At 71.3% G+C, this 110,667-nt stretch carries 110 protein-coding genes, 1 tRNA gene and 4 pseudogenes (1 of these 115 only partly in view); 65 read left to right on the top strand and 50 right to left on the bottom strand.

From position 1 onward, the window contains the following. The 5 genes from ACFPFQ_RS10845 to ACFPFQ_RS10825 all read right to left on the bottom strand — a co-directional run. Nucleotides 1–413: the start of a 6-phosphofructokinase gene (locus ACFPFQ_RS10845; protein ID WP_379617443.1), read on the bottom strand. Its footprint begins 613 nt before the window's first position; only the first 413 of its 1,026 coding nucleotides appear in the window; it begins with the start codon at nt 411–413; the stop codon falls past the left edge of the window. An 85-nt stretch (nt 414–498) separates the two neighbouring features. Next, nucleotides 499–1,053: an ATP-dependent Clp protease proteolytic subunit gene (locus tag ACFPFQ_RS10840; RefSeq protein WP_379617610.1), complete on the bottom strand. Its 555-nt coding sequence runs from the start codon at nt 1,051–1,053 to the stop codon at nt 499–501. 252 nt (nt 1,054–1,305) lie between these two features. Beyond that, nucleotides 1,306–3,126 carry an HNH endonuclease signature motif containing protein gene (locus ACFPFQ_RS10835; protein WP_379617441.1) on the bottom strand — a complete coding sequence of 607 codons (1,821 nt, stop codon included), beginning with the start codon at nt 3,124–3,126 and terminating at the stop codon, nt 1,306–1,308. A gap of 344 nt (nt 3,127–3,470) precedes the next feature. Beyond that, entirely contained in the window at nt 3,471–4,193 is a 723-nt protein-coding gene (locus tag ACFPFQ_RS10830) for a hypothetical protein (RefSeq protein WP_379617439.1), read from the bottom strand. A 125-nt stretch (nt 4,194–4,318) separates the two neighbouring features. Next, nucleotides 4,319–4,972, bottom strand: a complete 654-nt coding sequence (locus tag ACFPFQ_RS10825; protein ID WP_379617437.1) for a hypothetical protein — start codon at nt 4,970–4,972, stop codon at nt 4,319–4,321. 674 nt (nt 4,973–5,646) lie between these two features. Between ACFPFQ_RS10825 and ACFPFQ_RS10820 the strand changes: the two genes are divergently transcribed. The 3 genes from ACFPFQ_RS10820 to ACFPFQ_RS10810 are packed head-to-tail and all read left to right on the top strand — an operon-like array spanning nt 5,647 to nt 7,720. Further along, complete coding sequence (locus ACFPFQ_RS10820; RefSeq protein WP_379617435.1) at nt 5,647–6,096, top strand: DUF1772 domain-containing protein; 450 nt, start codon at nt 5,647–5,649, stop codon at nt 6,094–6,096. 56 nt (nt 6,097–6,152) lie between these two features. Then, nucleotides 6,153–6,578: a Zn-ribbon domain-containing OB-fold protein gene (locus ACFPFQ_RS10815; protein ID WP_379617433.1), complete on the top strand. Its 426-nt coding sequence runs from the start codon at nt 6,153–6,155 to the stop codon at nt 6,576–6,578. After that, nucleotides 6,575–7,720 carry a thiolase C-terminal domain-containing protein gene (locus ACFPFQ_RS10810; protein ID WP_379617431.1) on the top strand — a complete coding sequence of 382 codons (1,146 nt, stop codon included), beginning with the start codon at nt 6,575–6,577 and terminating at the stop codon, nt 7,718–7,720. The genes ACFPFQ_RS10815 and ACFPFQ_RS10810 overlap by 4 nt, the downstream gene beginning before the upstream one ends. Before the next feature lie 10 nt (nt 7,721–7,730). Here ACFPFQ_RS10810 and ACFPFQ_RS10805 read toward each other — a convergent pair whose 3' ends face one another. Together ACFPFQ_RS10805 and ACFPFQ_RS10800 are read right to left on the bottom strand one after the other, a co-directional pair. Continuing rightward, nucleotides 7,731–8,480 (bottom strand): hypothetical protein, encoded by a 750-nt coding sequence (locus ACFPFQ_RS10805; protein WP_379617429.1) that lies wholly within the window; start codon nt 8,478–8,480, stop codon nt 7,731–7,733. A gap of 44 nt (nt 8,481–8,524) precedes the next feature. Next, a pseudogene (locus tag ACFPFQ_RS10800) lies at nt 8,525–9,178 on the bottom strand (ABC transporter ATP-binding protein); the annotation flags it as partial. A 129-nt stretch (nt 9,179–9,307) separates the two neighbouring features. On the opposite strand from ACFPFQ_RS10800, the gene ACFPFQ_RS10795 reads away from it, so the two are divergent. Genes ACFPFQ_RS10795 through ACFPFQ_RS10785 form a run of 3 tightly spaced genes read left to right on the top strand, consistent with a single transcriptional unit; the run spans nt 9,308 to nt 12,906 of the window. After that, nucleotides 9,308–10,429, top strand: coding sequence for a sensor histidine kinase (locus ACFPFQ_RS10795; RefSeq protein WP_379617427.1), 1,122 nt, complete (start codon nt 9,308–9,310; stop codon nt 10,427–10,429). After that, nucleotides 10,426–11,079: a response regulator gene (locus ACFPFQ_RS10790; protein WP_379617425.1), complete on the top strand. Its 654-nt coding sequence runs from the start codon at nt 10,426–10,428 to the stop codon at nt 11,077–11,079. The genes ACFPFQ_RS10795 and ACFPFQ_RS10790 overlap by 4 nt, the downstream gene beginning before the upstream one ends. A 33-nt stretch (nt 11,080–11,112) precedes the next feature. After that, nucleotides 11,113–12,906 (top strand): flavin-containing monooxygenase, encoded by a 1,794-nt coding sequence (locus ACFPFQ_RS10785; protein ID WP_379617423.1) that lies wholly within the window; start codon nt 11,113–11,115, stop codon nt 12,904–12,906. Between the two features lie 22 nt (nt 12,907–12,928). On the opposite strand, the gene ACFPFQ_RS10780 is transcribed toward ACFPFQ_RS10785, so the two are convergent. From ACFPFQ_RS10780 to ACFPFQ_RS10750, 7 genes are all read right to left on the bottom strand, one after another. Continuing rightward, nucleotides 12,929–14,008, bottom strand: a complete 1,080-nt coding sequence (locus ACFPFQ_RS10780) for an ArsR/SmtB family transcription factor (RefSeq protein WP_379617421.1) — start codon at nt 14,006–14,008, stop codon at nt 12,929–12,931. Between the two features lie 4 nt (nt 14,009–14,012). Then, nucleotides 14,013–15,821 (bottom strand): CocE/NonD family hydrolase, encoded by a 1,809-nt coding sequence (locus ACFPFQ_RS10775; RefSeq protein ID WP_379617419.1) that lies wholly within the window; start codon nt 15,819–15,821, stop codon nt 14,013–14,015. A gap of 28 nt (nt 15,822–15,849) precedes the next feature. After that, complete coding sequence (locus tag ACFPFQ_RS10770) at nt 15,850–16,668, bottom strand: substrate-binding periplasmic protein (RefSeq protein ID WP_379617417.1); 819 nt, start codon at nt 16,666–16,668, stop codon at nt 15,850–15,852. Nucleotides 16,669–16,697: 29 nt separating this feature from the next. Next, on the bottom strand, nt 16,698–17,465 hold the full coding sequence (locus tag ACFPFQ_RS10765; RefSeq protein WP_379617415.1) for an amino acid ABC transporter ATP-binding protein: 768 nt from the start codon (nt 17,463–17,465) through the stop codon (nt 16,698–16,700). A gap of 3 nt (nt 17,466–17,468) precedes the next feature. After that, entirely contained in the window at nt 17,469–18,218 is a 750-nt protein-coding gene (locus ACFPFQ_RS10760; protein WP_379617413.1) for an amino acid ABC transporter permease, read from the bottom strand. 114 nt (nt 18,219–18,332) lie between these two features. Next, nucleotides 18,333–20,429 carry an acetate--CoA ligase family protein gene (locus ACFPFQ_RS10755; protein WP_379617411.1) on the bottom strand — a complete coding sequence of 699 codons (2,097 nt, stop codon included), beginning with the start codon at nt 20,427–20,429 and terminating at the stop codon, nt 18,333–18,335. A 7-nt stretch (nt 20,430–20,436) separates the two neighbouring features. After that, complete coding sequence (locus tag ACFPFQ_RS10750) at nt 20,437–21,609, bottom strand: acyl-CoA dehydrogenase family protein (protein ID WP_379617409.1); 1,173 nt, start codon at nt 21,607–21,609, stop codon at nt 20,437–20,439. 102 nt (nt 21,610–21,711) lie between these two features. Between ACFPFQ_RS10750 and ACFPFQ_RS10745 the strand changes: the two genes are divergently transcribed. Next, nucleotides 21,712–22,341 carry a TetR/AcrR family transcriptional regulator gene (locus ACFPFQ_RS10745; protein ID WP_379617407.1) on the top strand — a complete coding sequence of 210 codons (630 nt, stop codon included), beginning with the start codon at nt 21,712–21,714 and terminating at the stop codon, nt 22,339–22,341. A 71-nt stretch (nt 22,342–22,412) separates the two neighbouring features. On the opposite strand, the gene ACFPFQ_RS10740 is transcribed toward ACFPFQ_RS10745, so the two are convergent. Continuing rightward, nucleotides 22,413–23,324 carry an SDR family oxidoreductase gene (locus tag ACFPFQ_RS10740; RefSeq protein WP_379617405.1) on the bottom strand — a complete coding sequence of 304 codons (912 nt, stop codon included), beginning with the start codon at nt 23,322–23,324 and terminating at the stop codon, nt 22,413–22,415. A gap of 376 nt (nt 23,325–23,700) precedes the next feature. On the opposite strand from ACFPFQ_RS10740, the gene ACFPFQ_RS10735 reads away from it, so the two are divergent. Beyond that, entirely contained in the window at nt 23,701–24,204 is a 504-nt protein-coding gene (locus ACFPFQ_RS10735) for a hypothetical protein (protein WP_379617404.1), read from the top strand. An 84-nt stretch (nt 24,205–24,288) separates the two neighbouring features. Here ACFPFQ_RS10735 and ACFPFQ_RS10730 read toward each other — a convergent pair whose 3' ends face one another. Then, a complete protein-coding gene (locus tag ACFPFQ_RS10730) occupies nt 24,289–25,599 on the bottom strand; it encodes an MFS transporter (protein WP_379617402.1) in 1,311 nt (436 codons plus the stop codon). Nucleotides 25,600–25,790: 191 nt separating this feature from the next. Between ACFPFQ_RS10730 and ACFPFQ_RS10725 the strand changes: the two genes are divergently transcribed. Beyond that, on the top strand, nt 25,791–26,732 hold the full coding sequence (locus ACFPFQ_RS10725; RefSeq protein WP_379617400.1) for an RNA polymerase subunit sigma-70: 942 nt from the start codon (nt 25,791–25,793) through the stop codon (nt 26,730–26,732). 28 nt (nt 26,733–26,760) lie between these two features. Then, nucleotides 26,761–27,654: an MOSC domain-containing protein gene (locus ACFPFQ_RS10720; RefSeq protein WP_379617398.1), complete on the top strand. Its 894-nt coding sequence runs from the start codon at nt 26,761–26,763 to the stop codon at nt 27,652–27,654. Between the two features lie 10 nt (nt 27,655–27,664). Here the strand turns inward: ACFPFQ_RS10720 and ACFPFQ_RS10715 are convergent, their stop codons facing one another. Then, entirely contained in the window at nt 27,665–29,047 is a 1,383-nt protein-coding gene (locus ACFPFQ_RS10715; protein WP_379617396.1) for a PLP-dependent aminotransferase family protein, read from the bottom strand. Between ACFPFQ_RS10715 and ACFPFQ_RS10710 the strand changes: the two genes are divergently transcribed. Together ACFPFQ_RS10710 and ACFPFQ_RS10705 are read left to right on the top strand one after the other, a co-directional pair. Beyond that, nucleotides 29,046–29,960, top strand: coding sequence for a DMT family transporter (locus ACFPFQ_RS10710; protein WP_379617394.1), 915 nt, complete (start codon nt 29,046–29,048; stop codon nt 29,958–29,960). The two genes, ACFPFQ_RS10715 and ACFPFQ_RS10710, sit on opposite strands and share 2 nt — an antisense overlap. A 102-nt stretch (nt 29,961–30,062) precedes the next feature. Beyond that, entirely contained in the window at nt 30,063–30,356 is a 294-nt protein-coding gene (locus ACFPFQ_RS10705) for a hypothetical protein (protein WP_379617392.1), read from the top strand. 18 nt (nt 30,357–30,374) lie between these two features. Here the strand turns inward: ACFPFQ_RS10705 and ACFPFQ_RS10700 are convergent, their stop codons facing one another. Together ACFPFQ_RS10700 and ACFPFQ_RS10695 are read right to left on the bottom strand one after the other, a co-directional pair. Beyond that, the gene (locus ACFPFQ_RS10700; RefSeq protein WP_379617390.1) at nt 30,375–31,304 is read right to left on the bottom strand and encodes a hypothetical protein; all 930 of its coding nucleotides are present in this window, start codon (nt 31,302–31,304) and stop codon (nt 30,375–30,377) included. Between the two features lie 151 nt (nt 31,305–31,455). Then, on the bottom strand, nt 31,456–32,916 hold the full coding sequence (locus tag ACFPFQ_RS10695; RefSeq protein ID WP_379617388.1) for an aldehyde dehydrogenase: 1,461 nt from the start codon (nt 32,914–32,916) through the stop codon (nt 31,456–31,458). Nucleotides 32,917–33,158: 242 nt separating this feature from the next. Here ACFPFQ_RS10695 and ACFPFQ_RS10690 point away from each other — a divergent pair, with 242 nt between their 5' ends. Further along, complete coding sequence (locus ACFPFQ_RS10690) at nt 33,159–33,965, top strand: methyltransferase domain-containing protein (protein WP_379617386.1); 807 nt, start codon at nt 33,159–33,161, stop codon at nt 33,963–33,965. A 44-nt stretch (nt 33,966–34,009) separates the two neighbouring features. Here the strand turns inward: ACFPFQ_RS10690 and ACFPFQ_RS10685 are convergent, their stop codons facing one another. The 3 genes from ACFPFQ_RS10685 to ACFPFQ_RS10675 form a co-directional block, all read right to left on the bottom strand. Continuing rightward, entirely contained in the window at nt 34,010–35,569 is a 1,560-nt protein-coding gene (locus tag ACFPFQ_RS10685; RefSeq protein ID WP_379617384.1) for a PH domain-containing protein, read from the bottom strand. Further along, nucleotides 35,566–36,084 carry a PH domain-containing protein gene (locus ACFPFQ_RS10680; RefSeq protein ID WP_379617382.1) on the bottom strand — a complete coding sequence of 173 codons (519 nt, stop codon included), beginning with the start codon at nt 36,082–36,084 and terminating at the stop codon, nt 35,566–35,568. The genes ACFPFQ_RS10685 and ACFPFQ_RS10680 overlap by 4 nt, the downstream gene beginning before the upstream one ends. Nucleotides 36,085–36,481: 397 nt before the next feature. Further along, on the bottom strand, nt 36,482–37,312 hold the full coding sequence (locus ACFPFQ_RS10675) for a pentapeptide repeat-containing protein (protein ID WP_379617380.1): 831 nt from the start codon (nt 37,310–37,312) through the stop codon (nt 36,482–36,484). Between the two features lie 68 nt (nt 37,313–37,380). Between ACFPFQ_RS10675 and ACFPFQ_RS10670 the strand changes: the two genes are divergently transcribed. Beyond that, entirely contained in the window at nt 37,381–37,737 is a 357-nt protein-coding gene (locus ACFPFQ_RS10670) for an MmcQ/YjbR family DNA-binding protein (RefSeq protein WP_379617378.1), read from the top strand. Here ACFPFQ_RS10670 and ACFPFQ_RS10665 read toward each other — a convergent pair. Next, complete coding sequence (locus ACFPFQ_RS10665; protein WP_379617376.1) at nt 37,721–38,047, bottom strand: nuclear transport factor 2 family protein; 327 nt, start codon at nt 38,045–38,047, stop codon at nt 37,721–37,723. The two genes, ACFPFQ_RS10670 and ACFPFQ_RS10665, sit on opposite strands and share 17 nt — an antisense overlap. Before the next feature lie 80 nt (nt 38,048–38,127). Between ACFPFQ_RS10665 and ACFPFQ_RS10660 the strand changes: the two genes are divergently transcribed. Beyond that, nucleotides 38,128–38,619 (top strand): winged helix-turn-helix transcriptional regulator, encoded by a 492-nt coding sequence (locus ACFPFQ_RS10660; RefSeq protein WP_379617374.1) that lies wholly within the window; start codon nt 38,128–38,130, stop codon nt 38,617–38,619. Here the strand turns inward: ACFPFQ_RS10660 and ACFPFQ_RS10655 are convergent. Together ACFPFQ_RS10655 and folE are read right to left on the bottom strand one after the other, a co-directional pair. Continuing rightward, complete coding sequence (locus ACFPFQ_RS10655) at nt 38,616–39,824, bottom strand: NAD(P)/FAD-dependent oxidoreductase (RefSeq protein ID WP_379617372.1); 1,209 nt, start codon at nt 39,822–39,824, stop codon at nt 38,616–38,618. The two genes, ACFPFQ_RS10660 and ACFPFQ_RS10655, sit on opposite strands and share 4 nt — an antisense overlap. Next, a complete protein-coding gene (folE, locus tag ACFPFQ_RS10650; RefSeq protein WP_379617370.1) occupies nt 39,814–40,437 on the bottom strand; it encodes a GTP cyclohydrolase I FolE in 624 nt (207 codons plus the stop codon). Before folE ends, ACFPFQ_RS10655 begins: the two co-directional genes overlap by 11 nt. A 92-nt stretch (nt 40,438–40,529) precedes the next feature. On the opposite strand from folE, the gene ACFPFQ_RS10645 reads away from it, so the two are divergent. Together ACFPFQ_RS10645 and ACFPFQ_RS10640 are read left to right on the top strand one after the other, a co-directional pair. Beyond that, complete coding sequence (locus tag ACFPFQ_RS10645) at nt 40,530–41,207, top strand: helix-turn-helix transcriptional regulator (RefSeq protein WP_379617368.1); 678 nt, start codon at nt 40,530–40,532, stop codon at nt 41,205–41,207. Nucleotides 41,208–41,228: 21 nt separating this feature from the next. Continuing rightward, entirely contained in the window at nt 41,229–41,606 is a 378-nt protein-coding gene (locus tag ACFPFQ_RS10640; protein ID WP_379617366.1) for a hypothetical protein, read from the top strand. Here the strand turns inward: ACFPFQ_RS10640 and ACFPFQ_RS10635 are convergent, their stop codons facing one another. From ACFPFQ_RS10635 to ACFPFQ_RS10620, 4 genes are all read right to left on the bottom strand, one after another. Further along, nucleotides 41,607–42,086: a carboxylesterase family protein gene (locus tag ACFPFQ_RS10635; RefSeq protein ID WP_379617365.1), complete on the bottom strand. Its 480-nt coding sequence runs from the start codon at nt 42,084–42,086 to the stop codon at nt 41,607–41,609. It abuts the gene before it with no gap. Next, the gene (locus ACFPFQ_RS10630) at nt 42,083–42,313 is read right to left on the bottom strand and encodes a hypothetical protein (protein WP_379617363.1); all 231 of its coding nucleotides are present in this window, start codon (nt 42,311–42,313) and stop codon (nt 42,083–42,085) included. The genes ACFPFQ_RS10635 and ACFPFQ_RS10630 overlap by 4 nt, the downstream gene beginning before the upstream one ends. Nucleotides 42,314–42,441: 128 nt before the next feature. After that, nucleotides 42,442–42,819 carry a nuclear transport factor 2 family protein gene (locus ACFPFQ_RS10625; RefSeq protein WP_379617361.1) on the bottom strand — a complete coding sequence of 126 codons (378 nt, stop codon included), beginning with the start codon at nt 42,817–42,819 and terminating at the stop codon, nt 42,442–42,444. Beyond that, a complete protein-coding gene (locus ACFPFQ_RS10620) occupies nt 42,816–43,496 on the bottom strand; it encodes a TetR/AcrR family transcriptional regulator C-terminal domain-containing protein (RefSeq protein ID WP_379617359.1) in 681 nt (226 codons plus the stop codon). The genes ACFPFQ_RS10625 and ACFPFQ_RS10620 overlap by 4 nt, the downstream gene beginning before the upstream one ends. A gap of 172 nt (nt 43,497–43,668) precedes the next feature. On the opposite strand from ACFPFQ_RS10620, the gene ACFPFQ_RS10615 reads away from it, so the two are divergent. Beyond that, a complete protein-coding gene (locus ACFPFQ_RS10615) occupies nt 43,669–44,259 on the top strand; it encodes a hypothetical protein (protein WP_379617357.1) in 591 nt (196 codons plus the stop codon). A gap of 23 nt (nt 44,260–44,282) precedes the next feature. Here the strand turns inward: ACFPFQ_RS10615 and ACFPFQ_RS10610 are convergent, their stop codons facing one another. Further along, nucleotides 44,283–45,299, bottom strand: a complete 1,017-nt coding sequence (locus tag ACFPFQ_RS10610) for a LacI family DNA-binding transcriptional regulator (protein WP_379617355.1) — start codon at nt 45,297–45,299, stop codon at nt 44,283–44,285. Nucleotides 45,300–45,427: 128 nt separating this feature from the next. On the opposite strand from ACFPFQ_RS10610, the gene ACFPFQ_RS10605 reads away from it, so the two are divergent. Genes ACFPFQ_RS10605 through ACFPFQ_RS10590 form a run of 4 tightly spaced genes read left to right on the top strand, consistent with a single transcriptional unit; the run spans nt 45,428 to nt 50,123 of the window. Then, nucleotides 45,428–46,513, top strand: coding sequence for an ABC transporter substrate-binding protein (locus tag ACFPFQ_RS10605; protein ID WP_379617608.1), 1,086 nt, complete (start codon nt 45,428–45,430; stop codon nt 46,511–46,513). A 7-nt stretch (nt 46,514–46,520) separates the two neighbouring features. Continuing rightward, nucleotides 46,521–48,098, top strand: coding sequence for a sugar ABC transporter ATP-binding protein (locus ACFPFQ_RS10600; RefSeq protein WP_379617353.1), 1,578 nt, complete (start codon nt 46,521–46,523; stop codon nt 48,096–48,098). Further along, entirely contained in the window at nt 48,091–49,062 is a 972-nt protein-coding gene (locus ACFPFQ_RS10595; protein ID WP_379617351.1) for an ABC transporter permease, read from the top strand. Before ACFPFQ_RS10600 ends, ACFPFQ_RS10595 begins: the two co-directional genes overlap by 8 nt. Next, nucleotides 49,059–50,123 carry an ABC transporter permease gene (locus ACFPFQ_RS10590; protein ID WP_379617349.1) on the top strand — a complete coding sequence of 355 codons (1,065 nt, stop codon included), beginning with the start codon at nt 49,059–49,061 and terminating at the stop codon, nt 50,121–50,123. Before ACFPFQ_RS10595 ends, ACFPFQ_RS10590 begins: the two co-directional genes overlap by 4 nt. Here ACFPFQ_RS10590 and ACFPFQ_RS10585 read toward each other — a convergent pair. Continuing rightward, on the bottom strand, nt 50,103–50,792 hold the full coding sequence (locus ACFPFQ_RS10585; protein WP_379617606.1) for a phosphatase PAP2 family protein: 690 nt from the start codon (nt 50,790–50,792) through the stop codon (nt 50,103–50,105). The genes ACFPFQ_RS10590 and ACFPFQ_RS10585 overlap by 21 nt on opposite strands. Nucleotides 50,793–51,069: 277 nt before the next feature. Between ACFPFQ_RS10585 and ACFPFQ_RS10580 the strand changes: the two genes are divergently transcribed. Next, nucleotides 51,070–52,185 (top strand): nucleotidyltransferase family protein, encoded by a 1,116-nt coding sequence (locus tag ACFPFQ_RS10580; RefSeq protein ID WP_379617347.1) that lies wholly within the window; start codon nt 51,070–51,072, stop codon nt 52,183–52,185. 25 nt (nt 52,186–52,210) lie between these two features. Here the strand turns inward: ACFPFQ_RS10580 and ACFPFQ_RS10575 are convergent, their stop codons facing one another. Together ACFPFQ_RS10575 and ACFPFQ_RS10570 are read right to left on the bottom strand one after the other, a co-directional pair. After that, nucleotides 52,211–53,383, bottom strand: coding sequence for an asparagine synthase-related protein (locus tag ACFPFQ_RS10575; protein WP_379617345.1), 1,173 nt, complete (start codon nt 53,381–53,383; stop codon nt 52,211–52,213). A gap of 77 nt (nt 53,384–53,460) precedes the next feature. Further along, nucleotides 53,461–53,598 carry a lasso RiPP family leader peptide-containing protein gene (locus ACFPFQ_RS10570; protein ID WP_379617343.1) on the bottom strand — a complete coding sequence of 46 codons (138 nt, stop codon included), beginning with the start codon at nt 53,596–53,598 and terminating at the stop codon, nt 53,461–53,463. A gap of 137 nt (nt 53,599–53,735) precedes the next feature. On the opposite strand from ACFPFQ_RS10570, the gene ACFPFQ_RS10565 reads away from it, so the two are divergent. Next, nucleotides 53,736–55,514: an ABC transporter ATP-binding protein gene (locus tag ACFPFQ_RS10565; protein ID WP_379617341.1), complete on the top strand. Its 1,779-nt coding sequence runs from the start codon at nt 53,736–53,738 to the stop codon at nt 55,512–55,514. Here ACFPFQ_RS10565 and ACFPFQ_RS10560 read toward each other — a convergent pair whose 3' ends face one another. The 3 genes from ACFPFQ_RS10560 to ACFPFQ_RS10550 are packed head-to-tail and all read right to left on the bottom strand — an operon-like array spanning nt 55,515 to nt 57,134. Continuing rightward, complete coding sequence (locus ACFPFQ_RS10560) at nt 55,515–56,462, bottom strand: hypothetical protein (RefSeq protein ID WP_379617339.1); 948 nt, start codon at nt 56,460–56,462, stop codon at nt 55,515–55,517. Beyond that, nucleotides 56,459–56,866 carry a lasso peptide biosynthesis B2 protein gene (locus ACFPFQ_RS10555; protein ID WP_379617337.1) on the bottom strand — a complete coding sequence of 136 codons (408 nt, stop codon included), beginning with the start codon at nt 56,864–56,866 and terminating at the stop codon, nt 56,459–56,461. The genes ACFPFQ_RS10560 and ACFPFQ_RS10555 overlap by 4 nt, the downstream gene beginning before the upstream one ends. A 16-nt stretch (nt 56,867–56,882) precedes the next feature. Continuing rightward, nucleotides 56,883–57,134 carry a PqqD family protein gene (locus ACFPFQ_RS10550; RefSeq protein ID WP_379617335.1) on the bottom strand — a complete coding sequence of 84 codons (252 nt, stop codon included), beginning with the start codon at nt 57,132–57,134 and terminating at the stop codon, nt 56,883–56,885. On the opposite strand from ACFPFQ_RS10550, the pseudogene ACFPFQ_RS10545 reads away from it, so the two are divergent. Further along, nucleotides 57,082–57,807, top strand: a pseudogene (locus ACFPFQ_RS10545) (cupin domain-containing protein); the annotation flags it as partial. The gene ACFPFQ_RS10550 and the pseudogene ACFPFQ_RS10545 sit on opposite strands and share 53 nt — an antisense overlap. A gap of 325 nt (nt 57,808–58,132) precedes the next feature. Here ACFPFQ_RS10545 and ACFPFQ_RS10540 read toward each other — a convergent pair. The 3 genes from ACFPFQ_RS10540 to ACFPFQ_RS10530 all read right to left on the bottom strand — a co-directional run bounded on the left by ACFPFQ_RS10540 (nt 58,133) and on the right by ACFPFQ_RS10530 (nt 59,796). After that, nucleotides 58,133–58,207 (bottom strand) — tRNA-Arg (locus ACFPFQ_RS10540). 33 nt (nt 58,208–58,240) lie between these two features. Next, complete coding sequence (locus tag ACFPFQ_RS10535; protein ID WP_379617333.1) at nt 58,241–58,960, bottom strand: DUF305 domain-containing protein; 720 nt, start codon at nt 58,958–58,960, stop codon at nt 58,241–58,243. A 44-nt stretch (nt 58,961–59,004) separates the two neighbouring features. Next, a complete protein-coding gene (locus tag ACFPFQ_RS10530) occupies nt 59,005–59,796 on the bottom strand; it encodes a DUF3105 domain-containing protein (protein ID WP_379617331.1) in 792 nt (263 codons plus the stop codon). A gap of 112 nt (nt 59,797–59,908) precedes the next feature. Between ACFPFQ_RS10530 and argS the strand changes: the two genes are divergently transcribed. The 10 genes from argS to ACFPFQ_RS10480 all read left to right on the top strand — a co-directional run bounded on the left by argS (nt 59,909) and on the right by ACFPFQ_RS10480 (nt 72,275). After that, nucleotides 59,909–61,558: an arginine--tRNA ligase gene (gene argS / locus ACFPFQ_RS10525; protein WP_379617329.1), complete on the top strand. Its 1,650-nt coding sequence runs from the start codon at nt 59,909–59,911 to the stop codon at nt 61,556–61,558. Beyond that, nucleotides 61,558–63,000: a diaminopimelate decarboxylase gene (gene lysA / locus ACFPFQ_RS10520; RefSeq protein ID WP_379617327.1), complete on the top strand. Its 1,443-nt coding sequence runs from the start codon at nt 61,558–61,560 to the stop codon at nt 62,998–63,000. Before argS ends, lysA begins: the two co-directional genes overlap by 1 nt. A gap of 52 nt (nt 63,001–63,052) precedes the next feature. Beyond that, a complete protein-coding gene (locus tag ACFPFQ_RS10515; RefSeq protein ID WP_379617325.1) occupies nt 63,053–64,378 on the top strand; it encodes a homoserine dehydrogenase in 1,326 nt (441 codons plus the stop codon). 89 nt (nt 64,379–64,467) lie between these two features. Then, on the top strand, nt 64,468–65,484 hold the full coding sequence (gene thrC / locus ACFPFQ_RS10510; RefSeq protein WP_379617604.1) for a threonine synthase: 1,017 nt from the start codon (nt 64,468–64,470) through the stop codon (nt 65,482–65,484). Between the two features lie 3 nt (nt 65,485–65,487). Then, entirely contained in the window at nt 65,488–66,426 is a 939-nt protein-coding gene (thrB, locus tag ACFPFQ_RS10505; RefSeq protein ID WP_379617323.1) for a homoserine kinase, read from the top strand. A gap of 334 nt (nt 66,427–66,760) precedes the next feature. Then, the gene (gene rho / locus ACFPFQ_RS10500; RefSeq protein WP_379617321.1) at nt 66,761–69,226 is read left to right on the top strand and encodes a transcription termination factor Rho; all 2,466 of its coding nucleotides are present in this window, start codon (nt 66,761–66,763) and stop codon (nt 69,224–69,226) included. A gap of 131 nt (nt 69,227–69,357) precedes the next feature. Beyond that, the gene (rpmE, locus tag ACFPFQ_RS10495) at nt 69,358–69,573 is read left to right on the top strand and encodes a 50S ribosomal protein L31 (RefSeq protein ID WP_379617319.1); all 216 of its coding nucleotides are present in this window, start codon (nt 69,358–69,360) and stop codon (nt 69,571–69,573) included. A 71-nt stretch (nt 69,574–69,644) separates the two neighbouring features. Then, nucleotides 69,645–70,709: a peptide chain release factor 1 gene (prfA, locus tag ACFPFQ_RS10490; RefSeq protein WP_379617317.1), complete on the top strand. Its 1,065-nt coding sequence runs from the start codon at nt 69,645–69,647 to the stop codon at nt 70,707–70,709. A 25-nt stretch (nt 70,710–70,734) separates the two neighbouring features. Continuing rightward, nucleotides 70,735–71,607 (top strand): peptide chain release factor N(5)-glutamine methyltransferase, encoded by an 873-nt coding sequence (gene prmC / locus ACFPFQ_RS10485; RefSeq protein ID WP_379617315.1) that lies wholly within the window; start codon nt 70,735–70,737, stop codon nt 71,605–71,607. Nucleotides 71,608–71,627: 20 nt separating this feature from the next. Continuing rightward, the gene (locus ACFPFQ_RS10480) at nt 71,628–72,275 is read left to right on the top strand and encodes an L-threonylcarbamoyladenylate synthase (protein ID WP_379617313.1); all 648 of its coding nucleotides are present in this window, start codon (nt 71,628–71,630) and stop codon (nt 72,273–72,275) included. A 97-nt stretch (nt 72,276–72,372) separates the two neighbouring features. On the opposite strand, the gene ACFPFQ_RS10475 is transcribed toward ACFPFQ_RS10480, so the two are convergent. Next, a complete protein-coding gene (locus tag ACFPFQ_RS10475; RefSeq protein WP_379617311.1) occupies nt 72,373–73,071 on the bottom strand; it encodes a TetR/AcrR family transcriptional regulator in 699 nt (232 codons plus the stop codon). Between the two features lie 63 nt (nt 73,072–73,134). On the opposite strand from ACFPFQ_RS10475, the gene ACFPFQ_RS10470 reads away from it, so the two are divergent. The 14 genes from ACFPFQ_RS10470 (at nt 73,135) to ACFPFQ_RS10405 (ending at nt 84,287) form a co-directional block, all read left to right on the top strand. Continuing rightward, on the top strand, nt 73,135–74,070 hold the full coding sequence (locus tag ACFPFQ_RS10470) for an NAD-dependent epimerase/dehydratase family protein (RefSeq protein ID WP_379617309.1): 936 nt from the start codon (nt 73,135–73,137) through the stop codon (nt 74,068–74,070). Nucleotides 74,071–74,213: 143 nt separating this feature from the next. Then, on the top strand, nt 74,214–75,371 hold the full coding sequence (locus ACFPFQ_RS10465) for a glycosyltransferase family 4 protein (protein ID WP_379617307.1): 1,158 nt from the start codon (nt 74,214–74,216) through the stop codon (nt 75,369–75,371). A 258-nt stretch (nt 75,372–75,629) separates the two neighbouring features. Next, nucleotides 75,630–75,830, top strand: coding sequence for an AtpZ/AtpI family protein (locus tag ACFPFQ_RS10460; RefSeq protein WP_379617305.1), 201 nt, complete (start codon nt 75,630–75,632; stop codon nt 75,828–75,830). 16 nt (nt 75,831–75,846) lie between these two features. Then, nucleotides 75,847–76,245, top strand: coding sequence for a hypothetical protein (locus ACFPFQ_RS10455; RefSeq protein ID WP_379617303.1), 399 nt, complete (start codon nt 75,847–75,849; stop codon nt 76,243–76,245). Then, a complete protein-coding gene (gene atpB, locus ACFPFQ_RS10450) occupies nt 76,242–76,994 on the top strand; it encodes a F0F1 ATP synthase subunit A (protein ID WP_379617301.1) in 753 nt (250 codons plus the stop codon). The genes ACFPFQ_RS10455 and atpB overlap by 4 nt, the downstream gene beginning before the upstream one ends. An 83-nt stretch (nt 76,995–77,077) precedes the next feature. Further along, a complete protein-coding gene (gene atpE / locus ACFPFQ_RS10445) occupies nt 77,078–77,377 on the top strand; it encodes an ATP synthase F0 subunit C (RefSeq protein ID WP_379617299.1) in 300 nt (99 codons plus the stop codon). Beyond that, on the top strand, nt 77,377–77,916 hold the full coding sequence (locus ACFPFQ_RS10440) for a F0F1 ATP synthase subunit B (RefSeq protein ID WP_379617297.1): 540 nt from the start codon (nt 77,377–77,379) through the stop codon (nt 77,914–77,916). The genes atpE and ACFPFQ_RS10440 overlap by 1 nt, the downstream gene beginning before the upstream one ends. After that, nucleotides 77,916–78,437 carry a F0F1 ATP synthase subunit B gene (gene atpF, locus ACFPFQ_RS10435; RefSeq protein ID WP_379617295.1) on the top strand — a complete coding sequence of 174 codons (522 nt, stop codon included), beginning with the start codon at nt 77,916–77,918 and terminating at the stop codon, nt 78,435–78,437. The genes ACFPFQ_RS10440 and atpF overlap by 1 nt, the downstream gene beginning before the upstream one ends. After that, nucleotides 78,437–79,267, top strand: coding sequence for a F0F1 ATP synthase subunit delta (locus ACFPFQ_RS10430; protein WP_379617293.1), 831 nt, complete (start codon nt 78,437–78,439; stop codon nt 79,265–79,267). The genes atpF and ACFPFQ_RS10430 overlap by 1 nt, the downstream gene beginning before the upstream one ends. Nucleotides 79,268–79,347: 80 nt before the next feature. Next, nucleotides 79,348–80,997, top strand: coding sequence for a F0F1 ATP synthase subunit alpha (gene atpA / locus ACFPFQ_RS10425; protein ID WP_379617291.1), 1,650 nt, complete (start codon nt 79,348–79,350; stop codon nt 80,995–80,997). Between the two features lie 12 nt (nt 80,998–81,009). Then, a complete protein-coding gene (locus ACFPFQ_RS10420; RefSeq protein ID WP_379617289.1) occupies nt 81,010–81,981 on the top strand; it encodes a F0F1 ATP synthase subunit gamma in 972 nt (323 codons plus the stop codon). A 3-nt stretch (nt 81,982–81,984) separates the two neighbouring features. Further along, complete coding sequence (gene atpD, locus ACFPFQ_RS10415) at nt 81,985–83,424, top strand: F0F1 ATP synthase subunit beta (protein WP_379617287.1); 1,440 nt, start codon at nt 81,985–81,987, stop codon at nt 83,422–83,424. 12 nt (nt 83,425–83,436) lie between these two features. Beyond that, nucleotides 83,437–83,811 (top strand): F0F1 ATP synthase subunit epsilon, encoded by a 375-nt coding sequence (locus ACFPFQ_RS10410; protein WP_379617285.1) that lies wholly within the window; start codon nt 83,437–83,439, stop codon nt 83,809–83,811. A gap of 11 nt (nt 83,812–83,822) precedes the next feature. Further along, entirely contained in the window at nt 83,823–84,287 is a 465-nt protein-coding gene (locus ACFPFQ_RS10405) for a DUF2550 domain-containing protein (RefSeq protein ID WP_379617283.1), read from the top strand. Between the two features lie 210 nt (nt 84,288–84,497). On the opposite strand, the gene ACFPFQ_RS10400 is transcribed toward ACFPFQ_RS10405, so the two are convergent. Next, nucleotides 84,498–85,076, bottom strand: coding sequence for a cob(I)yrinic acid a,c-diamide adenosyltransferase (locus ACFPFQ_RS10400; protein ID WP_379617282.1), 579 nt, complete (start codon nt 85,074–85,076; stop codon nt 84,498–84,500). 124 nt (nt 85,077–85,200) lie between these two features. Between ACFPFQ_RS10400 and ACFPFQ_RS10395 the strand changes: the two genes are divergently transcribed. The 3 genes from ACFPFQ_RS10395 (at nt 85,201) to ACFPFQ_RS10385 (ending at nt 88,906) form a co-directional block, all read left to right on the top strand. Beyond that, the gene (locus ACFPFQ_RS10395; protein WP_379617281.1) at nt 85,201–87,150 is read left to right on the top strand and encodes a serine/threonine-protein kinase; all 1,950 of its coding nucleotides are present in this window, start codon (nt 85,201–85,203) and stop codon (nt 87,148–87,150) included. 28 nt (nt 87,151–87,178) lie between these two features. After that, on the top strand, nt 87,179–88,447 hold the full coding sequence (gene murA / locus ACFPFQ_RS10390) for a UDP-N-acetylglucosamine 1-carboxyvinyltransferase (protein ID WP_379617279.1): 1,269 nt from the start codon (nt 87,179–87,181) through the stop codon (nt 88,445–88,447). Between the two features lie 168 nt (nt 88,448–88,615). Continuing rightward, the gene (locus ACFPFQ_RS10385) at nt 88,616–88,906 is read left to right on the top strand and encodes a hypothetical protein (RefSeq protein WP_379617278.1); all 291 of its coding nucleotides are present in this window, start codon (nt 88,616–88,618) and stop codon (nt 88,904–88,906) included. A gap of 77 nt (nt 88,907–88,983) precedes the next feature. Here the strand turns inward: ACFPFQ_RS10385 and ACFPFQ_RS10380 are convergent, their stop codons facing one another. Then, nucleotides 88,984–91,119, bottom strand: coding sequence for a bifunctional lysylphosphatidylglycerol flippase/synthetase MprF (locus ACFPFQ_RS10380; RefSeq protein ID WP_379617276.1), 2,136 nt, complete (start codon nt 91,117–91,119; stop codon nt 88,984–88,986). A gap of 256 nt (nt 91,120–91,375) precedes the next feature. Here ACFPFQ_RS10380 and ACFPFQ_RS10375 point away from each other — a divergent pair, with 256 nt between their 5' ends. Next, nucleotides 91,376–93,370, top strand: a complete 1,995-nt coding sequence (locus tag ACFPFQ_RS10375) for a protein meaA (RefSeq protein ID WP_379617274.1) — start codon at nt 91,376–91,378, stop codon at nt 93,368–93,370. 34 nt (nt 93,371–93,404) lie between these two features. Next, on the top strand, nt 93,405–94,193 hold the full coding sequence (locus ACFPFQ_RS10370; RefSeq protein ID WP_379617272.1) for an ion transporter: 789 nt from the start codon (nt 93,405–93,407) through the stop codon (nt 94,191–94,193). Between the two features lie 25 nt (nt 94,194–94,218). On the opposite strand, the gene ACFPFQ_RS10365 is transcribed toward ACFPFQ_RS10370, so the two are convergent. Then, nucleotides 94,219–94,917, bottom strand: coding sequence for a hypothetical protein (locus tag ACFPFQ_RS10365; protein ID WP_379617270.1), 699 nt, complete (start codon nt 94,915–94,917; stop codon nt 94,219–94,221). 110 nt (nt 94,918–95,027) lie between these two features. Here ACFPFQ_RS10365 and ehuB point away from each other — a divergent pair, with 110 nt between their 5' ends. From ehuB to ehuA, 4 genes are read left to right on the top strand one after another with little or no spacing between them, the layout of a single operon-like run. After that, nucleotides 95,028–95,927, top strand: coding sequence for an ectoine/hydroxyectoine ABC transporter substrate-binding protein EhuB (ehuB, locus tag ACFPFQ_RS10360; protein ID WP_379617268.1), 900 nt, complete (start codon nt 95,028–95,030; stop codon nt 95,925–95,927). Between the two features lie 6 nt (nt 95,928–95,933). Then, nucleotides 95,934–96,632: an ectoine/hydroxyectoine ABC transporter permease subunit EhuC gene (gene ehuC / locus ACFPFQ_RS10355; RefSeq protein ID WP_379617266.1), complete on the top strand. Its 699-nt coding sequence runs from the start codon at nt 95,934–95,936 to the stop codon at nt 96,630–96,632. Next, entirely contained in the window at nt 96,632–97,285 is a 654-nt protein-coding gene (gene ehuD, locus ACFPFQ_RS10350) for an ectoine/hydroxyectoine ABC transporter permease subunit EhuD (protein ID WP_379617263.1), read from the top strand. The genes ehuC and ehuD overlap by 1 nt, the downstream gene beginning before the upstream one ends. A gap of 4 nt (nt 97,286–97,289) precedes the next feature. Next, nucleotides 97,290–98,054 carry an ectoine/hydroxyectoine ABC transporter ATP-binding protein EhuA gene (gene ehuA / locus ACFPFQ_RS10345; protein ID WP_379617261.1) on the top strand — a complete coding sequence of 255 codons (765 nt, stop codon included), beginning with the start codon at nt 97,290–97,292 and terminating at the stop codon, nt 98,052–98,054. Nucleotide 98,055: 1 nt separating this feature from the next. Here the strand turns inward: ehuA and ACFPFQ_RS10340 are convergent, their stop codons facing one another. Next, entirely contained in the window at nt 98,056–98,829 is a 774-nt protein-coding gene (locus ACFPFQ_RS10340) for an enoyl-CoA hydratase-related protein (RefSeq protein ID WP_379617259.1), read from the bottom strand. Nucleotides 98,830–99,377: 548 nt separating this feature from the next. Between ACFPFQ_RS10340 and ACFPFQ_RS10335 the strand changes: the two genes are divergently transcribed. Together ACFPFQ_RS10335 and ACFPFQ_RS10330 are read left to right on the top strand one after the other, a co-directional pair. After that, entirely contained in the window at nt 99,378–100,067 is a 690-nt protein-coding gene (locus ACFPFQ_RS10335; protein ID WP_379617257.1) for a TetR/AcrR family transcriptional regulator, read from the top strand. Between the two features lie 32 nt (nt 100,068–100,099). Then, a complete protein-coding gene (locus ACFPFQ_RS10330; protein ID WP_379617255.1) occupies nt 100,100–101,332 on the top strand; it encodes a cytochrome P450 family protein in 1,233 nt (410 codons plus the stop codon). Between the two features lie 14 nt (nt 101,333–101,346). On the opposite strand, the gene ACFPFQ_RS10325 is transcribed toward ACFPFQ_RS10330, so the two are convergent. Together ACFPFQ_RS10325 and ACFPFQ_RS10320 are read right to left on the bottom strand one after the other, a co-directional pair. Next, nucleotides 101,347–102,510: an acyl-CoA dehydrogenase family protein gene (locus ACFPFQ_RS10325; protein WP_379617253.1), complete on the bottom strand. Its 1,164-nt coding sequence runs from the start codon at nt 102,508–102,510 to the stop codon at nt 101,347–101,349. A gap of 57 nt (nt 102,511–102,567) precedes the next feature. Further along, entirely contained in the window at nt 102,568–103,188 is a 621-nt protein-coding gene (locus tag ACFPFQ_RS10320; RefSeq protein WP_379617252.1) for a TetR/AcrR family transcriptional regulator, read from the bottom strand. A gap of 102 nt (nt 103,189–103,290) precedes the next feature. Here ACFPFQ_RS10320 and ACFPFQ_RS10315 point away from each other — a divergent pair, with 102 nt between their 5' ends. After that, nucleotides 103,291–103,530, top strand: a complete 240-nt coding sequence (locus ACFPFQ_RS10315; protein ID WP_379617628.1) for a hypothetical protein — start codon at nt 103,291–103,293, stop codon at nt 103,528–103,530. Between the two features lie 46 nt (nt 103,531–103,576). On the opposite strand, the pseudogene ACFPFQ_RS10310 reads toward ACFPFQ_RS10315, so the two are convergent. Continuing rightward, nucleotides 103,577–103,765, bottom strand: a pseudogene (locus ACFPFQ_RS10310) (hypothetical protein); the annotation flags it as partial. Between the two features lie 155 nt (nt 103,766–103,920). Further along, complete coding sequence (locus ACFPFQ_RS10305; RefSeq protein ID WP_379617250.1) at nt 103,921–104,448, bottom strand: NUDIX domain-containing protein; 528 nt, start codon at nt 104,446–104,448, stop codon at nt 103,921–103,923. Between the two features lie 43 nt (nt 104,449–104,491). Between ACFPFQ_RS10305 and ACFPFQ_RS10300 the strand changes: the two genes are divergently transcribed. Then, nucleotides 104,492–105,466 (top strand): helix-turn-helix transcriptional regulator, encoded by a 975-nt coding sequence (locus ACFPFQ_RS10300; RefSeq protein WP_379617248.1) that lies wholly within the window; start codon nt 104,492–104,494, stop codon nt 105,464–105,466. A 37-nt stretch (nt 105,467–105,503) separates the two neighbouring features. On the opposite strand, the gene ACFPFQ_RS10295 is transcribed toward ACFPFQ_RS10300, so the two are convergent. After that, complete coding sequence (locus tag ACFPFQ_RS10295) at nt 105,504–106,715, bottom strand: metal-dependent hydrolase family protein (RefSeq protein WP_379617246.1); 1,212 nt, start codon at nt 106,713–106,715, stop codon at nt 105,504–105,506. Nucleotides 106,716–106,802: 87 nt separating this feature from the next. Here ACFPFQ_RS10295 and nucS point away from each other — a divergent pair, with 87 nt between their 5' ends. From nucS to ACFPFQ_RS10280, 3 genes and pseudogenes are all read left to right on the top strand, one after another. Continuing rightward, a complete protein-coding gene (nucS, locus tag ACFPFQ_RS10290; RefSeq protein WP_379617244.1) occupies nt 106,803–107,462 on the top strand; it encodes an endonuclease NucS in 660 nt (219 codons plus the stop codon). Between the two features lie 58 nt (nt 107,463–107,520). Then, complete coding sequence (locus tag ACFPFQ_RS10285; RefSeq protein WP_379617242.1) at nt 107,521–109,017, top strand: aldehyde dehydrogenase family protein; 1,497 nt, start codon at nt 107,521–107,523, stop codon at nt 109,015–109,017. A 164-nt stretch (nt 109,018–109,181) separates the two neighbouring features. After that, nucleotides 109,182–110,028, top strand: a pseudogene (locus ACFPFQ_RS10280) (transposase family protein). Between the two features lie 154 nt (nt 110,029–110,182). On the opposite strand, the gene ACFPFQ_RS10275 reads toward ACFPFQ_RS10280, so the two are convergent. Beyond that, nucleotides 110,183–110,667, bottom strand: a 485-nt coding sequence (locus tag ACFPFQ_RS10275) for an IS630 family transposase (protein ID WP_379617240.1), incomplete at its 5' end; no start/stop codon positions are given.

The following is a 110,667-nucleotide window of genomic DNA, read 5'->3' as shown; positions in this document are numbered from 1 at the left end:
CCGAACGTGAAGTCGGTGCCCGACAGGTCGTTGTCGATCGTCTTCGGCACCCCGACGACGTTGACGCCGAGCTCGTGCAGCTTGGTGGCCACCCCGAGCGTGTCCTCGCCGCCGATCGCGATCAGCGCGTCGACGCCCAGGTTCTGCAGGTTCTCCTTGATCCGCTCCACACCCCCGTCGATCTTGAACGGGTTGGTGCGCGACGACCCGAGGATCGTGCCGCCCCGCGGGAGCAGCCCGCGCACGGCCGGGATGTCGAGCGGCTTGGTCAGCGCCTCGAGCGGGCCGCGCCAGCCGTCCCGGAACCCGAGGAACGAGTAGCCGTACTCGGGAACGCCCTTGCGGACGACAGCACGGATGACCGCATTCAGTCCGGGGCAGTCGCCACCACCGGTCAGTACGCCGACGCGCATGGGCTCTCCATCGATGCAGAAGCTCGGAAGGGCACACGGTAGCGGCACCCCGGATCCCGCTTGGAGTGCCACCCTCGAGCGAGGATCAGGGCCCGGCTACGTGATCCACGATCCCGTACTCCCGGGCCTGCTCCGCGGTGAACCAGCGATCCCGGTCGGAGTCGGCGGTGATGGTCTCCACAGTCTGTCCGGTGTGGTCGGCGATCAGCTGCGCGATCTCCCGCTTCATCTCCCCGTAGACGCCTGCCTTGATCGCGATGTCGGTGGCGGTGCCGCCGATCCCGGCGGAGGGCTGGTGCATGAGGATCCGGGTGTGCGGCAGGGCGAACCGCTTGCCCGGCGTGCCGGCCGAGAGCAGGAACTGGCCCATCGACGCGGTGAACCCGACGGCCCACGTGGCGATGTCCGGCGCGATGAGCCGCATCGTGTCGAAGATGGCCATGCCCGCTGTCACCGAGCCGCCGGGCGAGTTGATGTAGAAGGTGATGTCGCGCTCCGGGTCCTCCGCCGCGAGCAGGAGCAGCTGCCCGATGATCCGGTTGGCGACCGCGTCATCGACCTCGGTGCCGAGGAACACGATCCGCTCGGCGAGCAGCCGGTCCAGCACCGCATCGGCAGGCGGCGCCGCGGGTGCCTGCATCACCGGCCCGCGCAGCGCGGGTGCGAGCGGCTGCGGCGCCGGGCGAGGTGGCTGGGGGTGCGGCTCGAATCGTCCGGTGTCGAATCGTCCGGCGAGCGGGGCGGCGGTGGTGGTCGGTGACGTCGGCATGCGAGGGTCCTCTCGTGGTCGGAGTCCCGACGCTAGGGCGCGCGGCGCGCCTCCAGGCCCCGTGTTCGCTCCCAGCGGCGATGTTCACGCAGGGCTGACGGCGGCCGCACGACCGTGGCCAATTCAGAACGGTGGGAGGTCGTCGAGGTCGACCACCGCCGGCGCGGGTGGCTCGGGTTCGTGTTGCCGTGGTGGTTCGAGGATCGGGACGTGCAGCATCGCGCCGGAGCGGTCGGTGATCTCGGGTTCCTCCTCGCGGGGGACCGGTGCGGGCAGGTCGGGGGCGATGTGTGCGCCGCGGGTTCGGTAGATCCGGCCCAGCGGTGAGCGCCAGACGAACTGCCCCGGCGATGGTTGCGTGAGTCGCCAGCCCCCGCGGTGTTTGAGCGCGTGGTGGAAGGCGCACAGGCAGTCCAAGTTCTCGTCGACGGTGAGCCCGCCGTAGGCGTGGTCGAGGGTGTGGTCCAGTTCGGTCTTGATCGCTTGTCGGGTGCAGCCGGGTCCGACGCAGGTGCGGTCGCGCATGCGGACGTGGCGCTCCAGTGCGGCGCGGGCGAACCGTGCGCGTGGGTGGGTGCCCGCGCTCGGGTCGAGGCGGTGCGCGTACTGCTGGGCAATGTCGGCGATCACCATGGCCCAGTTGTCGGGCAGGTCGCTGCGTGCGGCCAGTTCGTGCAGGAGCGTGAGGGGGAGGTGGATCTCCACGATCCCGCCGCGGCAGGCGGAGCCTGGGTAGGCGGGGTAGGGGCGTCGAGTGGTGAGGCCGCCGTGTAGGAGGTACCCGTCGGAATCGGTGATCGCGAACAACCATTGCGCCGAGCGTTGTCGGCGGACCAGCTCGCGGGCTTGTTCGGCGAGGATCGGTCCCCACCGGGGTAGCTCGGCGGGCTGATCGTCGAGTCCGAGCAGGGTCGCGGCGCCGACGCGTACTTCGACGCCTTCGCGGGGGCCGCTGGATACGGGTCGGGTGGTTGCTGGTTGTTGATCGGACCGGGCCTCGTGCGCGCTTGGTGCTGGTTCGCTCGGTGCGGGCGCGGCCGGCGCCGGCTTTGGGCTGGTGGGCTCGGGACCGGCGGCCTGCGGTGTCTCGTCGGGGGTGGCGGCGGTGTCGGCCGCGGTGTCGGCCGCAGCGTTGCGGCCATCGGCGACCATCAGCGCGATGATGTCGGCGCGTCCCAGCCTGGCCAGGGTCCCGCCCAGGAGCCGAACGAACAGATCCGCGCGGACCTGGTGCACGGTGCCCGGGTGTCCGGCTCGGCGGATCGCATCGGCGAGGTCTTCGAGCCGCCCGGCCGCGGCGGCGGCCTCGGTCGGCGTCAACCCGTGGGCGGTGATCGTGGCAGTGCCGTCCGGTGCCAGGTAGCCGGTCACTCCGCGTTCGCGGACGGCGGCTTGGTACTTCTTGCGCGAGTACGAGCGGTCCACGGCCAGGACCTCGCGTAGCAGCCGCTGGGCGAGTTGCCCGGTCGTCCAGCCCTCGGCCGGTGGGACGAGCCGCGCGCAGATCGCCTCGATCTGGGGGTCGGTGAGGTCGGCGAGGTAGTCGGCGAACACCCGCGCCTTGTGATGATCGAGTCGGCCGGCCAGGAGTGCGGCATATACGAGCGGCAACCGGTTGATCAGTATCGAGGCGAACTCGCGTTCGTATCCGGTGCGGCGTCCGGTGAAGGTCAAGGCGGCGGCGATTTCGGCGTCGGCCCAGTCGCCGGTGCTGCGGTGCAGCAGCTGGTGGGGGTCATTCGGGTCGGGGTCGCTGCGCGAGATCTGGTCGAGGGCTGCGGCGTAGAGGGCGAACAGTTGTGAGGTCTGTCGCCAGGTCGCCTGGAGTACGTCGACCTTCTGGTCCTGCGGGATGGCGGTGAAGTCGAGGTTGGTGAGGGCGGCGAGCAGTTCGGGCCCGGGCGGCAGTGCCGCGAGGCTCGGTAGCTGCTGGTCAACCATCATGTGTCGACCATACGTTCGAGGTCCGACGGTTCCGGGGTGTTCCGGGGGCGGTCGGGCAAAAAATCTTGAAGAACTTTCGGCCTCCCCCGAGGCCGGGCCGTCCCAACTCGCGGGTCAATCCATCGCAACTCGCGCGCTGACCTGCACCGACCCGTAGCTGCGGGCACGCCTGACCCGGTTTCTCGGGAGCCCTGCCGGGCGAGAGAGCCCGTGCGCGCGCAGCGCGCACCCTGGGGGCCTGCCCCGCCGGCGAGGCGGCACGAAAGCCGGGGTACGCGACCCAACCGGACTCAACCGTCGAGAACCAGCACGCTCAACCGGAACCCGAGCCCCAAGAAACCGGCCTACCCACACCGCACAGCGTCGGGCCTCCCACCCGATGCTCGTGGCTCGAACGACACGTGCACGTGGTCGTAGTGGTTCTCGGTGATGCTGCCGCGGTCTTCCATGGCCTGCCAACCGTCGCCGAAGTTGATCCGCTGCCGCCAGATCACGTACGAGATCCCCAGTTCGCGGCGGTTGGCGAGCGCGCAGGCCGCGATCCGGTCACCGCGCTCGCGTCCGGTCATGAAGTCGACGGCCAGCCCGAGGGGGTGGTCGGAGACCCCGCCGCGTCCCCCGACGCCGAGGAGTGTGGGGTGGTCGAAGAGGCAGGACAGGAAGCGGGCCGCCGATCGGGCCCACGGCTTGACCGGGCCGAGCCCGCTCAGGTCGGCGTCGCAGTCGGCCGCCGCGCGCCGCGCCGCCTTCGCTTCTTCGGCCTTGCGGACGACGTCGGCCAGTCCGGCGGCCTTGATCAGTCGGTTGGCTGTCATCTCGGGTGGCGCCGGCTCGGGCACCTCGCGGACGGGGGTGATGCTGGCCAGCATCGTGATCTCGGCGGTGGCGCCACCGATCGCGGTGTCGGCCTCGGCGACGGCCACCACCCCGGGCGGGATGACGGCGATGAGCGCGCTGCCTGCCGCAGCCGCCGTCATGCCGCGGCGCGCGACGGCGGTGGCACGGTGCCGCGGTGGTGCGGCCCGGCCGCCCTGCTGGCGGCCACCGGGGGAGCGGTGCCGGGACACGACCCTGCCTGTCTGATCGGGGATGGCGATCTGATCAGGACTTTAGCGACAATGTGACGGCATGCAGTTGTACGGTCACCGAGAGTGAGTCGGGCGTGCGTCCCGATGCGGCGAACGGCCGGCTCTCAGCAACCCTTCGGCGTCCCGCCTGCACTGTTGTTGAACGAGACGTGGACGTGGTCGTAGTGGTTCTCGGTGACGCTGCCACGGTCCTCCATGGCCTGCCAGCCGGAGCCGAAGTTGATCCGCTGCCGCCAGATCACGTACGAGATGCCCAGCGCCTTCATGTTCTGCAGTGCGCAGTCGGCCAGCTGGTTGCCGGTGGCAGTGTCGACCATGAAGTCCACGGCCTTGCCGGACGGGTGGTCCGACACGCCGCCGCGCCCGGAGACGCCGTACATCGTCGGCTTGCCGAAGCGGCAGCCCAGGAACTGCGCCGCGGTGCGGACGTGGGGCAGCACCGCGCCGAGCCCGCCGGTGGGCAGTCCGGCGCAGCCCGCGGTGGCCGCCTTGACCGCAGCGGCTTTGCGCTCGGCCTCGGCGGCAGCGGCTGCGGCCGCCGCGACACGTTCCGCGACGAGTTGGGTGGCCTGCTTCTGCACCACCAGCACGTTCTGGACCAGCGCCGAGGTGTCGACGATCGGTGCGGTCAGCGCTGCCGGCTCGGCGGTGGGTCCTGCCGACGGACTCCACAGCATGGCCTGTGCCGGTGCCTCGAAGGACGCGAACCGGGGTTCGGCCGCGGCGGGCGCGTCGCCGGGGGCGCCCGCGCTGATCATCGAGAGGGCGCCGCCGGAGACGACGACGGCGGCTGCACCCCGCTGGAACGGGGTGGCCGATCGGGCCGAGCGGTGCGCGCGCCTGCCTGTCGCGTCACGGCGATCTGCCGTCTGCGGTGGCCACTGCTGCGCGCCTCGGCCCCGTGGGGAGCGATGCCGGGACACGTCTGCCTTCCGGATCGACGGTGCGGGTGGACGCCCGGTTCGGGGGAGCCGGCGGGTGGGGAGCCCGTGTCCATCTCGTGACCGTGCCGTCATTGATCCGCAAGGAACGCTAGGCAACCGCGGCGCTGTGCATCCGTCTCTGAGAGTCCGAATCGGGTGACCGGACGGTGTCACGAGATAAGCGGTGCATTTTCTGTGAGACCCATCACTGCAGGTCGGGAGCCTGTGACCCCGAGTGTGCGGTCGACTACATCTGAATTGCGATGCTGATAACGGTGTCGAGATCTGCGGCGGTCGGGATGGTGCATTCTCGATTCCTTGCGAATATTGGTGCATCTGCAGTAAGGGATCGCCGCCATTCGATGGAGCATCCTGCTGCTGGCAGGGAGCGCGCGTCACGCCTGATGGCGTGGACGATCGGACATGGAATGACGACCCTGGATGATTCACAGTCCAGGATCTCGATCCGAGGATGGACGTGTCACCACCACGGCATCGGAGGCCATCCCATGGACACCTTGATCACCACGCTCACCGTCGCGGCCGCCGTCGGCTCCGCACTGATCGGCGGCGTGTTCCTCATCTTCTCGGTCACGATCATGCCGGCGCTCGAACGGGTTCCGGCGCCCCAGGCGGTGGCGGTGATGCAGGTGATCAACCGCGTGATCGTGAAGTCGCTGTTCCTCCCGGTCTTCCTGGGAACCGCCCTGCTGTCGGTGCTCGTCGCCGCAGTCGCGCCCGGCACTCTCACGATCGCGGGTGCGATCCTCTACGTCATCGGCTCGCTCGGCGTGACCATGGCGGCGAACGTGCCGCTGAACAACGCGCTCGACCGCGTCGACGCCGCGAGCGCATCACAGGCCTGGGCGCGCTACGCCGGCCCGTGGACGCTGCGCAACCACGTGCGCGCGGTGGCGAGCACCGCGGGGAGCGTCGTGTTCGTCCTGGCGCTGATCTGAGTCTGATTCTAGAATTCGACCCGGTTCCTCGCTCCCGTCGAACGGTGGTCGCACCCATGGCTGACATCCCTGGCGCTCTGGACAAGCCGGAGCCTCGCCCGACACCGGAGACCCAGCCGTTCTGGGACGGCTGCGCGGCCGGTGAGCTGCGCATCCAGCGGTGCCGCGACTGCTCGCGCCACTTCTTCTACCCGCGCCCGGACTGCCCGCACTGCGGCGGTTCCGACACGGAGTGGGTGAGGTCCGACGGCACCGCCACGCTGTACTCGTACGTGATCAGCCACCGCCCCGCCCCGGGCTTCGCCGCGGACGTCCCGTACGTGATCGCGGTGGTGCAGCTGCCGGAGGGCGTGCGGATGATGTCCAACGTCGTCGGCGTTCCCGCCGACCCGGAGCGGCTCCCGCTCGACATGCCGCTGCGCGTGGTCTTCGAGAAGCGCGGAGATGTGACCATCCCGTTGTTCGAGCCGGCCGCCGCGTGAGCGCCGCGTCCGACATCGTGATCGTCGGCGCCGCCGAGACCGACGAGCTCGGCAGGCTGCCGCACCTCTCCACCCTCGGTCTGCACCTGCAGGGCGCGCGCAATGCGCTGGCGGATGCCGCGATGACACCCGCAGACATCGACGGCGTGGCCACCGTCGCCACCCCGGGCCCGGTCACGATCGCCCACGCGCTGGGCATCGAGGCCGCGTGGCTCGACGGCACCGGTGTCGGCGGCACGTCGTTCCTGTTCCACGTCCGCCACGCCGCGGCGGCCATCCGGGCCGGCCTGTGCCACACCGTGCTGATCACGCATGGCGAGTCCGGACGTTCGCGGGTCGATCCGCCGGGCTACGGCCGCAGCCCGCAGTCGGTGCAGGGCCAGTTCGAGGTGCCCTACGGCGTGTTCGGGCCGCCGACGATGTTCACGATCCCGGCGCTGCGCTTCATGAAGGACACCGGCACGACGCACGACCAGCTCGCGGAGGTCGCCGTTGCGCAGCGGCGCTGGTCGCACCGCAACCCGCGCGCGGCAATGCGTGAGCTCATCACGGTCGAGGACGTCTACGCATCGAAGGTGATCGCGTGGCCGTTCCACCTGCTCGAGTGCTGCCTGGTCACCGACGGTGGCGGCGCGCTGGTCGTCACCTCGCGGGAACGGGCGCAGGCCCGCGGAGTGCTCAAGCCCCTCGTGCACGTGCTCGGCAGCGGCGAGGCGGCGGAGGCGCCGCTGGTGTCACAGATGCCCGACTTCACCTCGTTCGGCGCGTTCCGCCGCTCCAGCAGCGCCGCGTTCGCCGAGGCCGGGGTCACCACCGCAGACATCGACCACGTGATGATCTACGACGCGTTCGCGCACGTGCCGCTGTTCGGGCTGGAGGACATGGGTTTCGTCGGGCGCGGCGAGGCGGGCGCGTTCATCGCGGAGGGCCACACGTCACCGGGTGGGCGGCTGCCGCTCAACACCAACGGCGGCGGCCTGTCCTACACCCACACCGGCATGTACGGCATGTTCGCGATCCAGGAGTCGGTGCGCCAGCTGCGCGGCGAGGCCGCGGCGCAGGTCGAGGGCGTGGAACGCAGCGTGGTGCTCGGCAACGGCGGCATGTTCATGGCGGCTGCGACGCTGGTGCTGGGCACCTAGGGCGCCGTCGTCACGTCACATCCCGTCGCAGGGTCAGCACCTGCGCCGCCCCGCCGATCACCACCACGTAGCCCAGGAAGACCGCCGCCCCGGCCCAGACCGGCAACAGCTCCCCGCCGGTCACGGCCTGGTCGCCGATCAGCGCCTTGGCCGCCCCCGTCGGCAGCCAGCGCCCGACCACCGGGAGGAACGCCGCCAGCAGGTACTCGCCGTAGTAGAACCAGCCGAACGCGACGGCGACCGCGGCGGCCTGGTTGCGCACCAGCGTGCCGATGGCGAGCCCGAGCAGCGCGTAGCCCGCGGTGCTGAGAACGCACCCGGCCAGGATCGCGGGCACCTGCGCGGTGAAGACCACCCGGCCCGCGCTGCTCAGCAGGACCGCGGCGGTCCCGGTGGTGACGGCCACCCCGAGCAGGCCGATCCCCAGTCCGAACAGCGCGTGCGCCGCGGCCTTGGCGACGAGGACGCGGCGGCGCACCGGGCTCTGCAGGAACGTCCAGGTGATCGTCTGGTGGCGGTACTCGCCGGTCATCCCGAACACGCCGAGCAGGAGTGCCGCCAGGTAGCCCTGCTGTCCCATCCGGTAGATGGCCGCGAGCCGCTCCGCCGCCGGGAGTGCGACCGCCTGCGGTGTGGCGTCGAAGACGAGCACCGCCGACGTGGTCCAGCCGGCGCAGAAGACGGCGGCCAGTGCCACGAGTACCCAGGTGCTGCGCAGCGTGCGGATCTTGGCCAGCTCGGCCCGGACCAGCGCGGTCATCGGGCGGCGGTGAGGTCGAGGAACACCGACTCCAGGCTGGCGCCCGCGGTGACGTCGGCGAGCCGGCCCTGTTGCAGCAGGCGCCCGGCCGCGATGATCACGACGTCGTCGGCGAGGTGCTCCATCTCGCCGAGCAGGTGGCTCGAGACGAGGACGGCGTGCCCGTCGCGCGCGTGGCCCTGCAGGAACGACCGCAACCAGCGGATGCCGTCGGGATCGAGCCCGTTGGACGGCTCGTCGAGCACGAGGATGCCGGGGCGGCCGATCAGGGCCGAGGCGATCGAGAGGCGCTGGCGCATGCCGAGCGAGAAGCCGCCGACCCGGCGTGACGCGGCGGCCGCCAGGCCGACCTCGTCGAGCACCTCGTCGGCCCGCTCCGCCGGCAGCCCTGCCGCGGTGCAGAGGATGCGCAGATGGGTCCGAGCGGACCGTCCGGGGTGGAACGCGCTGGACTCCAGCACCGCGCCGACGCTCCCGGCGGGATCCGGGAGATCGCGGTAGGCCCGGCCGTCGACCGTCGCCGTCCCGGACGTGGGCTGCACGAGCCCGAGGATCATGCGCAGCGTCGTGGTCTTGCCCGCGCCGTTCGGTCCGAGGAAACCGGTCACCGCGCCCCGGGCGACGGTGAAGGACAGGTCGTCCACGGCGCGCACGGCGCCGAAGCTCTTGCTGAGGTGCGAGACGGTGATGGCGGGCATGCGGCAACGATGGTCGCGTGCGGTCCCCGCTACCTGGGCGCTGAGGCGGAACCTCGGCGGTACGCGGGTGGAGAGCGGCTCCACCCCAGGTCCGATGGCACGCGAGGGCATCGGACCTACGCTGGGCCGGTGACGTCGCGCGGCTCGGTGCTGGTCCGGGTACTCGTCGTGGCCGGACTGCTCTACACGCTCGGCGGCGCCGTCGCCACGATCGCCACGATCGGCAGCGGCTGGTTCGCCATCGCGCTGGTCGCGCTGCTCGCCGTGCTGGCCGGCGCCGCCTACCTCGCGGTCGTGCTCGGCCGGGTGCGCCGTGGCACGGCAGCGCTGCTGCTCGGGCTCGTCGCGGTCGGCGTCGTGGAGAACGTCGAAGCGCCCTTCACCGGGCTGAACCTGGCCTTCGTCACCGCGTTCGTGGCCCCGCTGTTCGTGCGGCTCCCCGTCGCCGCCGCGATCGTCGCTATCGACGCGGTCGCCACCGCAGTGGTGTTCACGTCCTCCGGCCAACAGGTCGCGTCGATCGTCGGCGTCGGGCTGGGTCTCCTGTTCACCGGCGCGTTCGCCGCCGTGGTCCACCAGCTGTCCGCGTCACGCCGCCAGGCCGAGGTCGTGGCTGGCGCCCGTGCCGACGCGGCGGTGCTCGCCGAGCGGCAGCGCATGGCCAGGGAGATCCACGACCTGCTGGCGCACACGCTCTCGGCGCAGATCGTGCACCTCGAGGGCGCCCGCATGCTGATGGAACGGGGCGACCGTCCGGAGCAGGCGCACCGGCAGGTGGTGGGGGCTCTGCAGCTGGCACGAGACGGGCTCGAGGAGACCAAGCGCGCCCTCTCGGCGTTGCGCGGCGACGAGCTGCGCGTGGTCGATCGGCTGGCGGTGCTGGTTGTCGACTTCCGCGCCACCGGTCCGGGCGAGTGCGAGCTGTGCACGGGCGCCGAGCCGTCGCTGGCCGCCGATGCCCGCTGGGCGATCGTGCGGACGGCGCAGGAGGCGCTCACCAACGTCCGCAAGCACGCCGCGGGCGCAGCGGTCGCGGTGACGCTCGGCTGCCGGGAGGGCTGGTGCGAGCTGGAGGTGCTCGACAGCGGCGGCGCACCCGGTCCCCTCGCCGACTCGGGGGCCGGTTTCGGCCTCACGGGCATGCGCGAGCGAGCGGAGCTGATCGGCGGCTCGCTGGAGGCCGGCCGCTCGGGCGACGGCTTCCGGGTCCGCCTGCGCGTGCCGCTCGCGGAGCCGATGGGTGCGCCGTGACGGGCATCCGGGTGGTGGTGGTCGACGACCAGCGCGTCGTCCGCGACGGGCTGGTGCTGATACTCGGCATGCTGCCCGGCGTCGAGGTGGTGGGCACGGCGGGTGACGGGGAGCAGGCCGTGGCGGTGGTCGCCGCGCACCGCCCGGACGTGGTGCTCATGGACCTGCGGATGCCGCGGATGGACGGCGCCACTGCCACCGCCCTGATCCGGTCGCGCCACCCCGACACCGAGGTCGTGGTGCTCACCACCTACGTCGACGACGCGTCGGTGCTGGCCGCCCTGCGAGCCGGTGCCCGCGGGTACCTGACGAAGGATGCCCGCCCGGCCGAGATCGACGCGGCGATCACCGCCGTGCACAACGGGCAGTCCCAGCTCGACCCGAGCGTGCAGCGCCGACTCGTCGAGGCGGTGGCGGCCGCCGGCCCGCCCGCGGCGCCCGACGGGCTGACCGCGCGTGAGGTGGAGGTGCTCGTGCTGATCGCGCAGGGCCGCTCCAACGCCGACATCGCGGCCGAGATGGTCATCTCCGCCGCCACCGTGAAGACCCACATCAACAACCTGTTCGCCAAGGCCGGTCTGCGCGATCGGGCCCACGCCGTCACCTACGCGTTCGCGCACGGGCTGTGCAGGCCGCCGTCGCTGCCCTAATCTGGAAGGGGATTCCAAAATTGGGGGTGCGTGGTGACGGCGGACGCGACGACGGAACTCGGCTTCGATCCCGACGCGCTGCGCGCGAAGTACCGCGCAGAGCGCGACCGCAGGCTGCGGCCCGACGGCAACGACCAGTACGTGGAGCCGGCAGGCGCGCTGGGGCAGTACGTCGAGGACCCCTACGTCGACCCGGGCTTCCGCCGCGAGCCGCTGACCGACGAGGTCGAGGTCGTCGTGATCGGAGGCGGGTTCGGTGGCCTGCTCGCCGCAGCGCGCCTGCGCGAGGCGGGCATCGACGATGTTCGGGTCATCGAGAAGGGTGGCGACTTCGGCGGCACCTGGTACTGGAACCGCTACCCGGGCGCGGCCTGCGACATCGAGTCCTACATCTACCTGCCACTGCTGGAGGAGACCGGCTACCTGCCGGTGGAGAAGTACGCGCAGGGCCCGGACATCCTCGCCTACAGCCGCCGCATCGGCGAGCACTTCGACCTCTACCGCAACGCCTGCTTCCAGACCGAGGTCACGGACCTGACCTGGGACGAGACTGACCAGCGCTGGATCGTCGCCACCGGCAGGGACGACCGGATCCGCGCGCGGTACGTGATCACCGCGGGCGGGCCGCTGCATCGCCCGAAGCTGCCCGGTGTTGCGGGCATCGCGTCGTTCACCGGCCACAGCTTCCACACCAGCCGCTGGGACTACGACTACACGGGCAGCGTCGCCGACGGCCTGCCGGGGCTCGCCGGCAAGCGCGTCGGGATCATCGGCACCGGCGCCACCGCCGTGCAGTGCGTGCCGCACCTCGGCGCGGCGGCAGGCGAGCTGTTCGTCTTCCAGCGCACTCCCTCGTCGATCGACGTGCGGGCCAACCGCCCCACGGACCCGGAGTGGGCGGCGAGCCTGCAGCCGGGCTGGCAGCGGGCCCGCATGGACAACTTCAACACGCTGGTCAGCGGCGGCCGGGCCGATGAGGACCTGGTCAGCGACGGGTGGACCGACATCATCCGCAACCTCGCCGTCATGGCGACCCGTGCCGGCCGGGAGGGCGACCCGGCCGCGGCGCAGCTCGTGCAGCTCGCCGACTTCCGCAAGATGGAGCAGATCCGCGCCCGCGTCGACGCGGTGGTGCGGGACCCGGCGATCGCAGAGGCGCTCAAGCCGTACTACAACCAGTTCTGCAAGCGTCCGTGCTTCCACGACTCCTACCTCGACACGTTCAACCGGCCGACCGTCACGCTCGTCGACACCCACGGCAGGGGCGTCGACCGCATCACCGAGCGCGGCGTCGTCGTCGACGGTCACGAGTACGAGCTCGACGTGCTGATCTACGCCACCGGCTTCGAGCTGGGCACCGACTTCTCGCGGCGCGTCGGGTTCGAGGTGCGCGGTCGCGGCGGGGTGACGCTCACCGACAGGTGGCGCGACGGCCCGGCCACCCTGCACGGCTTCTACAGCCACGGCTTCCCGAACTTCTTCGTCGTCAGCATCACGCAGTCCGGGCTCACCCCGAACTTCCCGCACATGCTCGCGGAGCAGGCGGCCCACCTCGCCTACGTGCTGACGGAGGCCGCGGCCCGCGGCGCCCGGACGATCGAGGCCGACCCCGCGGCCGAGGCCGCGTGGGTGGAGACGATCGTCGAGCTGTCGGAGCTGCGGCGGGCGTTCCTCACCGAGTGCACACCCGGGTACTACAACAACGAGGGCCAGGCCTCCCCGCGCTCGGCGCGCGGGGCGTCCTACGGGCGGGGCTCGCTGGCCTTTCTCAAGCTGCTCAGGGAGTGGCGGGCGGAGGGGACGTTGGCGGGCTTGGTGCTGAGCTGAGGCCGGGGGGTCGGGTGCTCGCTCACCGGATGATCCCCTCCAGCGCCTCGGCCCCCAGCCGCAGGATCACCGAGGCGTTGAGCCGGTGGAAGACCTGCCGGCCCTCCTTCTGGGAGTCGATCAACCGGACCTCGCGCAGCGCCTTGAGGTGGCGCGACACCGCCGACTTGGTGGCGCCGGTGCGCGCCGCGAGCTCGGTGGTGGTGATCGGCTCGTTGATCAGGTGTCGGCACAGCTCCCACCGGTTGGGCTCGGAGAGCACCAGCAGCCGCCTGCGCAGCTCCTCCTGCGTCGCGGCTTCGGTGTCGGCGGGCGGGCGGACCGGGAAGTGCAGGACCTTGGGCACGCGAGCATCCGACTTGATGATCACGTGGGGCCGCGCGCGGATCGACGGGATCAGCAGCAGCCCGTGCCCGTCGACCACGCACTCGCCTTGCTGCAGCTTGTCGATGTAGACGGTGTCGGTCGAGCCGCGCGTCGACGCGGCGTCGGTGAGCGCGGCGATCACGTCGAGCATCGGCTCGTGGCGCAGCCGGGTCGCCACGGCCGAGGCCGCAGTGTCGAGTGTGGACCGCGCCCGGTCCCAGTCGGGCCCGAAGAAGCCGGCGGCGCAGCGAGCGAGGATGGCGACGAGGTCGTGGCGCAGCCGGTCGGGGTCCTCCACGAGCGCGTGGGCGAGGTCGCCGCGGGTGAACGAGCGCTGCTCGCACTCCCGCACCCACGCGTTCCCGGAGGCGGCCACGGCGGCCGCATCCGGGAAGTCCATGGCCCGTCCTCGGATCGCGTCGGCGGCCAGCGGCACGAACAGGTCGTCGTCCAGGACGGCGAGTTGGGCGAGCTCGTCCTCGAGGGTCCGGCCGAGGACCGTGTCCATCGGGAAGAGCAGCCGCGAGCGGTAGCGTGCCCACAGCGGCGCGAAGCGGTGCAGATCCGACCGCAGGTGGTCGGGCAGCTCGGCCGCGATGCCGCCGCGCCAGCCGCGCGACTCCGGGTGGTGGTCCGGCTCGGCCAGCACGTGCAGGCAGGCCATCAGCTCGGCGAGCGGTGAGACCCCCACATGGACGCGATCGCGCCGCTCGCCGACCCGCATCGCGATGACCACCGCATCACGGTACGTCCACCGGCAGCACGTCCAGCCGCAGGAAGGACGCTCCGGTGTGGACGGTGTTGCGCGCGATGGTGAACGTGCGCGCGCCCATCACGGGCCCGCCGGTGTTGGGGTTGACGTCGCAGCGGGGGAAGTTGCTCGACGTGACGTCGAGGCGGATCCGGTGCCCCGCACCGAAGACGTTGGCGGTGTCGGGCATCGGCACGACGAGGTCGTAGGCGCGGCCCGGTTCCAGCGGCGTCGGGTGTGCCGGGTCGTCGCGGTGACGGCAGCGCAGCATGCCGTCGGTGATGTTCATGGCGTAGCCGTGCGGGTGGTCCGCCGTGGGCGGGTGGACGTCCACGAGCTTGACCGCGACGTCGGTGTCGGGCGCGCTGGAGGAGAACCGCAGGTGCACCGCCACCCGGCCGGCCACCGTCACGGGCTCCGGCAGCGGTTCGGTCTGGAACGTCAGCACGTCGTGGCGCGCGCTCAGCGGCAGCCCGGTTGCGCCGGTCTGGTCGAACGCGCCACCGCGCATCAGGGGTTCGCCGGACGTGATGCCGCCACCCCTGCTGGGCACCGGATCGTGCGGGTCGAAGTCGTAGCTCAGCGCACCGGAGGGCGGTGGCGCCGCGTGCAGCGACTGGTCCGACCCGAGGTGCAGATCGACCGGGTGCGCGCCCGGCGGTGGCCAGTCCGAGGAGGTGCACCACCGTCCACCGTGGTCCAGCCGGCCGGCGTCGTTGCGACGGCCGCTGCCGCCACCCATCAGGAAGTACCGGACGGCCGGCTCCGCGGGGCCGACACCGTGCACCGAGCGCAGCCACCGGTCCTTGAACGCCAGGTAGTCCGGGGCGAGGTTGCCGTCCAGCGTCGCCGCGGGTCCGAAGTCGACGTCGCCTGCCCAGCTGACGCTGCGCGCCCCGTGGGTCCACGGCCCCAACACGAGTGCCGTACCGGCGTGGCGCCTGCGCAGCTCCCGGAAGTTCTCGACGGCCGTGAACACGTACGGGTCGTACCAGCTGGAGATGTTGAGCACCGGCACCGCGGGAAAGGAGCCGTAGAACCCGCGGGCGTAGAGGCCGGGCTGCGTCCAGTACTCGTCGAGGTCCTCGTGGCTCCACTGGTCGAACAGGAAGTCCTCGTAGTCCTGCGCGCGGGTCAGTGGCGAGAACCCGCGCCGCCACGGCAGTGCCGCGAACCAGGCCCCGATGTCGGCGACCGTGCCGGTGCCGAGCTGCTTCTCCGCGCGGTGCATCGACCACACCGCCTGCTTGAGCTCGAACGCGCCGCCGAAGCGGCCGCCGGCGTCGAAGGCCGACGAGAACCCACCCGAGTCCATGATCATCGCAACGAGGTGTCGCGCGCCCACCGATGCCGCCGCGGCCTGTGTGTGTGCGCTGTAGGAGACGCCGTGGGTGACGATGCGCCCGTCGCACCACGGCTGCCCGGCGACCCATTCGTGGGTGTCGTAGCCGTCGTCGGCCTCGTTGACGTACTTGCTGAAGGCGCCGCCGGAGGCGCCCTGGCCGCGGCAGTCCTGGCGCACCACCACGTAGCCGCGCTCGACGAAGTAGGCCGCGCCGGACTCGGGCGACACCGGTTCCCCGGAGGCGTGCAGCCCGTCGGAGCCGCGCATCGCCCGCACGTCGTAGGGCGAGCGTTCGAGCAGCACCGGGTGCGGACCCAGCGCGTCGAGCCGTTCCCCGGTCGGCCAGTAGACGTCAGCAGCCAGCTCGACCCCGTCGCGCATCGCCACGGCGACGCGCTGCCGCTGCGCGTGCTGCCCGATCCGCTCCACCTGGTCCTGGGCGATGACGGTCATCGGTGGTTCCCCCTCTCTCTCGACCGGCTCAGGCCAGCCCCGGCCAGATCTTCAGCAGCTCGGGAAGCGGGGCCTGGGTGAACCAGCGGTCGTAGATCCGGCGGTAGGTGCCGTCGGCGACCATGGCCTCGAGCTGGGCGTCATAGGCCGCTCCGAGTGCGGTGGCGCCCTTCTGGAAGGCCACGGTGGTGGCGTGATCCACCGGCTGGGCCGCGGAGATCGCGAGGTCGTCGAACTGCTTGAGGTAGGCCTCGGCGTCGGGGCCGCCGACCAGCAGCGCGTCGACGTTGCCCGAGTGCAGTGCGGACACCGCCGCGTTCTGGCTGGGGAACTCCGTCGCGACCGCACCGTTGATCTTCTTCAGGTACGCGACCTGGACCGACCCGGTGATCACGGCGACCTTCTTGCCCGCGAGCCCGTCCATCGCCGCCACCGGGTGTGCCTTGAGGGTGAGCGCCGCGGTGGTGGACCAGTACTCACCCTTGGCGAACAGGATCGACTTCTCGCGCTCGGGGGTGATGCCCAGCCCGCTGGCGACCATGTCGTACTGGCGTGCGGTCAGGCCCTGGATCGCGGCGGCGGTGTCGGTCTGCTTGTACTCGGTGTGCAGGCCGAGCCGCTTGGCGACCTCGTCGTTGAGCGCGATGGTGAACCCGCTGGGCTCGCCGTTCTCGAGCAGCGAGAAGGGTGGCTGGTCACCGGAGGTCGCGGCCAGCAGCGTGCCGGGGGTGATGAGCCCGTACGGGTTGGCGGCGGTGTCGGTGGCGGCGCCCGAGCCGCAGCCCGCGGTGGCGAGTGCGGCGGTCGTGGCGACGGCGACGGCGAGCGAGCGGAGTGTTCGACGCATGGCGGTGCCTCCTTCGGCGGTGGTGGGGTTCAGAGGACCTGGGAGAGGAACGTGCGGAGCCGGTCGGTGCCGGGCTCGTCGAGCACCTGGCGGGCCGGGCCGGATTCGACGACGACGCCCCGGTCCATGAAGACGACGCGGTCGGCGACCTCGCGGGCGAAGCCCATCTCGTGGGTCACCACGGCCATCGTCATGCCCGACGCGGCGAGGTCCTGCATGATGGCGAGCACGCCCTTGACCAGCTCGGGGTCGAGCGCGGATGTGGCCTCGTCGAACAGCATGACCTCGGGGTCCATGGCGAGCGCGCGGGCGATGGCCACCCGCTGCTGCTGGCCGCCGGAGCAGTCGCCCGGTCGCTTGTCGCGCAGGTCGAGCACGCCGAGGCGCTCCAGCTGCGTCAGCGCGATCTCCCGCGCCTCGGCCTTCGGTGTGCCCTTGACGGTCTGCAGCGCCATCGTGACGTTCGCGAGCATCGAGACGTGCGGGAACAGGTTGAAGTGCTGGAACACCATGCCGATCCGGGCCCGTGCCGCGTCCACGTCGACGCGGGGACCGGTGATCTCGGTGCCGGCCAGGCGGATGGTGCCGGCGTCGGGCGGCTGCAGCATGTTGATGCACTTGAGCAGCGTCGACTTGCCCGATCCGGACGGGCCGATGAGGCAGACGACCTCACGGGCCGCCACGTCCAGGTCCACGCCGCGCAGGACGTCGACCGCGCCGAAGGACTTGTGCACGCCGCGCAGTCGGAGCGCGGGGGTGGCGGCGTCGAGGGCGGTCGTGTCATCGAGGGTGGTCATGGTTCACACCTCCGAGAGGTCTTTGATCGGCAGCGGCGTGGCGGCGGTCCCGGAGCTGGGACGGCCGGTGCGCAGGTGGCGGTCCCAGGCGTTGACCGCGTACGTCAGCGGCACTGTCATCAGCAGGTAGCAGGCACCGGCGGCCACCAGCGCGGACGAGTTGTACGTGGTGGCCTGCTGCTGGTGCGCGATGAAGTACAGCTCGCGCTCGCCGACGGTGAGCCCGAGCAGGTACACCAGCGAGCTCTCCTTGATGTCGATGATGAACCGGTTGGTGAGTGAGGGCAGCACGTTGCGCACGCCCTGCGGCACGATCACCTTGCGCATCGTCTGCAGGTACGACATGCCCAGCGAGCGTCCGGCCTGCATCTGGCCTGCGTCGATCGACTGGATGCCGGAACGGAAGACCTCGGCGCAGTAGGCGGCCGAGATCAGGCCGACGGCCAGCACGGCGTAGCCGATCGGGGACCGGCCGAACGGGCGGAACTGCGCTGCGGGCAGCCCCAGCCCGATGAGGCTGATCGTCACGATGGCCGGGAGCCCGCGGAAGACGTCCACGAAGATCCGGGCCGGCAGCCGGACGAGGAACTGGCGCGACAGCAGCATCATCGCCAGCACCATGCCGAGCACCACACCCAGTACCGCCGCGAGCGCCGCGATCACGAGCGTGTTCCGGATGCCCTCGGTCAGGAGGTCCGGCAGGACGGCGACGATCTCGTCCCAGTCGAAGAAGGTATGGAGGAATGCGTCCACGAGGAGCCCTTCCCGGGTGTGCGGCCACGGCGATCACCGCCGTGGCGCCCGACCCTAGGACCCGTCACCTGGTGTTTCCGCAACGGTTTCCCCGATGGGGAAACCGTTGCCGCGTCACCGCCAGGTGATCAGGGCGTCCAACGCCTCCACATCGGACTCGTGCACCCGCAACGGGTTGATCTCCAACGACTCCAGCCGATCACCCAGCCCACGGGCCAGCTCGGCGATGCCGACGATCACCTCGGCCACCCGGTCCACATCGGCGGCCGCCGTGCCACGTGGACCCGCCAGCAGCCGGGCGCCACGCAGCTCGCCGAGCATCCGGTGCACCTCGCCTGCGTCGAGTGGCCGGTCGGCGGGGAGCAGCCGCAGCGCCGAGTCGCGGAGGATCTCCACCCAGATCCCGCCCAGTGCGACGGCGAGGGTGAGCCCCCACTCCGGGTCGCGCACGACCCCGACCAGCAGCTCGACCCCATCCTCACCGCGTTGCGGCTGCACCAGCACCCGCGGCTCGTCCAGTGCCGCGGTCATGGCGGTGTAGGCCGCGCGCAGTTCGACAGCAGAACCCAGGCCCAGCCGTACGCCGCCCACGTCACTCTTGTGCCCGAGCCCCGCTGCGGCCGTCTTGAGCACCACCGGCCAGCCCAGCCGCTCGGCCGCGGCGACGGCCTGCTCGGCATCGGTGGCCAGGGTGCTCGGGACGACCGGGACGCCGTGACCGGCAAGGAACGTTGCGGCGCGGTGCTCGGCCCAGAGCCCCTGCGCGTCGGCCGGGACGGTGACGGGCCGCAGCGCGGTCGCGGGTGGGGCCGCGGCGGTGCGGCGGTGCACCTCCGACCACCGCACGGCGTGACCGAGCGCCGTCATCGCGTGCTCGATGCCGCCGACGACGGCGGGGTAGCCCGCCTGCTCCTGGACGCTGTGGCCGAACTCGGTGACGTCGTTGAGCGTGTTGCTGACCACGACCACCGGCACCGGGCTCGCCGCGATGATGCCCGCGGTGCGCTCGAACAGCGCCATCGTCAGCTCGACGTTCGGGGGTGGCAGCCGGGGCAGGTCACTGAGCAGGAGCACGGCATCGACGCCCGGGTCGGCGGTGCCGAGTGCGAGGGCGTTGCCCAGCAGCGTCCGGTCGACCACGACGTACCCGGTGACGTCGAGCGGGTTGGCGACGCTCGCGTAGGGGGGCAGCAGCTCGCGCAGCCGCTCGGCGGTGACCGGGGCCCACGCGGGCAGCGCGATGCCCTCGTCCTCGGCACGGTCGGCGATGATCTCCGAGGCACCTCCGGACGGCGTGACCACGCCGATCCGGTTGCCGGGCAGCGGTCCCGTCGTGGCCAGCAGGCCTGCGGTGATCATGAGGTCCTCCACCGAGCGGACCCGGATCACGCCGAGCTGACCGAACGCGGCGTCGATCACCGCGTCGTCGCCGACGAGCGCGCCGGTGTGGGCCTGCGCGGTGTGCGAGGCGAGCGGGCTGCGCCCGATCTTCAGCGCGACGATCGGCTTGCCCGCTGCGAGCGCCCGCCGCGCGACGCGGACGAACTCGTCGGTGTGGCGGATCGACTCGAGGAACAGCGCGATCACCGTGGTCTGCGGGTCGTCGACCAGGTGGTCGATCACGTCGGTGACCGACACGACCGCCTCGTTGCCCATCGAGGTGAGCAGGCTCAGTCCGATGCCGCGCACGTGCGCGAACATCAGCACCGCGCTGGCCAGCGCACCGCTCTGCAGCACGACACCGACCGATCCGCGCCGCAGCGGCGACGGGATCGGCAGCCCGTAGGGCGTGACGTTCGCGGCCGCGTTGACGTAGCCGTTGCCGTTGGGGCCCAGCACGGTCAGGTCGTGCTCGCTCGCGAACGCGGCGACGGAGTCCTCGAGCGCCCTGCCCTCGGCCCCGGTCTCGCCGAACCCGGCGGTCAGCACCACGTAGCTGCGGATGCCGGCTGCCGCGCCGTCGCGCAGCACGTCGAGGACCGCACCCGTCGGCACCATGACGTAGGCGAGGTCCACCGGCGTCGGGATGGCGGCGAGGCTGCGGTGCGCCTGCCTGCCGTGGACCGTGCCGCCGCGCGGGTTGACCAGTTGGATCTCGCCGTCGAACCCGAACTGCAGCAGGTTGTTGAGCGTGTTCACCGACCACCCGGACTTGTCGGTGGCTCCGACGAGCGCGATCGAGCGGGGGGCGAACAGCGCCGCGAGCGTCATCCCTCGATCATTCCCCGATCAGGCCGAGCTTCGCGTGTCCCTTGATCAGGTTCCGCGCGATCGTGCGGCGCTGGATCTCGTCGGTGCCCTCGAAGATGCGCAGCAGCCGCAGCTCGCGGTACCAGCGCTCGACGGGCAGCTCCTTCGTGTAGCCCATGCCGCCGTGGATCTGCAGCACGCGGTCCACCACCTGGTTGGCCATCAGGCCGCCCTGCAGCTTGGCGATCGACGACGCGTGGCGCGAGTCTCTGCCCTCCTGGACCTGCCACGCCGCGTAGAGCGTGAGCCACTTCGCCGACTCGATCTCGACGTGCGAATCCGCGATCTGCCACTGGATGGCCTGGTAGTCGGCGATCGGGTGACCCATCGAGTGGCGGATCTTGGCGTAGTCGATGGCCATGCCCAGCATCCGCTCGGCGGCGCCGATCGCGCCCGCCGGGATCATGTAGCGGCCCTGGCCGATCCAGCTCAGCGCGAGCGCGAAGCCCTGCCCGACCTCGCCGAGCACGTTCTCCGCGGGCACCCGGACGTCCTCGAAGGACAGTGATGCCGGCGCCCACTCGCCCATCGTCGGGATGGGGGAGGACTTCCAGCCCATGTCGCGGTCGACCAGGAAGCACGTGACGCCACCGTCGGCGCCCTTCTCCTTGTCGTTGACGGCGAAGACCATGCAGAAGTCGGCGTCGTTGCCGCCGGTGATGAACGTCTTCTCGCCGTTGATGACCCAGTCGCTGCCGCTGCGCTCGGCGCGGGTGCGGATCGCGCGGGCATCGGATCCGGCGCCCGGCTCGGTGATCGCGAAGCAGGAGCGGCGCTCGCCCTCGATCGTCGGGATGAGGTAGCGCTGCTTCTGCTCCTCGTTGCCGGCGTAGAGGATGTTGTCGGCGTTGCCACCGAAGGTGAACGGCACGAACGTGCGCCCGGTCTCCATCGCGACGATCGCGCTCATGACGGCGCCCATCGCCATGCCGCCGTACTCCTCGGGCGTGTTGACGCCCCAGAACCCGGCGTTGCGCGCCTTCTGCCGCAGCTCCTTGATCACGCCCGGCTCGAGGGGTGCGTAGCCGGCGGCCTCGTTGCGCAGCACGTCCTGCTCGAGCGGCATCACCTCGCGCTCGATGAACGTGCGGACCGTGTCGCGCACCTGGCGTTCCTCGTCGCCGAGCGAGAAGTCGAGCATCACGGCCCTCCGTATTTCTAGAATTAGACTCTATAAAGAGGTTCACGCGCCGACGGCGCGGTGTCAAGCCCGCTACCATCGGCTCTTCGATCAGGAGGCGACGTGACCGCGAACGAAGCCGGTGCTGCCCCCGCCCGTGGCGCCTGGAAGTGGAGCCGCACGGCGGAGACGCGCCGCGTGATCCTCGACGCCGCCCGTGACGTGTTCGCGGAGGCGGGATTCGCCGACGCCAGCGTCGCGCGGGTCGTGGAGAAGGCCGGCTCGAGCGTCGGCAGCCTCTACCACCACTTCGGCGGCAAGGCCGAGCTGTTCCTCGCGCTGTGGGAGGAGTGGCAGAGCAGTCAGGAGCACCGCGCGGCCTCGGCCGTCACCGCGGCGCGCCAGGCCGGTGAGACGCGGCCGCTGGCGCTGTTCGTCACGGGGGCGCGTGCGTTCCTGGCCGGCTCGTGGGAGGGGCGCGAGCTGGCCGCCCTGTTCGTGGAGAAGGACGGCCCGCCCGGGTTCGAGCTCATGCGCCGCAGCCGCGGGCACATGTGGCTGCGGCAGAACTCGCTGCTGCTGGAGATCGACGACGACCCCATCGGCCGCGTCACCGTCGCCGTCCTCACCACGATCATCGGTGAGGCCGGGCGGGAGATCGGCACGAGCCGGTCGCGCGCGGAGGCCGAGGAGATCACCGACGCCGCCGTCGAGATGATCGAGCGGCTGGCGGTGTTCGGGGAGCACGCGTAGCGCGGCCGCCCCCGTTGCAGGAAAGCCACTTTCCCGCAACGTCGTTGCAGGAAAGTGGCTTTCCTGCCATCTCAGCCGGCGGGCCGCCGCCCATCCTGCGTCGCGTTCGGAGCGGCCTTCGCCACCAGCTCCGGCACCACGTCGTCGAGCTCGTCGACGGTCCACCGCGCGCCGTGCTCGACGCCGGGCCCCGCGCTCCAGCCCTCTGCCACGCTGATCGTGCCGCCGCGCACGTTGAAAACACGACCGGTGACCTCGCGCGCCGAGAGCCCGCCCAGCCAGACCACCAGCGGGGCGATGTTGTCGGGCGCCGCGGCGTCGAACTGCCCCTCGGGGACGGCCGGACGGTCGGGCATGAGGTTCTCGGTCATCCGGGTGAGCGCGGCAGGGGCGACGGCGTTGACGGTGACGCCGTAGCGACCCAGCTCCATCGCCGAGATGATGGTCATCGCGGCGATACCGGCCTTCGCCGCGCCGTAGTTGGACTGGCCCGGATTGCCGTAGATCCCCGACGAGGACGTGGTGTTGACGACGCTCGCGGCCACTGGCTCGCCGGCCTTGAACCGGTCCCGCCAGTACTGCGCGGCGTGGTGCATCGGGGCGAACGTGCCGCGCAGGTGGACGTGGATCACGGCGTCCCACTCCTGCTCGGTCATGTTCACCAGCATCCGGTCGCGCAGGATGCCGGCGTTGTTGACCAGCACGTCCAGCCCGCCGAAGTGCTCGACGGTCGAGGCGATCAGGTGCTGGGCGCCCGACCAGTCGGCCACGTCGTCGCCGTTGGCGATCGCCTCGCCGCCCAGTGCCCGGATCTCCTCGACGACGGCGCCGGCCGGACCGTCCGACGAGCCGGTGCCGTCGACCGCCGCCCCGATGTCGTTGACCACCACCCGGTAGCCGTTGCGGGCGAACTCCAGCGCATGACCCCTGCCGATGCCGCGTGCGGCCCCGGTGATGACTGCAACCCTGCCGTCGGTCTCCATGCCCCGACCCTGCCCCGCGAGCCAGCCGCCGTCCAGAGCGAAATTCTAGGATTGCCTGCGCCGCTCGTCCGTCAAGGCTCGGGAGCCCGCTGCGGGGCCGTTGGGTGCGGCTCATCGCGTCGTTCCGCGAGCGCTCACTGGGGCATGATCAAAGCCGAAACGGTGGGCGTTGATCACCCGGTCGCTCCGATGTGCCCGTGGGCGGGGCGTGGTCCGCACGAGTGATCATCCTCATCGAGCGTTGCGCGAGCGATGGGCCGAGCGGGTGGTGCTTGTGCAACGGCACGTGGCTCGACCTGTGCGCCGCCTACGCTTCGCGCGGCCTCGGGAGGCGCGCAATGGGATGGTGGAGCCAGCCCAGGGATTCCAAGGGACGATGGACGAAGGGGTGGGGTTGGGGTGCTCTCGCCGCGGGCATCGCGGCGGTTCTGGCGATCGGCCCGCGGTGCGGCTCGAGGCGAAAGGGCTGCGCGTTCAGCAGCGCCTTTCATCGGATTCGGATGACTGCTTCGGCCACTCCTACGGGCAGGTGCAGGAGTACTTCCGCAGCCATCCCTGCTCCGCCCTGTTCCGGGTGCTGTTCGAGGTGAGCGATCGGCCGGGCAACATGGTGCTGGTGGCGGTCGCATGGGTCGATATGCCGGACGAGGCGCAGGCAAGCGAGCTGCGCCGGCTCATGGATCGCGACGGTACCGGCAACGTCACCGAGCTGTCCCGTGAGAGCGGGAAGTACCGCGATGTCCGGTTCACCGGCGACTTCTACCGATCCACGCTGGACGGTGTGACGGTGATCAACGCTGCGGCTGAACCGACGAGCCGTGCGGCGAGCGCTGTCGACCTGGCGGGTCGGGTGGTTTCAGCCGTGACTTCTGAAGGTTGACCGCACCGCCGGCGCGTTCAGCACCGCCCCCGCCTCCCGTGCCTTCCTGCATCGGGGAACCGCAGGTGAGACCCCTGCGGCCCCTCAACCCCGCGCCACGGCCACCGGATCCACGGCCACGGCCCGCCGGCGCCACGGACCCTGGAAGAACACGATCGCGATGCCGAAGGCGGCCAGGCACACCAGCGAGACGATCAGCCAGCCCTGCCATCCCGACGCCGCGACGACCGGTGGCGCGGCGAGCAGCACGACCACCGCGATGGCCTTGGTGACGAACGCGAACAGGCCCCATGCGGTGCCCTGCAGCCGCGGGTCGATGTCCTCGGCGTTCTCCGAGAAGTTGGCCATCCAGGGCGCGTAGGCCAGCGCCAGGCTGGCACCGAGCAGCATGCCGGTGATCATCAGTCCGGCGGTCGACGTGTCCTGCGGGTTGCCCGTCATCCAGATCAGCACGCCCAGCACGATCAGCGCCAGCACGGTGCCCACGGCCGAGAACGGCCTGCGCAGCTGCCAGCGGTCGGAGAACTTGCCGGCGACGACGAGCACGGCGAGGTCGAGGATCCAGAAGGCCGTCATGATCTGCGACGCCTCCGCCGCGCTCAGCCCGAACGTGGCCACGAGCATCGTCTGCCCGAACACGAGCAGCGTGATGTAGATGACCAGCCAGGACGAGATGCCCAGCAGGTGGGCCCACATGCAGCGGCTGCGCAGCAGGTCGGCCATGCGGGGCGGACGCGAGTCGTCGGCCTTCCCGACGGCGGCCAGTTCGGTGTGGCGGATCGTCGACTGCAGCGCGGGGGACAGTTCGGCGATGTTCATCGCGATCACGATGGAGACGACGAACGAGATGGCACCCATGATGATGAACTGGCTCTGCCAGTTGGCGAACAGCGAGAGGGTGGCGCCCGCGATGGCGGCCGAGAGGAAGTTGGCGCCCACCGGGCCCCACGTCCAGAAACCGAACGCAGTGGCGCGGCCCATCCGCGGCGAGAAGTCCCGCACCAGCGGTGCCGTGGACGCGACGGCGATCCCGTCGACGAAGGACAGCACGATGCGCACCGTCAGCAGCTGGCCGGTGGTCTGCACCAGCGTCATCGCGAAGCACAGCAGCGACGTGAGCAGCATGGCGGGCACGAGCAGGCGCACGCGGCCCAGCGTGTCGGTGAGCCGGCCGGCGATGATGCCGGCGATCGCGCCGGCGACGGCCGCCGCTGCGGCGATCGCGCCGTAGGTGGCCAGTGACATCTTCAGCTCGGTGAGCAGCAGCGGGACGACCGGGGCGATCGCCGCCTCGTAGGAGGTGATCAGGCTGGCGAGCACCGCCATCGTCAGGAGCATCGCGCGCTTGCGACCGGTCGGGTAGCTGTCGAGGTAGCGGACGTAGGACACCTTCATGGTTCCCCCTGTCACCGTTGACGCGTCGAGGACCGGTTGCCCGTTGTGTGACCAATGTCCTAGAACGCGTTTCTAAGATCCAGGGCCGAGCGGACTAAGTCAAGGCGTCTCATCGGGTGCAGGCGGGACCGATGAGTCCGCGACCCCGCACGCGTTGTACCGGAATGACACCCGGCCCCGGAGGCAGCACCATGACGGCGGTGACCACAGCGCAATCCGGCTTCGCCGAGCTGCTTCAGCGGCATCGGCGGGAGCTCCACGTGCACTGCTACCGCATGCTCGGCTCGTTCGACGAGGCCGAGGACGTGGTGCAGGAGACCCAGTTGCGGGCGTGGAACAAGCGCGACGTGGTCGAGGTGGGGCCGGCGTTTCGCGCGTGGCTCTACCGCATCGCCACCAACGGCTGCCTCGACGTGCTGCGCAGCCGCGGCCGCCGGCCCGTCGCGCTCGACTCGCTCGCCGACATCTCGTGGTTGCAGCCCTACCCGGACCGGCTGCTCGACGAGGTCACGACCGGACCCGAAGCCGTCACCATGGCCCGCGAGACGATCGAGCTGGCATTCCTCGCGGCCGTCCAGATCCTGCCCCCGCAGCAGCGGGCCGTGCTGCTGCTGCGCGACGTGCTCGGCTGGTCGGCCGCGGAGTCCGCCGCCGCGATGGCTACCTCGGTGGCCGCCGCGAACAGCGCGCTGCAGCGGGCCCGGGTCGCGCTGCGTGAACACCTTCCTGCGGTGCGGTCGGAGTGGTCGGTGGCGGCCCCCAGCGCGGCGGAACGGGCGGTGCTCGACCGCTTCGTCGACGCGCACAACCGTGCCGACGATGCCGCGATGACCGCGCTCGTGCGCCACGACCTGCGCGTGACCATGCCGCCACAGCCGATGTGCTTCGACGGCGTCGAGGCGCTGCAGCCGTTGCGGGACAAGGCGATCGCCATGGGCGACTGGTGGTTCGTGCCGACTGCGGCCAACCGCCAGCCCGCCGCCGCCAACTACCTGCGACGGCCCGGCGACACGCAGTTCCGCGCCTTCAAGATCGACGTGCTGCGCCTCGACGGCGACCTCGTCGCGGAGATCACGACGTTCGGTGCCGGATTCTTCACACCGTTCGGCCTTCCCGAGGTGCTCCGGCGATGATGGGGGTTCCACGACGGAGGGACCGAGCGTGACCACCCAGGAACTCGTGACCACCCAGGAATCGGCGACCGACGCCGACCCGGTCACCGGCACGGCCGCTGTCACCGACCTCGTCACCTACCCGATCAAGGGCTGCGCGGGCACGTCGGTTGCGGAGTCGATGCTCACGCCTGCCGGGCTCGCGCACGACCGCACCTTCCTGGTCATCGACGAGGACGGCCTGTTCCGCAGCCAGCGCAAGACGCCCGAGCTGGCCGTCCTGCGCCCCGAGATGAGCGACGACGGCGCCCGGATGACGCTGGATGCTCCCGGCATCGAGCCCCTCACCCTCGATGTGGACCTCGACGGCCCGCGCCGCGACATCACGCTCTTCAGCGACCCGTACCGCGGCATGGACCAGGGCGACGGGGTGGCCGGTTGGCTCTCGCAGCTGCTCGGGGCGACGAGCCGGCTCGTGCGCGTCCCGCCGGAGCACCATCGCGTCGTCGCCGGCCGCACCCCCGGAACGTCCGCCTACGCCGACAGCACCGCACTGCTGCTCGCCTCCGACGCCTCGCTGGCGCTGCTCAACGAGCGCCTGACCGACCGCGGCTCGCCCGCGCTGCCGATGAACCGGTTCCGCCCCAACATCGTCGTCTCGGGCTGGGCCGAGCCACATGCCGAGGACCTCGGTCGCCGCATCCGCATCGGCGCGGCCGAGCTCGGCTACGCGAAGATCTGCATCCGCTGCGCCGTCACGCTGGTCGAGCAGGTCGTGGGTCGCAAGGCCGGTCCCGAGCCGCTGCGCACGCTCGCCGACTACCGACGCGCCGCCGCGGGCGGGGTGGCGTTCGGGGCCATGTACGCCGTGCTCCGGACCGGCCGGCTGGCGGTGGGCGATCGGCTCGACGTCCAGGAATGGGGTCCGTCGGAGCTCTGCTGACCCCAGCCGCTCAGCCCGGCAGCAGCCGCGCCAGCCGTCGCACGCCCGCCACGAGGTCCGCCTCGCCGGTTGCGCCGAAGCTCAGCCGGATGTGCGGCGCGGGAGGCTCGGTCACGAAGTACGGACGGCCCGCGCTGATCACGAGGTCCTCGCGGCGGGCCCGCTCGGCGAGCGCCACGTCGTCGACGCCCGCGGGGAGCTGCAGCCACAGGTGGAAGCCGCCTGCGGGCACCGTCGCGATCACGGCGTCGGGGAGGTGGGCGCGCACGGCACCCACCAGCGCGTCGCGCCGCGACCGCAGCGCGGAGCGCAGGGCGGTGAGGTGGCGCGGCCAGGCGGGCGAGGTCAGCAGCTCGACGGTGGCCTCCTGCAGGACCCGGCTGACGAAGAAGTCGTCCACGGTCCGCTGGGTCACCAGCCGCTGCACCGCGGGACCCCGCGCGACGAGCGCGCCGATGCGCAGGCTCGCCGAGGTCGGCTTCGTCAGCGAGGCCACCTGCACGACGTGCCCGTCGCGGTCGTCGTGGATCAGGGCGGGCGGCGCCGGGCCGTCGATGCCGAGGTGGCGTGCGTAGTCGTCCTCGATGACGAACGCGCCCGCCGCCCGCGCGCCGTCGAGCACCTCGGACCGCCGCTGCGGGGCGAGCACGTTGCCGGACGGGTTCGCGTAGGTCGGCTGCATGTAGAGTAGGCGCGAACCGGTCACCTCGAACGCGCGGGCGAGCAGGTCGACGCGCACCCCGCCGGCGTCGGTGGGCACGGGCACCGGGCGCAACCCGGCGTTGCGGATCGCGGAGATCGCGCCGAGGTAGGTGGGGACCTCGACCAGCACCGGCGACCCCGGGGAGGCCAGCGCCCGCAGACAGGTGGCCAGCCCCGCCTGCCCACCCGGCACCACCACCACATCGGCCGGTTCGACGCGCAGCTGAGCGGCCAGGATGCCGCGCAGCTCAGGCAGCCCGGCCGGGGCGGCGCGCTCCCACGCATCGGGACGGCGCGCCGCACGTGCCGTCGCCGCACTGAGCGCGCGGAGCGGCTGCAGGTCCTTGCTCAGGTAACCAGCCGAGAGCACGAGCGTGTCGGGCCCGGGTACGTCCAGCATGTGCGCGAGGTCGGCGTCGCCGATGGGCTCCGCACCCAGCGCCACGGTCTGCCAGGCGAGGTCTGCGCTGCGCTGCGCCCGGCGCCGGGCCACGTAGGTGCCGCGTCCGGGCACCGTGTCGATCACCCCCTCGGCGACGAGCTGGGCGACGGCCTGGTTGACGGTCACCGGTCCGACGCCGTGCGCGGCCACCAGCGCGCGGGTTGCCGGCAGGCGGTCGCCCGGTTGGAGCGCCTGTGCCGTGCGTCGCAGCACCTCGACGAGGCGGGTCACGCTGCTATCGTCAGCCATGAGTGTTCACGATAGCGCTACCGTCGAGAAGCGGCGGGTGCTACTGGGCCCGGGCGTGGGTTGGGGCGCGTTGGGCGTGGTGGCGTTCAGCCTGACGCTGCCGGCGTCGCGGGCCGCGCTCCCCGCGTTCGGGCCGATCACGGTCGGGTTGGGTCGCGCGGTGGTCGCGGCGGCGCTGGCCGGGATCTGCCTGCTCGTGGTCCGGGCGCCGCGCCCGACCCGGTCCCAGACCCGCGGGCTCGCGATGGTGGCGCTCGGCGCGGTGGTGGGCTTCCCGATCTGCTCGGCGATCGCGCTGGTCGACGCCACGTCGGCGCACGGCGCCGTGCTCATCGGACTCATGCCGGCCACGACCGCGGCGATCGCGGTGCTGCGTGGCGGGGAGCGTCCGTCCGCGTCGTTCTGGATCGCGTCGGCCGCCGGGCTGGTGGCGGTGATCGTGTTCGCGGTGGTGCAGGGCGGCGGCCAGATCGGGGCGTCGGACCTGTGGTTGCTCGCGGCGGTGCTGCTCGGCTCGCTCGCCTACGCCGAGGGTGGGGTGCTGGCGCGGGAGATGCCGGGCTGGCAGGTGATCTCGTGGGCGCTGGTGCTCGCAGTCCCGGTGGTCGTGGTCGTCGCCGTGGTCGGAGTGGTGGTCCAGCCGCCCCACGATCCGACGGCGATGGCCTGGCTCGGCATGGCCTACGTCAGCCTGATCAGCATGTTCGCCGGGTTCTTCGCCTGGTACCGCGGCCTGGCCACCGGCGGGGTCGCGCGGATCGCGCAGCTGCAGCTCGCCCAGCCCGTGCTCACCGTCGGATGGTCGGTGCTGCTGCTGGGCGAGCAGGTCACGGCGGCCACGATCGTCGCCGGGTTGGTGGTCGTCGGCACCGTCGCGGCCACCCTCGCGAGTCGCAGGCGCGAGCGGAAGTAGGGTCGCGCCCCGTGTGGGCTCTCGCCGAGTGGACGGTGCTGGCGGTCGTGCGCGAGCAGCCGGCCCATGGCTTCGCGGTCGCGGCGCTGACGGCGCCCGGTGGTGAGCTGGGCGTCCCCCGAGGGGATCGCGGCCGTCGACGGCTGGCTGCACGAGCCCGTCGAGCACGTGCGCGAGCTGCGGTCGCAGTTGCTGATGAAGCTGGCGCTCCTGCATCGCCGCGGGATCGCCGCATCCGGGCTGCTGGAGCGGCAGCGCGCGCTGCTGCAGCCGGTGGTGGAGTCGCTGCGGGCCGAGCAGGCCACCACCGACGGTTTCGACGCTGTCCTGGTGCGCTGGCGCTACACGACAGCGAACGCGGCGCTGGAGTTCGTCGCGGCGCTGCAGGGGGAGTGAACCGGGCCCGGCCGGGAATCAGCCCGGCAGTCCGGCGCGGCGGCGCACCCAGGTGGCGGGCATCCCGCAGTCGGCTGCGATGGCCCGCCAGCTCAGCCCTGCCGCGCGCCGGTCGGTGAGGTAGCTCGCGAAGCTCGCATGCCCGGCGGCGCGGGCGATGGCATCGGCGCGATCCCGGCTGGCGCCGCGTGCCGCCGCGTGCGGCACCCGGTCCATGCCGTGGCGGCGCAGTGCGGTGCCGACGGCGCTCGGGGACAGACCGACCGCGATCGCGATCGCGCGCACGGTCATCCGGTGTGCGACGTGCCGGTCGGTCAGGTAGCTCGCGACGTCGTCGAACCCGAGCGCCCGCACCACCGGCAGCCAGCGGGCGTCCTGGCGGTGCAGCGCCGGCCCGGTCGCGATCGCCGTTGCGGTGGCCGGATCGACCGTGGCGAGATGGCGGCACAGCCAGTCCTTGTGCAGTCCGGCGGCCCTGCTGACGGCGGCGAGGCTGTGGCCCGCGGCGACGCGATCGAGCACCGCGGAACCCAGGTCCGGGTGGCCGAGTCGGGCGGCCGCGGCCGCGGCCGTGCGACGCAGGCGCTCCTCGGCGTGGCGCCTGCTCCCGGCAGCACGGGCCGCGGGTGAGATCGAAGCCAGCGTGCGCAGCGTCTTGCGGCGGCGCTGCTCAGGCTGGCGACGCCCGCGGGTGGCGGCGAGGGCCGCCAGCGTCAGCTCGCCGGAGCGGGCTCGCTCCTGCCCGATCGCGCAGCCGTCCCGGACGGCCGGATCGGTGCGGCGGCGGACGGTCAGCGCGGCGGCCCGGCGGCGACGCGTGACGTCGCCCTCGAGCGGTTGGCTGCGTTCCAGCTCGAACGCTGTGCGGTACGTCAGCTGGTCCCAGCCGTGCACGCGCAGGTGGGCCAGCACGGAGCGGAACCAGCCGCCGCACAGGTGGCACTGCACGAGGGATCCATCCGTGACGACGGTGGCGAGCGGTGCGTAGTGCGGCGTGCCGTCGGGGAGGACACCGGCGACGGCGGCGATGCCGCGTGCGCGTCGCCGCGGTGGGGTGAGCTCCCGGTCCGGACGGGATTCGGCAGCCGAGTGGGACGGGTCAGACCTTGTAGATCGACTTGTACTCGAGGTAGTTGTTCAGTCCCTCGGGTCCGAGCTCGCGGCCGACGCCGCTGTCCTTCATGCCGCCGAACGGCGAGCCCAGGTCGATGTTGTAGGAGTTGACGCCGATCGTGCCGGTGCGCACGCGGCGGGCCACGGCGAGCGCGCGCTCGTCGTCGCTCGACCACACCGAGCCGCCGAGACCGTAGTTGCTGTCGTTGGCGATCTGCACGGCCTCGTCGTCGCCGTCGAAGGGGATCACGGCCATGACCGGGCCGAACACCTCTTCGCGGGCGAGCTGGTCGGTGTTCTTGACGTCGGCGAACACCGTCGGCTCGACGAACCAGCCGCGGTCCTGACCGGCCGGGCGCCCGCCGCCCGAGACGAGCCGCGCGTCGCTGTTGCGGCCGACGTCGATGTAGCCCATGACGCGGTTGAGGTGCGTCTCGCTGGCCATCGGACCGATCTGGACCGACGGGTCCAGCGGGTTGCCGACGGTCAGGTTGCGCGTGTACTCGGCCAGCGCCTCGACGACGTCGGCGTAGCGCGAGCGGTCGACGAGGATGCGCGACTGGGTGGTGCAGGTCTGGCTGTTGTTCATGAACGACGCCATGCCCAGGCCGGCGAGCAGCGTGTCGATGTCACCGTCGGCGAGGAAGACCGCGGCCGACTTGCCGCCGAGCTCCAGGGTGACGCGCCGGATCAGGCGGCCGCACTCGGCGCCGATGATGCGTCCGGCTGCGGTGGAGCCGGTGAAGGCGACCTTGTCGACATCGGGGTGCGAGACGAGCGCGGCACCGGACTCGCGACCGGCGAGCACGATGTTGAGCACGCCCGGCGGGAGCCCGGCCTCGTTGGCGGCGTCACCGAAGACGTAGGAGTCCAGCGCCGTCTCCGGGGACGGCTTGAGCACGATCGTGCAGCCGGCCGCCAGCGCGGGGGCGATCTTGAACATCGCCAGCACCTGCGGGTAGTTCCAGGGGGTGATCGCGCCGACGACACCGACCGGCTCGCGCCGCACGATCGTCGAACCCGTCACGCTCGGCCGCTCGACCTCGAGCGGAACCGTCTTGATGATCTCGGCGTACATCTGCAACAGGCCGGCGGGCGCGGCGCCGTTGAAGGCCGACGACAGCCCGATCGGCATGCCGTTCTCCTGGCTGACCAACTTGCTCGTGCTCTCGGCGCGGGCGGTGAGCGCGTCGGCGAAGCGGTGCATCGCCGCGGCGCGCTCTTCGGGGGTGGTGCGGCCCCAGGGGCCGTCGTCGAGGGCCTTGCGGGCGGCGCCGACCGCGGCGTTGATGTCGGCGTCGGTACCCATGGATGCGGTGCCCAGCCGCTCACCCGTTGCTGCTTCGAGCGCGGTGTGGGTCTCGGTGCCCAGCGGCTCGACCCATTCCCCGTTGATGAAGAAGCGGGTGCGGTCCAGATCGGTGCTCTGATCGGCGGTAATGGTCACGGTGCCTCCCGGCGTTGGGACGGGCGCTGATGAAGGCGCGCCGGGTCGCAGTATTGGCCGCATATGCGGCGAGAATCAACCGTGCGATCCGCGGGTGCGTGCCCGAATGGAGACCTGACTCACGTCCGGCGCTCGGATCGCCCGCTTCGGGGCGACGCCCACCTGGTGGGAGTTTGTTCCTGGTATGCGGGAGCGCTGATAGCTTCGGACCGCCAGTCCTCCCGATCGATTGCGGGGCTCGGATGTCCACACCGGCGGTGTACACCCACGGTCACCACGACTCGGTGCTGCGCTCGCACCGCTCGCGAACCGTCGCGAACTCCGCGTCGTACCTGGCCGACCGGCTCGTCCCCGGCGTCGCGGTGCTCGACGTCGGCTGCGGGCCGGGCTCGATCACCGTCGAGATGGCGACGATGGTGGCTCCCGGCCGGGTCACGGCGGTGGAGGCGTCGGCTGCGGTCCTCGATGAGGCGCGCGCGCTGGCGGCCGGGGCGGGGGTGTCCACCATCGAGTTCGCCGTGGCCGATGTCCACGCGCTGGAGTTCCCCGACGGCTGCTTCGACGTGGTGCACGCCCACCAGGTGCTCCAGCACGTCGCCGACCCGGTGCAGGCGCTGCGCGAGATGCGTCGCGTGACCCGGCCCGGTGGGGTCGTCGCGGCGCGCGATGCCGACTACTCGGCGATGAGCTGGTTTCCCCGCATCCCCGAGCTCGACGAGTGGCTCGCGCTCTACCGCACCATCGCCCGCGCCAACCGCGGCGAGCCCGACGCCGGTCCGCGGCTGCACTCGTGGGCCCGCCGCGCCGGCTTCGCCGATGTCGTGTGCAGCGCGTCGACGTGGTGCTACGCCACCCCCGACGAGCGCGAGTGGTGGGGTGGCATGTGGGCCGACCGCATCCGCAGCTCGGCCATCGCGACCCAGGCCGTCGCGGGCGGGCACGCGACGGAGGCCGACCTGAACCGCATCGCGGCGGGCTGGCGGGAGTGGGTCGCGGCGGCCGACGGCTGGTTCGCGATCCTGCACGGCGAGATCCTCTGCCCCGTCTGACGGGGCGTTCGGTCGGGACGGATGGGCCCGCGAGTTGCGACGGTTCAGGGTCGGGCCGGCACCAGGAACGGGGTGACGTGGCCGGGGAGGGTGGCGTCGGCCAGCGCGACCGCCTCGGCCAGCTCGACGTCGAGCGCCTCGTAGTGCTGCTTGCCCGCGGCAGTGGTGGTGGTGAGGGTGGCCAGGCCCGCCCGGCGCTGGAAGAACGACTCGCGCACGATCAGCCCGATCACACCGTCGGTGGCCAGCACGTGGCGGCGGCGCACCAGCGATCCCTGGCTCACCACCAGCGTGCGGCCGAGCAGGGCGTGGCCGAGGTTGCGGTAGCGGTCGACGGCCAGCAGCAGCCCGATCGGCAACAGTGCCAGCGCCGCCTGCCATGGCCACGCGGGGAAGATCCCGACCCACCACGGCACCAGCAGGACGACGGTGACCAGCGCCGCGAAGCCGAGTGCGCGGGTGAACCGCCGTCGCCGGGCCCGCGGACCGTGCGGGACGAGTGGGGCCGTCACACCCGTCGACGAACCGAGCACGGCAGCCGCCACCCGCTGGGCCTCGGCCAACGGCGCCGGGGGCAGCAGCAGCGAGCCGCCCTTCTCGGCACCGCGCCCGACACGCAGCCCGGTGGTGATCGCGAGCAGCCGCGCGCCGTGCACGACGCGCAACAGCAGGCTCTCGCTGATCTCGACACCCCGCAGCCTGCTCTCGTCGACGGTGGTGGACCGGGTGGTCAGCAGCCCCCGCGACACGTGCAGGGTGCCCTCGCGGTGGCGGGTCAGCCGGAAGTTCCAGAACGCGAAGACGTAGCCGATCGTGGACAGCAACGCGACCACGATGATCAGGACGGCCGTCACCTCGAGGATCGCGACGATCAGCGGGGCGTTGCCCAGCTGGTCGAGCGCCGCGCGTGCCGCGCCGAACTCCCGGGCCCGCACGTTGGCCTCGTTGAGGATCTGGGAGAACACGCCGGCCAGCACGCCGATCGTGGCGAGCCCGCCCAGTGTGAACGGGCCGAACCGGATCCACGCCGGGTTCAGCCGCACGAGCTCGGTCTCGGCCGGTCGGGTGAGCGACGGATCCGTCGGTGCGTCGATCGTCGCGCCGGTCGACGCCGCCGCTGCGGCAACCGGCCTGCGACCGTGCAGCAGCTCCTCCCGCAGCCGCGCAGCCTCCGCTGTGGACAGTGCGTCGAGCGTGACGCCGTCGTCCTTGCGGTCCGACCGTCCGGTGCCGATCACGACGCGGGACAGCCCGAGCAGCCGCTGCATGATGTGTGACGTCAGGTCCACCGACCGGACGCGGTCGCGCGGCACCGACAGCACCTGCCGCCGCAGCAGCCCGCGCTTGACGCGCACCTCGTCGGGGGTTACCTGGTAGGTGGTGGTGGCCCAGCGCACCAGCCCCAGTGCGATGGCGATCCCGAGACCGATCAGGCTCCAGAGCGGGCCGTGCCCGTTGCTGCTGCCCAGGAACAGCACGCCGACGAGCACCGGAAGCAGCCGCACCACCTCCTGCACGGGGTGCACGGCGAGCATCAGCGGGCTCAGCCGTCGCCAGGGGTGCTCCGGGGCCGCGGTCTCGACGGCCGTCGGGGTCTCGGTCATGTCGCGTCGCCGGTGCTCGCGCGGGTGTAGCTGGACAGCTCGGCCACCAGCCGTTCGGCATCGGCCGCGACCAGCCCGTTGACCTCGACCGGGCCCTTCGCCGATGCCGTGGTGACCGTGACGTCGGTGAGACCGAACAGCTGCTGCAGCGGCCCGCGCTTGGTGTCGACGGTCTGGATCCGCGAGATCGGGGCGACGCGCCGCTCGATGTTGAACCAGCCCGACTGCGTGTAGACGACGTCCGGGGTGATCTCGTAGCGGTGCACGCGGTAGCGCCACTGCGGCATGACGGCCAGGTGGAGGATCGCGACCGCGGCCGTGACGATCAGCCCGACGACGTGGGGCGCGGCGGGGCCCTTGTCCCAGAACACCATCCAGACGACCTGGACCGCGGCGACGACGAGCCAACCCAGCGCGGCGCGCGCCGTCCAGAAGGGGATGGCCTTGCGGCTGACCTGGTGCGCCGGTGGACGCAGGACGGGCGCGGACTGGGGATCCCAGGTGGATGCTGACACGCCGTCCACTATTGCGGGTGTTGCCGGATTCCGCCCATGACATCCGCCATCCGATCGATGGGCGTTGCTCCCTCCCCAGCCGCACCCGTCGGGCCCTGTGGCGCTGCAAGCCCCACACTGAGGTGGCCTGCCAGCGGGGACCCATCCGGGACGGCACCCGACGCGTCGCGAGGGCCTGACGAGCCGGGCAGGTGATCAACGCGCACAGGTTTCGGTTCGATCATGAGCCAGTGGGCGCTCGGCGGCGGGTGCGGTGATCAACGCCCACTGGGTCATGGTCAACACCGAACCAGTAGGCGTTGATCACCCAGCCGCACCGCAGCACCCCACGCCGGTTCTCATCCTTCACGGCGGCCGCAGGCCATGACGGACTTCCTGCAGTCTCGGGTGCGGGCGGTCAGCGCCGAGCCCGGGCCTTCCGCGCCGGGGTGACGGCCAGTGCCCAGTGGCTCGGCCGGCTCAGTGCCGCGGGCAGCGGCGTGGCGAGGTCGCCGATGGCAGCGTTCACCTGGAACTGGGCGAGGAAGATCGTCTCGGTGAGCCGGGCGCCGCGCAGGTCGGCGCCGCGCAGATCGGCGCCGATGACGTCGGCCAGCCGCAGGTCCGCGCCGCGCAGGTCGGCGCCGATCAACCAGGCGCCCCGCAGGTTCGCCCCGCGCAGGTCGGCCCCGCGCAGCTTCGCGCCCATCAGGTCGGCACCGCGGCGGTCGGGCTGCTGCGGGGCACGCGCCCGTGCGCGTTCGCTCGTGCGCACGAGCAGGGTGTTCACGCGGGCGCGGTGGCCGCTCACGTCGAGCGCGGCCAGGTCGGCCGCGCTGCCCTCGGTGAGCCGTTCGGTCTCCTCGATCAGCTGGTGCACATCGGTGGCGGGCATCAGCTCCGCGGCCGCGGTCAGGTACCAGAGCAGCTCGTGCAGCTGCTGCATCACCTCGAACGTCGCGAACATCGACGGCGCCTCCGCGGTTCGCCAGTCGATCCCGCCGAACGTCCCCTGCGACACGTGCTGGCCCGCGCCGAAGCAGTCGAACACCGTGCACCCGGGGAACCCGCGGTCGCGCAGCTCGCTGTGGATGCCGCACCGGGAGTCGTCCTGCAGGTGGGGGCAGGGTGTGTTGGCGGGCTTGTCGATCGCGAAGTCGGCCGAAGCGGAGAGGCTCTGGACGACGCAGCACAGGCCGAAGCAGTTGGCGCAGTCGGCACGCAGATCGCGGCGACGGTCGTCGGGCACGGCGGGGCTCCTTCGGCACACGGCGGTCGGCCGAGCGTATCCGCTCCGACGGCTGCCATCCTGGCTGCATGCCGGTCACCGCAGAGGACATCCGCAGCGTCGCCGCGCCGTTGCCCCGCACCGAGGTCGCGTTCGTCCGCGACGCGATGAAGTTCCGGGTGCGCGGGATCGTCTACGCGGCCGTCGCTCCCGACGAGCTGACGATGGGCTTCGCGTTCCCCAAGGACGAGCGGGCCGCGCTGGTGGCGGCGCAGCCCGCGAAGTTCCACCTGCCCATCGAGTCGGACATGCGGTTCAACTGGGTTCGGGCCTGGCTGGCGCCGCTGGGGTTCGACGAGATGCGCGAGCTCGTCCTCGACGCCTGGCAGCTGGTCGTGCCGAAGAAGGTGGTCAGGGAGTACTACGGGCTCAGGGGCAGATCGTGAGCGCGCTGATCCGGCCACCGCTCACGGTGAAGTGGTGGTGCAGGTCCACCGGGCTGCCCGGGAAGTCGCCCTCCAGCCGGGTGTCCACGACGGTGGCGTCGCCGACCACGGCGCTGCCGGTCACGGTGCGGGTGAACGTGAACGCGGCCACCACGGCGTCGGTCCAGGCACGGATCGCGTCGATGCCGACGTGGTTGCGGCCCTCGTCGTGCACCACGGCGTCGGGCGCGAACAGGGTGTCGAGCAGCGGGCCGACCTCGGACTTCGGGGTGGTCAGGTACGTGGTGACGGGCACGGGCAGCTCGGGCATCGGGTTCCTTTGTCAGTGCTAGAATCGAAGTTACTGACTTCGACTTTAGCACTGACTGAGCGGAAGGGGTCAACCCCGGAATGGCGAGCAAGATCCGTCTCGAGGACCGCGAGTGTCCACTCTCGACAGCGCTTGGACATGTCGGGGAGTGGTGGACGCTGCTGATCCTGCACGACGTCTTCGACGGCTACACCCGGTTCGACCAGTTCCAGCAGAACCTGTCGATCTCCTCGAGCATGCTCACGAGCAGGCTCAGGACGCTGGTGGCCAACGGCCTGCTGGAGCGACGGGCCTACCAGGCCAACCCGGTGCGCCACGAGTACGTGCTGACCGATCTCGGCCGCTCGCTGCGCCCCGTGATCGTGGCGCTCGCCGCGTGGGGCAACTCCCGGCTCGACCCAGCCGCGCGCAGCATGATCCTCGTCGACGCCGCCACCGGGGTGGAGGCCGACCCGGTCATCGTCGACCGGGTCACGGGCCGCAGGCTCGACGGTGACGACTTCGTCTTCGCCGCGGGCCCGGCCGCGAGCGAGCCGTTCCGGGCCCGGTACAGCAGGGAGTCCCGCTCCTAGCCGATCGGCACGTCCGGATCGGCGAGCACCGCCGGGTCGACGCGCCTGCCGCCGCGGATGAGATCCCCGATCGGCCCGGTGACGTCCCAGACGTTGACGTTCATCCCGGCCAGCACGCGCCCATCACGCAGCCAGAACGCCACGAACTCCCGCTTCGCCAGTTCACCGCGGATGACGACGTCGTCGTAGCCGCCGGGCTCGGCGTAGCCGGTGTACTCCATGCCGAGGTCGTACTGGTCGGTGAAGAAGTACGGCAGGCGGTCGTAGGACGCCGGGATCCCGAGCATCGTCTGTGCGGCGACGGCCGGCTGGTTCAGCGCGTTCGCCCAGTGCTCGACGCGCAGGCGGCGCTGCAGCAGCGGGTGGTAGCTGTTGGCAACGTCGCCCGCCGCGAGGATGTCGGCATCGGACGTCTGCAGGTGCTCGTCGACCAGTACGCCGTTGTCGACGTCGAGTCCGCCCTCCCGGGCGAGCTCGACGTTCGGCTCCACCCCGACGCCGACGACCACGATGTCGGCAGGCAGTTCGGCGCCGTCGGCCAGCACCACGCTGCCGGCGCGGATCTCCGCGACGCCCACCTCGCAACGCAGGTCGACACCGTGTTCGACGTGCAGGTCGGCGAAGACCTGGGCGACCTTCGGCCCGAGCACGCCGAGCAGGGGGAGCGCGGCCTGTTCGAGGACCACGACCTCGGCCCCGGCGGTGCGGGCCGCGGCGGCGGTCTCCAGCCCGATCCAGCCGCCGCCGATGATCACCACGCGGGCCCCGGGCCGGAACGCCGCTTTGAGGTCCTCGCTGTCGTCGATCGTGCGCAGGTGGTGCACGTTCGCGAGCTCGGCTCCGGGGATCCGCAGCTGCCGGGGCCGGGCGCCGGTGGCCAGTAGCAGCTTGTCGTAGTGCAGCACGGAACCCGACGCGGTACGCAGTTCGTGGGCGGTGCGGGCGATCGCGGTGACCGCATCGTCGAGCCGCAGTTCGACGACGTGCTCGGCGTACCACTGTTCGGGGTGCACGAAGGCGGATTCGCGCTCGGCGCTGCCCTGCAGGTAGCCCTTCGACAGCGGCGGACGTTCGTAGGGCCGGTGTTGCTCGTCACCGAACAGCACGATCCGGCCGTGGAAATCCTGCTCGCGGAGGGCCTCGGCCGCCTTGGCGCCCGCCAGTCCGGCTCCGACGATGGCGAAGGTTCGCTGGTCAGTGGGCATAGCGGGCTCCCGGTGTGGCTGGTGTCGAGGTGAGGGCCAGGAACTCCGCGCGGGAGCGGGGGTCCTCGCGCAGCGAGCCCAGCAGCGTCGAGGTGATGGTGCTCGTGCCCGTGGCCCGCACCCCGCGCAGCGACATGCACATGTGCTCGGCCTCGATGACGACCCCGACGCCGGCGGGCTGCAGGTGCGTCTGCAGCCAGTCGGCGATCTGCTTGGTCAGCCGCTCCTGCACCTGGGGACGGCGCGCGAACATCTCGACGACCCTGGCCAGTTTCGACAGGCCGAGGATGCGCTGGCCGGGCAGGTAGCCGACGTGGGCGATGCCGACGAACGGGAGCATGTGGTGCTCGCAGACCGACTGGACGGGGATGCCACGCGCCAGCACGAGCTCGTCGTACTGCTCGTCGTTGGCGAACGTCGTGAGGTCGAACGGGCGGGGCGTCAGCATCTCCGCGTAGGCGTGCGCCATCCGTCGTGGCGTGTCTGCGGTGGCATCCGAGCTGGTGGAGACGCCCAGCGCGGTGAGGAACGCGCGCGCAGCCCGTTCCGCACCGGCGAGGTCGACGGTGTCGGAGGGCGGGACGACGCGCAAGGGGCTGGCCTGGGACGGCACGGGTTCCTCCGAGCTCTAAAGGACGATATGGTGGACGTTAGAACGACGGATCGCCTGCGTCAACGGCGGCCCACCCGTCGGGAGGGGATCGAGTGGACGACTTCGCCACGCAGGTCACCGGCATCGGCGCGCTGGCCGAGCCGGCCCGCCGGGCGCTGTACCTCTACGTCGTCGCGCAGGACGATCCCGTGAGCCGCGACCAGGCCGCCACCGGCGCCGGGCTGCCCCGGCACATGGCGAAGTTCCACCTCGACCGGTTGGTGACCGACGGCCTGCTCGACACCGAGTTCCGGCGGCTGTCCGGGCGGCGCGGCCCCGGCGCGGGCCGCCCGGCGAAGCTGTACCGGCGCTCGTCACGGCAGGTCGAGGTCAGCCTGCCGGAGCGGCACTACGACCTCGCGGGCCGCATACTGGCCCGTGCCGTCGAGGACGCCGCTCGCGACGGCGTACCCGTGCTCGAGGCGATGCAGCGCGCCGCGGCCGAGGTGGGGCGCCGGATCGGGGCCGGAGCGCCTGTCGGCGAACGGGCGCCTCTCGAGTCCGTCGCCGACGCACTCGCGTGCCACGGCTACGAACCGCGCGTCCGCGCCGGCCGGGTCCTGCTCGCCAACTGCCCCTTCCACGCGTTGGCCGCTGAGCACGCGGAGCTGGTGTGCGGCATGAACCTGCATCTGATCACCGCGCTGGTCGCCGAGGCCGGGCCGGCGGGGGTCCGGGCCGAGCTCGCGCCGTCCGCCGGGCACTGCTGCGTGGTCCTGACGTGCGAGTGAGCGCCGCACTACGCTGCGGTGATGAGCATCGAGGTCACGCTGCCGGAGCTCGCAGCGATGCTGGCGCGCTATCGCTTCGCGTACCTGCTGACGGTCGGCGACGACGCCCGCGCGCACGTCGTGGCCGTCACCCCCGTGCTGGCGGGCGGCTCGCTGCAGGTCGGTGATCTGGGGCGGCGGACGCGGGCCAACGTGGCCGTCCGATCGGCCGTCACACTCGTGTGGCCCCCGGCGGATCCGGCCGACCACACCCTGATCGTCGACGGCAACGGGGTGCTGCGCGACGGTTCGCTCGTGATCGCGCCGACGCGTGCGGTGCTGCACCGTCCCGCCCCCGCGCCGGTGCCGGCGGAAGCCGGCGCGTGTGAAGCCGACTGCGTGGAGCTTCCCGTCACGTAGTCAGCCGATGTGCTGCACGTCCCGCTCGCCCGTGTAGAGCGGCCAGCCGGGGTCACCGGTGCGGATGAACGCGATCCAGGGCCGTTGCACGGCGTCGACGAGCCCGTCGGGAACGCCCTCGGTGCCGAGCATCGGCGCGTCGCTCCACGACTGCGGGTTGCCGAAGACGAAGGGGAGCTCGAGGCAGTGGCAGGCGCCGAACGGGCTGCCGGCCGGGCGGTGATCGAACGAGTACGCGTACACCGCGTTGCCGCTCGGTGCCAGGCCACCGGCGAGGCGGTCGCCGTCGCGGAAGAACTCGTCCGAGAGCGCGCTCGCGATCGCGGCCGGGGTGCCGGGCTCGTACCGGGCGTAGGCGTCCTCGGCGGCGGCGCCCAGCCGTGGTCGCACCGCGTCCAGCACCTGTTCCCGGGTCATCCCCGCCATGGCCTCGTTGCCGGCGAGGAAGGCGCCTGCTCCGATCATCCCAGCTCCGGTCATCCCTGATCCGTGAAGATCGTGTTGGTGCCGCGGGCGTCGCGGTCGATCCCGCCGAACGCGTGCGGCATGGCGTAGATCGCGCTGCCGCAGGTGTTGGTGATGATCACCTTCTCGACGTAGGCGAATCCGGGGGTGCGCTGCAGGCTCGTGCTGGTGCACGAACCCTCGGCGGCGCCGGCGGTCGCGACCGACGAACCGAGCAGGCAGGCGACTGCCGATGCGACCATCGCAGCCTTCGTCAGGAACCGCATGAGACCTCCGGTGGGTGTCGGAGGCGCAGCGTGGCATCGGGAGCAGGCGGCGGCGTAGTGCGTTGAGCGGTGGCTCAATCTCCTGCAACGCGAGGGTCGGGCGGCTACGCCAGCGCCGTGCCCTGCGCCGAAGCCAGCCGCCAGCCGGCGCCGTCGGCCACGAAGACGTGGGTGTAGCGGCTACCGGTGCGGACCTGCGCACCGTCGGGCAGCGTGAACTCCATGGCGGTGCGGCCGACGACCACGGTGGTGTCGCCGAACTGCCTGGTCACGGCCTCGCCCGGGAACGTCTCGATCGCGGTGAACCGCACGGCGCCGGACGCGACGAACGCGACGAACTCGGCACGGGGCGTGACCGCGCCCGCGTTCACGTCGACGATGAGGAACTCAGGGTCGAGCACCTCGTCGAGCGTGGCGGGGTCGGCGGCGATCAGCGCGTCGAAGAAGCGTCGGTCGGTGTCGGCGACGGTGGTGGTGCTCATGGACGGAGTCCTTCTGTGCGGTGTTGCCCGGCCTGCTCGGCGATGCCGGCGAGGAGGTGGCGCAGGCCGCCGGTGAACCGGCGGTGCATGGCGGCGGGGTCGGTGCTGGGGTTGAACCGCGACAGGTGCGGGTAGCTGCCGGGCGGTTCGTGGGCGGCGAAACCGGCGTTCGCCTCGGCCTGCGACTCCGCGTGCACGAAGCCGAGTACGAACCAGATGAGGGCCAGGTAGGCGTCGGCCACCTCGTCGTCGGGCAGGCCGCTGGCGGCGACAAGTGCGATGGTCTCGTCGGCCAGTCGCAGCGTGGTGGGGCCGAGTCGCCAGCTCGCTCCCCACAGCACCGTGACCAGCGCGGGCCGGGGGAGCAGGGCCGCGCGCATGCGCTCCGACAGTGTCAGCAGGCACTCCTGCCAGCCGCCGTCGGCGGGCACCTCGACGGCGCTCAGCGTGTCGTCGAGAACGGCGGCGAGCAGCTCGTCGCGATCGCGGACGTGCCAGTAGAGCGTGGCCGGGCCGGTGCCTAGCGTCCGGGCGAGAGAGCGCATCGACAGGCCGTCGATCCCGGTCTCGTCGAGCAGCCGGCCCGCGGCGACGACCACGTCCTCGCGAGACAGCGTGACCCGGCCCTTCGCCATGGCCGAGGTGCTGCGCACGCTCCCGATCGGCGTTCTGGTCACTCGAACACTGTACCGGTCGGCCCGGTGAGCGCTGCGCAACTTGCCTGACGGTGACAGAACGCTGCCACTGGACGGGCCGGTGCCTGACCCGGACGACACAGTGCCGGGGAGCCGTCACAACGGACACTTCGGTCCTCGGTGACGAAGCACGTCCTGCCTTCTGGAGATCGAGATGACTCGAGCCGGACAACCGCCCCATCCCTACGGCCCGGGCTACGGGCCCGACAACCCGGGTTACGGCCCCGTGCCGCAACCGCCGCGTCGGCCGAAGCGGACGCTGCGCAGGGTGTTGCTCGCCCTGCTCGGCTTCGGGGTCCTCCTGGTCGTCGCCGCGATGATCTTCGGTAAGGGCACCGCGCCGACGCGCAACGTGACCGATGGCGCGACCGAGAAGGCGGGGACGCTCTCGGCGCTCGATCTGCGGGCCGGTGACTGCTACAACAGCAAGCAGTTGCCGCCGGAGCCCGGCAGCGCCCAGCCCATCAGCACCGTCGAGGTGGTGCCCTGCACCTCGGGGCACACCGCTCAGGTCGTCGACAAGGTCACCTACAAGGTCACCGACAGCCTGGCCGATGTCCGCGCCACCCGCTCGGGCGCCGACTGCAACACCGCGTTCAAGGCCAAGGTGCAGCCGACTGTGCTCAACGACGCGAAGTTCCAGCTCGGGCTCATCTCGCCCCGTGACGAGGCGACGTGGCTGAAGCACCCGGTCATCGCCTGCGTCGTGGCGCACCCGAGCACGACGACGACGCTGCTCAAGTAGCGACCTGTCGGCCCCTCACCGCATCACGGCGGTGGGGGGCCCGGCCGGGTACTGCCGCGCACCAGCAGGGCGAACGGCGTCTGCACGTTCTCCGCCGCAGGCGCCGCCTCGGCGACGCTGCGCCGGTGGATCATGTCGACGGCCGTCTCGGCGATGGCCGCCTTGTCCGGTGCGATCGTGGTGAGAGAGGGCAGGCTGTAGGCCGCCTCCTCGGTGCCGTCGAATCCGACCACCGCCACCTCCTCCGGCACGCGCACGCCGCGCTCGGCGGCGGCGAACAGCGCGCCGACGGCGAGCAGGTCGTTGAAGCAGAAGACCGCGTCGGGCGGGTCGGCGCGATCGAGCAGCCACCGCATCGCCTCGGCCCCGTCACGGCGGTGATAGTTGCTGGCCGGTGCCACGAGGTCGCCACGCTGCGGGAGTCCGGCGGCGGCGAGTGCCGCGCGGTAGCCCGCCAGCCGCAGCGCGGCCGTGCCCCGCCGCGGGTTGTCGCCGATCACCGCGATCCGCGTGCGACCCAGCTCGATCAGGTGCTCGACGGCCGCTCGGGCCGCTGCGACGTTGTCGATCGCCACCCGGTCGAACGGGACGTCGACAGCGTGCTCGCCGAGCACCACCATCGGGACGCCGGGTGCCAGCTCGGCGAAGTCGGCCTCCTCCAGCGCCTCCGGGCTGACCAGCGCCCCGTCGATGAGATGGGGGCCGAGCGAGGCCAGCGTGGCCCGTTCCAGGTCGCGGACGCCCTGGGTCTGTTCGATCAGGACGTTCCAGTCGCGCTGGTGCGCGGCGCCGATGACGAGCCCGGTGAGCTCGGCGAAGTAGGGCACCGACAGCTCGGGGACCACGAGCGCGATGAAGCCGGTGCGGCCGCGGCGCAGGTTGCGAGCGCCGAGGTTGGGGCGGTATCCGGTGGCCGTGAGCGCCTCCTCGACCCGTCGCCGGTTGTCGGCCTTCACGAACGCGTAGCCGTTGACGACGTTGGAGACGGTCTTGACCGACACGCCGGCCAGCTCGGCGACATCCTTCAGCGTGACGGCCATCGGCGCCTTCTCCCGTCTTTCCATCGTTGTTCCAACGATGTATAACATGTCTGCCTGACGTCGAGTGATGCCCATCACCCGTCCGGCTCCGCTTGTTCGCCGGTCCCAAAGGAGCGACCTTGTCCACCATGGTCACCACGTCGCGCTCGCGACGGTCCCGGGTCGTGGTCGTCGCGGCCGCGATCGCCACGCTCGCCCTCACCGGATGCGCCAAGGCCGAGACGGCCCCGTCCGCCCCGTCCGGCAGCGGTGGCCCGGCCGCCACCGCCGGAGCCCAGCAGGCCGGCGGCGCCACCTGCACGCTGGAGCAGACCGGCTACCCGAAGGTGGACCTCAAGACCGCGATCGTCGGGTTCTCGCAGTCGGAGAAGGAGGGCAACCCCTTCCGCATCGCCGAGACCCAGTCGATCAAGGACGAGGCCGCCAAGCTCGGCATCGCCGCCGACCACCTGCTGCTGACCAACGCCCAGAGCGACCTGAACAAGCAGGTCAGCGACATCAAGTCGATGCTGGCGCAGGGCGCGCAGCTGCTGATCGTCGCGCCGCTCAACTCCGACGGCCTGCAGCCCGCACTCGACGCCGCGAAGGCGAAGAAGGTGCCGGTGGTCACCATCGACCGCAAGGTCACCTCCCCGCCGTGCTCGGACTACCTCACCTTCATCGGATCGGACTTCGTCTCGCAGGGCAAGCGCGCCGCCGACGAGATGATCCGCGTGACCGGCGGTACCGGGAAGGTCGCGATCCTGCTCGGATCGTCGGGCAACAACGTGACGACCGACCGGACCCAGGGCTTCAAGGACCAGCTCAAGACGGCCGCCGGGCTGTCGGTCGTCGTCGAGCAGACCGGCGACTTCGAGCGCGCCAAGGGGCAGTCGGTGATGGAGCAGCTCATCCAGAGCAACCCCGACATCACCGCCGTGTACGCCGAGAACGACGAGATGGGAATCGGTGCGGTCAACGCGCTGAAGGCGGCAGGCAAGACGCCGGGCAAGGACGTCAAGGTCGTGTCCGTCGACGGCACGCGCAACGCCGTGCAGCTGATCGCCGACGGCAGCTACAACGCCGTCATCGAGTCCAACCCGCGGTTCGGACCGCTGGCGTTCCAGACGCTTCAGCAGTTCGTGGACGGCAAGCCGATCGCGAACAGCGTGATCATCTCCGACGACCAGTACGACGAGACGAACGCCGGCCAGAAGGTCGCCAACGCTTACTGAGGACCAGGTGAACCAGCAGGAAGCACCCGTGCTCGAACTCGTCGACGGGTCCAAGACCTTCGCCGGCACCACCGCGCTGGACCACGTGTCCTTCGCGCTGCGTGCCGGCGAGGTGCACGCGCTCGTGGGGGAGAACGGTGCCGGCAAGTCGACGCTGATCAAGGTGCTGACCGGCGTCCACCAGCCCGACGGTGGCGAGCTGCTCCACCGCGGGCGCCCGGTGCGGTTCCTGCGCCCGCTGCAGGCCCAGCAGGCCGGGATCTCCACGATCTACCAGGAGGTCAACCTCATACCCTTGCGCAGCATCGCGGCCAACGTCTACCTCGGCCGCGAGCCGCGCACCCGGCTGGGTCTGATCGACTGGCGGCGCACCAACGCGATGGCGCGGGAGCTGCTCGCCGACTACGGCGTCGACGCCGACGTGCGGTTGCCGCTCGCCGGGCTGGGCGTCGGAGCGCAGCAGATGGTGGCGCTGGCCAGGGCCGTCTCCACCGAGGCCGACGTCGTGATCATGGACGAGCCGACGTCCTCGTTGGAGCCCCGGGAGGTCGAGACGCTGTTCTCGGTGATCGACCGGCTGCACGGCGAGGGCATCGCGATCCTCTACGTCAGCCACCGGCTCGACGAGCTGTACCGGATCTGCGACCGCGTCACGGTGCTGCGTGACGGCAGGCTCGTCCACACCGGAGCGCTCGCCGACCTCCCGCGGATCGAGCTGGTCTCCCACATGCTGGGCCGTTCCGTCGGCGACATCGCGGCGCACGGGTCCACCACGTTCACCGAGGGCAGCCACGCCACCAGCGAGCCGCTCCTGCGCGTCGAGCACGTCGGCAGCGGCCCGCGCCTCACCGACGTGTCGGTGTCCGTGCGGCCGGGGGAGGTCGTGGGCCTGGCCGGCCTGCTCGGCTCGGGACGCAGTGAGACCGCGCGGGCCGTCATCGGGGCGCTGGCCCGCGACCGCGGCACCGTCGTGATGGACGGGCGACCGGTGCGGTCGGGCAGCGTGCCCGCGGCGATGCGCGCCGGGCTCAGCATGCTCGCCGAGGACCGCAAGGCGCACGGCATCATCTCGAACCTCTCGGTGCGGGAGAACATCGTGCTCGCCGCGCTCCCGCGGCTCTCGCGCCTCGGTGTGATCGACCGGGCCCGGCAGGACCGGGTCGTCGAGACGTTCATGAAGCGGCTGCGGATCAAGGCGTCGAGCCCGGACCAGAAGGTCGCGGAGCTCTCCGGCGGCAACCAGCAGAAGGTGCTGCTCGCCCGCTGGCTGTGCACCGAACCGCGCATCCTGCTGCTCGACGAACCCACGCGCGGCATCGACATCGGCGCGAAGGCCGAGGTACAGGCACTGATCGACGACCTCGCCGCCGACGGCCTCGGCGTGCTGCTGATCTCATCGGACATGGAGGAGCTCATCGAGGGGTCGGACCGCGTGGTGGTGCTGCGCGACGGCGCCGTGGTCGGCGAGCTGGCCGGCGCGGACGTCACCGAGGCCGCGGTGCTGGCCGCGATCGCAGCGGAGTCTCCCGAAGCTGGGTCGCCCGATGCTGCAACTCCCGGTGTTGGGAGCGCCGCCGATGGCTGAGACGACGGTCGTCGACACCGAGCGCATCACGGCCCGCGGTGGTGCGGGCCGGTGGCTGCAGGACTACGGCGTCTACGTCGCGGTCGCGGTGCTGGTGCTGTTCAACCTGCTGTTCACCGCCAACTTCCTGTCCGGTGCGAACCTGCGGACCCAGCTCGTGCAGGCCGCCCCGATCTGCATCGTGGCGCTCGGCATGGCGCTGGTCATCGGCACCGAGGGCGTCGACCTGTCCGTCGGCGCGGTGATGGCGCTGACCGCCGCGCTCATCCCGCTCTACCTCGGCTACGGCGCCGGTCCGGCGGTCGTCGTCGCGCTGCTCGCCGGCCTGCTCGCGGGCCTGTTCAACGGGGTGCTGGTCGCCTACGTCGGTATCCAGCCGATCGTCGCGACGCTCGCGCTCCTCGTGGCCGGGCGCGGGCTCGCGCTCGTGCTCGCGGGTGGGCAGCTCGTCGACGTCCGGGACGCGTCGTTCCTCGCGCTCGGCAGCGGCGACCTGTTCGGGATCCCGGTCAGCGTGCTCGTCGCGGCGGTGCTCGCCGTGCTCGCCGGGCTGCTCGTGGCCCGCACGACGTTCGGCCGCAGGCTCGTCGCGATCGGTGGCAACCGGGAGGCGAGCCTGCTCGCCGGGCTGCCGGTACGGCGCGTGCTGGTGGCGGTCTACGCGATCTGCGGGGTGCTGGCCGCGGTGGCGGGGGTGCTCGCCACCTCGCGGCTCGGCGCGGGCGACCCGGCCAACACCGGCCTGCTGATGGAGCTCTCGGCGATCACGGCGGTGGTCGTGGGTGGCACCCCGCTGACCGGTGGCCGGGTCCGGATCCTCGGCACCGTGATGGGTGCGATCCTCATGCAGCTCGTGCGGGCGACGCTGATCAAGCACAACCTGCCGGACTCGTCGGCGCAGATGATCCAGGCCGCGATCATCGTGGTCGCGGTGTACATCGCTCGTGAGCGGAGCAGCCGATGACGGCCCCCACCGTGTCGCCCGGCCGCCGGGCCTTGGTGGCCGGGCTGCTGCAACGCCAGGGCGCGGCCGTCGTGCTCGTCGTCGTGGTGGTCGTGGCCTGGCTGGCGTTCCCGCGGTTCGGCACCGGCGACAACCTTCGCGACCTCGCGCTGCAGAGCTCCTTCCTCGCCGTGATCGCGCTCGGCATGACGTTCGTGATCATCACGGGCGGCATCGACCTGTCCGTCGGGTCGGTGTACGCGCTGGGCGGGGTGCTGGCCGCCTACGGCTCGCGGTTCGGTGTGGTGGTCGCGCTGTTGCTGCCGCTGGTGGTGTGCGGCGCGATCGGGCTGGTCAACGGCCTGCTCGTGGCGCGCACCAGGATGGCGCCGTTCATCGTCACGCTGGCCGGCCTGCTGTTCGCCCGCGGCCTGCTGCTCCTGATCACCAGCGAGGGTGCCACCACGTACAAGATCGAACCCGACTCGGCGTTCCTGTGGCTCGGGCGCGGCACGATCCTCGGGATCGGCGTGCCCGTGTACGTCGCGGTCGTGCTGTTCCTGCTGGGCGGGCTCGTGCTGCAGCGCAGCCGGTTCGGGCAGTCGGTGTTCGCCACCGGCGGCGCCGAGAGCTCGGCCCTGCTGATGGGGCTGCCGGTGGCGCGCACCAAGGTGCTCGTCTACACCGGCAGCGGCCTGCTGGCCGGGTTCGCGGGAGCGATGACGGCGGCGTACCTGCAGTCCGGGGTCACCGTGATCGGGGTGGGCACCGAGCTCGACGCGATCTCGGTCGTCGTCATCGGTGGCACGTTGCTGACCGGCGGGGCCGGCTCCGTGCTGGGCACCATGATCGGGGTGCTGCTGCGCAACGTCATCCAGAACGTGATCAACCTGGTCGGCAGCCTCGACAGCAACATCCAGTCGGTGGTGAGCGGCGCGTTCCTGCTGATCGTCGTGATCATCCAGCGGGCGCTGTCCCGCTCGCGCGGCGGAACCTCGTCCCGGGGTCCCGCCCGGCAGTCTGCGAAGTCCATCGGGTCCGGCCGGGGCGACGTCGAGCGGTCACGCACCGGTCGGACCTGAGCGGCGCTCGAGAAGCCGATCGATGAACCGGTCGAGGAGCACCGACCCGCCGAGCACGACGACGACGGCCGTGGCGAGTCCGCCGACGCAGTCCGTGAGGTAGTGCGTGTCCAGCAGCACCTGTGACCAGCCCATCCCGATCCCGCCGGCCAGCGCGCCGAGTGCGATCAGGACGAGCGCGAGGATGCGCCCGGCGCGGGTGGCCTCGACGAGGATCATGGCCACGACGATCCCGAACGCGGTCGCGACGGCGGTATGGCCGCTGGGATAGGAGAGGAAGTCACCGTGGATGGTGCGGTCCACCAGGGGTTTGAGGGCGGTCGTCGCCGCGGCGCTGGCGAGCGGCGCCGCGAACGCGACCGTGGCGAGCCGCAACCGGCCCATGCAGGCGCAGATCACGGCGCCGAGCACCACCAGCACAGCGACGGACCGGGCTTCGCCGTAGCCGTTGACGTTGAGCGCGGCCTGGATCGCCGATCGAGAGCCGGCACGGGTGGCCTCGGCCCACTGCGCGGCCGACCGGTCCAGTGCGCTGCCGGCATCGTCACCGGCGTAGCAGATCGCCAGCACGAGGACGATACATGCGGCCGCGACCGTGCCGATCAGGAACGGCGTCCGCAACCCCGGGCGCACCACCGGCGCCAGCCGTCGCCGCACGGTCGCTGCCATCACCGTCGGAACTCTGCTGCAGCGGACCCGCCGCACCGACGCATGCCCTGCCCGCCATCGTCCAGCAGGACCGTCACCCGATGACACCCCTTGCCGGTTGTGCGAACGTCCGGGGATTGACGTCGCCGGGCGGCCGGACGTCGTTACCGCGAGCGGATGCGGGTGCGGGACGGGCGGATGACCGTCAGGTAACGAATGCGGCAATGTGGGCGAAGGATCCATCACGCGCTGTCGGCAGTCGCCTGGGAGGTCCTGAGCAGTGGTGCGCAGGCTGTGCGTGGAGGAATGCTACGCGGATCATCTGCTCGGGCTGGCCGCCTTCGGGTTGCCGGGTTCGACCCGGCCCCTGCCTGCCGGTCCACTCGGCGAGCAGGAATGGGCGGCGTTGCTGCCAGCCGTCATCAAGCACCGGCTGAGCGGGCAGCTGCAGAGCGCGATCCGCGCGGGAGCCTTTCCGGCCACCCCGCAGCAGCGCGAACAGGCGACCGGCCTGCACCGGACCGCGGCGATCCGCGCGATGGTCGTCGAGGGCGAGCTGGTGGCGACGCTGGCGAAGCTGTCCGGGCACGGGATACCCACCCGCGTCCTCAAGGGTTCGGCCGTGGCACACCTCGACTACGCGCAGACCGCGGTCCGGTCGTTCAACGACCTCGACCTGCTCCTTCGACCCGGCGACTTCGACGAGGCGGTCCGGGTCCTCGTCGGGTCGGGTCTGGTCAGGACGCTCGCGGAACCGCGTCCGGGATTCGACCAGCGCTTCGACAAGGGAACGACCCTCCGCAGCCCCGCCGGCCTCGAGCTGGACCTGCACCGGACCTTCGTGCTGGGCCCGTGGGGTGTTCTCGTCGATATGGGGACCCTGTGGGAGACGGGGGAGGAGTTCGCCGTCTCCGGGGGCGTCGCGGTCGCGCTGTCTCGACCGAACCGCTTCCTGCACGCCTGCTACCACGCCGCGCTGGGTGACTGGCCCTTGCGGCTGGGCTCCCTGCGTGACATCGCCGAGATGCTCCCCGCCGTCGAGCGTGATGCAAGCGCTGTGCGCAGGCGGGCGGCCTCCTGGGGCGTGGAGGCCATCGCCGCGGCTGCGATCGCCGACACCCTGCGCCTGCTCGGTCTCGAGGCCGGAAGCACCCTGCGGGCGTGGGCCGTGGAGCGCGTTCCGAACCGGCGCGAGGAAACCTGGCTCGGGCTGCACACGCGGGAGAACAAGACGTTCGCGGCGCAGGCCCTCGCGACGATCCGGGCGCTGCCCGGGCTTCGCGACAAAGCTGCGTACGTGCGCGCGCTGCTCCTGCCGGACCAAGTCTACACGTCGGGTCGGCACGCGTCCGTGCTGGAGCGGTGGCGCTACGGGGTGCGCGAGATAAGGCGCGGGCGAAGCGCCGCACGGTAGCGCCCGCCTCGGGGCTACCGATCCGTCAAGGCTTCTCGATCGACATCGGATCGGCCGGAACGGGCTGCACCGTCGTGGCCAACCACGCCTGCTGCAGGAGACCCATCGTCGGAGCGTGCGGCGAGTCGGAGAGCCAGTTTCGGCGCAGCGCCTCAGGGTCGACGAGCGCGGTGTCGACGCCGTCGCCGGTCCAGCCGCGCGCGAACTCACGGGTCCGCTCGGTGAACACCGCGTGGGTGAAGACTGCCTTGGTGCTGCGTTCGAGGACGCTGCGGGGAAGCAGATCGCCGAACAGGGCACGCATCGTGGCGGTGCGGCCGGTCCACCCCCAGAAGCCCGCTGCCGCTGCGACGGACGCGACGAGGCCTGGTTCGGCGAACGCCTGCAGATATTCGACGTCGAGATCGTCGGCGAGAGCGCGGACCGTCTGGTAGCCGCGGCGGGCGCAACGACGTGCGGCGAACTGCCAGGCTCCGCGGCCGGCGTGCAGGGACTGGAAGGCGATGTCGTCCGCGTCGCGGCGGGAGAGGATCTGCTCGACCTCGGGGCGCACCCAGGGACGCAGGTAGGGATCGCGCAGGAACGCACGGCGACGCAGGGCGGCAGGCGCCAGCGCGCGGGCGGTGTCGGCGTAGACGGTCGGTGCGACCCGGCCCCAGCTCTTCAGCGTCTTCGTGAGCGGCGTGATCCGCTTGAGACCGAAGACCTCGTCGCCGCCCTCGCCGGTGAGAAGCGCGCCGCCGCGGGCCGCGTCCAGCATCCGCCAGGTGGGCGTCACGTTCGGCGGCCACATCACGCCGTACGCGCGCAGCAGTGGTGCAGCGACCGGACCGATCGGGTCGTGCTCGTCGTCCACGACCAGCACGACGCGTTCGGTGAGCCCAAGGTGGTCGAGGACCTGCCGCTGCCACGTGGACTCATCGGTGTCGGGCACGTCGGGGTAGGTCAGCGTGATCGGCACGGGGTCCGGGAGCCCCTCGCGGCGTGCGACCGCGGTCGCCGCCGCCAGCAGCACCGACGAGTCCCGGCCACCCGAGAACGCCACCATGCAGGGGGTGCGCCGGAGGTACTCGCACAGGATCAGGTCGAGGGCCGCCCGCGGGGACATGCCGTATGCAGGCGGCAGCGGATCTGCTTCGTACCCGTGCACCCATCCGCCTGCGGTCTCCAGCGCGTCCGTGCGGTAGGGGCTGGGCATCCGTCGTCCTCCGGCGATCTGGCGCTGGCGATCCGCAAGGTCGGCGTCCCGATCCGCCGACCTCGCAGTGGGATTGATCAGGAGTACGTGTTGTCGCCAAGGATCGGAATGATCCAAGTCAGGTTGTCCGAGGACTGGCCGAACAGGTTCGCCTGGGTCAGCTCCTCGACGGAGCCCAGCAGAGTGAGCTCGGGCGCTTCGTAGGTCTCGCGCATGTTTGCACCTCCTTACCCGTGAAGAATTCGGTCTTGCGACCGCGAAGTGGTCGAACCTCGCCATCGAGAGTCGGCCAGGAGAACGTCAGCGTTACGGGACGTGTGCGGAACGTGTGCTGTGCCTTAAGCTCCCGCCGGTGCGGGCGACCCGGGTCATGCAGGCGACGGCAGCAACGCCCCGCCTGATCCTGTCCGCGGCGCGCGAGGTGCGCCGGGCCGACGCCGCCGGTACCACCGTTGCGGCTGCGATGCAGGTCGTGAGCGCACTGGCGGCACTCGGGCTCGTCGCCGCGGCCAAGTTCACCTTCGATGCGCTCCTGCAGCCTGAGACGGCCGCTCTCGGGCTCGTACCTGCCTTGTTGGGTCTGGCGTTCATGACGGCGCTCTCGGGCTCCGTCGGGGCCCTGCAGACCCAGCAGAACCGGCTCCTGTCCGAGCGGGTCGGGCAACGTGTGTGGGATCGGATCCTCGACACGGCCGCTCGGGCCGATCTGTACACGTACGAATCGGCGGGATTCGCGACCGCGCTCGAGCGGGTCGAGCAGAACGCCGTCTCCCGGCCCTTCCTCGTCACTACATCGCTGCTCGGACTGCTCGGGAGCCTGCTCGGGGTCGTGACGATGTCGGCGGTCCTGATCGGCGTGGAGCCGCTGCTCGTGCCGATCCTGCTGGCGGCGGGCATCCCGGCCGTACTCCTGTCGCGCTGGGCCAGCAGGACCGAGTTCGCCTTCGCGGCGCGGCTCACGGCGACCTTCCGCAGGCGCAACTACGTGCGGGATCTGCTGACTCAGCGACCCTATGCCGCCGAGCTGCGCGCGTTCGGCTCCGGCGGCCACCTGCGCGGCCGCCACGATGAGCTCAACCGGACGTTCGAGGCCGAGCTGCGCAGCCAGGTGCGGCGGCGTCAGGTGATCGCCGTGCTCACCACCCTCGGCGTCGGGGTCGCGCTCACAGTGGCGCTGCTGGCGATCGTCGCGCTCGTGCGTTCGGGCCGGATCGATCTCGCTGCGGCGGGCGCGGCCGCCATCGCCGTCCGACTGCTCAGCGGCCAGCTCAGCACCGCGTTCGCCTCGATAGCCGGGCTCATCGAATCCGCACCGTTCCTCGCCGACCTGGAGCGTTTCGCCGCGTCAGCGCCCCCGGCCACACCTCCCGGGACGAAGCACGCACTCCGGAGCGGGGTGGCCCTGCGCGGAATCCACTTCCGCTATCCGGAGCAATCCCGGGCCGCGCTGGAGGCTATCGACCTCGATATCGGAGCGGGCGAGGTCGTCGCGTTGGTGGGCGAGAACGGCTCCGGCAAGACGACCCTCGCCAAGATCGTGGCGGGGTTGTACGAGCCCGACGAGGGCACCCGCGAGTGGGACGGCCGCCGTGCGTCCTCTGAGGACGTCCGCGCGTCGGTCAGCGTGATCCTCCAGGACTTCGTCCGCTACCAGATGTCGCTGCGGGACAACATCGTCGTCAGTGACACCGACAGGTCCGCATCGGACGACGCGGTGCTCGACGCTGCCCGTCGCGGCGGGGCACTGAGCGCGATGACGGACCTTCCGCACGGACTCGACACGATGCTGGGCCGCGATCTCGACGAAGGGCTCGACCTGTCCGGCGGTCAATGGCAGCGTGTGGCCCTGGCGCGGGCCCTCTACCGAGACACGCCGCTGGTGGTCCTGGACGAGCCCGCGGCAGCGCTCGACCCGCGTGCGGAGCACGAGCTGTTCGACGATGTCCGGCGTGTGCTGGGCGGCCGGTCGGCCTTGCTCATCTCGCACCGGTTCTCCAGTACGCGGATGGCAGATCGGATCTACGTTCTGTCACAGGGCCGGGTTGTGGAGCACGGTACCCACGACGAGCTGGTGGCCAGGGCCGGTCTCTATGCGGAGCTGTACACGCTGCAGTCCACCGCCTACCGGTGATCAGCGGGTTCCCATGGCCTCCGCTACAAGTCCGGTGAGGACGTCACGGTGGAACGGCAGGCCCCAGGGAACCCGCGCCACGAAGACTGGCACCCGCTCGACCAGGTCGGCGAGCGCTTGGAACTCGCGAGCAGTGGAATCCGGTTCGACCCACCCGACGACCCGAGGGAACGCGAGCAGCCGGACGAGCGCGTGCGCCAGCGGCAGCCGCTTCACCTCGAGCGCAGTGGCGTCCCTGCTCGGCATCGGCACCACGCACGCGCCGAGGGGCAGGGTGGGCTCGGTGCACACCGTGGAGCGCAGCCCGAGCCGTCCGTCGGCCGTGGGTCGGACGTCGGCCGGATCGGCCGCCTCGGCGAGCTGGCGTGCGCTCATCCGCAAACGGCTCTCGATGCCGCCCAGATGAACCCGCGGCACGTCGGCCGTCGCGAGGTCGACCCGGAGGACATCGTCGCTGAACAGCTCATATCCGATGCCGCACAGGGCGGCCGCCAGCGTCGACTTGCCCATGCCGGAGGCTCCGACGAAGGCGAGTGCCCGCCCGTTGCAGTGCACGGCGCTCGCGTGCAGCGCGAGCTCGGCCCGCAAACGGATGTGGATGGCGATCAGTGCCCCGGCGGCCAGCACGGAGACCAGGCCGGGATCGGTGCCCGGGTGCAGGTGGAAAGTGACGTCGGCGAGGCCGGCGTCACCGCCGAACTCGCATAGGCCGGGATACCGGAGCACCGTGCGGGCGCCGTCGCGGGTGAGGCGATACAGCGGTCCGCCCTCCCGCCGGTCCATCGTGGCGAGCAGCGTTCCCGGCGGATCCTGCTCCGGCACGTGGTATCCGTCGCCCCGTCTCAGCACGAGATCGGCACGGTCGACGACCGGGCCCGACGGTAGGGCGAGCTCCACATCGGAGGCCACCGACAGGCCGTGGGCGAAGTAGCTGTGCACGACCGTCACCCTCCCTTCGGCAGGCCGAGCGTGGCGAACGCCGAGGCGGTGGGGTCGAGGGTCCGACCATCGAACTCGAGCCAGGAATGGGCGGAGAACGCTCCGCTCTCGGTTCGCCGGACACCGATGCGCAGCGCCGGACCCTCGCGACGGAGGCGGTGCCCGATCAGGAGGCAACGCCGCAGGCACGAGTCACCCGCGGGCCAGTGCGCGATGACCATCGTCGAGGCGAGGACCCTTCGCCGGACGCGCCGCGGCAACCGGGCGGCCACCTCCGAGGGCGGGCTGGAGTCGGCAGGGTCGTATTGCACACCGAGCATGCGGCAGGTCGTGGGCAGGTCCTGGGTGCGCAGCAGCACCTCGACCGCGACCATCGTGGCGGCAGCGATCAACAGCTCCCACACTCCGATCATCCAGCGGCGGACCCGCTCAGTGGAGGAGCTGCGCGTCACGGAGTCGTCCGATGAACTTCTCCACGTCCTGGCGGGCGGTGTCGCCGTCGATCTCGTACTCCGCGACGACGGCCGCCACCAGGTCATCGACGTCGACGTCCTCGCCGAGCAGTTCGAGAAGTCGGCTGCCCACCCCTGTGGCGGTGAAGTACTGCGACGTCGGCAGGCTGAGCACGATGGTCTCGTTGCCAAGGGCGCGCAGTGAGACGTCAGAGGAACGCAGGCGCATCGATGACGACCTTTCCGCAGAGCTGCTGGCGGGGAGCCGGAGCTCACTACGAGGTCGGGTCGGGCGTACGGTGCGTTACTCGGGTGCTGGCGGAGGCAGGTCGAAGCCTTCGGAACACGCGGGGTCGAGACCAGGCTGTCGCGGATTGCAGGAAGGCCACCTTGCCGCAAGAATCCTGCGGCAAGGTGGCCTTCCTGCAACGCGAGCGGGCGGCCGTGTCCGCCGCGCGGGAGCAGCCATGGTGCAGGGTCTCGAGGTGCGGCTCGACACGCGTGACGTCGACGCGGCCCGCGAACAGGTGGCGCGGTCCTACTGCCCGCACGAGCTGGCTCCGCGGGCCGCCCGCGGGTTCCGGGCCCGGCATGCCGATGTCGGCGGTGTCGATCTCGGCGTGTTCGACCTGTCCTACGGCGACAGTCCGGTGCGGGTGTCGCCCGTGCCGTTCGGCGACTTCGTGCTCGTCTCCCGGCCGATCACCGGCCGGTTGACGGTGCACCACGGGCGACGTGAGATCTCGGTCGGTCCCGGCCAGGCGGTGGCGCTCGACGCTCGTTCGGAGCACCGTCTGGAGTTCGGGGCCGGCTGCCGGCTGCTGACCGTGAAGCTGCCGTGCGCGGTGCTCGACCGGGCAGCGGCCTGCCGTCCGGGCGGCGTCGGCACCGGCACGCCCGCAGATCCGCGGGCGTGGGACGCGGTCTCGCGCTTCCTGCTGCGCGAGGTGATTCCGCACGGGCTGCTCGCCAGCTTCCGGATGCAGACGGCTCGGGAGTCCTACCATTTCATCCGGGCGATCATTCCGGACGTGCCCGCCACGTTCGCCGCCAAGCTGATCGGCCGGCCCGCGTGGCGGCGTCCGGCTGACCTCGCACACCGTAACCCGTGCTCGCAGGGTTTGGAACGTGTGCGACGACCGGCGTCGGTATGCGAAGTCGGCTGCAGTGGCGGGGCCCCTCACCCTGTTCCAGCTGGTGAGGGGCCGTTCCTGCATGTCAACCGGATGGTGCCCCCGGCAGGATTCGAACCTGCGCCACCGCCTCCGGAGGGCGGTGCTCTATCCCCTGAGCTACGGGGGCCGTACCGCGACAACCCTAGCGCACGCCCCGTTCCTAGGACGGCAGCAGGGTGCCGCCGCGGGCCGCCAGCAACTGCTTCATGTACTCCACCTCGCTGGCCTGCGAGCTGAGCATCTGGGACGCGAGGTTGCGGACCTGCGCCACCTCCGCGCGCTGGGCCGCGTAGGTGAGCATCGAGCTGCCGCCGACGTGGTGGCGGATCATCAGCTGCAGGAACGTCACGTCGAGCTGGGTGCCGGTGGTGGCGCGGAAGGCGCGCAGCTCGTCGTCGGTGGCCATGCCGGGCATCGTCGCGACGGGACCGCCGGTGCCACCCATCGCCGCCATGCCGTCGTGGGCGGGCGCCGCCGCCATCCAGGCCATGTAGCCGCCGACGGGCAGCACGGGGGCTCCCCACAGCTCCAGCCAGCCCTGCATCTGCCCGACCTGGCCCTCCTGCGTGGCCTCGATGTCGGACGCGAGCAGCTTGAGCTTGGGGTCGCTGGTGTGGTCGCGCTCCCACGACGCCATCTCGACGGCCTGCTGGTGGTGCACGGACATGTCCTGGGCGAACCCGACGTCGACGGAGTCGGCGGTGGGCGGCGCCGGGGTCTGCCCGGGCAGCGTGAACAGCAGGCCGGCGATGGCGCCGACCAGCAGCAGCGTGACGGCCAGCCCGGCGATGATCACCGTGCGGTGCCATGGCGCGCGGGGTGCGAGGTCGTCGGGCGACGGCTGCGTGTCGAGTTCGGGTGGTGCGCTCACCTGGACCATGATGCCCGGCTATTGGCCGGATCGCCGCTGGTGTCGCCGCCGGTTCAGCCCGTGGGGGCGCCCGCGTCGGGGACGACGGCCTGCGCGTCGGCGGAGACCTCGGGTGCCGCGCCGGGTGCGCCGGGGGCCGGAGCCGGGACGAACGGCGGCGGGTTGTCCTGCGAGAACACGGTCGGGTCGGTCTCGTTGCAGCTCGCCCGCGGCTCGGGGAACTGGTAGGTGTTGAGCCGCAGCGCGGAGATGAACTCGTCGATGCGCGGGTCATTGGCGTCCGAGAGCTTCAGCTGGTGGCCCCACGACTGCAGCGAGATCGGCTGGTCGAGGCCGGGGTAGGGCGACATGACGGTGTACTGCTGGCCCGTCACCTTCGCCTTCAGCGTGTCGAGCGCGCCACCGGTGACCTGGTCGGGGTTGTAGGCGATCCAGACCGCGCCGTGCTCGAGGGAGTGCACGAGGTTCTCGCTGCGCACCGCGGTCGGGTAGACGACGCCGTTGCAGGACGCCCACGCGTAGTCGTGCGAGCCGCCGAAGGGCGGGCTGTGGGTGTAGGCCACCTGCACGGTGCGGTCGATGTGCTGACCGCCCGCGTACTTCTGCGCGACGACGCCCTGGATCTTGGTGGACGGGTCCTGGTTGGTGGCCGACGGTGTGTAGGCGGCCAGCGAAGCGGCCTTGGCGTCCTTGTCGTTCTTGGTGACCACGTAGTAGCCGACCACGCCGCCCGCGAACAGGACGACGACCAGGATCGCGGCGATCAGGGCCCACGGGGTGGAGCGCTGGTGGACGACCGCCGCACGCGCGTTGCGTACCGCCTTGCTGTTCTTGCCGCTCGCCATCAACCCGTCCAGACCTCTCGGAACCCGGCCGTCCCCGGGAACGACCGCTCGACCCGGGAGTGTAGGAGCGGCACCTGAGAAGGGCGTGAGCAGCACCTCTTAGACTCGTGACGTGACCCCCGCCCTGCTCGCCGAACTCGTCCGTGCCGCCGCTTCCGACGTGCTCACCCGACGCGGCCTGGACATCTCGACGCTGCCCGGTGACATCGGGGTCGAGCGGCCGCGCAATCCCGAACACGGCGACTACGCCACCAACATCGCGATGCGGGTGGCGAAGCCCAACGGCGTGTCCCCGCGCGATCTGGCCGGCTGGCTCGTCGAGGAGCTCGCCACGCGCGAGGGCATCGCCTCCGCCGAGGTCGCCGGGCCCGGCTTCATCAACCTGCGGCTCGCCACCGCCGCACAGGGCGCGATCGTCGCCGACGTGCTCGCGGCGGGGCTCTCCTACGGCACCGGCGACGAGTACGCCGACAAGAACGTGAACCTCGAGTTCGTCTCGGCCAACCCGACGGGCCCGCTGCACCTGGGTGGCACCCGCTGGGCCGCGGTCGGCGACGCGCTGGGCCGGGTGCTGACCGCCCGCGGCGCGAAGGTCACGCGGGAGTACTACTTCAACGACGCCGGAGCCCAGATCGACCGGTTCGTCAACTCGCTGATCGCCGCCGCCACCGGCGCGCCCACCCCGGACGACGGGTACGCGGGCGCCTACATCGACGAGATCGCCGCGCAGGTGCTCGCTGCCGCGCCCGACGTGCTGGCCCAGCCCGACGCCGAGCGTGCCGAGACGTTCCGCCGGGTCGGCGTCAACCTCATGTTCGACGAGATCAAGCGCGCCCTGCACGAGTTCGGCACCGACTTCGACGTCTGGTTCCACGAGAAGTCGCTGCACGACTCGGGCGCGGTCGACGCCGCGGTGGCGCGGGTCAAGCAGAGCGGCAACCTGTACGAGGCCGACGGCGCCTGGTGGCTGCGCAGCACCGAGTTCGGCGACGACAAGGACCGCGTCGTCATCAAGAGCGACGGCAACCCGGCCTACATCGCGGGTGATCTCGCGTACTTCCTCGACAAGCGCAACCGCGGCTTCAACCTGTGCATCTACATGCTGGGTGCCGATCACCACGGCTACATCGCCCGGCTGAAGGCCGCCGCATCGGCGTTCGGCGACGATCCGGACGTGGTCGAGGTGCTGATCGGGCAGCTGGTCAACCTCGTCAAGGACGGCAAGCCGCTGCGGATGAGCAAGCGCGCCGGCACGGTCGTCACGATGAACGACCTCGTCGACGTCGTGGGCGTCGACGCCGCGCGGTACTCGCTGATCCGCTCGTCGATCGACTCCACGCTCGACATCGACCTGGACCTGATCAGCAGGCGCAGCAACGACAACCCCGTCTTCTACGTCCAGTACGCCCACGCGCGGCTCGCCTCGCTGGCCCGCAACGCGGCCGACGTCGGGCTCACGCAGGGCACCGGGTTCGGGCTGCTGGAGCACCCGCGCGAGGGTGATCTGATCCGCACGCTCGGCGAGTTCCCGGCGGTCGTCGCGTCGGCCGCCGAGCTGCGGGAGCCGCACCGCGTCGCCCGCTACCTCGAGCAGCTCGCCGGGGCCTACCACAAGTTCTACGACGCCTGCCGCGTCCTGCCGATGGGCGACGAGGAGATCACCGAGCTGCACCGGGCCCGCCTCGCGCTGTGCGTGGCGGCTCGCCAGGTGCTGGCCAACGGCCTCGGCATGCTCGGCGTCTCGGCCCCGGAGCGCATGTGATGCGGGCGCATCCCGCCGGGCCACTGCACGCCGGCATCCAGGCCCCGCCGGAGACGGCCGGGCTCCGCCCGCTCGACGCGGCCGGTCTCGACGAGCTCGCGCCCGCCGTCTGGCCGCGCAGCGCCGCCCGCGACACCGACGGTGCGTTGCGCATCGCCGGGGTGGACGTGCGTGATCTGGCGCAGGAGTACGGCACGCCGCTGTTCGTCATCGACGAGGCCGATTTCCGCAGCCGCGCGGCGGAGTTCGCCGCCGCGTTCGGTGCCGGTTCGGTGCACTACGCCGCCAAGGCCTTCCTCTGCACGGAGGTGGCGCGCTGGGTGGCGGCCGAGGGGCTCTCGCTGGATGTCTGCAGCGGCGGTGAGCTGGCGGTCGCGCTGCGTGCGGGCTTCCCCGCCGAGCGGATCGCGCTGCACGGCAACAACAAGTCCACCGAGGAGCTGGTCGCCGCCGTCGAGTCCGGGGTCGGACGGGTCGTGCTGGACTCGTTCCACGAGATCGTCCGGCTCGACGCGATCGCCCGCGAGCGCGGTGTGGTGGCCCCGGTGATGATCAGGGTCACGGTCGGCGTCGAGGCGCACACCCACGAGTTCATCGCCACCGCCCACGAGGACCAGAAGTTCGGGTTCTCGATCGCGGGCGGCGAGGCGAGCGTGGCGGCGGAGGCGGCGCGGCGGGTGCTCAAGGCCGATGGCCTCGAGCTGGTGGGCCTGCACAGCCACATCGGCAGCCAGATCTTCGACACCGAGGGCTTCGAGGTCGCGGCGCACCGGGTGGTGCGGTTCCTCGCCCAGCTGCACAAGGAGCACGGCTCGGACGCGCTCGCGGCCGTCACCACGTTGGATCTCGGCGGCGGCTTCGGCATCGCCTACCGTGCCGACGAGACGCCGCTCGACGTCCCTGACCTGGCGGAGGAGCTGCGGGGCATCGTCAAGAAGGAGTGCCACGCCGCCGAGCTGGACGTGCCCCAGATCGCCGTCGAGCCCGGCCGCGCCATCGCCGGGCCCGGCACCGTCACGCTCTACGAGGTCGGCACGCTCAAGGACGTGCCGATCGGCACATCGTCGGCGCGGCGGTACGTGAGCGTCGACGGCGGCATGAGCGACAACGTCCGCACGGCGCTCTACGACGCGGTCTACGACTGCCGGCTGGTCTCCCGCTCGGTCGAGCGCGACGGCAGCGGCGACGCCGTGCTCTCGCGCGTGGTCGGCAAGCACTGCGAGAGCGGCGACATCGTCGTGCGCGACTGCTGGTTGCCCGCCGACCTCGCCCCCGGTGACCTGCTGGCCGTCGCCGCCACCGGTGCCTACTGCTACGCCATGGCGAGCTCGTACAACCGGCTCCCGCGCCCGGCGGTCGTCGCCGTGCGCGACGGCGCGGCGCGCGTGTTGCTGCGGCGCGAGACCGTCGAGGACCAGTTCCGGCTCGAGGTTTCTCCGTGAGGCGGCCCACCCGACGGGCATGGGCCATGGTCGAGCACGCGATGATCGGAGAGTGGCAGTGAAACCGATCCGCGTCGCGATGCTCGGCTGCGGCACAGTGGGCGGCGAGGTCGTGCGGTTGCTGCGTGAGCAGGCCGCGGAGCTGAGCGCGCGCGCGGGTGCCCCCTTCGAGATCGTGGGCATCGCCGTCCGGCGCCCGCACAAGCACGCCGAGCTGGGTGAACTGCTCACCACCGACGCGTCGGCGCTGGTCACGCGCGACGACGTCGACGTGGTGGTGGAGGTGATCGGCGGCATCGAGCCGGCCCGCACCCTGCTGCTGGAGGCCCTCAAGGCCGGCAAGTCGGTGGTCTCGGCCAACAAGGCGCTGCTGGCCGAGGACGGCGCGGCGCTGGCGGAGGCGGCCGATGCCTCGGGTGCCGACCTCTACTACGAGGCGTCGGTCGCGGGGGCGATCCCGCTGCTGCGCCCGCTGCGGGAGTCGCTCGCGGGCGATCGCATCACCCGGGTGGCCGGCATCGTCAACGGCACCACCAACTTCATCCTCTCCGCCATGACGGCGTCGGGCTCGAGCTACGCCGACGCGCTGGAGGAGGCCACCCGGCTCGGGTACGCCGAGGCCGACCCGAGCGCCGACGTCGACGGCTACGACGCGGCGTCGAAGGCCGCGATCCTGGCCACGATCGCCTTCCACACGCGTGTGACGTCGGCCGACGTGCACTGCGAGGGCATCCGCAACGTCACCTCGGCCGACATCGCCGCCGCGGCCGGCATGGGCTGCGTGATCAAGCTGCTCGCCATCTGCGAGCGCCTGCCGGCCAGCGAGACCGCGCCGGAGTCGGTGTCGGCACGCGTCTACCCCGCGATGATCCCGGCCACGCACCCGCTGGCGTCCGTCGACGGCGCGTTCAACGCGGTCTTCGTCGAGGCCGATGCCGCCGGGCAGCTCATGTTCTACGGCCAGGGCGCCGGTGGCGCTCCCACAGCGAGCGCGGTGCTGGGTGATCTCGTCGCAGTCGCCCGCAACAAGGTGATGGGCGGACGGGGCCCGCGCGAGTCGTCCTACGCGCGGCTGCCCGTGATCCCGATGGGCAGCGTGCCCACCCGCTACCACGTCAGCCTCGATGTCGCCGACCGCGCGGGGGTGCTCTCGACCATCGCGGGCGAGTTCGCCCGCCACGGCGTCAGCATCGCTGCGGTGCGCCAGACGGGCGTCGGCAACGGGGGAGCGGCGGCCCGGCTCGTCGTGGTCACGCACGCGGCGCCGGAGTCGGCGCAGGCCGCCACGGTCGCCGTGCTGGCGGGACTGGATGCGGTCCACGGTGTCGACAGCGTGCTCCGGGTCGAGGACCTGGGGCGAAAGGGAGTTGCCGGGTGACAACCGCGTGGAGCGCAGGCGGAACGCGCATCGACAGAGTCGTCAAGCTCGCCCGCTGGCCGGGCGTGATCGAGGCCTATCGCGACCGGATGCCCGTCGAACCGGGCTGGCGGATCATCACCCTCGGCGAGGGCGGCACGCCGCTGCTGCCGGCTCCGCACCTGTCCGAGCTCACCGGCTGCGAGGTCTTCCTCAAGGTCGACGGCGCCAACCCGACGGGGTCGTTCAAGGACCGCGGGATGACGATGGCGGTCACCGCCGCGCTCGCGCAGGGCGCGCAGGGTGTGATCTGCGCCTCCACCGGCAACACGTCGGCCTCGGCCGCCGCCTACGCCGCGCGCGCGGGGATGACCTGCGCCGTTCTGGTGCCGCAGGGCAAGATCGCGCTCGGCAAGCTCGCCCAGGCGGTGGCGCACGGTGCCCGCATCGTGCAGATCGAGGGCAACTTCGACGACTGCCTCGAGCTCGCCCGCAAGACCTCGGCCGAGTACCCGGTGGCCGCGCTCGTCAACTCGGTCAACCCCACCCGGATCGCCGGGCAGGCCAGCGCCGCGTACGAGATCTGCGACGAGCTGGGCCGCGCGCCCGACGTGCACTGCCTCCCCGTCGGCAACGCCGGCAACATCACCGCGTACTGGGCCGGCTACCGCGCGTACGTCGCAGATGGACTGATCACGGACGCTCCGCGCATGTTCGGCTACCAAGCGGCCGGGGCGGCGCCGCTCGTGCACGGCGCACCGGTGCGCAACCCCGAGACCATCGCCACCGCCATCCGGATCGGCGACCCCGCGTCATGGGGCTCGGCCATGGCGGCGCGCGAGGAGTCCAACGGCAAGTTCGCCGCCGTCACCGACGACGAGATCCTCGCGGCCTACCGCCTGCTCTCGGCGCGGGAGGCAGTCTTCGTCGAGCCGGCGTCCGCGGCGAGCGTCGCGGGCCTGCTGCAGTCCACGGCCGACGGCTCACTGCCCCGCGGATCGCTCGTGGTGTGCACCGTCACAGGACACGGTCTGAAGGACCCCGACACCGCGCTGCTCACCGCACCGGCACCGGTCGTCGTGCCGATCGACCCGGCAGCGGTCGCGGCCGCGCTGGAGCTGGGCTGATCCATGGGAAGGCCTCGGGAAGTGCGCGTCCAGGTGCCGGCCTCGTCGGCCAACCTCGGCCCCGGATTCGACTCGCTCGGTCTCGCGCTCGGCCTCTACGACGACGTGGAGGTGTCGGCCTCCGACACCCCCGGCGTCACGGTGGAGATGCTCGGCGAGGGCGCGGGCCGCGTGCCGTGCGACGAGTCGCACCTCGTCGTGCGCGCGATGCGCGTGGCGTTCGACGCCGTGGGCGATGCCCCGGCGGGGCTGCGCCTGCGGTGCCACAACGCCATCCCGCACTCGCGCGGCCTGGGCAGCTCGGCGGCGGCCGCCGTCGCGGGCGCGGTGGCGGCGATCGTGCTCGCCGGCCGCGATCCGGAGCTGGAACGGGATACGTTGTTGCAGGTCACGGCGGGTATGGAGGGTCATGCCGACAACGCTGCCGCCAGCCTGTTCGGCGGTTTCGTCGTCGCATGGGAGACCGATTCGACGGCGCCGGACCGCGAGCTCCCGTCGTCCGGGAATACCGCGGGCCGCTTCCACGCTGTACGGCTCGACGTTCATCCGGGCATCCGCCCGCTGGTGTTCGTCGCGGGCACCGAGTCGCTGACGGCGACCACGCGCGGGCTTCTTCCCGAGCGCGTCCCGCTCTCCGATGCAGCCTTCACCGGCAGTCGCACCGCGCTCGCGGTACTGGCCTTCACCCAGCGCCCCGAGCTCCTGCTTCCGGCCACCGAGGATCGCCTGCACCAGCCCTACCGGCGTCCGGCCTATCCGGAGTCGGCTCTGCTGGTGGATTCGCTGCGAGCACGTGGGGTGCCGGCCACCATCTCCGGTGCCGGTCCCACCGTGCTCGCGCTGACGTCGGACGGCGTGGTGCCCGACGGGATCGACATCGGCGGTTTCACCGCCATGGAGTTGCCCGTCGACGCGGTAGGGGCGCGGGTCGAGGTCGGATAGCCGTTCCTCGGCGTGTCACGGTGGGGGGGTTGTTGCCGCGACCAGTGGGAACGGGCTACCCTCGCACCTGCAACGGCGATCCACGCGTCATCTGCGTGGCCACTCGAGCCGGGCTCGATAAATCCGAGGTCATGTGGCGCTTCACGCGCCTCCAGATCCGGTATCGGACCGAGCGGCCTCTTCCGCGAACCGTCGCAGTGATCGTCGCCCCGCCAGTCGGTGCGGCCGCTGTTCCCGCGACCCGTTGATCGACATGTCATCCGGCATACCGCCGATGACGAGTGTGTGAATCCGCTGACCCGGGCGACGCCCGGTAGGTCAGGAAGGACAATCGTTGAGCGAGACCGATCTCGTCAGCACCGAGGCCGCATCCGCGCCCCGTAAGCGCGGTGGCCTCACCGGAATGGTGCTGGCGGAGCTCCGCCAGCTCGCCGGGGAGCTGAACATCTCCGGCACCACAGGAATGCGCAAGGGCGATCTGATCGCCGCCATCAAGGAGAAGCAGGCCGGCGGCGCTCCCGCTGCTGCGCAGCTGTCCCTCGGCGACGACGCCGCTGCGGCGGTCGCGCCGCGGGCCACGTCCCGCGCCTCGTCGCGCGCAGCTGCTGCTCCCGTGGCCGCCGCTCCTGCCACGGACGCCCCCGCGCCCGTGACCCCGGCACCTGCGGAAACGTCCGCCGCCGAGGCTCCCTCGGTAGCGGCACCGGCCGCGGAGGCCACCGCCCCGCCGCGCCGTCGCCGCACCGCGTCGCGCCCCGCAGGCGCCCCGGACCCGCAGCCCGCTGCCACGCAGGCGCCGTCCACCACGGCCGGTGCACCTGCCACCAACGGAGCCGCGCCCGCCGATGCCCCCGTCTCCGCCGAGGCTGCAGCACCCGCTGCGCCGGTCGCGGAGCCCGCAACGGCCGAACCCGTCGCAGTGCCCGCTGAGGTTGCCGCGTCCCCCGAGGTTGCAACACCCGCAGACGCCGCAACCGACGGTGAGCAGGCGGATCGTCCGGAGGGCGGCAGCCGCCGCGCCCGGCAGCGCCGAGGCCGGGGTGAGCAGAGCGAGTCCGTCGCTCCCGCAGCCGACGCCGCCACCGAGGTGGCCGCTCCGGCCGCCGACGCCGCGGTCACGATCGGCGATGACACCGACCGCGGCCAGCGCGGCGATGGTCGGCGCAGCCGCAACGACAACCGCGGTGACAACCGCAACGACAACCGGGGCGAGAACGGCCGGGGCGACAACAACGCCCGCGCCGAGAACACGCGCACGGAGAACACGCGCACGGAGAACACCCGCACCGAGAACACCCGCACCGAGAACAACCGGGGCGAGAACAACCGGGGCGACGACAACCGCGGGGACAACCGTGGCAATGGTCGTGGTGACAATCGCAGCGACAACCGCACCGAGAACAACCGCGGCGACAACCGCAATGAGAACAACCGGGGCGGCGGCGACAACCGCAACGACCGCAACGACAACCGCAGCGGCGGCGACAACCGCGGCCCGCGCGACAACCGGCCCGACGACGACGGGGACGACGACGGTGACGGCCGTGGCCGTCGCGGCCGCCGGTTCCGCGACCGCCGCCGCGGCCGGGACCGCAACGACCGCCCCGCAGGGGGTCAGGGCAGCGGCGGTCAGGGCAACGTCGACACCGAGGTGCGCGACGACGACGTCCTGCTCCCCGTCGCCGGCATCGTCGACATCCTCGACAACTACGCGTTCGTGCGTACCACCGGTTACCTCGCCGGGCCCACCGACGTCTACGTGTCGCTGTCGATGGTCCGCAAGTACGGCCTGCGCCGTGGTGACGCGATCACCGGTGCGGTCCGCGAGGCCCGTGACGGTGAGCAGTCGCGCCAGAAGTTCAACCCGCTGGTGCGCGTCGACACGCTCAACGGCCAGGACCCGGAGGACTCCCGCAACCGGCCGGAGTTCACCAAGCTGACGCCGCTCTACCCGAACGAGCGCCTGCGCCTGGAGACCGAGCCGAGCAAGCTCACCACCCGCGTGATCGACCTGGTCATGCCGGTCGGCAAGGGCCAGCGCGCGCTGATCGTGTCCCCGCCGAAGGCGGGCAAGACCATGATCATGCAGGCGATCGCCAACGCGATCACCACGAACAACCCCGAGTGCCACCTGATGGTCGTACTCGTCGACGAGCGGCCCGAAGAGGTCACCGACATGCAGCGGTCGGTGAAGGGCGAGGTCATCGCCTCCACCTTCGACCGGCCGCCGTCGGACCACATCACGGTCGCGGAGCTGTCGATCGAGCGGGCCAAGCGCCTGGTCGAGATGGGCCACGACGTGGTCGTGCTGCTCGACAACATCACGCGGCTGGGCCGGGCCTACAACCTGGCCGCGCCCGCGTCGGGCCGGATCCTGTCCGGTGGTGTCGACTCCACGGCGCTCTACCCGCCGAAGCGGTTCCTCGGCGCCGCGCGCAACATCGAGGACGGTGGCTCGCTCACCATCTTCGCCACGGCGCTGGTCGAGACCGGTTCCACGATGGACACGGTGATCTTCGAGGAGTTCAAGGGCACCGGCAACGCGGAGCTCAAGCTCGATCGCAAGATCGCCGACAAGCGGGTGTTCCCGGCCATCGACGTCGGCGACTCCAGCACCCGCAAGGACGAGCTGCTGCTCTCGCCCGACGAGCACGCGATCATGGTCAAGCTGCGCCGGGTGCTCTCGGGCCTCGACGACCAGTCGGCCATCGACCTGCTGCTCACGCAGCTCCGCAAGACGCGCACCAACATCGAGTTCCTGATGCAGGTGGCGAAGAACACCCCGGGCACCGAGGACTAGTCGTTTCCTTCATCTGCGCCGCCCGGGGGAATCTCCGGGCGGCGCAGGTGGTTCAATACAACGTCACGCTCCGGCTCCGGTTCACCCCAACGCAACGACGGGGACCCGGCGCCACTTCGAGAGGAACCACCGTGCGATCAGGTATTCACCCCCAGTACGTCGAGACCCAGGTCACCTGTGGTTGTGGGAACCAGTTCACCACCCACAGCACCAAGGCCAGCGGCTCGATCAACGTCGAGGTCTGCTCGGCCTGCCACCCGTTCTACACCGGCAAGCAGAAGATCCTCGACGCCGGCGGCCGGGTGGCGCGCTTCGAGGCGCGCTACGGCAAGCGCACCGCCAAGTAGCTTCGTCGACGGCGCCCACCATGATTGGTGGGCGCCGTCCGCATGTCCGGATCGTGGAAGGGAGGCGAGCAGTGGCTGCACCCAGCGTCGAGGCGTTGCTGATGGAGTACGCGGAGCTGGAACGCGCCCTCGCCGATCCCTCCGTGCACGCCGACGCGGGCAACGCCCGCAAGCTCGGCAGGCGCTACGCGGAGCTCGGCCAGGTCGTCGGGGCGGCGCGCGAGCTCGCGTCCGTCCGCGACGACGAGGCCGCGGCTCGCGAGCTGGCCTCCGAGGACCACACCTTCGCGGCCGAGGCCGACGAGCTGGCCGCCCGGCTCCCGGCGCTGGAGACGCGGCTGGCCGAGCTGATGCGCCCGCGGGATCCCCACGACGGCGACGACGTCGTCATGGAGATCAAGTCGGGGGAGGGCGGCGAGGAGTCCGCGCTGTTCGCGGGCGACCTCGTGCGCATGTACGTGCGCTACGCCGAACGCCGCGGCTGGAAGACCGAGATCCTCGACGCCAACCCGTCGGATCTGGGCGGCTACAAGGACATCACGATGGTCCTGCGGGCTCGTACCCCGGAGCCGGACGGGGTCTGGTCGGCCCTGAAGTTCGAGGGTGGTGTGCACCGCGTCCAGCGCGTGCCGGTCACCGAGTCGCAGGGGCGCATCCACACCTCCGCCGCCGGGGTGCTCGTCTACCCGGACACCGGGGAAGACGCGGATGTCGAGATCGACGAGAAGGACCTGCGCGTCGACGTGTTCCGCTCCTCGGGCCACGGCGGGCAGAGCGTCAACACCACCGACTCGGCCGTGCGCATCACGCACCTGCCCACCGGCATCGTCGTGAGCTGCCAGAACGAGCGCTCGCAGCTGCAGAACCGCGCGCGGGCGATGGAGGTGCTGCGGTCGCGGTTGCAGGCGCTGCACGAGGCCGAGCTGGCCGCGGAGGCCTCGGCCGAGCGCCGCTCGCAGGTGCGCACCGTCGACCGTTCCGAGCGCATCCGCACGTACAACTTCCCGGAGAACCGCATCTCCGATCACCGCGTCGGGTTCAAGGCGCACAACCTGTCGGCCGTCCTCGACGGCGACCTCGGTGACGTCCTCGCCGCACTGGCCGCGGCCGATCGCGCGGAGGCGGTCGGCTCGTGACGCCCGCGCCCGTCCGGTACCAGCCGTGAGCCGTCAGCCGTTGCGGCTGGTCATCGCGGAGGCCGAGCGGATGCTGGCGGCCTGCGGGGTGGCATCGCCGCGGGTCGATGCGGAGATACTCGCGGCGCACGTCGTCGGGGTGCCGCGCGGCAAGCTGATGATGCACCCGCTGGTCGATCCGCCCGTGGTGGAGGCGCTGCGCAGGCTCGTCGTGCGGCGCGCGGCGCGCGAACCGTTGCAGCACCTGCTCGGCACCGCCGTGCTCGGACCGGTCGAGGTCGCGGTCGGGCCGGGCGTGTTCACTCCCCGCCCGGAGACCGAGCTGCTGCTGGAATGGGGCCTCAAGGCCATTGCGGACGTGCCATCGCCGCTGGTGGTGGACCTGTGCACCGGATCCGGCGCCATCGCGCTCGGCGTCGCCGCCAGCCGGCCGGACGCCGTCGTGCACGCCGTCGAGGCCGACACCGGCGCGATGTCGTGGGCGGCGCGCAACGTGTCCGACCACGTCGCGGCCGGTGGTACGCCGATCACGCTGCACGTCGCCGACGTCCGCTGGCCCGACCTCCTCATCGAGCTCGAGTCCAAGGTCGACCTCGTGCTGTGCAACCCGCCGTACGTCCCCGACGGTGTCGAGCTGCCCCCGGAGGTCACCGAGTGGGATCCGCCCGGCGCCGTGTTCGGCGGCCCGGACGGCCTGGAGATCATCCGCGCGGTGATCACGTCGTCGGCGGCGCTGCTGCGCTACGGCGGCCGGCTCGGCATCGAGCACGACGACACCCACGGCGAGTCGGTGCCGGCGCTGCTGCGCCGTCGCAAGGTCCTCACCGACGTCGAGGAGCACCCGGATCTCACCGGCCGTCCCCGGTTCGCGACGGCCCGGCGCGTCGCCCCGCAGTAGCGGTCGTAGGGTTACCGGCCGTGGCCCCGACCTACGACTGTGCTGATCCCGACGCCCGCGCCGACGGTCTCGCCGCCGCGGCGCGTGCCGTGCGCGCCGGCCGGCTGGTGGTACTGCCCACCGACACCGTGTACGGCCTCGGCTGCGACGCGTTCTCCGCAGAGGCGGTGCGTTCGCTGCTCGCCGCGAAGAACCGCGGCCCGGACATGCCGGTGCCGGTGCTCGTCGGCTCCTGGTCCACGATCGACGGGCTCGTGCTGGGCGTACCGAAGTCCGCGCGCGACCTGATCGAGGCGTTCTGGCCGGGCGCGGTGTCGCTCGTGCTGCCGCACGCCCCGTCGCTGGCCTGGGACCTGGGCTCCACCCGCGGCACGGTGATGCTGCGCATGCCGCTGCACCCCGTCGCGCTGGAACTGCTGCGCGACGTCGGCCCGATGGCGGTGTCGAGCGCCAACATCTCCGGCTCGCCGCCCGCCGTCACCGCGGCGGAGGCCGAGCAGCAGCTGGGCGACAAGGTCGGCGTCTACCTCGACGGTGGCCGCTCCGGCGAGCCCGTGCCCTCCACGATCATCGACCTCACCGGCGACGACCCCCGCGTGCTGCGCGAGGGTGCCGTGACCTCGGCGGCGGTGGCGGAGGTGCTGGGCCGCGCGGTGCTGACGGCGTAGCGCGCACTCGCCGTACCCGGTTGCAGGAAAGCCACTTTCCCGCAACGTCGTTGCGGGAAAGTGGCTTTCCTGCAACGAGGTACCGGCTCCTCAGCCGCTATGCCGGCAGCCCCAGCATCCCGGCCAACCGATCCGTGGCATCGAGGAAGAACCGCTCGTCGTCGGCCACGATGTTGTTGGTGTGGCCGAAGAGCTCGAAGTTGATCATTCCGAACACCGCGGACCAGGCGAAGATCCCGCGCGCGGCGAGCGAGGACGACGCGCTCCGCTCGCCGAGCCCCATGGTCGCGGTGATGTCCGAGGTCAGTGCCGCATCGGCACCGGTCGGCTCGCTCTCCGGGTCGACGGCGCCGGCCGCGATCGCATCGGCGATGATCCGCGAGAACAGCAGCCCGACGCGTCCGGCGGGGCCGATGGTGGTCTCCGGGGCGACGTATCCGGGCACCGGCGAGCCGTAGACCAGCGCGTACTCGTGCGGATGGGCCACCGCCCACGCCCGCGCGGCCCGGCAGGCGGCCTGCCAGCGGGCGCGGAGATGGTCCCGGGGCTCGGCCGCCTCGGCGTCCTCCGCGGCGGCCCCGATGGCGTCGTAGGCGTCGACGATCAGGGCGGTCAGCAGGTCGTCGCGGCTCGGGAAGTACCGGTACACCGCCGAGGACGCCATGCCCATCTCGCGGGCCACGGCGCGCAGCGACAGCGCCGCCGCACCATCGGACGCGAGGTGCTTGCGGGCGACCTCGGCGATCTCGCGCGTGAGCTCGGCGCGTACCCGCGCCCGGGTTCCGGCAGCTGACATCGTCGGATCGTATCTCGAAAAGAGCAGTGGAACAATACGAGAGCAGTGCTCTATGGTGTCGGTATGACACTGCACCTCATCGTCGGATCCGGGGCCATCGGCTCGGTCGTGGCGCGCAAACTCCTCGAGCAGGGCGACGACGTGCGCGTCGTCACCCGCAGCGGCACCGGGCCCGATGGTGCCGAACGGGTGGCCGCCGACGCGTCCGACGCCGATCGGATGGCGGCGCTCGCTGCAGGCGCTTCCGCGATCCACAACTGCGTCAACCCGCCCTACCACCGCTGGGTCACCGACTGGCCCCCGATCGCGAACGCGCTGCTCGGCGCCGCGGAGCGCTCCGGTGCCGTGCTGGTGACGTTGAGCAACCTCTACGGTTACGGACCCGTCGACGCGCCGATGACGGAGGACACCCCGCTCGCCGCGACGGGCACCAAGGGGCGGGTCCGGGCGGCGATGTGGCGCGCGGCGAAGGCCGCGCACGACACCGGCCGGATCCGCGCCGCCGAGGCCAGGGCGTCGGACTTCTACGGCCCGGCCGTCATCAGCCACCTCGGCGACCGGTTCGTGCCGCGCGTGCTCGCCGGCCGCAGACCCCAACTGGTACAGGGGGACCCGGCCGTTCCGCACTCGTGGACCTACGTCGACGACGTCGCCACCACCCTCATCACGCTCGCGACCGACGAGCGGGCCTGGGGCCGGCCGTGGCACGTCCCCACCGATCGCGCCGTCTCGGCGGCTGCCGTCGCTGCGCGGATTGCCGCGATCGCCGGGGTGCCCGATCCCGGTGTCCAGGTGCTGCCCCCGATCGTCGTGCGCATGGGTGGGCTGTTCGTGCCGCTGCTGCGCGAGATGGCCGAGGTCCGCTACCAGTTCACCGATCCGTTCGTGCTGGACTCGAGCGCGGCGCAGGCCACCTTCGGGCTGGCCCCGACGCCGTTGGACGACGGTCTGGCAGCCACTGTCGCGTGGTGGCGCAGCCGCCAACGGGCCGCGGCCTGACCGTGGGAGGGGCACCGGTAGCGTCGCGTACGTGATGACACGGTTGCGCGACCTCGTCGCAACGCCGGTCGGCAGGTGTCGGATCTCACTCAGCGTGATGACGACCCGCCGGCCCGGGCCGCCGACCGAGAGAGCCTGACGCCGTGCCCACACTGGTACTGCCGATCAAGGAGTACCTGCTCGCCGGGCTGACGTCCGCGGTGATCACGTTCCTGCTCGTCGGCCCCGTGCGGGTGCTCGCGCTCAAGCTCGGCGCCGTCGCGTGGCCCCGCGGGCGCGACGTGCACACCACGCCGACCCCGCGCTGGGGCGGCCTGGCGATGCTCGGCGGCGTGCTCGGCGGGATCGGGATGGCCTACCAGCTCCCCGCGTTGCGCCTGGCCTTCGACTACTCCACGGAGATGCTCGGGGTCGGCGCCGCCGCGATCCTGCTCTCGATCGTCGGGGCGCTCGACGACCGCTACGAGCTCGACGCGCTCACCAAGTTCGCCGGCCAGATCACCGCGGCCGGGGTGCTGATCATCGCCGGGATCCAGTGGTCGGCGATCTACGTGCCGTGGGGCGGCGGGTCGGTGCTGAGCCTCGGGCCCGAGCAGGGCATCCTGCTCACCGTCCTGCTGGTGGTCGCGCTCGTCAACGCCATGAACTTCGTCGACGGGCTCGACGGGCTCGCCGCCGGCATCGGCATGATCACCGCGGGTGCCACGGGGCTGTTCGCGCTGGGACTGGTCTTCCGGGTGGGCAACGACCCGTCGGCCTACACGCCGGCGCTGATCGCGGCACTGCTCGCGGGGGCCTGCATCGGGTTCCTGCCGCACAACTTCAACCCGGCCCAGATCTTCATGGGCGACTCCGGGTCGATGCTGATCGGGCTGCTGCTCGCGGCGTCGGCCACGAGCGAGTCGGGCAAGCTGTTCTTCAACTCCAGCCCCAGCGGCAATGCCGGCACCGACACGCTGGCGCTGTTCGCGCCGCTGATCGTGCTGGCCGCGGTCGTGTTCATCCCGGTGCTCGACCTGCTGATGGCGGTGGTGCGGCGCACGCGCAAGGGACTCAGCCCGTTCTCGCCCGACAAGATGCACCTGCACCACCGGTTGCTGGAGATCGGGCACAGCCAGCGGCGTGCGGTCCTGTTGATCTACCTGTGGGCCGGGGTGCTGGCGTTCGGCGCCGTGGCACTCTCGCTCATCGACGATCCGACGATCGTTCTGGTCGCGGTCGGCATCGGGCTCGTGCTGGCCGTGCTGGCCTCTGCGGTGCCTTGGATGAGGCATCGCGACGCGGAGCGTAAAGGCACCTGAATCTTCCATCATCGAAACCGGACCACCTACGCAAAGTGACCAGGCTGACACCGGCTTATCGCAGGTCAGGGCAGGCAGAGGGGGGCCGCGGCGCTGTGATAGCGTCGCTGCACCGGCCGGATGATCGACCTGCCCTGTCTTCACAGCTTGGCCCTGCCGGGATGCTCGGGACAAGCCCTTCAACGCCGAGGCGAGGAGTTGCTCTTGAACGCTCAGAACCGGGCACGCCATCGCCTGCGAGCCGGCTGAGCCAGTTCAGTGGCAGCCGATGGTCCGGAGCTCGGCGATCTCCTGTCGCTGGGGCTGACTCTCGCCCTGTGCCTGGTGGTCGGCTACGGACTCGGATGGCTCGTCGATCTGCTGGCCGGGAGCTTCCCGATCTTCGCGCTCGTCGGCATCGCACTCGGCATCGTGGTTGCCTGCCTCTACTTCTACAAGATGTTCAAGAGATTCCAGTGAAGGAGCTGAAGACGACGTGCTGATGGGGACGCCTTACACGCCGCCCGTCACGCGGGCCACGTTCCGCCGCACGGCGATCGCCGCCGTTGTGGTCGCGGTCGTCGCCCTCGCGGTGTTGGTCCCGATGGGCTACGGCCTGTACGCCCTCTTCGGTTGCGTCGGCCTCGCGCTCGGGATATTCAACAACGGGCTCGTGATGCGTGCGGTGGCCAACTTCGCCGCCACCAGCCCGTCGAAGGGCCGTTTCGCCGGCTCGGTGCTCTTCCGGCTGGGCGTCATCACGATCGTCGCGCTCGGGTGTGCGTTCCTCTTCCGCCCGTGGGGTATCACGGTGGCTGCCGGCCTCGCCATCTTCCAGTTCCTCGCCGTCGCGAGTTCCATGCTGCCGTTGATCAAGGAGATCCGACAGAGATGAGCATCGTCCTCCTCGCCGCGGAAGAAGGCGAAGGCGCCGGATCGGCGATCCAGCCCGGCCACCACGCCACGGCAGAGCTGTTCGGCATGACGTTCAACATCGACACGATCATCTCGACGATCATCGCGATGGCCATCGTGTGCGGGTTGGGCCTCTACATGGCACGTGGCGCCACCAAGGGCCGCCCCACCGGACTGCAGGTCGCCTTCGAGGCGCTCACCAGCTGGGTGCAGGGTCAGGTCAAGGACGGCATGGGGGTGCGCGCCCCGCGTGGCGTCGTCGCGCTGTCCGTGGCCCTGTTCGCCTTCATCCTCACCTGCAACTGGCTCGCCATCTTCCCGTGGGAGCACTACATCCCGGCACCCACCGCAGACGTGAACCTCGTCTACCCGATGATGCTGTTCGTGATCATCTGGGTCAACGTGGCGGGCATCCGCGCCAACGGGGTCAAGAAGTACTTCGGCCACCTGGCGCAGCCCTACGCCGCCATGGCGCCGCTGGAGTTCATCACGAACTACATCTCGCGGCCCGTGTCGCTGGCACTGCGGCTGTGGGGCAACATCTTCGCGGGCGGTCTGCTGGTCGCGATCATCGGTCTGCTGCCGGTCTACATCTCGTGGGCGCCGACGGCCGTGTGGAAACTGTTCGACATGTTCGTCGGGGTCATCCAGGCCCTGATCTTCACCCTGCTCACGATCATCTACTTCGGTAGCACCGTGGGCAGCGAAGAGGACGCTGCGGCGCACTAGCCGGCGCGGGTTCTGCTCCCCCCCAATCACATGATGTGTGTCGGGCGTCGGATCGCACGGCACGAGAAAGATCGAGGAGAGTCATGAGTTCAACCATGATCCTGGCCCAGGCTGCTGCCGACCAGGGCGCCAAGGCCACGCTGCTCGGCCTCGCGGTCGTCGGTGGCGGTATCGCGATCGGAGCCGGTGCACTCGGTGCGGCCGTCGGTGACGGTCTCGTCGGCGCGTCGATGATCCAGGGTGTAGCGCGTCAGCCGGAGGCGGCCGGCCGCCTCAACACCACGATGTTCCTGATCATCGGCCTCTGTGAGGGCATGTACTTCATCAACCTGGCCTTCATGCTGCTGTTCGTGTTCGTGACCGGCAACACTGTTCTCAGCTGATGACCACCTCGACGCTGGCGGCGGAGCAGATCTTCCTGCTCCCCAACGGCACGATCTTCGTCGAGATCATTCTCTTCCTCATCGTGGTGCTCATCTTCACCAAGTGGATCGTGCCGCCGCTGTCGAAGGCGATGCAGGACCGCCAGGACATGGTGCGCAAGCAGGCCGAGGATCGCGAGGAGTCCGCTCGCCGGCTCAAGGAAGCCGAAGAGCGGTACGAGAAGGCGATGGTCGAGGCCCGTACCGAAGCTGCGGCCATCCGCGATGAGGCCCGTGCCGACGCGCAGCGCATCCGCGACGAGATGCGTGCCGAAACCGACCGCGAGGTCGCGCGCATCCACGCGCAGGGCGAGGAGCAGTTGGCCGCCCAGCGGGCCCAGGCCGTCAGCGCCCTGCGTGCCGAGATCGGTGGCCTCTCCACCGATCTCGCGGGCCGGATCCTCGGCTCGCCGCTGCCGTCCGACGGCGACCACCGCTCCACGGTCGACCGGTTCCTCGCGGAACTCGAGCAGAAGCAGACCGCAGAAGGGGCGCGCTGATGGACCTCGGCGAATGGATCTCCAGTGTGATCGCGTTCGCGATCATGATCTGGGTGATCGTCCGCTATGTCCTGCCGTTGGTCACCAAGATGGTGAAGGACCGCCAGGAGGTCGTTCAGCAGCAGGTCGACGCCAGCGAGGAGGCTGCGCAGAAGCTCGCTGAAGCGCAGCAGCGGCTCGCTTCCGCGCTGGACGAGGCCCGTGCCGAGGCGGCCCGCATCCGCGACGACGCCCGCGCCGACGCCACGCGCATCGGCGAGGAGCTCAAGGAGCAGGCCCGGCTCGAGGTCGAGCGGATCAAGGCCCGGGGCGAGGAGCAGCTCGCTGCGCAGCGTGACCAGGCCGTCCGCGTGCTGCGGGCCGAGCTCGGCACGCAGTCGATGGATCTCGCCGAGCGTGTCGTCACCGAGTCGCTGTCCAGCGATGCACGCCGCGGCGCCACCGTCGACTCGTTCCTCGGCCAGCTCGAGCAGATGACAGGCAACGCCCGGCCGGCAGCCGTGGCCGGAGGGACGAACTGATGGCGCTCTTGCTGCAGCCCGCCAGCCGCGAGGCGCTGGCCGAGGCTCAGACCCGCCTGGACGCGATCATCGACGGCGCGTCGGCCACCGAGCTGGAGCGCATCGGCGACGACCTGTTCGGCGTGCTGCGCCTGCTGCTCACCGAGATCCCCCTGCGGCGCAGCCTGAGCGATCCGGCCGTCGCGGGAGCTGCCCGGTCCGGCCTGGCCGACCAGCTGCTCAACGGCAAGATCAGCCGCGGGGCCCTCGACGTCGTGTCGGAGCTCGTCGCTGCCCGCTGGTCCCAGTCGAGTGACCTCGTCGCGGCGCTCGAGTCGCTGGCGCGCCAAGCCACGCTCGCCGTCGCCGAGAAGAACGGCGCGCTGGAGGAGGTCGAGGACGAGCTCTTCCGGTTCGGTCGCATCCTCGACCGTGAGCCGCAGCTCAACTCGCTGCTCAGCGACGGATCCACCCCCGCCGGTGAGCGGGTGCAACTGCTCGACACCGTGCTCGGCACGAAGGTGACTCCGGTCACCAAGGCGCTGCTGGGGCAGACCGTGCGCACCCCGCGCGGTCGCAGCATCGACCTGGCCGCCGAGGAGCTCTCGGAGCTCGCATCGGCGCGCCGCGACCGGTTCGTCGCCCACGTCAGCACCCCGGTGCGGCTCACCGCGGAGCAGGAGCAGCGGCTCGCCGACTCGCTGAGCCGGATCTACGGCCGCGCGATCTCGCTGCAGGTGGAGCTGGATCCCGATCTGCTCGGCGGGCTCGTCGTCCGGGTGGGCGGAGAGCTGATCGACGGCAGCATCGCGGGCAAGCTGGCCGCGGCACGCAGGCGGCTTCCGAGCTGACCTCGCCGCTGGGCTGCAGGCGGCCCGGCACCCCGAACGATGACCGAAGACTTGCGACAGTGAAGGACAGGACGACAGTCATGGCAGAGCTGACGATCTCCCCGGAGGAGATCCGGAGTGCGATCTCCAGCTACGTCTCGTCGCTGGAGACCGAGACCTCCCGCGAGGAGGTGGGCATCGTCTCCGACACCGGCGACGGCATCGCCCACGTTGAGGGCCTGCCCTCCGTCATGACCAACGAGCTGCTGGAGTTCTCCGGCGGCGTCCTCGGCGTGGCGCTCAACCTCGACCAGCGCGAGATCGGCGCGGTCATCCTCGGCCCGTACGGCGGGATCGAGCAGGGCCAGCAGGTCAAGCGCACCGGCAACATCCTCTCGGTGCCGGTCGGCGACAAATTCCTGGGCCGGGTCATCGACCCCCTGGGCGCGCCGATCGACGGTCTGGGCGACATCGAGGCCGAGACGCAGCGCGTCCTCGAGCTGCAGGCCGCCTCGGTGGTCGAGCGCCAGAGCGTGTCCGAGTCGCTGCAGACCGGCATCAAGGCCATCGACGCCATGACGCCGATCGGGCGCGGCCAGCGCCAGCTGATCATCGGTGACCGCAAGACGGGCAAGACGGCCGTCTGCGTCGACACGATCATCAACCAGAAGGCCAACTGGGCGAGCGGCGACCCGAAGAAGCAGGTCCGCTGCATCTACGTCGCCGTCGGCCAGAAGGGCTCCACGATCGCCGGTGTCCGGCAGTCGCTGGAGGACGCGGGCGCGCTGGAGTACACCACCATCGTCGCGGCCCCCGCCTCCGACCCGGCCGGCTTCAAGTGGCTCGCGCCCTACACCGGCTCGGCACTGGGCCAGCACTGGATGTACGCGGGCAACCACGTGCTCATCGTGTTCGACGACCTGTCCAAGCAGGCCGAGGCCTACCGCGCCATCTCGCTGCTGCTGCGCCGCCCGCCGGGCCGCGAGGCCTACCCCGGCGACGTCTTCTACTTGCACTCCCGGCTGCTCGAGCGTTGTGCCAAGCTCTCCGACGAGCTCGGCGCGGGTTCGATGACCGGCCTGCCGATCATCGAGACCAAGGCCAACGACGTCTCGGCGTACATCCCGACCAACGTCATCTCGATCACCGACGGCCAGGTCTTCCTCGAGTCGGACCTGTTCAACCAGGGTGTCCGGCCCGCCATCAACGTCGGCATCTCGGTCTCCCGCGTCGGTGGTTCCGCCCAGGTGCGGGCGATGCGCCAGGTCTCCGGCTCGCTGCGACTCGACCTTTCGCAGTACCGCGAGCTGGAGGCGTTCGCCGCCTTCGGTTCCGACCTCGACGCGGCCTCGGCCGCGGCGCTGGGTCGCGGTAGCCGGCTGGTCGAGCTGCTCAAGCAGGCGCAGTACCAGCCGCAGGCCGTCGAGGAGCAGGTCGTCTCGCTCTGGCTCGGCACCACCGGCAAGCTCGACTCGGTGCCGGTCGCCGACATCCGCCGCTTCGAGACCGAGTACCTCGACAACGTGCGCCGCAACCACGAGGGCGCGCTCGCCGAGATCCGCGACACCGGCAAGCTGTCGGAGGAGAACGTCGCGCGCCTCGAGGACATCACCACCGACTTCAAGAAGCAGTTCACCGCTTTCGACGGTTCCTCGGTCGTCCCGAAGGAGGCCGAGGCGAAGGCGCTCGACGAGGACGAGGTCGACCAGGAGACCGTCAAGGTCAACAAGCCGGCTCCGGCCAAGAGCTGATCGGGTAACGGGATGGCGGCACAGATTCGCGTCCTGCGGCGACGGATCAAGTCGACGCAGTCCATCAAGAAGATCACGCGCGCGATGGAGCTCATCGCGACCTCACGCATCGTCAAGGCGAGGGCCCGGGTCGAGGCGGCCAAGCCCTACGCCGAGCAGATGACCGCGGTGCTCACCGAGCTGGCGAGCAACTCCGCGCTGGACCACCCGCTGCTCGTCGAGCGGGAGGACCCGAAGCGGGCCGCCGTGCTGGTCGTCACCAGCGACCGTGGCCAGGCCGGTGGCTACAACGCCGGCGTGCTGAAGGAAGCGGAGCAGCTCTTCTCGCTGCTGCGGGAGCAGGGCAAGGAGCCGGTGCTCTACGTCATCGGGCGCAAGGGCGTGAACTACTACCGGTTCCGCAAGCGCAAGGTGGCCGCCTCCTGGACCGGCTTCTCGGAGCAGCCCGAGTACAGCGACGCCGCCGAGGCAGCGCGCGTACTCGTGGCCGCGTTCATGGCTGGTGCGGGTGGCCGCGACACCGAGGAGGCCGCCGACACGACCGGTGCTCCGGCCGAGGACGTCGTGGCCGTCGACGAGCTGCATCTCGTCTACACGCAGTTCAAGAACATGGTCACCCAGACGCCGCAGGCGCGGCGGATGGCGCCCATGGAGGTCGAGTACACCGAGGATGCGGCCCCCGCCACCGACGGGCCCACCGAGATCAAGCCGCTCTACGCCTTCGAGCCCGACCCCGACACGCTGTTCGACGCGCTGCTGCCGAAGTACATCGGTGCGCGGCTGTTCGCGGCGCTGCTCGAGTCGGCCGCATCGGAGTCGGCGAACCGGCAGCGGGCCATGAAGGCCGCCACCGACAACGCCAACGAATTGATCCGTACCCTGACCCTGGAGAGCAACCAGGCCCGTCAGGCCCAGATCACCCAGGAGATCAGTGAGATCGTCGGTGGCGCCGACGCTCTCGTGAGCGCAGGAAGTGAGAACTAGAAGATGGCCGCCACCGATGTGACTGATACCACTACTCAGACCAGGGTTGGCCGGGTAGTCCGGGTCACCGGCCCGGTCGTCGACGTGGAGTTCCCGCGCAACCAGGTGCCGGAGCTCTACAACGCCCTCACCGTCGAGGTCACGTTCGCCGACCTCGCGAAGACGCTGACCCTGGAGATCGCCCAGCACCTCGGCGACAACCTGGTCCGCACGATCTCGATGCAGCCCACCGACGGCCTGGTCCGCGGCGCCGAGGTCACCGACCTCGGCCGCCCGATCTCGGTGCCGGTCGGCGACCAGGTCAAGGGCCACGTGTTCAACGCGCTCGGCGCCTGCCTGGACAAGCCCGACCTGGAGATCACCGGCGAGCTGTGGGGCATCCACCGCAAGGCGCCGGCGTTCGACCAGCTCGAGGGCCGCACCGAGATGCTCGAGACGGGCATCAAGGTCATCGACCTGCTCACCCCGTACGTCACCGGCGGCAAGATCGGCCTGTTCGGTGGTGCCGGTGTCGGCAAGACGGTGCTCATCCAGGAGATGATCACCCGTGTCGCCAAGAACTTCGGTGGCACCTCGGTGTTCGCCGGTGTCGGCGAGCGCACCCGTGAGGGCAACGACCTCATCACGGAGATGACCGAGTCCGGCGTCATCAACGACACCGCGCTCGTCTTCGGCCAGATGGACGAGCCGCCCGGCACGCGTATGCGCGTCGCGCTCTCGGCGCTGACGATGGCGGAGTACTTCCGCGACGTCCAGAACCAGGACGTGCTGCTGTTCATCGACAACATCTTCCGGTTCACCCAGGCCGGTTCCGAGGTCTCCACGCTGCTGGGCCGCATGCCGTCGGCCGTGGGTTACCAGCCCACGCTGGCCGACGAGATGGGCGAGCTGCAGGAGCGCATCACCTCCACGCGTGGCCGCTCGATCACGTCGATGCAGGCGATCTACGTGCCGGCCGACGACTACACCGACCCGGCGCCCGCCACCACGTTCGCCCACCTGGATGCGACCACGGAGCTCTCCCGGCCGATCTCGCAGAAGGGCATCTACCCGGCGGTCGACCCGCTGACGTCGACCTCCCGGATCCTGGCCCCGCAGTACGTGGGCGAAGAGCACTTCCGGGTGGCCAACGAGGTCAAGCGGATCCTGCAGAAGTACGCCGACCTGCAGGACATCATCGCCATCCTCGGTATCGACGAGCTCTCCGAGGAGGACCGCCAGCTCGTGGGTCGCGCGCGACGCATCGAGCGCTTCCTCTCGCAGAACCTGCTGGTCGCCGAGCAGTTCACCAACCAGAAGGGCTCGACGGTCCCGCTCAAGGAGACCATCGAGTCGTTCGACAAGATCGCCAAGGGCGAGTTCGACGACGTGCCGGAGCAGGCGTTCTTCCTCTGCGGCGGGCTCGACGACCTCGAGAAGAACCGCAAGAAGCTCGAGGGCTGATCCTTGGCAGAGATGACAGTCGAGCTGGTCGCCGTCGAGCGGAAGATCTGGTCGGGCAAGGCCACTTTCGTCTTCGCGCGCACCACGGTGGGTGAGATCGGCATCCTGCCGGGACACGAGGCCACGCTCGCGCAGCTGGAAGAGGCGGGCGTGCTCCGCATCGACAGCACGGACGGCACGTCCACCTCGCTGGCGGTGCACGGCGGCTTCCTCTCGGTCACGCCGGAGGCCGTCACCGTGCTCGCGGAGTACGCGGAGCTCGCCGACGAGATCGACGTCGCCCGGGCCCGTACCGCGTTGGACCGGGCAGACGAGTCCGAGCCCGCCGGCGTAGCCGCCGCAGCCCGTGCGCAAGCACGGCTGAAAGCCGCCGGCGCGGCGGAGTAGCTGGAGCCGCAGTGGGGGCAACGGCGGTCGTCGTCAGCATCCTGCTGCTCGGCGCCTGTCTCTGCCTGGGATACCTCGCCTTCCGGCGAGTACGCCTCATGAGGGGCGGTGGTGTGGACGTCTGTCTGCGCCGCCGCCCCTCTGGCGTTTCCCGGTTCGGCTCGCGCGACGCCGCTGCCGGGTGGCACTTCGGGGTGGGCCGGTACCGGGGCGAGGAGTTCGCCTGGCACCGGCTCACGTCGTTCCGGCCCGGGGCGAGCGTCGTCATCGACCGGATGGACCTCGAGATCGTCGACCGTCGGGAGCCCGCGCCCGCGGAGACCTACGCGCTCCCGCCCGGCGCGTCCGTCCTGCACTGCCGGGCACACGGCCTGGACCTGGAGGTCGCGATGACCCTGGGCGTCCTCACGGGCTTCCTGTCCTGGCTGGAGGCGGCGCCCCCCGGCCGCACCACCGGCTACCGCCAGGCCAGCTGAACCGAATCCACCGCAACTCGCGGGCCGGTTCACCGCAACTCGCGGGCCGTTCCGTCGCAACTCGCGGGCCTGTTCGTCGCAACTCGCGGGCCTGTTCGTCGCAACTCGCCGGCGTCGGCACGCCTTCCTGCCGGCGAGTTGCGGTAGAACGCACCGCGGGTTGCGACGGAATGCACCGCGAGTTGCGATGGAATGCACCGCGAGTTGCGGTCAGGATGTTGACGGGCCGCCGGGCTGCCAGAGGACGTCGCCGTCGGGGTTGGCGACGCGGCCCAGGATGAACAGCAGGTCCGAGAGGCGGTTGAGGTACTTCGCCGTGAGCGGGTTGGTGCGCTCGGGATCGGTCTCGAGCAGCGCCCAGACCGACCGCTCCGCCCGCCGCGTGACGGTGCGGGCCACGTGCAGGTACGCCCCGCCCGGGGTGCCGCCGGGCAGGATGAACGAGTCGAGCTTCGGCAGCCCCTCGTTGAACTCGTCGCACCAGCCCTCCAGCCGCGTCACGTAGTCCTCCGTGACGCGCAGCGGGGGATAGGGCGGGTTCTCGACGATCGGCGCGCACAGGTCGGCGCCGACGTCGAACAGGTCGTTCTGGATCTGGCGCAGCGGCCCCAACAGCTCCGGGGCCAGCCCGCCCACCGTGACGGCCACGCCCAGCGCCGCGTTGCACTCGTCGGTGTCGGCGTAGGCCGCCAGCCGCACGTCGGTCTTGGGGACGCGGCTGAAGTCTCCGAGCGCGGTGGTGCCGTCGTCGCCGGTCTTCGTGTAGATCCTGGTCAGGTGCACGGCCATGGTGCTCAGCCTAGGCGGTCGACCCGGACCTCACCGACGGTCATCGCTGCGGCAGCAGGACGCAGTGTCGATCACCCAAGTGGCTGATCTATTCTCGATTCCGCAACTACTCGGGGAGACGATCATGCCGGACGCGCGGGGGGATGCCGGCCTGCTCGTGGGGGGTCGGTACCGCCTGCACGACGTGCTCGGCGAGGGCGGGATGGGCGCGGTGTGGCGCGCCACCGACGAGCTGCTCGGTCGCGTCGTCGCGATCAAGCGCGTGCGGCTGGGGTCGCTGCCGCCCGTGGAGGCGGCCAAGGCCCGCGAACGGACGATGCGCGAGGCCCGCATCGCGGCCGCGCTGCACCACCCGCACGTCGTCACGATCTTCGACGTGGTCATCGAGGACGACGAACCGTGGCTCATCCTCGAGCACGTTCCGTCCCGGAGCCTGGGCGAGATCCTGCGCGAGCACGGCACGCTGCCCCCGGTCGACGTCGCCGCGATCGGGGCGCAGATCGCGGCCGGTCTCGCGGCCGCGCACGCCGCAGGTGTGGTCCACCGCGACGTCAAGCCCGACAACGTGCTGATCGCGCATCCGGCAGGGGCCGCCGACCCGCTGGCGGGCACCACGGTCAAGCTCACCGACTTCGGGATCTCCCGGGTCGCCCAGACCTCGGACATCACGGCGGCCGACATCCTCAGCGGCACCCCGGCCTACCTCGCTCCGGAGGCCGCACGGGGGGAGGGCACCGGCCCGCGCACCGACATGTACTCGCTCGGGGCCACGCTCTACGCCGCGGTCGAGGGGCACCCGCCTTTCGGGCGGGACCAGGGCAACGTGCTGGCGCTGCTGACGAGGGTCGGTCGCGGTGGCGCCCCCGACGCCGGCCATGCCGGCCCGCTCACCGCCATCCTGCGTGACCTCGTCGCCGACGACCCGACGGTGCGACCGTCTGCGGTCGACGCCCATCGGGTGCTGCGCGAGCTCGCGGGCACGCGCTACGACGAGCGTCCGGTGCTCCGCTCGGTGGAGCCGGGGCCGGACCCCCAGCCGGCTCGGACCCCCGCCGAGCCGACGATGCGGGCGCCGTTCGTCGTCGAGCTGCTGCCGCCACGGCGCAGCCGACGGTCGCTGGTGGTCGCGACCGCGCTGCTGGCCGCCGTCGCGGTGGGTGTGGGCACCGCGGTGGTGCTGGCGGGCACCGGGGACGCCACGCCGGCCGCATCTGCACCGCCCGGTCCGCCGATCCGCGGCGGCCCCATCACGATCCCCGATCAGCGGGCGGCCGATCCGTGCTCGCTGCTCGACGTGGCTGCACTGGGACGCGACGGTGCGGCCGTGCTCGACAACTCGCAGGTGGCGTTCTCGGCCTGCCGCGCGGTCGTCACCCCGGCGGTCGGCTCGCCGGTTGCCGTCAGCGTCGAGTTCGAGGCGGACGTCCAGGTGCCGAAGCCGCTCGACGCCACACCCGAGCAGGCGGGGCCGGTGCAGGTCGTCCACTACCCGCCGCAGGGCTCGCGCTGCGTTCGCCGCGTGCTGCTGCCCGACGGCAACGACGTGCTGATCACCGCCGCCGGCGACGCCGGCCCGCAGCTGTGCGCGATCGCCGACACGGGCCTCGACGCCACCGTCGCCCGGTTGACGGTGCGCGGGATCGGGCAACGGGTCGTCCAGGGCCCCACCAACCGGCTCGCGGCGGCGCAGGCATGCTCCCTGCTCGCGGCGCCGGAGCTGGCAGCGGTGCCCGGCATCGACGGCAGCGGGCGGCCGGGTTTCGGCGACTGGTCGTGCGAGTGGGCCTCGTCGTCGGGTGCGTACGTGCGGATCGCGTTCGCCCGGCGCCCGCCCATCACCGACGCCGACGGCACGCCGGCCACCTTCGCCGCCCATCGCGGAGCGCTGCGCCTCACCCCGGGGAGCGACTGCTTCGCCCAGTTCGGCACCCGGACGTCCACCGGTGAGCACGGCGCCCAGACCGTCGACGCCGTGCAGGTGTTCGTCTACCGATCACTGCCCGACGACCAGCTGTGCCCCGCGGCGGCGACGCTGGCTGCGGCCGCCGCCGCCAAGCTCCCGGCTGCCTCGTGACGCGCGGGGTCGGATAGCGTCCGCCCCCGTGGCAGAGCATTTTGCAGTGACCGGTGGCGCCCGCCTCGTCGGCGAGGTGGACGTCATCGGAGCGAAGAACAGCGTCCTGAAGCTGATGGCGGCGGCACTGCTGGCGCACGGCACCACGACGATCACCAACTGCCCGGAGATCCTGGACGTCCCGCTGATGGCCGACGTGCTGCGCAGCCTCGGTTGCACGGTCACCGTCGAGGCCGACACCGTTACCATCGACGTCCCGGCCGAGCCCGGAGCCGAGGCCGACTACCGCTCGGTGTCGAAGCTGCGCGCCTCGGTCTGCGTGCTCGGGCCGCTCGTCGCGCGGTGCCGGCGCGCGGTGGTGCCGCTGCCCGGTGGTGACGCGATCGGCTCGCGGCCGCTCGACATGCACCAGGCCGGCCTGCGCAAGCTCGGCGCCACCACGGAGATCGAGCACGGCAGCGTCGTCGCGCACGCCGACGAGCTGCGCGGCGCGCAGATCTGGCTCGACTTCCCCAGCGTGGGAGCCACCGAGAACATCCTGATGGCCGCCGTGCTCGCCGAGGGCACCACGGTGATCGACAACGCCGCCCGCGAGCCGGAGATCGTGGATCTCTGCACGATGTTGTCGCAGATGGGCGCGAAGCTGGAGGGCGTGGGCACCTCGACGCTCACCGTGCACGGCGTCACGAGCCTGCAGGCCACGCAGCACCGCGTGATCGGCGACCGGATCGTCGGTGCCACCTGGGCGTTCGCGGCCGCGATGACCCAGGGCGAGGTGATGGTCCGCGGCGTCGACCCGCACCACATCGACCTCGTGCTCGACAAGCTCCGTAGCGCGGGCGCGCACACCGAGATCGGCCCCGACTGGTTCTCGATCGCGCAGGCCGAGCGACCGCAGGCCGTCGACTTCGTGACGCTGCCCTACCCGGGTTTCGCCACCGACCTGCAGCCGATGGCCATCGCGCTCTCCGCCGTCGCCGACGGCACGTCGATGATCACCGAGAACGTGTTCGAGGCCCGGTTCCGGTTCGTCGACGAGATGGTGCGCCTCGGCGCGGACGCGCGCACCGACGGCCACCACGCCGTCGTCCGCGGGGTCCGGCAGCTGTCCAGCGCGCCGGTGTGGGCCAGCGACATCCGGGCCGGTGCCGGGCTGGTACTCGCCGCGCTGTGCGCCGACGGCGTCACCGAGGTGTGGGACATCGAGCACATCGACCGCGGTTACCCGCGCTTCGTCGAGAACCTGGTGGCACTCGGCGCCGACGTCGCCCGGGTCAGCGCGGCGCCCGAACGGTAGTTGCCGCGCCATCCGGGTGGTCACATCCGGGTAGTGCAGTACTCGCCCCCGTGCGTCGCCGCCGGGTGATCCTGTGCGGATGCCACAGGACGCCTCGGGGGTCTACCCCACCTCGTTTCAGGGGATTCCGGGATGGTCCTGGGGCGTGCGGATGACCAGGCTCGGGTGGTGACCTCGAACTGGCTCGACACCTTCTTCGCCACGCTGGACGCGATCCCGGCCTGGCAGCTCTACACGGTGGTCGGGCTGATGCTCGTGCTGGAGACGACCGCGCTGATCGGCCTGATCACCCCGGGTGAGGTCGTGCTGCTCGCCCCGGCGACCACCGTCGCCGGCCCCGCGCCAGCGCCGTCGTGTGGGGACTGGTCTACGTCGGGTTGGGCGGTGCGGCGTCGGCGGCGCTGCGGCACTCGGCCCAGTTCGTCGGCCCGACGGTCACCGGTGCGCTCGTGCTCGTGATCGTCGCCGTGGTGGTGATGCGGAAGGTCCGCAAGCGACGTGCGACGCGCAGCGGCGAGCAGGCGCCGGTGGACCGATCAGTGGGAGCCCCCGCGGGTGAGCATGAGGAGCTCACGCAGGGGCGTGTCGGGTAGGTAGGCCCTGGTCAGGTCGATCCCGATTCGCGGGAGGTCGGCCTCGTCCCGGTACGCCAGGTGCATCGGCACGTAGCGGGGCTTGAACTTCGTCTTGAACGCGTGCAGCGAGCGGAACCCGTAGAGCGGCTCCAGCGCGGCGCCGAGCGTGTCGAGCAGCCGGTCGAGCACGGCGGCCTCGTCGTCCTTGCCCGTGCGGGCGAGCGGCGCGCCCGAGAGCGAGACGAACGCGGCCCCCTCGGCCTGGAAGGTCAGGCAGCTCGATGCGATCAGGAACTCCACGACGGGCCGGAAGCCGTCGTGGCGCCGCCGCATCACATCCAGGGTCCAGCCGTGGACCTCCTTGTCCGGTCCGTACACGGGCAGCCAGCTGGTGACCCCCTGGATCGCCCCGTGCTCGTCCTCGGCCAGCCCGACCCGCACCTCGGGGTCGAGCGCCTCGTCGATGCCACCGAGGGTGAAGCCCATCTCCGGCAGGCCCTTGTCACCGGCCCACTCCTGCGACACGGCGCGCACCTCGTTGACGAGCGACCACCTCTCCTCGGAGAGGTTCACCATCCGGAACGTGACGCCCTCCTTCCCGGCCTTGTTGAGCGCCGAGCGGACGTCCTGCCACGACTTGCCCTTGAACTGCAGGTCGGGCAGGTCCACGAGGGTGTCCTCGGCCACCTGCACGTGCTGCCACCCCACCGCGGCGGCCGCCTGTGCCAGCGGCTGGGTCACGGAGAACAGGCAGGGCATCAGGCCGCTGCGCTCGCACATCGCGGCGTACTCGACGACCGCCGCGGCCCTGCCCTCCGGTGGGCCCACCGGGTCGCCGAGCGCGATGGCCACGCCGGCGTGGCGCTGGTAGGCGATGTAGGTGGCGCCGTCGGCGGTCAGGAACCACGAGTTCTCCGGCCACGTCGACATCCACGACAGGGTGCTGCCGCCGGAGCGCTTCAGCAGGTCGACGACGGTGTCGCGGGTGGCACCGTCACCGGCCTGGCGGCGCAGGCGGCGCCGCGACGGCACGCGGAAGGCCCGCCTGCCGACGAGCAGCACCACCAGCAGCGCGGTCCAGAGCAGGCGGTCGGCGACGAAGATCGGCACCCCGTCCAGCTCGTAGCGCAGGTCGAAGAACACGGCCACCGCCACCAGCCCGGCGACCAGCAGGCCGAGCAGCACGTTGAGTCCCGCGATCGAGACCGCCCACCACCACGCGGTGCGCCTGCCGCGGCGCAGCCCGAGTATGAGCAACCCGACGAGCACGAGGGTGACGAGGACGTCGATCTCGGTCTGCTCGGGGTCGGCGGTCGAGCCCAGCGGGCCGTCGCTGGGCAGCAGCCAGGTCACCACCATGATCACCGCAACCATCAGCAGCCCGGCCACCGCTAGCAGCCGCCACTCCCGGCGGCTGGGCCTGGTGACGGGCCGGGGGCCGAGCCCCCGGGTGATCCGCGGGCCGACCGCGAGCCCGATACCCGCGGCGACCAGGTGCTCGAGGTCGGCGAACGACCCGACGTAGAGGACCGCCACCACCAGGTAGATGCCCAGCGCGATCCGCACCCGCAGCCGCCACGGCGGGCGCAGCACGGCCGTGGTGACCGCAGCAGCGGTGAGGGCACCCGCCGAGAACCCGACGTCGAGCCGTCCCGCCACCACCTGCGCCCAGGTCCAGTCGGTGCCGCCGACGGCCAGCAGGAACAGGATGGCGCCGAGCACGCCGACCAGGTGCCCGACGATCGTGACGCTCGCGGCGAGCCGGGTGCCGAGCCGCCACTCGGCGAACCCGACCAGCAGGGCGAACCCACCCGCCATCGGCACGTAGTACCACGGCCCGATCGCGAGGAACGGGCCGCTGAACAGCGTCCACCAGCGACCATTGACCATGGACGGCACGCCGTAGGCGATCTGCGGGTACCAGCCGGCGTCCTCGGCGGCGCGCCACAACGCGCCGGTCGCGACGGCGGTGATCAGCATCAGGGCCACCACGGTGGTGGTGAACGGCAGGCGGCGCCACACGTCGAGCACCCGGCGGGCGGGGCCGGCGAGCGTGGCCGTCCGGGCGGTGGCGGCGGTGGCGGTTTGCTCGGCCATGACGGCTTCGGTTGCTCCTCGTGAGGTGGGGAACCACTGTGCGCGCCGCGGACCGGCCTGGACATCGCCCATCCGGTGCCATCAGGCGCCTTCGCGGCGGGCGCGGACCCGACCTGTATCGATCAGGGACCCGTACAGGTGTGACGGCGCCCCGTCGGGCTTCGGGATCAGGGTTACGCGCCAGTAGGCTTGCCTGATTGGTTTCCCGAGCAGCGCTGCTCGACAGTGGCGACCAGATCCGACGCGGAGGTGTCCGGTGCCGTACCCGACCGACCATGAGCGCGACCGTCCGTGGGTGATCCGCACCTACGCCGGTCACTCGTCGCCCGCGGCGTCGAACGAGCTGTACCGCCGCAACATCGCCAAGGGCCAGACCGGGCTGTCGGTGGCCTTCGACCTGCCCACGCAGACCGGGTACGACCCCGACGACGAGCTCGCCAAGGGTGAGGTCGGCAAGGTCGGCGTCCCGGTGAGCCACATCGGTGACATGCGCACGCTGTTCGACGGCATCCCGCTGGCCGCGGCCAACACGTCGATGACGATCAACGCGCCTGCCATGTGGCTGCTCGCGCTCTACGTCGCGGTGGCCGACGAGAACGGCGCGCCGCGCGCGACGCTCGCCGGCACCACGCAGAACGACATCGTGAAGGAGTACCTGTCCCGGGGCACCTACGTGTTCCCGCCCGCGCCGAGCATGCGGTTGATCACCGACATGGTGGCCTGGTCGGTGGCGGAGATCCCGAAGTGGAACCCGATCAACATCTGCAGCTATCACCTGCAGGAGGCCGGCGCGACGCCCGCGCAGGAGCTCGCGTTCGCGCTGGCAACGGCCATCGCGGTGCTCGACTCCGTGCGCGACTCGGGCCAGGTGCCCGCCGAGCGCTTCCCCGATGTCGTCGCACGCATCTCGTTCTTCGTGAACGCGGGCCTGCGCTTCGTCGAGGAGATGTGCAAGATGCGCGCGCTCGGCAGGCTCTGGGACGAGATCACCCGCGACCGGTACGGCGTCGAGGACGCCAAGAAGCGGCGGCTGCGCTACGGCGTGCAGGTCAACTCGCTGGGGCTCACCGAGGCGCAGCCCGAGAACAACGTGCAGCGCATCGTGCTGGAGATGCTGGCCGTCACGCTCAGCCGCGACGCCCGTGCCCGCGCGGTGCAGCTGCCCGCCTGGAACGAGGCGCTGGGCCTGCCGCGGCCGTGGGACCAGCAGTGGGCGCTGCGGATGCAGCAGGTGCTGGCCTACGAGACCGACCTGCTCGAGTACGAGGACATCTTCGAGGGCAGCCGGGTCGTCGAGGCCAAGGTCGCGGAGCTCGTCGAGGGCGCCCGCGCCGAGATCGACAAGGTGCAGGAGATGGGTGGCGCCGTCGCCGCCGTCGAGAGCGGCTACATGAAGGGCCAGCTCGTCTCGGCCCTGTCGGCCATGCGCAAAGCCATGGAGTCGGGCACCCACGTCGTCGTCGGGGTCAACAAGTTCGACACCACCGAGCCGAGCCCGCTGCAGGCCGAGGGTGCGCAGGCGATCCAGACCGCCGACCCCGAGGCGGAGGCGGCGGCGATCCGGGCGATCGGGGAGTGGCGAGCGGTGCGCGACGCGGCCGCGGTCGACTCCGCGCTCGGGGCGCTGCGTGACGCGGCGAAGACCGACGCCAACCTGATGGAGGCCTCCATCACCTGCGCGAAGGCCGGGGTCACCACGGGGGAGTGGGCGGGGGTGCTGCGCGAGGTGTTCGGCGAGTTCCGGGCCCCGACGGGGGTGTCGGCTGCCGTCAGCAGCGGCGAGGCGGCCGCGGAGATCGCGACGGTGCGCGAGCACGTGCAGGCGGCCGGGCAGGAGCTGGGCACCCGGCTGCGGATGCTCGTCGGCAAGCCGGGCCTCGACGGGCACTCCAACGGCGCCGAGCAGGTGGCGGTGCGGGCCCGCGACGTCGGCTTCGAGGTGATCTACCAGGGCATCCGGCTGACACCCGCCCAGATCGTGGCGGCCGCGGTGCAGGAGGACGTGCACGTCGTCGGGCTGTCGATCCTGTCCGGATCGCACCTCGAGATCGTGCCGGCCGTCGTCGAGGGGCTCCGCGCGGCGGGCGCGGGCGACGTGCCCGTGGTCGTCGGCGGCATCATCCCGCCCGACGATGCGGCCGAGCTGCGCAGTCGCGGTGTCGCCGCGGTGTTCACGCCGAAGGACTACATGCTCACCGAGATGATGGACGAGATCGTCACGCTGGTCCGGAAGGCGAACGGGCTGAGCTGAACGGGCTGAGCCGAACGGTGCAGTACCCGGCACAATGCCGCCCATGTCCACTTCGGCGGCTTCGGTCGATCGGCACCGCGGGGTCACGTTCGTCGACATCGTCATGCTGGTGCTCGCGCTGGCCTCGGTCGGCCTGCTGATCTTCGTGGAGGTCTTCCCCCACTCTGCGGAGACCGCCTACCTGATCTTCGGCTTCGACACCGCGATCTGCGGCGTCTTCCTGGTCGAGTTCCTGTTCCGCTGGCACCGGGCGGGGTGGGAGAGGTGGTTCCCGCTGCGCCACTGGTACGAGGTGCTGGGCATGATCCCCGTCGCGCACCCGGCACTGCGCGGGCTGCGGTTGCTGCGCGTCGTGGTGCTGGTGATCCGGGTGGTGCGCAGCGCCGACCGCGCCTTCGGTGAGCGGTTCACCCAGCGTCTCGTGGAACGGCTGTCCCGGCCGATCGTGCTGGCGATCAAGACGCCGATCACCGTCGCGGTGCTGGACGAGGTCGTCAAGGTGCTGGAGACGGGCAACTACCCGCAGAACATCGCGCGCTCGTTGAGCGAGAACCGGCTGATGCTGCGGGCGATCGTCACCGAGAAGCTCAAGGAGGACCAGACGACCGGGCGCCTGTCGCGGTTGCCGTTCCACGACGACATCGTGCACGGGCTGATCGACACCACGATGCGCGTGATCGTCGACGTGCTGACCGACCCGCGCACCGATGCGTTCTTCGCGGAGGTCGTGCGGGAGAACCGGCTCCAGATCCGCGAGGCGGTGGTGGCGGGACTGCACGAGAAGGGACCGAAGGAGGCCACCGAGGCCGTGGCAGTGCCGTGACGGCCTGCGTCCTCAGCGCCCGTCCTCAGCGCCCGTTCTCGGCGGCCTCGCCGCGCCTGCGCAGCAACCGGAAGCCCGGGATCGCCTGGATCGCCTGCCGCACGTCCTTGACCACACCGAGGAGCTCGGTGATGTCGGGTCCGACGCCGTCGAGCTTGGTGAGGATGGGCATGATGTCGGTCTCGAGGTGCTCGGCGAGCTGGGGCAGCTGGTCGACCATCCGGATCGCCGCGCTCAGCTCCTCCTCGGAGAACTCGTCGACGAAGCGGCGGGCCAGCGGTGCGGCGCGCTCGGCGATCGGCTCGTAGACAGCCAGCAGCGCCGCGGCGCTGTCGGCCGCGCCGCTCGCATGGCCCACCACCAGCTGCGCTCGTTGGGTGACGGCCGTGGCCCGGTCGACCACCCCGCTCGCGCTGCGGGTGACCCCGCCCGCCTCCACGACGATGGCTGCCGCGCCGTCCGTGATGCCGCCCGCCCTGGCCAGCACGGCCTCGACCCCGATCACCGACGTGGCGGCGGCGGCGAGCACCTCGTCGACCGAGTCGACGAGCCGGGTGACGCGCTGCAGCAGCAGCTCCAGGTCACGCAGCAGCGTGGACACGCGTTCGGGCAGCCCCACCACCAGCCGGACGGTGTCGTCGGTCCAGCCCAGCACCGACCGGGCACCGGCGAGCACGTCGGAGGGCCCGATCAGGACGGGAAGCCCGCCGATGCGCAACGCCATGTCCGCGAGGGTATCGGCAGCCGAGCACGCCTGCTCCGACATGCGGGCGGGCCGAGCGTCACCTACGTTCGGTGATCGTCGACGAGTGTGATCCGACGGACGGGGCTGTGATGGCGGGTCAGGTGTGGAACAGGCGTGATTTCCTGCGGCGGGCGGCCGTGGCCGGCGCCGCCGTGATGGCGGGCCCCGCGGTGCTGGCGGCCTGCACGAGTACCGGTGGCGGGTCCGGCAGCACGCTGGCCAACGCGAAGAGTGCAGGCACCATCAAGGTGGGCATCGCCAACGAGGCGCCCTACGGGTTCACCGACCAGTCCGGGAAGGTCACCGGCGAGTCGGTTGAGGTCGCCCGCGCCGTGCTCAAGGCACTGGGCATCAACGACGTGCAGGCGACGGCGGTGGAGTTCGGGTCGCTGATCCCCGGGCTCAACGCGAAGCAGTTCGACATGGTGACCGCAGGGATGTTCATCAACCCGGACCGGTGCGCGAACGCCGCGTTCTCCGATCCCGACTACACGGCACCCACCGCGTTCCTGGTGCCGGCGGGCAACCCGAAGGGCGTCACGACGTTCGATGACGTCAAGAGCAAGAACGTCCGCCTCGCCGTGCTCAGCGGTGCCGTCGAGCAGGGCTACGCGCAGAAGAGCGGGATCCCGGACAGCCAGATCCAGGTCGTCGACACCCAGAACACGCTGCTGCAGGCGATCACAGCCGGGCGCGCTGACGCCGGCGCGCTGACCAACATCTCGCTCAACGACGTCGTCAAGAAGAACCCCGGATCCAACGTCGAGGTCACGAAGGGCTTCTTCCCGATGATCGACGGCAAGGAGACCGTCTCGGCGGGTGCCTTCGTGTTCCGCAAGGGTGACGACGACTTCGTGGCCACGTTCAACGCCGAGCTCAAGAAGCTGCACGACGGCGGCCAGTGGCTGCAGATCGCGCAGCCGTTCGGGTTCAGCCAGGACAACGTCCCGAAGGCCGACGTCACGACGCAGCGGCTCTGCACCGCCTGACCGGCCGTGGAGAACCTGCCGCGGATCGTCACGGTGCTGCTGTCGGGGGTGCCGGCGACCGTCATCGCCGCGGTCGGTGGCATCGCGCTCACGATCGTGCTGTCGTTCGCCGCCGGGCTCGCCCTGCTGTCACACCGGCGCTGGCTGCGCGCCGTCAGCCGCGTGTACGTGGAGGCCTTCCGGGGGACCTCAGAGGTCGTCCAGCTGTTCTGGATCTTCTTCGTGCTGCCGGTGCTGGTCGGGTTCCAGCTGGTGCCGCTGTTCGCCGGCATCGTGGTGCTCGGCCTCAACCACGGCGCCTACGGTGCGGAGATCGTGCGGGGGGCTGTGCAGTCGGTGCCGCGGGCCCAGGTCGAGGGGGCGAAGGCGCTGAGCCTGTCGCCTGCGCAGTGCCTGCTCCGCGTGGTGCTGCCGCAGGCGGTGGTCGAGATGCTGCCCTCGTTCAACAACCTGTTCATCCAGTTGCTCAAGTCGACGGCGATCCTGTCGTTCATCACCGTCTCCGACGTCACCGAGCGTGGCGTGCAGGTGCTCGTGCCGAACTTCGGTGACGACATCGTGCTGATCTTCGCGGGGATGCTCGTGATCTACCTCGTGCTGGCCGTCGTCGTCACCGCCGGGATGCGGTGGGCGGAACGGGTGGCGGCGCGGCGGGTGGGACGGCGGCCGCGGGCGCGAGCGACCGCGATGGTGGTGGCGCACTGATGGCCTGGGACTGGGGATACGCGTTCTCGGTGCTGCCGGACCTGCTGCGCGCGCTGCTCGTCACCATCGAGATCACAGTGCTGGGTTCGCTGCTGGCGCTGGCGCTGGGGCTGGTGATCGCCATGGTGCGGCGCGCGCGGATCCCGGTGCTCGACCAGGTGGTGTGGGCCGTGGTGGAGTTCGTGCGGTCGACGCCGCTGCTGGTGCAGGTCTTCTTCCTGTTCTTCGTGCTGCCCCGGTTCGGGATCGTGCTCGGTGCGTTCGTCGTGGGCGTCATCGGTCTCGGTGTGCACTACGCGACCTACACATCGGAGGCCTACCGGGCCGGTATCGAGGCGGTGCCGGTGGCCCAGTGGGAGGCGGCTGCGGCGCTGAGCCTCCCGCGCGGGCGCACCTGGACCGGCGTGATCCTGCCGCAGGCGATCCCGCGCGTGCTGCCGGCGCTGGGCAACTTCGTCATCTCCATGTTCAAGGAGGTCCCGTTGCTGCTCGGGATCGGCGTCGTCGAGGTCGTCAACAAGGCCAAGGAGCTCTCGTCCGACACGTTCCGCCCGCTGGAGCCGTACACGATCGCCGGCGTGCTGTTCCTGGTGCTGAGCTACCCCGCCTCCCTGCTGGTCCGACGACTGGAGCGCCGCCGTGCCGCCGTCTGAAGCGATGATCGAGTTCGATGGCGTGGGGAAGCGCTTCGGGGAGCACACCGTGCTGGCCGACCTGAACTTCACCGTGGCGCCGGGTGAGCACGTGACGTTGATCGGACCGTCCGGATCGGGGAAGACCACGATCCTGCGCCTGCTGATGTGCCTGGAGTCGATCGATGCCGGCACGATCCGGGTGGGCGGCAGCTACCTGTCGCACATGGAGCGCGGCGGCAAGCTGGTGCCTGCTGACGAGAAGCACAGCCGCGAGGTGCGCAAACGGATCGGGATGGTGTTCCAGCAGTTCAACCTGTTCCCGAACATGACGGTGCGCGGCAACCTGATCGAGGGCCCGACCCGTGCACTGGGCCTGTCGAAGGACGAGGCCACGGCGCGGGCCACGGAGCTGCTCGAGCTGGTAGGACTCGGCGACAAGATCGACGAGCACCCGTCGCGCCTGTCCGGCGGGCAGCAGCAGCGGGTGGCCATCGCGCGGGCGCTGGCGATGCGCCCGGACGTGCTGCTGCTCGACGAGGTGACCTCCGCGCTGGACCCCGAGCTCGTGGCGGGCGTGCTCGCGCTGCTGCGCGACATCGGTGAGACCACCGACATCACCATCCTGTGCGTCACGCACGAGATGGGCTTCGCCCGCGACTTCTCCGACCGCGTGATGATGTTCGACGGTGGCCGGGTGGTGGAGCAGGCGCCGCCGCAGGAGCTGTTCACGGCCCCGCGCGAGGCTCGGACCAGGGAGTTCCTGAGCGCTGTGCTGGGCAGGGGATAGGTCAGTCGGGCCAGACCGCCCGGCGCTTCTCCAGGAACGCCGCCATGTTCTCCTTCGCGCTCTCACTCTGCGACATCGCCGCCATGACCTCCATGGCGATCGCGTAGGCGTCGGCCTCGGGCCGGTCGAGCTGCGCGTAGAGCGTCTGCTTGCCGACTCCCTTGGAGAAGCGGCTGCCGCGGGTGGCGCGGGCGAGCAGCGCGTCGACCTTCGCGTCGAGCTGGTCGTCGGGAACGGCGTAGTTGACCAGGCCCCACTCGACGGCGGTGGCGGCATCGATGGGGTCACCGGTGAGCGCGAGCTCCATGAGCCGCTTGCGACCGACGTTGCGTGCCACCGGGACGGCCGGGGTGTGGCAGAACCAGCCGCCCTTGCCGCCGGGCAGCGCGAACGTCGCTGACTCGGCGGCCACCGCCAGATCGCAGGTTGCGACGAGCTGGCACCCCGCCGCCGTCGCGATGGCCTGGACGCGGGCGACGACGACCTGCGGAACGTCCTGGATGGTGCGCATCACCTGGGTGCAGAGCCGCAGCAGCTCCCGGACGCCGCCCAGGTCGCGGGCGGCGACGTCGGCGAAGTCGTGGCCCGCCGAGAACGCCTTGCCCTCCGCGCCCAGCACGATCCCGGTGGCGTCGCTGCGGCCCGCCGTCTCGAACGCATCGAGCAGCTCGCTCAGGTGCCCCTCGGACAGCGAGTTGCGCCGCTCGGGCCGGTTCATCGTGATCCGGATCGTGTCGCCCTCGGCTTTGACCAGCAGGTGCTCGTAGTCGGCCATGTGTCGACGGTAGCCCGGGTGCGGGCGCAAATCACCCTGGTGAGGTGGTTCGGGTTGCAGGAAAGCCACTTTCCTGCAACGCAAGGTCCCGCCGCCGCGCCGGGCGAGTGATCAACGCCCACAGGTTCCGGTTCGATCATGAGCCAGTACGCGCTCGGCGGCGAACGCGCTGATCAACGCCCACTGGCTCATGGTCAACACCGAACCAGTGGGCGTTGATCACCCGCACCACAGCGCCGTCCCGAGGACCGCGGGGTGCGGCTCGTCCGCGCCGGGCTCGTGATAGCCCGATAGAGAGGTCGGCGGGAGGGCGCAACCCCCTCCTGTTGATCTGCCGGCCCGGCGAGGGCGCCCTGAAGCCGGGGAGCACTGCCCAACCGCACCCGAGAGCGCCGATTCTCATCCTTCGTGGCGGCCGCAGGCCATGACGGCTTTCCTGCCATCGCTGCTGCGACAGGCGCCACCCAGCCTTGCGGCGGTCCATCGGCGGGGCTACCGTGACCGCGTGACCAGATACGCAAATCTGGTCACGCGGTCAGGGAGGCGAGATGCCGGTCGCGGAGCAGAACGTCGGGCGCATGGAGCGGGTCCTTGATGCCGCGGCCGAGCTGCTCGTCCGGTGGGGCTACCAGCGCGTCACGATCGAGGACGTCGCCCGGCACGCGAGTGTCGGCAAGGGCACCGTCTACCTGCACTTCCCCAACAAGGAGGCGCTGTTCCTGACGGTGCTGCTGCGCCAGCACCACACCGTCATCGGCGATCTGGCCGGTCGGATGCTCGCCGATCCGGCCGAGGCGATGCCGTCGCAGATGTTCCGCTCGGTCTACCTCCAGCTGTCGGCCGATCCGATCGCCCGGCCGCTGTACCTGGGTGACAGCCAGGTGCTCGGCAGGCTCGCCAGCGAGGCGGCCGGCCTGCTCGGCGAGCTCGGGGAGCGCCGCGACGTGCTGGCGACGAGGCACCTCGAGCTGCTCCGCGCGGCCGGGCGGGTGCGCACGGATCTCGGCATCGACGAGTTGCTGCACCTCGAGACCGCGATCGGGGCCGGGTTCTTCTTCATCGACTCCACCCCGGGCCCGCTCTCGACGGCCGCCCGCGCCGACCTGTTGGCCCACGCCGTCGCCTCGGCGGTGGAGCTGCCAGGAGAACCACCCGTTGCCGTCGCGGCCGAGATCGCCGGCGACTACCGCTCGCTCGCCGAATCCATCCAGGACGAATGGCGCCGTCTCGCCCGCTGATCCGGGCCCGCCGCCAGGAACGGAGCAAGGGCATGACCACCACACCTTCTCTCGAACCGGACCTCATGAACCCGGCCCTCATCGCCGATCCCTATGGCGGCTTCGGGCAGCTTCGCGAGGAGGGCCCGGTGCTGCGCGGGCGCGGGATGGACGGCAGCCCGACCTGGTACGTCAGCCGCTACGACGACGTGCGCGCGGTGCTGAGCGACCCCCGGTTCGTCACCAGCGCGACGGCAGTGCCCGGCGGCGCGAAGTCCGACATGCGCGAGACGATGCTCGAGATGCTCGGCATCGGCCCGGAGCTGGGCATCTACCTCACCGGGTCGATCCTCAACGCAGACGGCCCCGATCACCATCGGCTGCGCAAGCTGGTGTCGCGCGCGTTCACGGTGCGCCGCATCGGCGAGCTGCGCCCGCGCGTCGAGGCCATCGCGGCGTCGCTGCTCGACGCGTTCACCGATCCGACCGACCTCGTCACCGCGCTCGACTACCCGCTGCCGATCACGGTGATCTGCGAGCTGGTGGGGGTGCCGGAGGCCGACCGGCCGAAGTGGCGCGAGTGGGGCCAGGAGCTCATGGCGATCAACCCGGCCACCGCGTCCGGGGTCCTGCGGGCCATGGCCGACAACGTGCAGGCGCTGATCGAGGAGCGTCGCGCCCGTCCGTCGGACGACCTGCTCAGCGCGCTGATCCGCCGGCACGCCGACGAGGACGACCAGCTCACCGACATCGAGCTCGTGACGATGGTGTTCACGCTCGTGATGGCGGGCCACGAGACCACGGCGCACCTGATCGGCAACGGGGCCCGCGCGCTGCTCACCCATCCCGACCAGCTCGACCTGCTGCGTGTGGACCCCTCGCTGTGGCCCGGCGCGGTGGCCGAGCTGATGCGCTTCTGCGGACCGGTGCTGATCACGGGGATGCGGTACGCGACGGAGGACCTGGACGTCGCGGGCGTGCGGGTCGAGCAGGGTGATGCGGTGCAGACGGTGCTGGTCTCGGCCAACTTCGACCCGCGCGAGTACGACGACCCGCAGCAGCTCGACGTCACCCGCCGCCCGTCCGGTCGCGGTGACGGGCACGTCGGCTTCGGACACGGCGCCCACTACTGCCTCGGTGCCGCCCTGGCCCGGCAGGAGGGCGAGGTGGCGCTGCGGTCGCTGTTCGAGCGCTACCCCGACCTCGCGCTCGCCACCGCCGAGCCGGAATGGGTGCCGGTGCCGGGCATGCGGCGGCTGGCGCGGTTGCCGGTGCGGCTGGGGTGACGCGGGGGCGTGGCTCAGTAGCTGCGCGGCAGTCCCAGGGTGTGCTGGGCGACGAAGTTGAGGATCATCTCCCGGCTCACCGGCGCGATGCGCGCCGTACGCACGGCCCCGATCAGCGTGCCCACGCCGTACTCGACGGACATGCCGTTGCCGCCGTGGGCCTGCACCGCGGCGTCCACCGCGTTGATGGCGGCCTCGGCCGCGGAGTACTTGGCGATGTTGGCCGCCTCCCCGGCAGCGGCGTGATCGCCCTGGTCGTAGAACCAGGCGGCGCGGGTGGTGGCCATCCTGGCGAGCTCGACCTCGATGTGGGACTTGGCCAGTGGATGCGCGATCGCCTGGTGGGCGCCGATCGGGGTCTTCCAGACGGAGCGGGTCTTGGCGTACTCGACGCCCTTGCCCAGCGCGTAGCGCGCGATCCCGTTGATGTAGGCCGACACCGTGATCCGCTCCGGGTTCAGCCCCGCGAACAGGGCCGACAGGCCGGCCTCCTCGCCTCCGACCAGTGCATCGTCGGGGAGCAGCGCGTCGTCGAAGAAGACCGTGAACTGCTTCTCCGGGCTGTGGATCGCCATCTCGATCGGCTGGTAGGTCATGCCGGGGGTGTCCGTGGGCACGATGAACATGGCCGGGCGGAGCGTGCCGCTCCCGGCGTCCTCGAGCCGGGCCACCACGAGCGTCGCGTCGGTCTCGTCGACACCGGAGATGTAGTACTTGGTGCCGGACAGGCGCCAGCCCTTGCCGTCGGGGTCGCGACGGGCCGTGGTGGTGATGCGGTGGGAGTTGGATCCGGCGTCCGGCTCCGTGATCGCGAACGACATCCGGACCGAGCCGTCGGCGAAGCGGGGCAGCCAGCGCTCCTTCTGGTCGACGGTGCCGCTCGTCGCGATCACCGTGGCAGCGATGGCGGGCGACACCACGAGGAGTAGCAGCGGGCAGCCGGCAGCCGCGATCTCCTCGGCGACGATCGCGAGCTCGACCATCCCGGCCCCGCCGCCGCCGTACTCGGCGGGCACGGCGACGCCGAGGTAGCCGTTGGCGCCTGCCTCGGCCCACAGCTCGGTGGTCTTGCCGCCGGTGCGGGCCTTCTCCAGCAGGTAGTCGTGGCCGTACTTCGCGGCCATCGTGGCCACGGAGGAACGGAGCAGCTGCTGCTCGTCGGTCTCGCGCAGGTCCATGGAGCTCCTCGGAGGTTGCTCGGGACGTCAGGAGGGCGTCCCTGCTGAAGGTGAACGTCAGGAGGGACGCCCTGCTGACGTGGGGGACCGGACACCCAGCCGGGCGTCGAGGTGCCGGGCCCAGTCGGCCAGCAACGCTTCCCGGCGGACGGTGTCGTCGGTGAGCAGCGCGGAGATCCCGAGCCCGCGCACCATGTCGAGCGTCTGCTGCACCGCTTCGCGCACGCCGGCTACGGACTCGTCGGCGCCGAGCAGTTCCAGCGTCAGCCGGTGCGTCTCGCGGCCGAGCTCGGCCTCCCACGGCATCACGACAGCGCGCAGCGCGGCGTCCGTGCGGGCGGCGACCCAGAGCTCCAGCGTCGCGCGGAACAGCGTCCCGGTGTGGATCCGCGCGAGCATGGCCAGCACGGCCTCGGTGCGGCCCGGACCCGCGAGCAGCAACGCCGCCTCCGCGCGGGCCTCGGCGAACCGCGCCCGTCCGATGTGCTGCACCGCGGCGATCACGAGCTCGGCCCGCGTGGGGTAGTGGTGCAGCTGGGCGCCGCGCGACACCCCGGCGCGCTGGGACACCAGCGTGGTGGTGGTGCCGGACCAGCCCAGCTCCACGAGGCAGTCGACCGTGGCCTCCATCAGGCGGGTGCGCGTCGTCTCGCTGCGCTCCTGCTGGCGTCCGGTCATGTCCGGAGCATGCCCGCGAAGAAACAAGCAGTCAAGCTTGCTTTTTTGCGCTGGCGCGGCACGCCTCGGCGAACCACCTGATGGCAGGCGCGGGGAACGCCGGTGGACGAGCGCGACGCGCGTGATCGGCGATGCGGTGATGCGCCGGTACGTCACACCCTCGCGGTGGACCGCCGCAGCGGTGCTGGCCGTCACGAACGTGGCGCCCGCCCCGCCGAGACCAGCGCCAGCAGCGCCATCGCGTCGCGCGTCTCCTGCACGATCCGCAGCGCGAAGCGCGAGGTCGATCCGCCGCTGGCCGAGCGCGAGCGTCGTCGAGCGCCGCCTCCAGCGCGGGCGTGACTTCCACGGAGCGGGTGGTCCGATCGAGGAGCACCACGCCGTGCGCGTCCTCGAACGCCCGGACGGCACGCGAGAGCGTCGGCTGGGCGACCCCGAGCCGCCCGGCTGAAGCTGCTGAGCGGCGGGGTTCGTATGACGGGGCGTTTGCAGGATCACGGAGGGCGCGCTGCGGGTCGACATCGCCGAGACGGCTCCGCTGGAGCGCGTAGGCGTTGCGGTGCGGTTGGGTGATCAACGCGCACTGGTTTGGTGTTGACCATGAGCCAATGGGCGTTGATCAGCGCGTTCGCCGCCGAGCGCGCACTGGCTCATGATCCAACCGGAACCTGTGAGCGTTGGTCACTCGGGCGCGGTCCCGGTAGGTCCCCGCTGGCAGCTCACTTCCTGCGACTACCCCACCCGCAGCTTGAGCAGCAGGTACGCCGCCAGCGTCTGGGCATCGACGACGGTGCCCTCGCGCACCATCTCCTCGAACGCGCTGATCGGGAACCACGCGGCCCGCATGTCCTGCTCCGTGTGCTCCCGCGCCACCGTGCCCGCGGCCAGCTCCGTGGCGAGGAAGACGTGCTCGCGCTGGCTCGACATGCCCGGCGCGAGGTCGAGCCTGCCGAGCAGCTCCATCCGCCCGGCCACCAGCCCGGTCTCCTCCTCCAGCTCGCGCGCCGCGAGCTCGGCGGGATCGAGCTCGGCCCGGTCGGGCGCGGTGCCCATCGGGAACTCCCAGCGCCGGTGGCCGACGGGGTAGCGGAACTGCTCCACCAGGTGCAGCCGCTCGCCGTCGAGCGGGATGACGATGGCCGCGGTCGGCTTGTCGACGACGCCGTAGATGCCCTCGGAGCCGTCGGCGCGGCGGATCGTGTCCTCGCGCACGGTCATCCAGCTGTTGGCGTAGACCTGACGGCTGCTGATCGTCTCCACTCCGCACACGGTGCCCGAGGGCGGGGGGGAGCATGATCTGGGGGTGCGCGCGTCGCGGCTGGTCACCCTGTTGTTCACGCTGCAGCGCCGCCGCGAGGCGACGGCGGCGGAGCTCGCGCGCGAGCTCGAGGTCTCCGAGCGCACCATCTACCGCGACGTCGCCGCGTTGACCGAGGCGGGAGTGCCGCTGTGGACCGAACCCGGTCGCGGCGGCGGCATCCGGCTCGTCGACGGCTGGCGCACCCGGCTCGACGGCATGACCGCTCACGAGGCGGCCGCCCTGTTCGCCGTCGGGTCGCCGCAGGTGCTCGCCGAGCTGGGGATGAGCGCGGCGCTGGCCGGGGCGCAGGCGAAGCTGCTCGCCACGCTGCCGGCGGAGCTGCACGCGCACACGCGGGCCGTCGCCGAGCGTTTCCACCTCGACGCGCCCGGCTGGTTCCACACCCCGCAGCAGGTGACGCAGCTGGCCGCCGTCGCTCAGGCTGTCTGGGATCAGCACCGGTTGACGATCACGTACCGCCGTCGCGACGACGAGGTCGAGCGGGTCGTCGATCCGCTCGGGCTCGTGCTGAAGGCGGGCACCTGGTACGTGGCCGCTCGGGTCCAGGGCGACACCGTGCTGACCTACCGCGTGGACCGGATCGTCCGCGCCGAGCCCACCGGCGAGAAGTTCGAGCGCCCCGCCGGCTTCGACCTCGTCGAGTGGTGGGCGGGTGCTGCCGGCCGGTTCGAGCGGCAGATGCTGCGTGAGACGGTCCGGCTGCGGCTGGGGCCGCGCGGGCTGAAGTGGCTCCACCACGTGGCCGATGCCGATGCCGCGGTGCGCGCCGTCGCCCAGGCCGGACCGCCCGATGCCGAGGGCTGGTGCGAGGTCGAGCTCGACGTCGAGAGCATCCCGGTGGCCGGTGGCCAGCTCGTCGGGCTCGGGGCCGAGGTCGAGGCGCTGGCTCCCGCCGCGTTGCGGCAGGCGCTGGCAGAGGCCGGCGCGGCACTCGCTCGCCGGAACGCGCCCCGCTGACCGGCTGGGCCGTGAACTGCTGGTGAACCGCCTGCGGTCACCCGGTGGGCACTACCGGATGACCGCAGGCGAACACCGCCACCGGGCTCTGCAGCACGGTGAGGTCTGTGGTGGGATCCCCGTCGACGGCGATCAGATCGGCGTCGTAGCCGGGAGCGATCCGGCCCTTGCTGTCGGCGAGCCCGCACACCGCCGCGGCGATCGACGTGCCGGCGAGCAGCGCCTCGACGTTGCTCGCCCCGAGCTCGGCAAGCTGGACGAGGCCGTGCGGAAGCACCCCGTGCGGCTTGACCGGCGCGATCCCGGCGTCCGTCGCGGGCACCATGAGCGCGCCCGCCTTCCACAGCCGGGCATGCGCGACGCGGACAGCGGGCAGGTCGCGCGCGAGGCCCGGCGGTGGGGCGAGCCCGGGCACGGGCACGATGCCGAGAGTGGCGCCGACGGCGATCCGGCGTTCCACGATGGCCGTGACCAGCGCGTCGGGCACCTCCACCCCTCCCGGCGTGCGGAACGCGCAGTGCTCGATGCCGTCCACACCTGCGGCGATCACATCCGAGATCGACGCGACGGAGTGCGCATGGGCGACGACCTGCAGCCCGTACCGGTGGGCCTCGTCGACGACCGAGCGCAGCTCTGCCGGCGAGAACGCGGACGCGTAGATGTCGGTGCCGGGCGTCAGCTCGCCGCCCCCGGCCATCACCTTGATCACGTCGACCCCGCGTTCGACGTGCTCGCGCACCGCGGCGCGCACCCCGGCCGGACCGGAGGCGGCGCCACCGAGGAAGTGGCAGTGCCCGTCGGGGATCGTGATCGGGGGCCCGGCGGCCAGGATCGTCGGCAGCACCGGTCCGGACCGGACGCGCAGTGCCAGCGCGAGGTAGTCCCGGTCGCCCAGGTCCCGCACGGTGGTGACGCCGGCCAGCAGGTGCGCGGTGGCAGCCACCGTCATCGCCGCCAGCGCCTCCTCGTCGTCGCGCGCCGCGAGCGACGCGACCGGGGTGAACCCCGCGTCGAAGGCGAGGTGCACGTGCGTGTCGATCAGCCCGGGCAGCAACGTCGCGCCGGGCAGCTCGACGAGATCGGCGTCGGCCGGGACGATCGCGCCCGGACCGGAGGCGACCGACCGGACCCGCCCGCCGTCGATGACGACGAGCGGGTCGGTCACCGTGGCGGCCCCCGACCCGTCGAACAGCCGCGCGGCGCTGATGGCCGTACACCTTCCGGCGCGGCTGTTCGACTGGTGCGTCACGGTGCATCCCCTCCCCCCGTGCAGCTTGGTGCCGGCAAGGGGTGGAGGCCCGAGTAGTCGACTACTCGATTGCCCTAAGGTCGTCGGGTGCGCCTTGTGATTGCCCGCTGTCAGGTGGACTACGTGGGCAGGCTCACCGCCCACCTGCCGATGGCACCCCGACTGCTCCTCGTGAAGGCCGACGGATCGGTGAGCGTCCACGCCGACGACCGCGCCTACAAACCGCTGAACTGGATGAGCCCGCCCTGCTGGCTCGAGGAACAGCCCGGCGTCTGGACGGTGCGCAACAAGGCCGACGAGTCGCTCGTCATCACCATCGACGAGGTGATGCACGATTCGAAGCACGAGCTGGGCGTCGACCCGGGCCTGGTCAAGGACGGTGTCGAGGCGCACCTGCAGGAGCTGCTGGCCGCCCACCCGACCGCACTCGGCGAGGGCTACACGCTGGTGCGTCGCGAGTACATGACCGCGATCGGCCCCGTCGACCTGCTGTGTCGCGACGCGACCGGGGGCAGCGTTGCCGTCGAGATCAAGCGCCGCGGCGAGATCGACGGCGTCGAGCAGCTCACCCGCTACCTCGAACTGATGAACCGCGACCCGCTGCTGGCGCCGGTGGCCGGCGTCTACGCCGCGCAGCAGATCAAACCGCAGGCACGCACGTTGGCCGAGGACCGGGGCATCCGGTGCGTGGTGGTCGACTACGACCGGCTGCGCGGCACGGAGAGCACTGACCTGCGGCTCTTCTAGGCCTGCCGGGGCCGAAGTCGGCCCGTGCAGACCGGCGGTTTCCTATTACTCTGGAGTAATGACTGCCACCGAGGTGCCTGTCGCCGCCGCACCGGCGACCTTCGAGTCGCTCGATCCCCGCACCGGCGACGTCGTCGGCACGCACCCGGTGCACGACGCCGCAGCTGTCGAGGCCGCGGTCGCCCGCGCCGTCGACGCCGCCCAGTGGTGGGCCGACCTCGGGTTCGCCGAGCGTCGCAACCGGCTGGGGGAGTGGCGCAAGGCGCTGGTCCGCAGGCTCGACGATCTCGCCCGGATCGTCTCCGACGAGACGGGCAAGCCGCTCGACGACTCGCGCCTGGAGCTGGTGCTGGCCATCGACCACCTCGCGTGGGCGTCCGGCAACGCCGAGAAGGTGCTGCGCAGGCGCAAGGTGCCCGCCGGGCTGCTGATGAGCAACCAGGCCGCGACGCTCGCCTACGCCCCGCTCGGTGTCGTCGGCGTGATCGGGCCGTGGAACTACCCGGTCTTCACCCCGATGGGCTCCATCGCCTACGCGCTCGCGGCCGGCAACGCGGTGGTGTTCAAGCCCAGCGAGTTGACGCCGGGCGTCGGGGTGGCGCTGGCCGACACGTTGGCCGAGATCGTCGAGGGCCGGCCGCTGCTGCAGGTCGTCACCGGATTCGGTGAGACCGGAGCGGCGCTGTGCCGGGCTCCCGGCATCGGCAAGATCGCGTTCACCGGGTCCACGGCCACGGCCAAGCGCGTGATGGCGGCCTGCGCCGAGTCGCTGACCCCGGTGCTGATGGAGTGCGGCGGCAAGGACGCGCTGATCGTCGACGGCGACGCCGACCTCGAAGCGGCCGCCGACGCGGCGGTGTGGGGCGGGATGTCCAACGCCGGCCAGACCTGCGTGGGCGTCGAGCGCGTGTACGTGGTGGCCGACGTCGCGGAGAAGTTCACCGAGCACGTCGTGGCGAAGGCCCGCGCGCTGCGCCCCGGCGGCAACCCGGCAGGCGACTTCGGGCCCATGACGATGGCCTCGCAGTCCGAGATCGTGCGCCGCCACATCGACGACGCGCTGGCCAAGGGCGGCCGTGCCGTGGTGGGCGGATCCGAGTCGGTGCACGCGCCGTTCATCGACCCGGTGGTGATCGTCGACGTCCCGGAGGACAGCTCGGCGATCACCGAGGAGACGTTCGGCCCGCTGCTCGTCGTCAATACCGTGCCCGACGTCGACGAGGCCGTGCGCCGCGCCAACGCCACGGGCTATGGCCTCGGCGCCACCGTGTTCTCCAAGAAGCGCGGCGAGGAGATCGCGGCGCGGCTGCGGTGCGGGATGGTGGCGATCAACAACGTGATCTCGTTCGCCGGCATCCCGAGCCTGCCCTTCGGCGGCGTCGGCGACTCCGGCTTCGGCCGCATCCACGGCGCCGACGGCCTGCGCGAGTTCACCCGGCCCCAGTCGGTGGCGCGGCAGAAGTTCGCGCTGCCCATCGCGGTCACCAGCTTCAAGCGCACGTCGCGGGGGATGGGTGCGCTGCTCGGGATCGTGAGGTTGCGGCACGGGCGGTGAGGGGGCGGCCGCCGGCGCCTGCTGTGAGGTGATCTCAACAAGATCAGCAGGGCCGAGGGATGCGACACGCCAGTAACGGGCAATCCGGGCGGTTGTGGTCGAGGACGTGGGGTCCTCGATAAGGAGTTCTCACCACAAGATCCATCCCAGGACGAGGACCCCACGTGATCGCCCATCGTGCCATGCTCGATGTCCCCCCCATGAACTTGTGGGGCAGGTGGCGAAGCTGTTGCGCGCCGAGCGTCGAGCCCGCGGTACCCGGGCCGGGTCCCGGGCGTTGACCTGCTGGAATCAAGCACTGCTGGTGCTGGCGTGGTTTCGCAACCAGGGAGATATCACACCTGATCGGTGCCGGGTTCGAGGTCTCGCGAGCCACGACCTACCGCTATCGCGACGAGGTCGTGACGGTGCTCGCCGCGCAGGCCCCGGACCTGCACGAGGCGCTCGCCGAGGTCGCCACCCAAGGGTGGTCACACGTCGTGCTCGACGCCACGGTGGTGCGCACCGATCGCTGCGCCGAAACGACCCTGTCGAGAAAGGGGCGAGACGATCAACTCGTGGTACTCGGGGAAGCACCGAGCCCCCGGCGGGAATGTCCAAGCCGTCATGCGTCCCGATGGACTGCCGATCTGGGTATCCGACGTCCGACCCGGCCATCTCCCCGACCTGACCTGTGCCCGCGCTACCCGCGCGCTCGGGGCCCTGTACTGGGCAGCATCACAACTCGACCTGCCCACGCTCGCCGATTCCGGCTACGACGGCGCCGGTCAGGGCATCCACACGCCGATCAAGCAGCCCGGCGACGGCCAGGTCCTCGCGCCGGACAACCAGGCCTACAACACCTTGGTGCGATCGGTCCGCTGTCTCGGGGAACGCGGCTTCGCCCTGCTCACCGGCCGGTGGCGAGCACTGCGCCGCATCACCGCCAGCCCCAGCAGAATCGGCGACTACGTACGAGCAGTACTCGTCCTCACCCATATCGAACAACGCCAGCTACGCACTTCTCGTTGAGATCATCTCTGTGAACGAACGGCACTTTCGTACACATGTGGTGGACGAAAGTGCCGTTCGTGCGGGACGGCCAGCTGCTCGGATGGTGAGGCTGCGGCGCGGTCTCGTATCGATAGAGCAAATCCGATCCATGATCACCTTGTAAGCTGTCGGCCTAGTGTCGCGTGCCGGAAGTTGGTTGACGGTGGGCTTTCGCGATGATCGTGTCGGCGTCTTTGGTCCAGATGAATGGCTGGCAGCGTTCGTTCCAGCCGTCGATGAACCGGGTGATCGCCTCGATCAGTTCACGGACCGAGCCGGAGGTGCCGCGGCGGATGGCTTGGCGGGTGATGATCCCGAAGAAGATCTCGACCATGTTCAGCCAGGACCCGCTGGTCGGGGTGAAGTGCAGGGTGATGCGCGGGTTGCGCGCCAGCCATGCCTTCACGGCGGGGTGTTTGTGGGTGGCGTAGTTGTCGCAGACCACGTGCAGTCTCACCCGCGGGTAGGCCTTCGCGACCTGTTTGAGGAAGCGCAGGAACTCCTGATGACGATGGCGCGGCAGGCAGAGTTGCTCGATCCGACCCGTCCCGACCTCGAGCGCAGCGAACAATGTGGTGGTGCGTTTGCGGACGTAGTCATGGGTCTGCTTCTCCGACA

The organism is Pseudonocardia sp. GCM10023141 (genome assembly GCF_042653605.1).
Note: the sequence above shows the minus strand (reverse complement) of the source record. Positions and strands in the feature narration are given on the sequence as shown.

Excerpts from the sequence above, each read along its gene's own strand:
- ACFPFQ_RS10330 (WP_379617255.1), top strand. The coding sequence starts at position 100,100 with ATGACCACCACACCTTCTCTCGAACCGGACCTCATGAACCCGGCCCTC.
- ACFPFQ_RS10750 (WP_379617409.1), bottom strand. The coding sequence starts at position 21,609 with ATGCTCGACTTCTCGCTCGGCGACGAGGAACGCCAGGTGCGCGACACG.
- ehuB (WP_379617268.1), top strand. The coding sequence starts at position 95,028 with ATGGCGGGTCAGGTGTGGAACAGGCGTGATTTCCTGCGGCGGGCGGCC.
- ACFPFQ_RS10320 (WP_379617252.1), bottom strand. The coding sequence starts at position 103,188 with ATGACCGGACGCCAGCAGGAGCGCAGCGAGACGACGCGCACCCGCCTG.
- ehuD (WP_379617263.1), top strand. The coding sequence starts at position 96,632 with ATGGCCTGGGACTGGGGATACGCGTTCTCGGTGCTGCCGGACCTGCTG.
- ACFPFQ_RS10590 (WP_379617349.1), top strand. The coding sequence starts at position 49,059 with ATGACGGCCCCCACCGTGTCGCCCGGCCGCCGGGCCTTGGTGGCCGGG.
- ACFPFQ_RS10635 (WP_379617365.1), bottom strand. The coding sequence starts at position 42,086 with ATGACCGGAGCTGGGATGATCGGAGCAGGCGCCTTCCTCGCCGGCAAC.
- ACFPFQ_RS10770 (WP_379617417.1), bottom strand. The coding sequence starts at position 16,668 with ATGCGTCGAACACTCCGCTCGCTCGCCGTCGCCGTCGCCACGACCGCC.
- ACFPFQ_RS10765 (WP_379617415.1), bottom strand. The coding sequence starts at position 17,465 with ATGACCACCCTCGATGACACGACCGCCCTCGACGCCGCCACCCCCGCG.
- ACFPFQ_RS10815 (WP_379617433.1), top strand. The coding sequence starts at position 6,153 with ATGGCTGACATCCCTGGCGCTCTGGACAAGCCGGAGCCTCGCCCGACA.
- ACFPFQ_RS10400 (WP_379617282.1), bottom strand. The coding sequence starts at position 85,076 with ATGGCCGTGCACCTGACCAGGATCTACACGAAGACCGGCGACGACGGC.
- ACFPFQ_RS10730 (WP_379617402.1), bottom strand. The coding sequence starts at position 25,599 with ATGAAGGTGTCCTACGTCCGCTACCTCGACAGCTACCCGACCGGTCGC.
- ACFPFQ_RS10555 (WP_379617337.1), bottom strand. The coding sequence starts at position 56,866 with ATGATCGGAGTGTGGGAGCTGTTGATCGCTGCCGCCACGATGGTCGCG.
- ACFPFQ_RS10715 (WP_379617396.1), bottom strand. The coding sequence starts at position 29,047 with ATGGCTGACGATAGCAGCGTGACCCGCCTCGTCGAGGTGCTGCGACGC.
- ACFPFQ_RS10690 (WP_379617386.1), top strand. The coding sequence starts at position 33,159 with ATGTCCACACCGGCGGTGTACACCCACGGTCACCACGACTCGGTGCTG.
- atpF (WP_379617295.1), top strand. The coding sequence starts at position 77,916 with ATGGACCTCGGCGAATGGATCTCCAGTGTGATCGCGTTCGCGATCATG.
- ACFPFQ_RS10585 (WP_379617606.1), bottom strand. The coding sequence starts at position 50,792 with ATGGCAGCGACCGTGCGGCGACGGCTGGCGCCGGTGGTGCGCCCGGGG.
- ACFPFQ_RS10325 (WP_379617253.1), bottom strand. The coding sequence starts at position 102,510 with ATGGACCTGCGCGAGACCGACGAGCAGCAGCTGCTCCGTTCCTCCGTG.
- ACFPFQ_RS10665 (WP_379617376.1), bottom strand. The coding sequence starts at position 38,047 with ATGCCCGAGCTGCCCGTGCCCGTCACCACGTACCTGACCACCCCGAAG.
- ACFPFQ_RS10550 (WP_379617335.1), bottom strand. The coding sequence starts at position 57,134 with ATGCGCCTGCGTTCCTCTGACGTCTCACTGCGCGCCCTTGGCAACGAG.
- ACFPFQ_RS10725 (WP_379617400.1), top strand. The coding sequence starts at position 25,791 with ATGACGGCGGTGACCACAGCGCAATCCGGCTTCGCCGAGCTGCTTCAG.
- ACFPFQ_RS10340 (WP_379617259.1), bottom strand. The coding sequence starts at position 98,829 with ATGGCCGACTACGAGCACCTGCTGGTCAAAGCCGAGGGCGACACGATC.
- ACFPFQ_RS10475 (WP_379617311.1), bottom strand. The coding sequence starts at position 73,071 with ATGTCAGCTGCCGGAACCCGGGCGCGGGTACGCGCCGAGCTCACGCGC.
- thrB (WP_379617323.1), top strand. The coding sequence starts at position 65,488 with ATGGGAAGGCCTCGGGAAGTGCGCGTCCAGGTGCCGGCCTCGTCGGCC.
- ACFPFQ_RS10670 (WP_379617378.1), top strand. The coding sequence starts at position 37,381 with ATGCCGGTCACCGCAGAGGACATCCGCAGCGTCGCCGCGCCGTTGCCC.
- ACFPFQ_RS10605 (WP_379617608.1), top strand. The coding sequence starts at position 45,428 with ATGGTCACCACGTCGCGCTCGCGACGGTCCCGGGTCGTGGTCGTCGCG.
- ACFPFQ_RS10655 (WP_379617372.1), bottom strand. The coding sequence starts at position 39,824 with ATGCCCACTGACCAGCGAACCTTCGCCATCGTCGGAGCCGGACTGGCG.
- lysA (WP_379617327.1), top strand. The coding sequence starts at position 61,558 with ATGCGGGCGCATCCCGCCGGGCCACTGCACGCCGGCATCCAGGCCCCG.
- ACFPFQ_RS10535 (WP_379617333.1), bottom strand. The coding sequence starts at position 58,960 with ATGGTCCAGGTGAGCGCACCACCCGAACTCGACACGCAGCCGTCGCCC.
- ACFPFQ_RS10440 (WP_379617297.1), top strand. The coding sequence starts at position 77,377 with ATGACCACCTCGACGCTGGCGGCGGAGCAGATCTTCCTGCTCCCCAAC.
- atpB (WP_379617301.1), top strand. The coding sequence starts at position 76,242 with ATGAGCATCGTCCTCCTCGCCGCGGAAGAAGGCGAAGGCGCCGGATCG.
- ACFPFQ_RS10775 (WP_379617419.1), bottom strand. The coding sequence starts at position 15,821 with ATGACCGTCATCGCCCAGGACCAGGTGGAGCGGATCGGGCAGCACGCG.
- ACFPFQ_RS10610 (WP_379617355.1), bottom strand. The coding sequence starts at position 45,299 with ATGGCCGTCACGCTGAAGGATGTCGCCGAGCTGGCCGGCGTGTCGGTC.
- ehuA (WP_379617261.1), top strand. The coding sequence starts at position 97,290 with ATGATCGAGTTCGATGGCGTGGGGAAGCGCTTCGGGGAGCACACCGTG.
- ACFPFQ_RS10370 (WP_379617272.1), top strand. The coding sequence starts at position 93,405 with ATGCCGCCCATGTCCACTTCGGCGGCTTCGGTCGATCGGCACCGCGGG.
- ACFPFQ_RS10660 (WP_379617374.1), top strand. The coding sequence starts at position 38,128 with ATGGCGAGCAAGATCCGTCTCGAGGACCGCGAGTGTCCACTCTCGACA.
- ACFPFQ_RS10615 (WP_379617357.1), top strand. The coding sequence starts at position 43,669 with ATGACTCGAGCCGGACAACCGCCCCATCCCTACGGCCCGGGCTACGGG.
- ACFPFQ_RS10570 (WP_379617343.1), bottom strand. The coding sequence starts at position 53,598 with ATGCGCGAGACCTACGAAGCGCCCGAGCTCACTCTGCTGGGCTCCGTC.
- ACFPFQ_RS10420 (WP_379617289.1), top strand. The coding sequence starts at position 81,010 with ATGGCGGCACAGATTCGCGTCCTGCGGCGACGGATCAAGTCGACGCAG.
- ACFPFQ_RS10470 (WP_379617309.1), top strand. The coding sequence starts at position 73,135 with ATGACACTGCACCTCATCGTCGGATCCGGGGCCATCGGCTCGGTCGTG.
- ACFPFQ_RS10685 (WP_379617384.1), bottom strand. The coding sequence starts at position 35,569 with ATGACCGAGACCCCGACGGCCGTCGAGACCGCGGCCCCGGAGCACCCC.
- ACFPFQ_RS10740 (WP_379617405.1), bottom strand. The coding sequence starts at position 23,324 with ATGGAGACCGACGGCAGGGTTGCAGTCATCACCGGGGCCGCACGCGGC.
- ACFPFQ_RS10335 (WP_379617257.1), top strand. The coding sequence starts at position 99,378 with ATGCCGGTCGCGGAGCAGAACGTCGGGCGCATGGAGCGGGTCCTTGAT.
- atpE (WP_379617299.1), top strand. The coding sequence starts at position 77,078 with ATGAGTTCAACCATGATCCTGGCCCAGGCTGCTGCCGACCAGGGCGCC.
- atpA (WP_379617291.1), top strand. The coding sequence starts at position 79,348 with ATGGCAGAGCTGACGATCTCCCCGGAGGAGATCCGGAGTGCGATCTCC.
- ACFPFQ_RS10735 (WP_379617404.1), top strand. The coding sequence starts at position 23,701 with ATGGACGAAGGGGTGGGGTTGGGGTGCTCTCGCCGCGGGCATCGCGGC.
- ACFPFQ_RS10430 (WP_379617293.1), top strand. The coding sequence starts at position 78,437 with ATGGCGCTCTTGCTGCAGCCCGCCAGCCGCGAGGCGCTGGCCGAGGCT.
- ACFPFQ_RS10410 (WP_379617285.1), top strand. The coding sequence starts at position 83,437 with ATGACAGTCGAGCTGGTCGCCGTCGAGCGGAAGATCTGGTCGGGCAAG.
- ACFPFQ_RS10595 (WP_379617351.1), top strand. The coding sequence starts at position 48,091 with ATGGCTGAGACGACGGTCGTCGACACCGAGCGCATCACGGCCCGCGGT.
- ACFPFQ_RS10625 (WP_379617361.1), bottom strand. The coding sequence starts at position 42,819 with ATGAGCACCACCACCGTCGCCGACACCGACCGACGCTTCTTCGACGCG.
- atpD (WP_379617287.1), top strand. The coding sequence starts at position 81,985 with ATGGCCGCCACCGATGTGACTGATACCACTACTCAGACCAGGGTTGGC.
- ACFPFQ_RS10285 (WP_379617242.1), top strand. The coding sequence starts at position 107,521 with ATGACTGCCACCGAGGTGCCTGTCGCCGCCGCACCGGCGACCTTCGAG.
- ACFPFQ_RS10805 (WP_379617429.1), bottom strand. The coding sequence starts at position 8,480 with ATGACCGCGCTGGTCCGGGCCGAGCTGGCCAAGATCCGCACGCTGCGC.
- thrC (WP_379617604.1), top strand. The coding sequence starts at position 64,468 with ATGCCCGTCGAACCGGGCTGGCGGATCATCACCCTCGGCGAGGGCGGC.
- ACFPFQ_RS10820 (WP_379617435.1), top strand. The coding sequence starts at position 5,647 with ATGGACACCTTGATCACCACGCTCACCGTCGCGGCCGCCGTCGGCTCC.
- ACFPFQ_RS10365 (WP_379617270.1), bottom strand. The coding sequence starts at position 94,917 with ATGGCGTTGCGCATCGGCGGGCTTCCCGTCCTGATCGGGCCCTCCGAC.
- ACFPFQ_RS10575 (WP_379617345.1), bottom strand. The coding sequence starts at position 53,383 with ATGCCCAGCCCCTACCGCACGGACGCGCTGGAGACCGCAGGCGGATGG.
- ACFPFQ_RS10840 (WP_379617610.1), bottom strand. The coding sequence starts at position 1,053 with ATGCAGGCACCCGCGGCGCCGCCTGCCGATGCGGTGCTGGACCGGCTG.
- ACFPFQ_RS10835 (WP_379617441.1), bottom strand. The coding sequence starts at position 3,126 with ATGATGGTTGACCAGCAGCTACCGAGCCTCGCGGCACTGCCGCCCGGG.
- ACFPFQ_RS10380 (WP_379617276.1), bottom strand. The coding sequence starts at position 91,119 with ATGGCCGAGCAAACCGCCACCGCCGCCACCGCCCGGACGGCCACGCTC.
- ACFPFQ_RS10530 (WP_379617331.1), bottom strand. The coding sequence starts at position 59,796 with ATGGCGAGCGGCAAGAACAGCAAGGCGGTACGCAACGCGCGTGCGGCG.
- ACFPFQ_RS10755 (WP_379617411.1), bottom strand. The coding sequence starts at position 20,429 with ATGACGCTCGCGGCGCTGTTCGCCCCCCGCTCGATCGCGCTCGTCGGA.
- ACFPFQ_RS10710 (WP_379617394.1), top strand. The coding sequence starts at position 29,046 with ATGAGTGTTCACGATAGCGCTACCGTCGAGAAGCGGCGGGTGCTACTG.
- ACFPFQ_RS10630 (WP_379617363.1), bottom strand. The coding sequence starts at position 42,313 with ATGGTCGCATCGGCAGTCGCCTGCCTGCTCGGTTCGTCGGTCGCGACC.
- ACFPFQ_RS10640 (WP_379617366.1), top strand. The coding sequence starts at position 41,229 with ATGAGCATCGAGGTCACGCTGCCGGAGCTCGCAGCGATGCTGGCGCGC.
- ACFPFQ_RS10825 (WP_379617437.1), bottom strand. The coding sequence starts at position 4,972 with ATGATCAGCGCGGGCGCCCCCGGCGACGCGCCCGCCGCGGCCGAACCC.
- ACFPFQ_RS10395 (WP_379617281.1), top strand. The coding sequence starts at position 85,201 with ATGCCGGACGCGCGGGGGGATGCCGGCCTGCTCGTGGGGGGTCGGTAC.